The following is a 114,819-nucleotide window of genomic DNA, read 5'->3' on the forward strand; positions in this document are numbered from 1 at the left end:
GCTCTACCGACTGAGCTATCTGGGCAACGGGGCGCATTAAACGGGTTTTTCAGGGGGGCGTCAAGCAAGTTTTCAAAAAATATTTAATTATTACCGTCGCTTACGTGCCGACCCCGGTTTTTGATCAATTATTGAGCAGGTGGGACGTAGCCTTCGGCCTGGGCGTATTCCTCGCCGGAAAAGAACTTGTCCATTTCGCCCTGCAGGTATTTGCGGTCTTCGGCGTTCATCATGTTCAGGCGTTTTTCGTTAATCAGCAGGGTCTGGTGTTTTTGCCAGTCGGCCCACGCCTGGGCGGAAACGTTATCGTAGATGTCCTGGCCTTTGGCACCCGGAAAAGGGGCACGTTCCAGGGCTGGCAGTTCTTCTTTGTACTTACGGCACATAACGGTGCGGGTCATGACGAAACTCCTGCGTTCAATACGTCGGCCGCGCGCTTGAGCAATGTTTTTACCGGGGCGGCAAGGCCCAGGCGCGGCGGGGTGGCGAGGTTATACCAGAGCCAGTCGGCCTCGGCCACGTGATGGGCGGTTTCCTCGACCTGGACCAGCCAGGGTTCGATGGCCAACTGGAAGTGGCTGAAGGTGTGGATCAGCCCCGGCAGTTCCTGATGCTTGCCCAGCGCGAGTGCATGCTGGTTGGCCAGGTGGTCAAGGTCGCCCAGGTCATCCAGCTCCGGCAAGCTCCACAAGCCGCCCCACAAGCCCGTAGACGGGCGACGGTAAAGCAGGATCGCGCCCTCGGCGTTCGCCAGCATGGGCATCAGCGTGCGCTTTTGCGGAATGGTCTTGCGCGGCTTGGGGATCGGGTAGCGCGTCTCCAGGCCGAGCATGTGGGCTTCGCAGCCTTTTTCCAGCGGGCACAACAAGCAACTGGGTTTGCTGCGGGTGCAGAGCGTGGCGCCCATGTCCATCATTGCCTGGGTGTAGGCGTTGACGCGGGTATGGGGTGTAAAGCGCTCTGCGGTGGCCCACAGCTGCTTGGCCACCTTGGGCTCGCCAGGGTAACCCTCTTGCGCGGTAAAGCGCGCCAGCACGCGTTTGACGTTGCCGTCGAGGATCGGCGCGCGCAGGCCCATACTCAGGCTGGCAATCGCGCCAGCGGTGGACAGGCCGATGCCCGGCAGCTCGGTGAGCTTTTCGACGTCGCGGGGAAACTCACCGCCGTATTCGGCGACAACGATCTTGGCGGTTTTTTGCAGGTTACGCGCCCGGGTGTAGTAGCCCAGGCCCGTCCACAGGTGCAGCACTTCGTCTTCCGGCGCGGCGGCCAGGGCTTCGACCGTGGGCAGAGACGCCATGAAACGGTCGAAATAATTGAGCACGGTGCTGACCTGGGTCTGTTGCAGCATGATCTCCGACACCCACACTCGGTACGGCGTGATGCCCTGTTGCCAGGGCAGGTCGTGGCGGCCGTGGCGGTCGTACCAGTCCAGCACCGCCTGTGAAAACTGCTCGTTTTTCATCGGTTGAACAGGCCTTTCAATGCGTCTTTGAGCTTGGGATTAACCTTGTCGAGTTTCTCTTCCAGCTTCTCGTTCAGGCGATTGCCGGCCGCCTTGAGGGCGACCTGGCCGAGGCCGTCCTTGTCCAGGCGGCAGGCCTTGGCGCCCAGCTCCAGCGGGCCACGGCAACGCAGCGGTACCTCAATGCCCTGGAAGTTGGCGCCGACCTGGCAAGCCGGGTCCGGCACGTCGCGCTTGTCGCCTTCAACGATGATGCCGACGCGGTAGTCCATACCCAGCACACGTAAATCCACATCACCGTTGCCGTTGAGCGTCAGGCCAGGAATGCGCACTTTCAGGTCGGGGTTGCTGGCCACGCCGTTACGGAACGTGAGGTTGCCGCGCAGTTCCTGGAAGGGCGTGTCCTTGCCGCCTGGCGTGGTGCTCAGGGTCTTGCGGTTGAGCAGGGCGATGCCGGTACACAGTTGCTGCTCAATGTTGGCATTGAGCAGCACACCGTTGTTGATCACGAGGCTGGCGGTGCCGTTGAGGCTGTCGATCAGGGCCTTCTGGCTGTTGCCGCGGCCGCTGAGGTTGCTGTCGAGGGTGAGCTGGCCTTTGACCGGCGGAGTTTTCCCTTGGGCCTGCAGGATGCGTTCAACAGGTACCTGCTTGATGTGGCTTTGCAGGGCCAGCACTGGCGTGTCCTGGCGCACGTCGAGTGTGCCGTTGGCCTGGAACGTGCCGTTGTAGAGACCGCCGCTAAGGGTGTCGAGCTTGAGTTGCCCGTCAATGCCGGAGGCTTTAAGCACCGCATTTTGAATGGGCAATTGGCTAAGGGTCAGCTCGCCAAAGGTCAGGTCTGCATTCACGTCCAGGCTGCGCAGGCGCGTCAGCGGCAGCAGTTTGTCATTGCTCCAGGCACCTTTGGTCGGCGCCTCGGGCAATGGTGTGTTGCCGCCTGCCGCCATGGCGCCGGCCTCGCTGCTCTGTACTTCGGCCTGGCGTGCAGCGGTTGCACCTTTGGCGGCTTCGGATTTGGCCGGCAGGTAATTGTCGGCATTGAAGGTATCGCCCTTGAGCTGCACACGCAGGGACTGCTTGGCGAAATCATCCACGGCGACGCGGCCGGTGAAGGTGCTGCCATCGAGCTTCAGGTTCAGGTCTTCCAGGGCGACGCTGGTGGGCGTGCCCTTGAGGCGGCTCACCAGCTCGACCTTGCTCAGGCTACCTGGGGCCATGGCTGGCAGTGGGTGGCCGATGCTCTCAAGAAACTTGGCCAGGTCAAACTGGGCAACCGACAGGGCGCCGCTGATCTGCGGGGTTTTGTCCAGGTCATTGGCTTTCAATTCGCCCAAGGCGCGCAATTGGTTGGCCGCCAGTTTCAGGTTGGTCCATTCGGCGACGTTGGCCGCCAGGTCCACCAGCAGTTGGCCCTGGGTAGAGAAGCTCACGGTCTTGCCTTGCAGCGGCTCGCCGGTGGCTTCACCGCTTAAGCGCATGTCTTCGAACTGGTAGCGCTTAAGGGCCCGCTGGATGCGCAAGTTGCCGTTCAGCTCGGTCTTGACCCGCATCAGCGGCTGGTTGCTACCCAGGAACGCCGTGAGTTTCAGCGGAATGCTGGCGCCTTCGTGGATGGCTCCGGCGCTCAGTTGGATGCTCTCGGCACTCAATTGCTTGCCGGTCTGTTCATCGGTGTACTCAACACGAGCGTTGTTGATGGTCAGGCTGTCGATGTCCAGGCGGATCGGCTGCGGCGGCTTTTCCGGCTTGGTTTCAGCCACGGGTTCGACTGGCGCGGGAGCGGGGGTGCCTGTGGTTTCGTCGGGCAGGTTCTTGCCGATGTCTTCCCAGTTGCCGTGGCCCTGTTTGTCGCGGTTCAGGCGCAGGTTCAAGCCCTCGACACGCACATCGCTCATCTGCACTTCGCGGCGCAGCAGTGGCAGTACGCGTACCGACAGGCCGAGCATCTGCAAGTCGGCGAAAGGTTGGGTGGGTGCGGTCAGGGTCGCGACGCTGGCCTCGTGCAGTTCCAGGCCCAGCCAGGGGAAAAGGCTCCAGCCGATATCGCCATTGAGCGTCAGCTCGATGTGGGCCTTGTCGCGGGCTATCTGGCGAATTTCTTCTTTGTAGTCGTTGGGATCGAAAAGGTGGGTCAGGGCAAAGCCGAGCGCCACAATGATCAGCAACAGCCCCAGAAGTACCAGACCCAGGATTTTGCCGAACGCTTTCATGGGCGAGTCCTTGTATGTCGAATTCAAAATTTAGCCGCAGAGTATAACGCCCGAAGGCCGGCGTCAGTTCACGGATCGTTACATTGTATCCACCGGCGTGGAAATGGGATTTTGACGTCAGAAAAATACAGATAATCCAAAAAAGGTAGTGGCAGTTTGATTTTTCTGTCATCCACTGGTGCTAATCTCTGCACGTTCGTCCGCCTTCTGCGACTTAAGGTCGCGCCTAAAAGGGAGCTTCACTCAACAAAACGGCCACGCTTTGCGTGCAAGGCCGAGGGAGAGAGCGCCTGACGGACGCATACCAATAACTGGGGGAAACACCAATGAGCACTAGCACTGTGGCCGGCACTGCCGCCGCACAGCCTGCGTTCCTGTCCAAGGAGCGCATCATCGCCAAGCCGGGCTTCAACCGCTGGCTGGTTCCACCGGCCGCCCTGGCCATCCACCTGTGCATCGGCATGGCCTACGGCTTCTCGGTGTTCTGGCTGCCGTTGTCCAAGGCGCTGGGTATCACCGCACCGGTGGCCTGCGCGCCGGACATGAGCTTTATCGCCCAAGTCTTCTCGTCCCAATGTGACTGGCCCATCTCCATGCTGGGCTGGATCTACACCCTGTTCTTCATCTTCCTGGGCTGCTCGGCAGCGATCTGGGGCGGCTGGCTGGAACATGCGGGGCCACGCAAGGCCGGCGTTGTCTCGGCGTTGTGCTGGTGCGGTGGCCTGCTGATCTCGGCGCTGGGTATCTATACCCACCAGATCTGGCTGATGTGGATCGGCTCCGGTGTCATTGGCGGTATCGGCCTGGGCCTGGGCTATATCTCGCCCGTTTCGACCTTGATCAAGTGGTTCCCGGACAAGCGCGGCATGGCGACCGGCATGGCGATCATGGGCTTCGGCGGCGGCGCGATGGTGGGTGCGCCCCTGGCTGCGGCACTGATGGGCCATTTCTCTTCGCCCACCAGCGTGGGCGTATGGCAGAGCTTTGTGGTCATGGCGGCGATTTATTTCGTGTTCATGATCGGTGGCGCCCTGCTGTATCGCGTACCGCCGACCGGCTGGAAGCCTGAGGGCTGGACCGCGCCGGCGAAAAAAGCCAGCAATGCGATGATCACTCACCGTCACGTGCATGTGAATGTGGCGTGGAAAACCCCGCAGTTCCGCCTGGTATGGCTGGTGCTGTGCCTGAACGTGTCTGCCGGTATCGGCATCTTGGGCATGGCCTCGCCGCTGCTGCAGGAAGTGTTCGGCGGCAAGTTGTTGGGTGTTGATGTGCCATTCGGCCAATTGGATGCGGGCCAGTTGGCCTCCATTGCAGCCATTGCCGCTGGTTTTACCGGCCTGTTGAGCCTGTTCAACATCGGTGGCCGGTTCTTCTGGGCCTCGTTCTCTGACTACCTGGGGCGTAAAAATACCTACTTCGTGTTCTTCGCCCTGGGCTTTGCCCTGTACGCGCTGATCCCGAACCTGGGGCATCTGGGCAACGTGGCGCTGTTTGTGGCGGCGTTCTGCATCATCCTGTCGATGTACGGCGGTGGTTTTGCCACGGTTCCGGCCTACCTGGCCGACCTGTTCGGCACCCAGATGGTTGGCGCGATCCACGGTCGCCTGTTGACCGCCTGGGCCGCTGCGGGCGTGTTGGGCCCGGTGCTGGTGAACTACCTGCGTGAATACCAGTTGAGCATCGGCGTTGAACGCGCCGCGGCCTACGACATCACCTTGTACATCCTCGCCGGCTTGCTGGTGCTGGGCTTCATCTGCAACCTGCTGGTGCGCCCGGTGGCCGATAAGTACTTCATGACTGATGCAGAACTTGCCGCCGAACAGGCGCTGGGCCATGACAAAGGTGCCGATGCCACCACCGTGCTGGAGTGGAAGGCCTCCGCCGCCAGCAAGCCGCTGGCGATTGCCGCGTGGCTGGTAGTGGGTATTCCGCTGGCGTGGGGTGTGTGGGTGACCCTGCAGAAGACGGCGGTACTGTTCCACTGACACCGCAATAAGGGTGGGCCCGGCTCCTGTGGGGCCGGGCTAATGTGGGAGCTGGCTTGCCTGCGATACAGGCACCTCGGTGTACCAGTTGCCTCGCAGTGATGCTATCGCAGGCAAGCCAGCTCCCACAAAAGCCAGCTCCCACATAAGCCCATGCTCACATGTATGCACATGTCTATCCCCGACATTCCTCGCTCCAACTCGTCAGTCTTATCCCCTTCGTTGTTTCTGTTTAGCGCCTGCGCCCCTATAATGGCTGCCTTTTTCGCCCAATGATTTTGCGGAGCTGGTGATGGCCGAACGTAAGGCATCTGTCGAGCGCGACACTCTGGAAACCCAGATCAAAGCCTCGATCAACCTGGATGGCACCGGAAAGGCCCGATTCGATATCGGTGTCCCTTTTCTTGAGCACATGCTGGACCAGATCGCCCGTCACGGGCTGATCGACCTGGATATCGTCGGCAAAGGCGACCTGCATATCGACGACCACCACATGGTGGAAGACGTGGGCATCACCCTCGGCCAGGCGTTTGCCAAGGCCATCGGCGACAAAAAAGGCATCCGTCGCTACGGCCATGCCTATGTCCCGTTGGATGAAGCGCTGTCCCGGGTGGTCATCGACTTCTCCGGCCGCCCGGGTTTGCAGATGCACGTGCCTTACACCCGCGCGAACGTGGGCCGTGGCTTTGACGTCGACCTGTTCCAGGAATTCTTCCAGGGCTTTGTCAACCACGCACTGGTCAGCCTGCACATCGACAACCTGCGCGGCACCAACACCCACCACCAGATCGAAACCGTGTTCAAGGCTTTCGGCCGCGCGTTGCGCATGGCTGTGGAAGTCGATGAGCGCATGGGCGGGCAAATGCCGTCGACCAAGGGCGTTCTGTAATGCAGACGGTCGCGGTTATCGATTACGGCATGGGTAACCTGCACTCGGTGGCCAAGGCCCTTGAGCATGTAGGTGCCGGCAAGGTGCTGATCACCAGCGATGCCAACGTGATTCGCGAAGCCGACCGCGTGGTGTTCCCCGGCGTTGGCGCGATTCGCGATTGCATGGCCGAGATCCGCCGCCTGGGCTTTGACAGCCTGGTGCGCGAAGTCAGCCAGGACCGCCCCTTCCTCGGTATCTGCGTGGGCATGCAAGCTTTGCTCGACAGCAGTGAAGAGAACGGCGGTGTCGACTGCATCGGGGTGTTTCCGGGCCAGGTGAAGTTCTTCGGCAAAGACCTGCATGAAGAGGGCGAGCACCTCAAAGTCCCGCACATGGGCTGGAACGAAGTGCGCCGCACCGTCGACCACCCGCTGTGGCACGACATCCCGGACATGGCGCGTTTCTACTTCGTGCACAGCTACTATATCGCCGCCGGTAACCCGCGCCAGGTGGTGGGTGGCGGGCATTACGGCGTCGACTTTGCCGCCGCGCTGGCCGATGGTTCGCGCTTTGCCGTGCAGTTCCACCCGGAGAAGAGTCATACCCATGGCCTGCAATTGCTGCAGAACTTCGCCGCGTGGGATGGTCGCTGGTAATGGCCAAGAAACCGAAGCCGCCGATCTTGAACCTCACGCCCGAGCAGGAGCGTGCGGCCACCGACAAGATCAAACGTTTCATGGAAGACCGCTTCGAGCTCAAGCTGGGTTCGTTCGAGGTCGCCGAGATTCTTGAGCTGTTCACCACCGAAGTGGCGCCGCATTATTACAACAGGGCGGTTTTCGACACGCAGACGCTCCTTAAGGAAAGGTTCGAAAGCATCGAAAGCGACTTGTGGTCGCTTGAGAAACCCTGATTTCCCAAGCATTGCTGAATATCGAATAAGGTTTGCCAGATGCTGATTATCCCCGCTATCGATCTCAAGGACGGCGCTTGTGTCCGCTTGCGCCAAGGCCGCATGGAAGATTCCACGGTGTTCTCCGATGACCCGGTGAGCATGGCTGCCAAATGGGTAGAAGGGGGCTGCCGTCGTCTGCATCTGGTGGACCTGAACGGTGCCTTCGAAGGCCAGCCGGTCAATGGCGAGGTGGTCACCGCCATTGCCAAGCGCTACCCGAACCTGCCGATCCAGATCGGCGGCGGTATCCGCTCCCTGGAGACCATCGAGCACTACGTGAAAGCGGGCGTGAGTTACGTGATCATCGGCACCAAGGCCGTGAAAGACCCAGCCTTCGTCGCCGAAGCCTGCCGCGCGTTCCCGGGCAAAGTGATCGTAGGCCTGGATGCCAAGGATGGCTTCGTCGCTACCGATGGCTGGGCTGAAATCAGCACCGTGCAAGTGATCGACCTGGCCAAGCAGTTCGAAGCCGACGGCGTGTCCGCCATCGTTTATACCGACATCGCCAAAGACGGCATGATGCAGGGCTGCAACGTACCCTTCACCGCAGCCCTGGCAGCGGCCACGAAGATTCCGGTGATCGCTTCCGGCGGCATCCACAACCTGGGCGACATCAAGTCGCTGCTGGACGCCAAGGCGCCTGGGATCATCGGCGCCATCACCGGCCGTGCGATCTATGAAGGCACCCTGGACGTCGCCGAAGCCCAGGCTTACTGCGATGCCTACAACGGCTGAGGACTGACCATGGCGCTGGCCAAACGCATCATCCCTTGCCTGGACGTCGACAACGGTCGCGTGGTCAAGGGCGTCAAGTTCGAGAACATTCGTGACGCCGGCGACCCGGTGGAAATTGCCCGTCGCTACGATGAGCAAGGTGCCGACGAGATTACCTTTCTCGACATCACTGCCAGCGTCGATGGCCGCGATACCACGCTGCATACCGTCGAGCGCATGGCCAGCCAGGTGTTTATCCCGCTGACCGTGGGTGGCGGAGTGCGCACCGTGCAAGACATCCGCAATCTGCTCAATGCCGGTGCGGACAAGGTCTCGATCAACACCGCCGCCGTGTTCAACCCTGAGTTTGTCGGCGAAGCCGCGCAACACTTCGGCTCGCAATGCATCGTGGTGGCTATCGACGCCAAGAAGGTCTCCGGCCCGGGTGAAACCCCGCGCTGGGAGATCTTCACCCACGGCGGGCGCAAGCCTACCGGGCTGGACGCGGTGGAGTGGGCGATGAAGATGGAAGGCCTGGGCGCCGGTGAAATCCTGCTGACCAGCATGGACCAGGACGGCATGAAAAACGGTTTCGACCTGGGCGTCACCCGCGCCATCAGTGATGCCCTGGGCATCCCGGTGATCGCGTCGGGCGGCGTCGGCAACCTGCAACACTTGGCCGATGGCGTGCTCGAAGGCCATGCCAGCGCGGTGCTGGCGGCGAGTATTTTTCACTTTGGTGAATACACCGTGCCCGAGGCCAAGGCCTATATGGCGGCGCGCGGTATCGTCGTGCGCTAAACGCTGCTGGACACCATGGCAGGCTCGCGGCACTCTCTGCGCTTGCCATGGATTCCGGTAGCCTTCATGTTCAAACACCTGCTGCTCGCCCTCGCCAGTTCCTCCATGTTCATGGCGGCTACGGCACACGCCGAACAACCGTCTGACGCCTCCCTGGTGTTGTTGACGGAAAATTTCCCGCCCTACAACATGGCGAAAAACGGCAAGAACTTCGCCAAGGACGAGAACATCGAAGGCATCGCCGTAGACATCATGCGCGAAACCTTCCAGCGTGCCGGCATTTCCTACAACCTGACCCTGCGCTTCCCGTGGGAACGAATCTACAAGCTCGCCCTGGAAAAACCCGGTTACGGTGTGTTTGTGATGGCGCGTCTGCCAGACCGTGAAGCCTTGTTCAAATGGGTCGGCCCCATCGGCCCGGATGATTGGGTAATGTTGGCCAAGGCCGACAGCAAGATTCAGCTAGAAAGCCTGGAGCAAGCGCGCCGCTACAAGATTGGCGCCTACAAAGGCGATGCCATTGCCGAAAGCCTCGACAAGCAGGGGCTCAAGCCGATGGTCGCCCTGCGTGACCAGGACAATGCGCAAAAGCTCATGGAAGGTCAGATCGACCTGTGGGCCACCGGCGATCCTGCCGGGCGTTACCTGGCGCGGCAGGTGGGGGTGAACGGGCTCAAGACGGTGTTGCGGTTCAACAGTGCGCAGCTTTACCTGGCGTTGAACAAGGACGTGCCGGATGAGGTGGTGGCCAGGCTCCAGGCCGCATTGGATGAGTTACGCAACAGCGGCCGTATAGACGAAATCATGGCGCGTTACCTCTGAAGTCGGCAGGATGAACACGATCAACAATGTGGGAGCGGGGTTGCCGCGATAGCAATGGATCAGCCAATACCTGTGTGACCGACACTCCGCCATCGCGGGCAAGCCCGCTCCCACAGTAGATCTTTGCGATCTTCCTTAACGGTAAATACCGTCCTTGCCATGCCCGGCCATCGCCCGATTACTGCGCACGCTGATCATCAACTTGATATCGATCCACTCCACGCCCTGGGCCTTGAGCTTGGGCAATTCGCGCTCCAGCACCGCCAGCGTCTGTGGGTAAGGATGCCCGATCATGACTGCCGAACCCTGCTTGTGCGCCAGTTTGATCGCGGTCTGCAGTTGCGTGGTAATCGCCGCCTCGGTGCGTTCGTCATCGAGAAATACATCCCGCGACACATGGGCCAAACCGATCTTCTGTGCCTCGGCGGCGGCGACGGTTTGCGCACTGGTGCGGCTGTCGACGAAGAACTTGTGACGCCGTTGCAACTCACCCATCAGCCAGGCCATCGCTACCGGTTGTGCAGTCATGCGGCTGCCCATGTGGTTGTTGATACCGGCGGTGTAGGGCACGGCTTCAAATGCCGCGTCCAGGCGCTTGCCCAGTTCTTCGATGGACAGCTCCGGGTGCCAGGCGAATGGGCCGGTGGCCGGGTCCATAGGCATGTGCAGGATCACGATCTTGCCAGCCTTGTGGGCCTCACGGGCGAATTCGGCGGCGTGGGGCGTGTCCGGCATGATGGCGGCGGTCACCGGGCCGGGTAGCGCAAGCACGCGACGATCCCGAGGCAGGTTTTGCCCCAGGTCGTCGATGATAAGCGTCAGGTAGGCTTTGTGCGGTTCGCCGGCAGGGGCCGCTTGAGCGACCCCTGCCAGGCTGCACAGCACAGCGAAGATCAGGGCAAAGCGCATGATCAACGGCTGCGGGTGATGCTCAAGCCCTTGAGCAGGCTGAGTGCCTGGGCCAGTTGGTAGTCATCGTCCTGGGGCATCGGCTTGGCCTTGGCGCGGCTGCCGGTTGGCTGGTCGGCGCCGCCGTTGCCATTGCCCAGGTGACCTTGCAGATCGGCCTCTTTGTAGTATTCGCCATCGATCTCGTTGGTGATCTTGGCGCGGCGTACTTCGATGTCCGGCACGATGCCCTGGGCCTGGATCGAGCGGCCGTTGGGCGTGTAGTACAGCGCCGTGGTGATCTTCAGCGCACGCTCGTTGTTCAGCGGCAATACGGTCTGCACCGAGCCTTTGCCGAAGCTGGTGGTGCCCATCAGCACGCCGCGCTTGAGGTCTTGCAGGGCGCCGGCGACGATTTCCGAGGCCGAGGCGCTGCCGCCGTTGATCAGCACCGCCAACGGCACGTTTTCGCTCAAGTCGTTGCCGGTGGCCGAGAAGCGCAGTTCGGAGTTGGCAATCCGGCCTTTGGTATAAACGATCAGGCCCTTGGTGACAAAGTGGTCGACCACTTCAACCGCCGACTGCAACACGCCGCCTGGGTTGTTACGCAGGTCAAGCACGATGCCGTTGAGCTTCTTGCCGTTGTCTTTGCGCAGCTTGGCCAGGGCCTTGGCCACTTCGTCGCCGGTCTTGACCTGGAACTGGGTGATACGGATGTAACCGTAGCCCGACTCCAGCAACTGGCTCTTCACGCTCTTGACCGTGATGGTCGCACGGGCCAGGGTCACGTCAAACGGGTTGCCGCCGTCGCGTACCAGGGTGAGGGTGATCTTCTGGCCGAGCTTGCCGCGCATCTTGTCGACGGCTTCGGTCATGGTCTGGCCACGGGTCGGCTGGCCATTGATCTTCACGATCAGGTCGCCGGCCTGGATGCCGGCCTTGGACGCTGGGGTGTCGTCGATGGGCGAGACCACTTTGATCTGGCCGTCTTCGGAGCCCACTTCGATGCCCAGGCCGCCGAACTCACCACTGGTGCTTTCCTGCAGCTCGGCGAAATCTTCCGGGCCCAGGTAGGCGGAGTGCGGGTCGAGGTTGCTGAGCATGCCCTTGATGGCATTTTCCAGCAGGGCCTTGTCGTCTACGGGTTCGACATACGCTGCCTTGATCCGGTCCATGACCTCGGCAAAGGTGCGCAGCTCGTCCAGCGGCAATGGCGCCTTGGTCGTCGCAGCCATGGCAGGTGCAGCCGGTGCGGCCTGGTCGGCAAAAGCCAGAGGCGCGCCGATCACCAGAGCGATCGTCAGGGCCAGCGAAGTGAGGCGGGACAAATGCAGCATGTCGAACGAACTCCTAATGTAGATGCGACCCTATCCTTGGGACCGGCACCATTGTGCAGGGTCGCTCGGGCGGCCCTGCTGACGAATAGCAAAGTACAGCGCCGGGGTGTCCTGGCCACCACTGTTACCGACAGTGGAGATGGATTCACCGGCTTTTACAACATCACCTGCCGACTTGAGTAGTGTCTGATTGTGGCCGTAAAGGCTCAAATAGCCATTACCGTGGTCAAGAATCACCAGCAAGCCGGCGCCCCGCAACCAATCGGCGAACACCACGCGCCCACCATGCACGGCGTGGACCTGGCTGCCGGCAGAGGCGCTGATCATCACGCCATCCCACTTGGCACGGGTGTCATCGCCACGGGTTTCCCCAAAGCGTGCCAGTAATCGACCATCAACCGGCCATGGAAGTTTGCCCCGAGCTGAAGCAAAAGGGCCACCGAACGACTCGCCACTGCTGGAAACCAGCGGGCCAGGGGCTGCACGCGCCGGTTTGCGCGGGGCCGGAGCGTCGCTGGTGGCAGCCAGTTCGGCCTCACGCTGACGCTTTTTTTCGGCTTCCTGCTGGGCGATCAGCGCTTTTTGCCGCGCTTCTTCGGCCTCGCGTGCCTGGCGGGCCAGGGTTTCTTCGATAGTCTTGAGGACTTTGGCCAGGTCGGCCTGGTCCTGCTCGCGTGCCTGGAGCTTGGCGTCGCGGGCTTTTACGTCGCTGTTGAGCTTGGCCAGGGCCTGCTGGCGTTCCTTGCGCACCTTGTCCAACTGATCACGCTGGGTGTCGAGGGCGGTTTTCTGGTCGAGCAGTTGCGATTGCTGGTCGGCAATCTCCTGCTCGACATTGGCCAATTGGCGCAGGGTTTCGTTAAACCCCTTCAATTGCGCCAGGCGTGCCTGGCTCAGGTAGTCGTAATAGGTGAGGGTACGGGCGAATTTTTCCGGGTTCTGCTGGTTGAGCAGCAGCTTGAGGTACTCCTGGCGTCCGCTCTGGTACGCGGCACGGGCCTGGATCGCGATCAGGCGTTGCTGTTCAACGCGTGCGCTCTGGAGTTTTTTTTTCTCAGCGTCGAGTCGCTCCAGTTCCGACTCGCTCTTCTTTAGTTCTTTTTGCAGCTCCTGGACCTGCTTCTCCAGCTTGCCCATCTCGGTTTCCGTGCCGCGCAGGTCTTTCTGCACCCCGGATTTTTCTTCCTGGAGCTTGCCGAGCAGTTTTTTCAGCTCGGTAATGTCCTGACGCGTAGCGTCCAACTGTTGTTGGGTTTGTGCGCGCTCATCGGCAAATGCCGGTTGGAGCAGGCAGACAAGAGCAAGGGTGATCAAGGCGCGAAGCATAGAGGCGGGCGACACCAGGGGAAAAGGACGGCCTAGTATGCCCGCCAAGCGCTGCAAAAAAAACGCCCAATTGGGGCGGTAGGGCAAGATAGCCGCCGAGTGGCGATGGTATGGCAAAAAGACATCTATCAAACACCACAAAACCAATGTGGGAGCGGGCTTGCCCGCGATTGCGGTGGGTCAGCGACATAGATGTCGACTGATTAGCCGCTATCGCGGGCAAGCCCGCTCCCACACTGTTTTGTGGCGCACTTTGGATCAGACCAGGATCGAGGTCCCGGTCATCTCCTTCGGTTGCTCCAGCCCCATCAGTTTCAGCATGGTCGGCGCCACATCCGCCAGCACGCCACCTTCCCGCACTTTCAGGTCACGTTTGCCGACATAGATGAACGGTACCGGCTCGGTGGTGTGGGCTGTGTGAGCCTGACCAGTGGATTCGTCGGACATCTGTTCGCAGTTGCCATGGTCAGCGGTGATCAGTGCTTCGCCACCGACTTTGTCCAGCGCATCCACGATGCGGCCAACACATTTATCCAGGCATTCCACGGCCTTGACCGCCGCTTCCAGGTTGCCGCTGTGGCCAACCATGTCGCCGTTGGCGTAGTTGACGACGATCACGTCGTAACGCTGGTGATCAATGGCGTCGACGATCTTGTCGGTCACTTCCGGTGCGCTCATTTCCGGCTGCAAGTCGTAGGTAGCGACTTTTGGCGACGGGATCAGGATGCGCTCTTCGCCGGGGAACGGCTCTTCGCGGCCACCGGAGAAGAAGAACGTCACGTGGGCGTATTTCTCGGTTTCGGCGATGCGCAGCTGGGTCTTGCCGTTTTTAGCCAGGTAGTCGCCCAGCACGTTCTCCAGGCTGCCCGGGGCGAATGCCGACGGGGCCGGGATGTTGGCGGCGTATTGGGTAAGCATGACGAACTCGACCTTTGGCTGGCGTGCGCGCTCGAAGTCCTTGAAGCCTTCATCGACGAACACATGGCTCAGTTCACGGGCGCGGTCGGCGCGGAAGTTCATGAACACCATGGCGTCGCCGTCTTCGACCTTCACCGGCTCGCCGATGGTGGTGGCCTTGACGAACTCATCGCTCTCGCCACGGGCGTAGGCTGCTTCCAGGCCTTCCTGGGCGGTGGCCGCGTTGAATTCGGCCTGGCCTTCGACGATCAGGTTGTAGGCCTGGGCGACACGGTCCCAGCGGTTATCGCGGTCCATGGCGAAGTAACGGCCCACCAGGCTGGCGATGCGGCCCTTGCCCAAGGCGGCGAAGGTGGCGTCGAGCAGCTCGATCGACGATTGCGCGCTTTTGGGCGGTGTGTCGCGGCCGTCGAGGAAGGCGTGCAGGTAGATCTTGTCGGCACCGCGCTTGAACGCCAGTTCGGCCATGGCGACCAAGTGATCCTGATGGCTATGTACGCCGCCGTCCGACAACAGGCCCATGAAGTGCACGGCTTTACCGGCGGCGACGGCTTTATCGACCGCCGCGCAGATGGTCGGGTTCTCGAAAAACTCACCCTCGCGGATCGCTTTGGTCACACGCGTGAAGTCTTGATATACCACTCGTCCGGCGCCGAGGTTCATGTGGCCGACTTCCGAGTTACCCATCTGGCCGTCCGGCAGGCCCACGTCCATGCCGGAACCTGAGATCAAACCGTTGGGAACCGTTGCAGTCAGGCGGTCCAGCACGGGCTTGTTGGCCGAGTACACGGCGTTGTCGTGGTGGCTTTCACTGTGTCCGAAGCCATCGAGAATTATCAGGACCAAAGGTTTAGGCGTGGTAGTCATAGATCCTCTCGCGGCGGTAATAAAGGAAGACAATGGAAAAGGGAGTGGCAGTTTAAAGCGAAGTTCCGAGCGCGTCACCGCTTTACGGGGGTTGGCCCTCCTTGGCGGCTGTGTATACTTACCGCCATTTTAACGCCCTGGAACCTCCTTGATGGTTGATCACCTGATTGCATTTGCCACTGCCCACTACCTGCTCGTGGGTGCCTTCGTCATCCTGCTGGCGCTGCTGATCGCGCATGAACTGAGCCGCGGTGGTCGCAGCCTGAGCACGTCGGAGCTGACCGCGCTGGTCAACAAGGATGAGGCCGTTGTCGTCGATATTCGCCCGGCCAAGGATTATGCCGCTGGCCACATCGTTGGTGCCCTGAACATTCCTCAGGACAAGCTGATCGCGCGCTTGGCCGAGCTGGAAAAATACAAGGCCAAGACCATTATCCTGGTCGACGCCCAAGGCCAGCACTCGGGCACCCACGCCCGCGAGATGCTCAAGACCGGCTTCACCGCCGCCAAGCTGTCGGGTGGTATCAGCAGCTGGCGTGGCGATAACCTGCCGTTGGTGAAGTGATATGAGCCAGGTTGTCGTATATTCCAGCGATTATTGCCCGTTTTGCATTCGAGCCAAGCAGCTGCTGCAGAGCAAGAAGGTCGCCTTCGAAGAGATCAAGGTTGATGGCAAGCCTCAGGTGCGCGCCGAAATGGCCCAGAAGGCTGGCCGCACGTCGGTCCCGCAGATCTGGATCGGCACCCGGCATATCGGTGGTTGCGATGACCTGTTCGCTCTGGAGCGCGCCGGTAAACTTGATGCGCTGCTGTCCGTCTGACTGCCAACCCCTTAAGAACCCCAAGATAAAGAAGGATCTGCGATGACTGATCAACAGAATACCGAAGCAGCAGAAGCTCAAGGCCCACAGTTTTCGCTGCAGCGCATCTACGTGCGCGACCTGTCGTTCGAAGCGCCGAAAAGCCCGGCGATCTTCCGTCAGGAATGGACCCCAAGCGTTGCGCTGGACCTGAACACCCGTCAGAAAGCCCTGGAAGGCGACTTCCACGAAGTCGTGCTGACCCTGTCGGTCACCGTCAAGAATGGTGAAGAGGTCGCTTTCATCGCTGAAGTGCAACAGGCCGGTATCTTCCTGATCCAGGGCCTGGACGAAGCGTCCATGAGCCACACCCTGGGCGCGTTCTGCCCGAACATCCTGTTCCCGTATGCCCGTGAGACCCTGGACAGCCTGGTCACCCGTGGTTCGTTCCCGGCCCTGATGCTGGCCCCGGTGAACTTCGATGCCCTGTACGCCCAAGAGCTGCAGCGCATGCAACAGGAAGGCGCTCCGACCGTTCAATGATTTTTTGAGCGGCGCCGATCAAAAATGTGGGAGCGGGCTTGGGTGGGAACTGGCTTGCCTGCGATAGCATCACTGCGGTGTGACTGACACACCGAGGTGCCTGCATCGCGGGCAAGCCCGGCTCCCACCCAGGCCCCCTCCCACATTTGTTTTGCGTTTTATTTAAAGCCCAGTTGTCGCCAGCCTTCGTAAACAGCGACGGCCACGGTGTTCGACAGGTTCAGGCTGCGGCAGCCTTCACGCATCGGCAAGCGCAGGCGATGGCCATCGGGCAATGCGTCAAGCACCTCGGCCGGCAGGCCTCGGCTCTCCGGGCCGAACAGGAACGCGTCGCCCTCGGCAAAGCTGGCATCATGAAACGGCCGCGAGCCCTTGGTGGTGAACGCGAACAGCCGAGGGTGGCCCAGGCTCTCCAGGCAACTGGCGAGGTCGGCATGGCGCTTGAGGGTGGCGTACTCGTGGTAGTCCAGCCCGGCACGGCGCAGGCGCTTGTCGTCCATGTCAAAGCCCAACGGCTCGATCAAATGCAGGTGGCAGCCACTGTTGGCGCACAGCCTGATAACGTTGCCGGTATTCGGCGGAATTTCTGGTTGAAAAAGGATGACGTGAAACATGCACGGCTCCGAAGGCAAAGATGCGCTGCATTCTACCCCCGAAGACGACCCGAGACCGAAGCTATTGCCGAGGGTGTTGGGCTCATTGGCGATTGTCGGCTTGATGATTGGCTTGATGATCGGTCGCTTGACCACCCCCGAGCCGCTTGAGCTGCAACAGGTAGAACCTGCGGCGGATGGTTTGGTGGTGTGGTTCAACGACGAACCCAAGCTGCACGGCGAGCATATCGACGGCACCGTGGCGTTGCTGTTTGACGCCCAGGGCAAGGCTGCCAGCGGGCAGCTCAAGGTCAATGACAAGGACGTGAATTGGCGCATCCGCAAGACCGACGCTGGCCTGCTGCTGAATCTGGTGGCGGCTCGGCCGTTGCGTGGGGAGTGGAGCGGTGCAGAGGTCGATGGCCGCTGGCGGCTGGAGATCCATCTCCAAGAGCAATAAAAGAGGGAGTTCCCGGCCTGCCTGTACCAGGGCTCCCAAAACGGGGTGAAGCCTAAGGCTTCGGTGTTAAAGAGGGGATTCTCGGCCTGCCTGTACCAAGGTCCCCGAAACTGGGTAGTACTGAGGTTATTGCAGGGGGCGTGCCAAAACTTGCAATTGCTGCTGGAAAAAAAATGCCAAAAAGCGCAAAGCCCCGGAATACGGGGCTTTGATTGTTTCTGCTGCCAAGAAATTTGTAGCGAAAGCGATATGCAGGTTTTCTGGTCTGTGCTCAATGCCGGTTCATCGTGCATTGAAGCGGTGCACAGTCTGCAGGCATTGCACAAAACCAATGTGGGAGCTGGCTTGCCTGCGATGACGGCGTGTCAGCCCTATACCGGGTGACTGACACACCGTCATCGCGGGCAAGCCAGGCTCCCACACGGGGCCTTCAGCGGTCTTGGGGTTCAGGCTTCATCACCCTCATCATCATCCCCACCATCCACCTTCATCCCCAGTTCCTTGATCTTGCGCGTCAGGGTATTGCGCCCCCAACCCAGCAGCACGGCGGCATCACGGCGGCGGCCGGCGGTGTGTTTGAGCGCGGTCTCGATCATGATCCGCTCGAACGCTGGCACGGCGCTGTCCAGCAGGTTCGACTGGCCGCGTGCCAAGGCCTGGTCGGCCCATTGGCGCAGCGCCTGTTCCCAGTTGGTCACGGGAGCCGAGTCCTGCGGCAGGCTCAGCAGCTCCGGCGGCAGGTCGCTGATGTGCACTTCGCGCCCGGAGGCCATTACGGTGATCCAGCGGCAGGTGTTCTCCAGCTGGCGCACGTTGCCGGGCCACGGCAGATTCTTGAGGTATTCCTCGGTCTCGCTTTTGAGCAGCTTGGGCTCCACCGCCAGCTCCAGGGCGGCGCGGCTGAGGAAATGGCGGGCGAGGGTAGGGATATCTTCGCGGCGGTCCGACATGCGCGGAATGTGGATGCGGATCACGTTGAGGCGGTGGAACAAGTCCTCACGGAATTTACCCGCATGCACCAGTGTTTCCAGGTTCTGGTGGGTGGCCGCGATGATGCGCACATCCACCTTCACCGGCGTATGCCCGCCCACACGATAGAACTCGCCGTCAGCCAGCACCCGCAGCAAGCGAGTCTGAGTATCGGCCGGCATGTCGCCGATCTCATCGAGGAACAGCGTGCCGCCGTCCGCCTGTTCAAAGCGTCCGCGACGCAGGTTGGCTGCCCCGGTGAACGCGCCTTTTTCATGGCCGAACAGCTCGGACTCCATCAAATCCTTGGGAATCGCCGCCATATTCAGTGCGATAAACGGCGAGGCCGCTCGAGGGCTGTGGCGGTGCAGGGCGTGGGCCACCAGTTCTTTACCGGTCCCCGATTCGCCATTGATCAACACAGTGATGTTGGAGTGGCTCAAGCGCCCGATGGCGCGAAACACTTCCTGCATCGCCGGCGCTTCCCCGATGATTTCCGGGGTGCGGGTCAGGGTCGGCGGCGCTTCCTGGTTCTGTTGTTCCTGGGCGTGCTGGTTGGCGCGCTTGACCAGCGCCACCGCCTCATCCACATCGAATGGCTTGGGCAGGTATTCAAAGGCGCCGCCCTGATAGGACGCGACAGCGCTGTCCAGGTCCGAGTGGGCGGTCATGATGATCACCGGCAAGCGCGGGTGCTGCTCGCGAATGCGCGCCAGCAAGTCCAGGCCACTGGCCCCAGGCATGCGGATATCGGAAATGATCACGTCCGGTTGCTGACGTGCCAGGCGGCTCATCACCCCATCGGCGCTGTCGAAGCTCTGGGTGGTCATGCCTTCTTGTTGCAAGGCTTTTTCGAGGACCCAGCGGATAGAACGGTCGTCGTCGACGATCCAGACAGTTTCACTACGGCTCATGTCGTGGGGGCTCCTTGTTCCAATGGCAGGAAGATCGAGAACGTGGTGTGGCCGGGGTGGCTCTCACATTCGATCAGGCCCTGGTGCTGGCTGATGATGTTCTGGGTAATGGCCAGGCCTAGCCCGGTACCGTCCGGGCGGCCGCTGACCATGGGAAAAAAGATGGTTTCCTGCAGCTCCGCAGGAATGCCGGGGCCGTTGTCGATGATCTCGACCTTGGTCACCAGGCGATGGCGCACATGGCCGATGGTGAACTGGCGCAGGGCGCGGGTGCGCAAACTGATGCGGCCCAGGCGCAGCTCGTTCTGGCTGCTGATGGCCTGCATGGCGTTGCGCACGATGTTGAGCACCGCCTGGATCATCTGCTCGCGGTCGATCAACACGTCGGGAATGCTTGGGTCGTAGTCGCGCACCAAGGTGATGCAACCTTGGCTTTCGGCCTCGACCAATTGGCAGACGCGCTCCAGCACCTCATGCACGTTGGTCATCGCCAGGGACGGCAGCTTGTTGGAGCCGAGCATACGGTCTACCAGGTTACGCAGACGGTCGGCTTCTTCGATGATGACGTTGGTGTAGTCCTTGAGGTGCTCGTCCGGCAGCTCGCGGGACAACAACTGTGCCGCGCCGCGAATGCCGCCCAACGGGTTCTTGATCTCATGGGCGAGGCCGCGCACCAGCATCTTGCTGGTTTCTTGCTTGGACAGCTGTGCTTCCTCCTTGGTGATACGCAGCAGGCGGTCGCGGGGGTGGACTTCGAGCAGCAACAGGGTCGCGCCATTGCTCAGGATTGGGGTTACGGCGTAGTCGACGGTCAACGTTTGCCCGGTCAGCGCGGTGAGCATCGCTTCGCGCTTGGTGAACGGGTGTGCCTGCTCCACGGCCTGGCGCAACGAACTCAAGGCTTCGGCCGACTCGGTGAACAATTCGCTGATGAACTGCCCATGGCTGCGCTGGCCGCTGATCGCCAGGAGCATCTCCGCCGCCGGGTTCATGTACTCAAGGCGCAGGTCGGCATTGAGCAGGATGGTCGCGGTGGTCAGGTTGTCGAGTAACAAACGGTGCAGTGCATCGCTGATGGTCATCGGGACCTCTTTTGGAGCAAGGCGCGGGCTTGAGGCACACGCTGATACAAGGAAAATGCAAAAACCAAACCAAGGCTCCGAAAAGAAGCGCTAATGCCCTGAAATAAGGGGTTCAGGCGCGAAACTGTGGCGTTCTGCCAGCCTCAACGGGAAGTTTCGAACCAAAATGGGCTGGGCAATTGAGAAGGGTGCAGGCTATCGCACCAATATAGTGCGGTTTTGTGAAGGTTGTTCAGCCACTGAAGATTGAAGGCAAATCGCAGTCAGTGTGGGAGCTGGCTTGCCTGCGATAGCTGTGGTGCATTCAACACCGTTATCGCAGGCAAGCCAGCTCCCACATTTTTAATTGGATTTGCAGTCCTTTTAACCTTTATAGATGCAAAGCTCGGCGGTGGCGCGGATCATCGCCAGCTGGCGCAGCGGATCATTCAGCGGTTCGTGCACGGCCTCGGCCAGCCATTGGGGGCATTTGGGGTCTGTGCGCAGGGGCGTGAAGTCAGCCAACTGCTGCAGCAGCCTTTTTTGCAGCGCGTCCAATTGCGGGCGAATCTGCTGGACCAGGTCCGGGCGCGGGTCGTCGGGCGCTTTGCCCTGGAACTGCCAGTCGGACAGGTGGGTATATTGCACCAGTTTGTTGGCTTCGATCTGGGCGGCGAAGAACTGCTCGGCAGCGGCCGGGTCCAGCTTGTAGCTCGGCGCCTGGGCAGTGACGCTGGCGATCACCTCTTGTTCGCGCTTCTTGTCCTCCACGGGCTTGTGGCTGTCCCACTTGCTCAGTGCTACCTGGTCGGCAATCTCAAGGCGTTCGGCGATGCTGTTGAGCAGGGGTTCGAGCGTAGGCGGCGCAGCGCTCGCACTGGCACTGATGAACAGCAGGGCAAATACAAGTCGATATCTCAAAGGTGATCTCCTGTAGGAGCGGGCTTGCCCGCGATGGCGGTGTGTCAGTGATACAGCAGGTGGCCGGCAGTGCGCTATCGCAGGCAAGCCAGCTCCCACACTTTGATTGGGTTTGCAGAGTTGGCGTAGCGTAACGCCCAGGCAAAAAAAAGACCTCCCGAAGGAGGTCTTTTTCATCACGCTGCCTCAAGCAGCGCTACCGGATCAGCAGCTGTAGTACAGCTCGTATTCCAGTGGGTGTACGAAGGTGCGTACTTTGATTTCTTCTTCGCTTTTCAGGGCGATGTAAGCGTCGATGAAGTCGTCGCTGAAAACGCCGCCTTTGGTCAGGAACGCACGGCCCTTGTCCAGCTCTTCCAGGGCTTCTTTCAGGCTGCCGCACACTTGTGGGATCTCTTTGGCCTCTTCAGGCGGCAGGTCGTACAAGTTTTTGTCGGCGGCGTCGCCAGGGTGGATCTTGTTCTGGATACCGTCCAGGCCGGCCATCATCAGGGCGGCGAAGGCCAGGTAAGGGTTGGCAGCCGGGTCTGGGAAGCGCGCTTCGATACGACGGCCTTTAGGGCTGTTGACGTAAGGAATACGGATCGAGGCGGAGCGGTTGCGTGCCGAGTAGGCCAGCATCACCGGCGCTTCAAAACCTGGGACCAGACGCTTGTAGGAGTTGGTCGACGGGTTGGTGAAGCCGTTCAGGGCCTTGCCGTGCTTGATGATGCCGCCGATGAAGTACAGGGCGGTATCGGACAGGCCGGCATAGCCTTCGCCAGCGAAGGTGTTCTTGCCGTCTTTGGAAATCGATACGTGAACGTGCATGCCTGAGCCGTTATCGCCGTACAGCGGCTTAGGCATGAAGGTAGCGGTGCGGCCATAGGCATCGGCAACGTTGTGCACGCAGTATTTCAGAGTTTGAACTTCGTCAGCCTTCTTCACCAGCGTGTTGAATTTCACGCCGATTTCGTTCTGGCCGGCAGTCGCCACTTCGTGGTGGTGAACTTCAACGGTCTGGCCCATTTCTTCCAGTGCGTTGCACATGGAGGTACGGATTTCATGGTCGAAGTCGAACGGTGGTACTGGGAAGTAGCCGCCTTTCACGCCTGGACGGTGGCCTTTGTTGCCGCCTTCCACGTCCTGGTCGGACATCCACGAACCTTGCTCGGAGAAAATCTTGAACATGGAGCCGGAGATGTCGGATTTGAACTTCACCGAGTCGAAGATGAAGAACTCTGGCTCAGGGCCGAAGAATGCGGTGTCGCCGATACCGGTGGACTTCAGGTATTCCTCGGCACGGTGGGCGATGGCGCGTGGGTCGCGGTCATAGCCTTGCATGGTCGAAGGCTCGATGATGTCGCACACCAGGATCAGGGTTGGCTCTTCGGTGAACGGGTCGAGTACGGCGGTGCTGTCGTCTGGCAGCAGGATCATGTCGGAGGCTTCGATGCCTTTCCAGCCGGCGATGGAGGAACCGTCGAACATCTTGCCGACTTCGAAGAAGTCATCTTCCAGCGCATCGCGAGCCGGCATGGTCACGTGGTGCTGAGTGCCTTTTGTGTCCGTGAAGCGCAGATCAATCCATTTAACGTCATGATCTTTGATGAGTTGAACCGACTTCGACATGGTGTCCTCCGGGTGGCTTCGGGCTTGGGTAGTGGAGTTAGCCCTTAGAATTTGGGTGATGCCGGCGCGGATACTCCGCCAAGGCAACCTGCCTCACAAGAGAGCAAATTGCATGCCAGTGCGCCAACATGGCCGTTTTGCCTCAAAATAGCCCCTATAACGGTGCAATCGGCAAAAACGGCATAAATCGCGCACTGCAATGTAGCGTTTATTTGTGTAAATGACCCGTTTTGGTGCATTGCGTAGGCAATGCATATTAACTGGTTAAACCTTGAGCGATTTCCGCTATAATCCGCGCCCCCCTTTTTCAGCAGGCCCGGCGCGCGCTGTTTCCATGAAATTAATCGTTAAAGTCTTCCCCGAGATCACCATCAAAAGCCGACCGGTACGGACGCGTTTCATCCGTCAGTTGGCCAAGAACATCCGTGCCGTGCTCCGTGACCTGGACCCGGCTGTGGTGGTGAACGGCGTGTGGGACAACCTCGAGCTGGAAACCCGCATTACCGACGCCAAAGCCTTGAAGGACATGACCGAGCGCCTGAGCTGCATGCCGGGCATCGCGCATTTCCTGCAGGTGGATGAGTACCCGCTGGGCGACTTCGACGACATCACCGAAAAGTGCAAGCAGCACTACGGCAATGCGCTTGAAGGCAAGATTTTTTCGGTGCGTTGCAAGCGTGCCGGCAAGCACCCGTTCAGCTCCATGGATGTCGAGAAATACGTCGGCAGCAAGCTGCGTCGCGAGTGCGGTGCCGCTGGAATTTCCCTCAAAGCGCCGCAAATTGAAGTGCGCATGGAAATTCGCGACCAACGGTTGTTCGTGATCCACAGCCAGCACAACAGCATCGGCGGCTACCCGCTGGGTGCCTTGGAACAGACCCTGGTATTGATGTCGGGCGGTTTCGATTCCACGGTGGCGGCCTACCAGATCATGCGTCGCGGCCTGATGAGCCATTTCTGCTTCTTCAACCTGGGCGGGCGTGCACACGAATTGGGCGTGATGGAAGTCGCGCACTTTATCTGGAAGAAGTACGGCAGCTCCCAGCGCGTGCTATTTGTAAGCGTGCCGTTCGAGGAAGTGCTGGGCGAAATTCTCGGCAAAGTCGATAACAGTCATATGGGCGTAGTATTGAAGCGTATGATGTTGCGCGCTGCGTCCCGAATCGCCGATCAATTGCAGATCGACGCCCTGGTGACCGGCGAAGCGATTTCCCAGGTTTCCAGCCAGACGCTGCCGAACCTGTCGATCATTGATTGCGTGACCGAGAAGCTGGTGCTGCGCCCGCTGATCGCCAGCCACAAGCAGGACATCATCGACCTGGCCGAGCAAATCGGCACCGCCGACTTTGCCAAGCATATGCCTGAATACTGCGGGGTCATTTCGGTGAACCCCAAGACCCACGCCAAGCGTCACCGCGTGGAGCATGAAGAAAAAGAATTCGACATGGCGATTCTGGAGCGTGCGCTCGAGAACGCCAAGCTGGTGCCAATCGATCGAGTGATCGACGAATTGGGCCAGGATGTGCAGATCGAAGAAGTCAGCGAAGCCCTGGCCGGCCAGATCATCATCGACATCCGTCACCCGGATGCCGCCGACGACGAGCCGCTGGAGATTCCTGGCATCGACGTACAAACGCTGCCGTTCTATGCATTGAACGCGCGTTTCAAGGAACTGGATGACAGCCGTCAGTACCTGCTGTATTGCGACAAAGGCGTGATGAGTCGCCTGCATGCCCACCATTTGCTCAGTGAGGGGCATGCCAATGTGCGCGTTTATCGACCGAGCTAAGAGCCCGGGGCTGTTTGCCTGTGGCCTGCGTCACCGGCCCCCCGACTCTGCCGTCAAGCTGTAACGGCAAGGCCTGACTCTACTGTTAATCGCTGCCACGACCTGTCAGCACACCGAATCCTCTGATCGAGATACACAAGTGATCGAAAATCTACGTAACATCGCCATCATTGCTCACGTTGACCATGGTAAAACCACCCTGGTAGACAAACTCCTGCGTCAATCCGGCACCCTGGAGCGCAACGAGCTCAACGACGAGCGCGTGATGGACTCCAACGACCAGGAAAAAGAGCGCGGTATTACCATCCTGGCTAAAAACACCGCTATCAACTGGAACGGCTACCACATCAACATCGTGGATACCCCGGGCCACGCCGACTTCGGCGGCGAAGTAGAACGCGTAATGTCGATGGTTGACTCCGTTCTGCTGCTGGTTGACGCTCAAGACGGCCCTATGCCGCAAACCCGTTTCGTGACCAAGAAGGCTTTCGAAGCCGGCCTGCGTCCGATCGTGTGCATCAACAAGGTTGACCGTCCAGGCGCGCGTCCGGACTGGGTTCTGGACCAGATCTTCGACCTGTTCGACAACCTGGGTGCTACCGAAGAACAGCTGGACTTCCAAGTCATCTACGCCTCGGCCCTGAACGGTATTGCTGGTCTTGACCACACCGACATGGCTGAAGACATGACCCCGCTGTACCAGTCGATCGTCGACAACGTACCAGCACCGAAAGTCGACCGTGAAGGCCCGTTCCAGATGCAAATCTCGGCACTGGACTACAACAGCTTCCTGGGTGTTATCGGCGTTGGCCGTATCGCTCGTGGTAGCGTCAAGCCGAACACCCCGGTTGTTGCTATCGGCGCTGACGGCAAGAAGCGTAACGGTCGTATCCTGAAGCTGATGGGTCACCACGGCCTGCACCGCATCGACGTTGAAGAAGCTTTCGCTGGCGACATCGTATGCGTGAGCGGTATGGACTCGCTGTTCATCTCCGACACCCTGTGCCAGCCGGACAACGTCGAGGCGATGAAGCCTCTGACCGTTGACGAGCCAACCGTTTCCATGACCTTCCAGGTAAACGACTCGCCTTTCTGCGGTAAAGAAGGCAAGTTCGTGACCTCCCGTAACATCAAGGAGCGTCTGGACAAAGAGCTGCTGTACAACGTTGCTCTGCGCGTTGAAGAAGGCGACTCGGCTGACAAGTTCAAGGTCTCCGGCCGTGGTGAGCTGCACCTCTCGGTACTGATCGAAACCATGCGTCGCGAAGGCTTCGAAATGGGTGTTGGTCGTCCGGAAGTGATCATCCGTCAGGTTGACGGCGTGAAGCAGGAACCGTTCGAAAACGTCACCATTGACACCCCTGAAGAATCCCAGGGCAAGGTCATGGAAGAGATGGGCCTGCGTAAGGGCGACCTGACCAACATGGTGCCGGATGGCAAAGGCCGTGTGCGTCTGGAATACAACATCCCTGCTCGTGGTCTGATCGGTTTCCGTAACCAGTTCCTGACCCTGACCAACGGTGCTGGCATCCTGACCTCGATCTTCGATCGCTACGACACCATGAAGTCCGGCGACATGTCCGGCCGTCAGAACGGTGTTCTGGTATCGGTAGAAACCGGTAAGGCGCTGACCTACTCCCTGGAAACCCTCCAGGCGCGTGGCAAGCTGTTCGTTGAGCACGGTCAAGAGATCTACAACGGCCAGATCGTTGGTCTGAACAGCCGTGACAACGACATGGGCGTCAACCCAACCAAAGGCAAGAAGCTCGACAACATGCGTGCTTCGGGCAAAGACGAAACCATCGCTCTGGTTCCACCTGTTCGCTTCACCCTGGAACAGGCCCTGGAATTCATCCAGGACGACGAGCTGTGCGAAGTCACGCCTAAGTCGATCCGCCTGCGTAAGAAGATCCTGGACGAAGGCGAGCGTACCCGCGCTGCCAAGAAAGCCAAGAACTGAGTTAACTCAGGCTGAATGAAAAACGCCCCCGGTCGAAAGGCCGGGGGCGTTTTTTTATGCCTGCAGTCTGTGTGTTGTGATCGTTCCCACGCTCCGCGTGGGAACGCCGCGTGGGACGCTCCGCGTCCTGCTTTCAAGAGCGGACGCAGAGCGTCCACAGCTGCATTCCCACGCAGAGCGTGGGAACGATCAAAAACTTAGAACTTGTCGAGGGTCTTGAAGTTAGTCTCGCGCACCACTTCCTTAGGCTTATACGCGCAATACCCCGGCCGCGGCCCGATTTTCGGGTGGTTGCGGCACGTATCCGGGCGCTTGTCATAAATAGTGCAAAAGCGCGTCTTACGATCCAGGTACAGGCAGTCGTTGTTGCTCATGCGCTGCAGGGTAAAAATTTCGGACTTGTTGTTGTACCGCTCGACGATGCCTTCTTTCTGCAAACGCTTGGCGATGTTCTTCGGCGGATCGCCGCGCTCGAACTCATCGACGATGCCAATGCGGATCAGGTCCTTGATCTTCACCTCAACCGGCAGGGTGCAGCAGCTGGACACGCAGCCGCCGCACATGTGGGCGGAATATTTCTGCCAGGTCTCTAGACGGTCGAGTTCCGCGGCGGCGATCAGTTGAGGCTTCATCAGGGTTCCAGGGTGGGGCGGTATACGGGCGCGGGATCATACCGGGATTGGTGGTTTTTTGAACAATATTTTGCAGGTTTCAGCTCAAAGGTTTGGCCACTGCCTGATCGGGCACGACCCCTGCATCAAATTCAGTCCATGGCGAATGAGTTAAAAAACTGCCGAACCAGCACGTCTACCGTCTGTCAGACCGACTAGGCTCTAGCAACTCCTTCAATCTCGCCCGAGGTCGCACCGATGTCTCAGGAACCGCTTGCACGAGAAGCAGAGGTAGCCGCATTCCGCGATGCTGTCTTGACCAAACTCACCTATGCGGTGGGCAAGGACCCGGATCACGCCTTCGATCATGACTGGTTCGAAGCCATTGCCCTGGCCGCCCGCGACCAGATGGTCGACCACTGGATGGACCACACGCGGCGTATTTATCGCAAAGGCCAGAAGCGTGTTTATTACCTGTCCCTGGAATTTCTCATCGGCCGCTTGCTCTACGACAGCCTGAGCAACCTGGGTGTGCTGGAGATCGCTCGCGAAGCGCTGTCGGAGCTGGGCGTGGATCTGGAGCGCATTCGCCTGCTGGAGCCCGACGCGGCGCTCGGCAACGGTGGTCTGGGCCGTCTGGCGGCGTGCTTTATGGAAAGCATGTCGACGCTGGGCATTGCGGGCCACGGTTACGGCATTCGTTATGAACACGGCTTGTTCCGCCAGGCCATTGTCGACGGTTGGCAGCAGGAGCAGACCGAACGCTGGCTGGATTTCGGCAACCCTTGGGAATTCGAGCGCGCCGAGGTGATTTACCCGATCGGCTTTGGCGGGAGCGTTGAAACCATTGCGGACGCCTCCGGCAAGATGATCCAGGTGTGGTCGCCCAACGAAACCGTACGTGCCGTGGCCTATGACACGCCGGTCGTCGGTTGGCGCGGGGCCAGCGTCAACACCCTGCGCCTCTGGCGTGCACGGGCCGTAGAAGACCTGCACCTGGAGCGCTTCAACGCAGGTGACCATTTAGGCGCCGTCGCCGAAGTGGCCCGCGCCGAAAGCATCTCCCGAGTGCTTTACCCGGCCGACAGCACCGAAGCAGGGCAGGAACTGCGCCTGCGCCAGGAATATTTCTTCGTCTCCGCGTCCCTGCAGGACTTGTTGCGCCGCCACAAGAACATGCACGGTTCGGTATTGAGCCTGGGCGAGCACGCCGCCATCCAACTCAACGACACCCACCCGTCCATCGCCGTGGCCGAGTTGATGCGCCAGCTGGTCGATTTGCATGACATTCCCTGGGAAGCCGCGTGGGATGTCACCGTCGAGACCCTTTCGTATACCAACCACACCCTGCTGCCCGAAGCGCTGGAAACCTGGCCGGTAGGTTTGATGGAACGCATGCTGCCCCGGCACATGCAGATCATCTACCTGATCAACGCCCAGCATATCGACTCGCTGCGTGCCAAGGGCATCCACGACTTCGACGTCTTGCGCGCTGTGTCGCTGATCGAAGAAGACAACGGCCGCCGCGTGCGCATGGGCAACCTGGCGTTCCTGGGCTCCCATAGCGTCAACGGCGTGTCCGGTTTGCATACCCAACTGATGCGCAGCACGGTGTTCTCCGAACTGCACAAGCTCTACCCCGAACGCATCAATAACAAAACCAACGGCATTACCTTCCGTCGCTGGCTGTACCAGGCCAACCCAAAACTGACCGATATGTTGGTGGAAGCGCTGGGCCCGGATATTCTCGACCAGCCCGAGCAGCGTCTTATCGAGTTGGAACCCTTTGCCGAGAAACCGGCCTTCCGCAAAGCGTTCGCTGAGCAGCGCCTGCACAGCAAGCGCGCACTGGCGCAGATCATCCATGAGCGCCTGGGCATTGCGATCAACCCGGCGGCGATGTTCGACGTGCAGGTCAAGCGCATCCACGAATACAAGCGCCAACTGCTCAACCTGCTGCACACCGTGGCGCTGTACCAGGCGATCCGTGCCGAGCCGGGCATCGACTGGGTGCCTCGGGTCAAGATCTTTGCCGGCAAGGCGGCAGCCAGCTACCACCAGGCCAAGCTGATCATCAAGCTGACCAACGACATCGCCCGCACCGTCAACAACGACCCGACCGTGCGCGGCCTGCTCAAGGTGGTGTTCCTGCCCAACTACAACGTCAGCCTGGCGGAAAGCATCATTCCGGCAGCGGACTTGTCGGAGCAGATTTCCACCGCCGGTTTCGAAGCGTCCGGCACCAGCAACATGAAGTTCGGCCTCAACGGCGCGCTGACCATCGGCACCATGGACGGCGCCAACGTGGAGATGCACGAGCGTGTCGGCGCCGAGCACATGTTTATCTTTGGCCTCAGTGCCCAGCAGGTGGAGGCCCGCAAACACGCCGGCGAGTTCAACGCCGGGCCGGATATCGCTGCCTCCCATCGTTTGAATGATGTGCTGCAAGCGATCCGTGGCGGGGTGTTTTCGCCGGACGACCCGGGCCGCTATGTGGGCCTGATCGATGGGCTGATCGACTACGACCGGTTCCTGGTGTGTGCCGACTTTGACGCCTACTGGGACGCCCAGGCGCGGGTCGAGGCGCATTGGCACGACTCCAAGGCCTGGTGGCGCTCGGCCGTGCTCAACACAGCGCGCATGGGCTGGTTCAGCTCGGACCGCACCATCCGCGAATATGCCACCGAGATCTGGAAAGCCCTCGACTGACGGCCGCGGTTAAAAATGTGGGAGGGGGCTTGCCCCCGATAGCGGTTGATCAGTCACTCATGCATTGACTGAATGACCGCAATCGGGGGCAAGCCCCCTCCCACATCAAGCCTGGTCGTGAACTCTATTGGCGTTAAATCCTCTGATTAGAGGAAATCAGCCTCGACTCGCGCTAAACTGCGCGGGTTTTCAGCCCCCCATTCTCCGGAGCCGTCCATGTCCCGCGTTACCTTGAGTCGCTATTTGATCGAGCAGACCCGCAGCAACAACACGCCTGCCGATCTGCGCTTCCTTATCGAAGTGGTGGCGCGTGCTTGCAAGGAAATCAGCCACGCCGTTTCCAAAGGCGCACTGGGCGGTGTCCTGGGCAGCATGGGCACTGAAAACGTGCAGGGCGAAGTGCAGAAGAAACTGGACGTTCTGTCCAACGAAATCCTGCTCGAAGCCAACGAATGGGGTGGCCACCTGGCCGGCATGGCGTCCGAAGAAATGGACAATGCCTACCAGATCCCAGGCAAATACCCGAAGGGCGCATACCTGCTGGTATTCGACCCACTGGACGGTTCGTCCAACATCGACATTAACGCACCGGTCGGCACCATCTTCTCGGTGCTGCGTTGCCCCAACGAATACCTGAGCCAGAACGAAGCCCTGAACGAAAAGGCCTTCCTGCAACCAGGCACCGAGCAGGTTGCTGCCGGCTACGCGATCTACGGCCCACAGACCATGCTGGTGCTGACCCTGGGCGACGGCGTCAAAGGCTTCACCCTGGACCGTGAAATGGGCAGCTTCGTACTCACCCACGAAGACATTTCGATTCCTGCTTCTACCCAGGAATTTGCCATCAACATGTCCAACCAGCGCCACTGGGAAGAACCGGTGAAGCGCTACGTCAACGAGCTGATGGAAGGCGAAGAAGGCCCGTTGAAGAAGAACTTCAACATGCGCTGGGTAGCCGCGATGGTTGCCGACGTGCACCGCATCCTGACCCGTGGTGGCCTGTTCATGTACCCACGCGACAGCCGCGAGCCGTCCAAGCCAGGCAAGCTGCGCCTGATGTACGAAGCCAACCCGATGTCGTTTTTGGTTGAACAGGCAGGCGGTGCGTCTACCGACGGCCACCAGCGCATCCTCGACATCCAGCCTGAAGGCCTGCACCAGCGTGTGGCGGTGTTCCTGGGTTCGAAGGAAGAAGTTGAGCGCGTGACGGCTTATCACAAGAAGTAAGAGCTTGCGGTAACAAAAAAGCCCCGAAATGCGCTCAGCGCTTCGGGGCTTTTGTTTTTATTGAATAAGGTTTTTCAGCAGCAACGCCTGCAGGTTTTTCCGAGTGTCGGCGATGATGTGGACGTAAATGATCGGGTCTCGAATTTCGTAGATGATCCGATTCATGCCACAGACAACCTGTCGATATTGGCTGAGATTCAACTTCTCGATCTCTTGCGGTATCGAGCCAGCATAGGGTTGAGACTCAAGCAGTCGCATGGCCTGTTTCATCGCGTCGTAGGACTGCTGCCAGGTCGATGTCGAGAACTGCCGGATGAGGTATGACTTGATATCTTTAAGGTCGCGTTTTGCCGAGTGAAGAATCATAACCTTGAATGTCATTGAGCGTCGTCCTTGTCCAGCTCGGCGAACACGTCCTCCATGTCTTGAAACTGCCCCAATTCAATCTGCCGGTTGCCCAGGGCCAATAGCTTTAACAAGGCCATGGTTTCTGCCTGCTCCTCAAAACTCTTCACATCCATCACCACCAGCTTCGCTTCGCCATTTTGGGTGATGACCAGGGGTTCGCGGCTTTCCGTGAGTGTTTTGACGATCTCGGCGGTATGACTTTTCAAGTAGCTGATCGGCTTTATCTGCGAAGAAAATTTCATGGGATGACCCCTGCTCAAGGTGTGACTGATTTTAGTCTTAATTTGGTCTTTGCTAGACAGCAACTGATGAAAGGCGGTGATTTTTCACTCGAAAACACGGTTCAAGGGGCCAGTTCACATAAAAAATAAATAGCACCCCCCATCGGGAACCAGACACCCCTTTTCCCTTCTAAGCTTCTGGCAGATACCCCAGCTGCTTTGTCTCTCCAGGAGCTTTTCCATGTCTATACGCCGTCTCGCCCTGCTGGCTTTTTGCGTGCTCTTAGCCGCTTGCAGCAAGGTCACCCAAGAAAACTACCAAAAGCTCTCAGCCGGCATGGCCAAGGCCGAGGTGGAGTCGTTGCTGGGCAAGCCAACCGATTGTTCCGGCGCACTGGGCATGTCCAGCTGCACCTGGGGCGATAAAAACAGCTTTATCAGCGTGCAGTACGCCGGTGACAAAGTTCTGATGTTTTCCGGGCAAGGCCTGAAGTAAACCGGGGCGCGAGCCTGCGGGAGAAGAAGAATGATGCGTTTTGTTTTGTTCCTTTGCGCCAGCCTGTTTTTGGCGGGCTGCGCCAGCCATTCTGGCGATGATCTGCAACCCAAGACTGCGAGCAACGTCAACCTCAAGCGTTACCAGGGCACCTGGTATGAGTTGGCCCGGTTGCCGATGTACTTTCAGCGCAACTGTGCGCAATCCGAAGCCCGCTATACCTTGCTGCCTGATGGTGACATGTCGGTGTTCAACCGCTGCCTGACGCCTGAGTGGAAGTGGCAAGAGGCCAAAGGCACGGCTACGCCGCAGGTACCAGGCAAGACCGACAAGCTGTGGGTGGAATTCAATAACTGGTTTACATCACTGTTGCCGGGCGTTGCCAAGGGCGACTACTGGGTGCTGTATGTCAGCGATGACTACAAGACCGCCATCGTCGGCAGCCCGAGCCGGCGCTATATGTGGATCCTGTCGCGCACGCCGACGGTGAGTGCCGATACCCGCGAAGACCTGCTGAGCAGGGCGCGACAGCAAGGGTATGACACCACGCGGCTGATCTGGCGTACGTCGGACAAGCAGATGGCAAAGTCCTCTCAGTAATCCTGAGTACCCTCAACCCAATGTGGGAGCTGGCTTGCCTGCGATACAGGCACCTCGGTGCATCAGTTGCACCGGGTTGATGCTATCGCAGGCAAGCCAGCTCCCACAGTTGTCATGGGTTGGCCGTTAGTTCAGCAAGTCCTTCAGCACCTGGGTGAATGCCCGGCTGCTGTCTTCTTCGCCAGCATGATGCCCATCTCGCACCACCCACTTGCCATTGACCAGTACATCGCGCACTTGCCGATCACCACCGGCAAATAGCCAGCGGTTGAGAATCCCATCCTCACTGGCCGTCGCCAGGTACGGGTCGCTACCGTCCAGCACTATCCAGTCCGCACGCTTGCCCACTTGCAGTCGACCAATCGGCTGGCCCAGCGCTTGTGCGCCACCGTCCAGCGCAGCATCGAACAGCGTGCGACCCACCATCGGTTGGTCACTGCGATACAACCGATTACGCCGTTGATCGCGCAGGCGCTGGCCGTATTCCAGCCAACGCAGTTCTTCCACCACGCTCAGTGACACATGGCTGTCGGAACCAATGCCCATGCGGCCGCCCTGGGCGAGGAAGTCCACCGCAGGAAAAATCCCATCGCCCAGGTTGGCCTCCGTGGTCAGGCACAAACCGGCAATCGCTCGGCTGTTGGCCATGCGTGTCACTTCGTCGGCATCGGCATGGGTGGCGTGCACCAGGCACCAGCGCTCATCCACCTCGACATTGTCATACAGCCATTGCAACGGGCGCTTGCCGCTCCAGGCCAAGCAGTCGTCGACTTCTTTTTGCTGTTCGGCGATGTGGATATGCACCGGGCAGCTCTTGTCACTGACGGCCAGCACGGTATGGATTTGTTCGGGGGTGACGGCGCGCAGGGAGTGGAAGCACAGACCCAGTTGCTGCGCCGGTTGTGCCGCCAGAATGGGCTGCAGGCGCGCTTGCAAGTCCAGGTAGTGTTCCGTGCTGTTGATAAACCGTCGCTGGCCTCCATTCGGCGCTTGGCCACCAAAGCCCGCGTGGGTGTAGAGCACCGGCAGCAAGGTCAGGCCGATCCCGCTGCTGGCGGCCGCCTGGCTGATCTGGCGGGACAGTTCCGTACGGTCGGCATAGGGCTGGCCGCTGAGATTGTGGTGCACGTAATGGAACTCGGCCACCGAGGTGTAGCCGGCCTTGAGCATTTCGATATACAGCTGGCGGGCGATGATCTGTAACTGCTCGGGGTTGATCTTGCCGACCATGCGGTACATCAAGTCGCGCCAGGTCCAGAAGCTGTCATTGGGGTTGCCGGCCACTTCGGCCAAGCCCGCCATGGCGCGCTGGAAGGCATGGGAATGCAGGTTCGGCATGCCCGCCAACACCGGGCCCCTGAGCCGCTCCGCACCTTCTGCACTGGCATTGGGCTCAACCTTTGTCAGCAGGCCATCGGTGCTGACTTCAAGACGTACATCATTGGCCCATCCATTAGGCAGCAGTGCGCGTTCGGCAAAGAAAGCGGACATGATCAAGGCACCCCGGTCGTGTGTTTATTTGTATATACATATACAGACGTTTGCCTGCTCGGTAAACTCCGGCAATCTATGCATCTTTTTCCCCTGCAAGGATTCCCTGTGCCGACTCCGCCCGCCAAGTCTTCGCTGGCTGCCCACATGGACGAAAGTCCGGCGCCCTTGTATGCCCGCGTCAAACAGATGATCAGCCAGCAGATCCTCAACGGCAACTGGCCGCCCCATTACCGCGTGCCGTCGGAAAGCGAGCTGGTCAGCCAGTTGGGCTTCAGCCGCATGACCATCAACCGCGCCCTGCGCGAGCTGACCGCCGAAGGCCTGCTAGTGCGTATGCAGGGTGTGGGTACGTTTGTTGCCGAGCCGAAAAGCCAGTCAGCCCTGTTTGAAGTGCATAACATCGCCGATGAAATCGCCTCCCGCGGGCATCGGCACACTTGCCAGGTGATCACCCTGGGCGAAGAGGCCGCCGGCTCCGAACGCGCCGTTGCCTTGGAAATGCGCGAAGGCGGGCGGGTGTTCCACTCGTTGATCGTGCATTACGAGAACGACATTCCTGTGCAAATAGAAGACCGTTTCGTCAACGCCCTGGTCGCGCCGGAATACTTGCAGCAGGACTTCACCCAGCAAACCCCGTATGCCTATTTGAACCAGGTCGCGCCGTTGACTGAGGGCGAGCATGTGGTTGAGGCGATCCTCGCCGATGCCGCCGAGTGCAAGTTGTTGCAGATCGAGCCGAGCGAGCCGTGCCTGTTGATTCGCCGACGCACCTGGTCGGGTCGCCAGCCGGTCACTGCGGCGCGGTTGATCCACCCCGGTTCCCGTCACAGCCTCGAAGGACGCTTCAGTAAATGAGTGAGATCAACGTCTGGCGCGCCGCCGACTACGTGCGCATGCCGTGGAAGAACGGCGGCGGCAGTACCGAAGAAATCAGTCGCGACGCCGGCACCGGCCTGGAGGGTTTTGGCTGGCGTTTGTCGATTGCCGATATCGCCGAATCGGGTGGGTTTTCCACCTTCGCTGGCTACCAGCGCGTGATTACGGTGATCAAAGGCGCCGGCATGGTGTTGACCGTAGACGGTGAGGAGCAACGCGGGTTGTTACCGTTGCAGCCGTTCGCGTTCAAGGGTGAAAGCCAGGTGTCATGCCGCTTGATCACCGGGCCGATTCGCGACTTCAACCTGATCTACTCGCCACAGCGTTACCACGCACGCTTGCAGTGGGTGGATGGCGTGCAGCAGTTTTTCAGCACCGCGCAGACGGTGCTGGTGTTCAGCGTGGCGGATGAGGTGAAGGTGCTGGGCGAGAAGCTCGGCCACCATGATTGCCTGCAAGTGGACGGTAACACGGGCCTGCTGGATATCTCTGTCACTGGCCGCTGCTGCATCATCGAACTGACCGCACGCGATTAAAAACTGTGGGAGCTGGCTTGCCTGCGATAGCGGTATATCAGTAGCTGATGCGCTGACTGACACACCGCTATCGCAGACAAGCCAGCTCCCACCTTTGTTTTTGCATTGTTCACAAAATCTGTTTCCACTCCGCGCACCAATTTGTTACCGAATGCCCCAGCGTGACGCAAAGCTTCGCTGCCGTGACAAATTCCCCGCGCTGCAACAAACCTCCGTAAGAAATTTCATCAAGCTTTGAAGCCTTGATTTACAAGGCTCGCACGCCCCGTGCAAAAAAAACCCAACCACTCCTGGCTAAAGTTGGCCGCTCGATTGCATATGCTTGTACATACAAGTAAAGATGTGTGCGTAAGACTTTGCACCATCCCTGTTCGCGCATCGATCGCCGAGGAGTCCTAGCTGTGACCAAGCCTACAAAATACCGTGACGTCGAAATCCGCGCCGCCCGCGGTAACAAGCTCACCGCCAAAAGCTGGCTGACCGAAGCGCCGCTGCGCATGCTGATGAACAACCTCGACCCACAAGTGGCCGAGAACCCCAAAGAACTGGTGGTGTACGGCGGTATCGGCCGTGCGGCGCGCAACTGGGAGTGCTACGACCAGATCGTCGAGAGCCTTACTAATCTGAACGACGACGAAACCCTGCTGGTGCAATCCGGTAAGCCGGTCGGCGTGTTCAAGACCCACAGCAACGCCCCGCGCGTGCTGATTGCCAACTCCAATCTGGTGCCGCACTGGGCCAGCTGGGAGCATTTCAACGAACTGGATGCCAAGGGCCTGGCCATGTACGGCCAGATGACCGCCGGCAGCTGGATCTACATCGGCAGCCAAGGCATTGTCCAAGGCACCTACGAAACCTTCGTCGAAGCCGGCCGCCAGCACTACAACAGCGACTTGACCGGCCGTTGGGTGCTCACCGCCGGCCTCGGCGGCATGGGCGGCGCGCAGCCATTGGCCGCGACCCTGGCCGGCGCCTGCTCGCTGAATATCGAGTGCCAGCAAGTCAGCATCGACTTCCGCCTGAACAGCCGCTACGTCGACGAGCAGGCTACCGACCTCGACGACGCCCTGGCGCGTATCGCCAAGTACACCAAGGAAGGCAAGGCCATCTCCATCGCGCTGCTGGGCAACGCCGCAGAGATCCTGCCGGAACTGGTCAAGCGTGGCGTGCGCCCGGACATGGTCACCGACCAGACCAGCGCCCACGACCCACTCAACGGTTACCTGCCGGCCGGCTGGACCTGGGACGAATACCGCGCTCGCGCCAAGACCGAGCCGGCCGCCGTGATCAAGGCCGCCAAGCAGTCGATGGCCGTCCACGTCAAAGCCATGCTCGAATTCCAGAAGCAAGGCATCCCGACCTTCGACTACGGCAACAACATCCGCCAGATGGCCCAGGAAGAGGGCGTGGAAAACGCGTTCGACTTCCCAGGCTTCGTACCGGCCTACATTCGCCCACTGTTCTGCCGTGGCATCGGCCCGTTCCGTTGGGCGGCGCTGTCCGGTGACCCGCAAGACATCTACAAGACCGACGCCAAAGTCAAAGAACTGATCCCGGACGATGCCCACCTGCACAACTGGCTGGACATGGCCCGCGAGCGCATCAGCTTCCAGGGCCTGCCGGCACGTATCTGCTGGGTCGGCCTGGGCCAGCGTGCCAAGTTGGGCCTGGCGTTCAACGAAATGGTGCGCAGCGGCGAGCTGTCCGCGCCGGTCGTGATCGGCCGTGACCACCTGGACTCCGGCTCGGTCGCTAGCCCGAACCGCGAAACCGAAGCCATGCAGGACGGCTCCGATGCTGTGTCCGACTGGCCGCTGCTCAACGCCTTGCTTAATACCGCGAGCGGCGCGACCTGGGTGTCGCTGCACCACGGTGGTGGCGTGGGCATGGGCTTCTCCCAGCACTCGGGGATGGTGATTGTCTGCGACGGTACTGACGAAGCGGCCGAGCGGATTGCCCGCGTGCTGCACAACGACCCGGCGACCGGGGTGATGCGTCATGCGGATGCGGGTTACCAGATCGCTATCGACTGCGCCAAGGAACAAGGCCTGAACCTGCCGATGATCAAGTAACGGGTGGCGCAGTACCTGTGGGAGCTGGCTTGCCTGCGATGCAGACGACGCGGTCTGACAGTAAGACCGCGGTGATGCTATCGCAGGCAAGCCAGCGCCCACAGAAGAGCAAGATGCATACAAAACAATCCATCAGAGGTTGAACAACATGGCTGCAAACGACACCACCCCGTTGATCGAGAAACGTTCGATCGACTACATCCCGGAAGCGGAAAGACATGGTCGTCTATTCAGTCAATTCACCCTGTGGATGGGTGCCAACCTGCAGATCACTGCGATTGTCACCGGGGCGTTGGCCGTGGTGCTGGGCGGTGATGTGTTCTGGTCGTTGATCGGCTTGCTGATCGGTCAACTGATCGGCGGTGGCGTCATGGCGCTGCATGCGGCGCAAGGGCCCAAGCTTGGCCTGCCGCAGATGATTTCCAGCCGGGTGCAGTTCGGCGTGTACGGCGCGGCCATTCCGATCGTGTTGGTGTGCTTGATGTACCTGGGCTTCACCGCCACCGGCACCGTGCTGTCGGGCCAGGCGCTGGGCCAGTTGTTCGGGGTCAGCGACAGCGTCGGCATCCTGATCTTCGCCAGTGTCATCGTGCTGGTCACGGTGCTGGGTTACCGGGTGATCCACTTCATCGGCCGGGTCGCCAGCCTGATTGGCGTGGCTGCCTTTGTGTACCTGTTCAGCCGCTTGATGAGCCAGACCGACGTTGGCGCGCTCCTGCAGATCCGCCACTTCAGCTGGAGCAGTTTCCTGCTGGCCGTGTCGCTGGCGGCCTCCTGGCAGATTGCGTTCGGCCCTTACGTGGCGGATTACTCGCGTTACCTGCCGAGCCACACGTCATCGGTGAAAACCTTTCTCGCTGCTGGCGCAGGTTCGGTCATCGGTGCCCAAGTGGCGATGGTCCTCGGCGTGTTTGCCGCGGCCATGTCCAACGGGCAGTTTGCCGGCCACGAGGTGGCGTACATCGTTGGCTTGAGCGGCACGGGGGCTACCGCTGCGTTGCTGTACTTCAGCATCGCGTTCGGCAAGGTCACCATCTCGACGCTCAACTCCTACGGCAGCTTCATGTGCATCGCCACTATCATCAGCGGCTTTCGTGGGCGTCTGGAGGTCACGCGTCTGCAGCGTCTGGTGTTTGTGCTGATGATCGTCGGCACGGCCACGCTGATCGCGTTGCTCGGCCAGCATTCGTTCCTCGGTGCATTCAAGTCGTTCATCCTGTTCCTGCTGGCGTTCTTTACGCCCTGGAGCGCGATCAACCTGGTGGATTACTACTGCATCACCCGCGAGCGTTATGACGTGCCGGCGCTGGCCGACCCGAACGGTCGCTACGGCCGCTGGAACCTGCTGGGCATCAGCGTCTACGTATTCGGCGTGCTGGTGCAGTTGCCGTTCATCTCTACCAAGTTCTACACCGGCCCCCTGGTGGCCGCGCTGGGGGATGTGGATATCTCCTGGATCATCGGCCTGGTACTGCCGGCGGCCCTGTATTACGTGTGTGCAAAAAAATGGCACGGCACGGTACCCGATCACCTGATCCTGCCAAAAGAGCAGGGCGCTTCACCCACAACAAACGGGCTGGCTGCACAAGCCTGATGGGACGTGGACAGGGCAGGACGCCTACTGACTGCCGTAATCCATTTCATGATTGGGAGCGTCACAACAATGACTATGAATAAGACCTTGCTGGCTACTTTGTTCGCAGCTGGCGTGCTGGCAAGTGCCGGCGCCCAGGCGGCTGGTTGGTGCGAGTCGGGTAAACCGGTGAAATTCGCCGGCCTGAATTGGGAAAGCGGCATGTTGCTCACCGACATCCTGCAAACCGTGCTGGAAAAAGGCTACGACTGCAAAACCGACAGCTTGCCGGGCAATTCCATCACCATGGAAAACGCCCTGGGCAGTAACGACATCCAAGTGTTCGCCGAGGAGTGGGTAGGTCGCAGCGAGGTCTGGAACAAAGCCGAGAAGGCCGGCAAAGTCGTGGGCGTCGGTGCTCCGGTGGTCGGCGCGGTCGAAGGCTGGTACGTGCCGCGCTATGTGATCGAAGGCGACGCCAAGCGCAAGCTGGAAGCCAAGGCGCCGGACCTGAAAAACATCGCCGACCTGGCCAAGTACGCCTCGGTGTTCAAGGACCAGGAAGAGCCGTCCAAGGGCCGCTTCTACAACTGCCCGGCCGGCTGGACCTGCGAGCTGGACAACAGCGAAATGCTCAAGAGCTACGGCCTGGAAAGCACCTATACCAACTTCCGCCCGGGCACCGGCCCGGCGCTGGATGCAGCGGTGCTGTCGAGCTACAAGCGTGGCGAGCCGATCCTGTTCTACTACTGGTCACCGACGCCGCTGATGGGCCAGGTCGATCTGGTCAAGTTGGAAGAGAAGCCCGGCGTGGACAAAACCGTGAGCATCAAGGTCGGCCTGTCCAAGACTTTCCACGAGCAAGCCCCGGAACTGGTTGCCGTGCTGGAAAAGGTCAACCTGCCCATCGACCTGCTGAACCAGAACCTGGGCCGCATGGCCAAGGAGCGGATCGAGTCGCCGAAACTGGCGAAAATATTCCTCAAGGAACATCCTGAAGTCTGGCACGCCTGGGTGAGCGACGACGCAGCCAAGAAAATCGACGCGGCCTTGTAGGTCAAGTGTGCACGGCTACCCTCAAGGGTGGCCGGGCGGCTGGCCACAACCCACTGGATCGAGAGCACGATATGTTTCCTGAGAGCATTACCTTTTCCATCGCCGACTGGGTCAACGGTTGGGTGGACGCACTGGTCACCCACTACGGCGATGTGTTCCGGCACATCTCCGATACGCTGCTGTGGGCCATCGTCAACCTGGAAGGCCTGCTGCGCGCAGCGCCCTGGTGGCTGATGCTGGCCATCGTCGGCGGTATTGCCTGGCATGCCACCCGCAAGGTGGTGACCACGGCGGTGATTGTCGGTCTGCTGTTCCTGGTGGGCGCGGTTGGCCTGTGGGACAAGCTGATGCAAACCCTGGCATTGATGATGGTGGCCACGGTGATTTCGGTGTTGATCGGCATCCCCCTGGGCATCCTCTCGGCGCGCAGTAATCGCCTGCGTTCAGTGTTGATGCCGCTGCTGGACATCATGCAAACCATGCCCAGCTTCGTGTACCTCATCCCGGTGCTGATGCTGTTCGGCCTGGGCAAGGTCCCGGCGATTTTCGCCACGGTGATCTACGCCGCGCCGCCGCTGATTCGCCTGACAGACCTGGGTATTCGCCAAGTCGATGGCGAAGTCATGGAAGCCATCAACGCCTTCGGCGCCAACCGCTGGCAGCAACTGTTCGGCGTGCAATTGCCGCTGGCGTTGCCGAGCATCATGGCCGGGATTAACCAGACCACCATGATGGCGCTGTCGATGGTGGTGATCGCCTCGATGATCGGCGCCCGTGGCTTGGGTGAAGACGTGCTCGTCGGCATCCAGACCCTCAACGTCGGCCGCGGCCTTGAAGCCGGGCTGGCGATCGTGATTCTCGCAGTGGTCATCGACCGCATTACCCAGGCTTATGGCCGCCCACGGCATGAGGCGAGCAAATGACGACTGTCAGCAAAATCGAAGTCAAAAACGTCTTCAAGATTTTCGGCGCACGCGCCAAGGATGCGCTGGCCATGGTCGGCCAGGGCAAGACCAAGGACCAGGTACTGGCCGAGACCGGTTGCGTGGTCGGCGTCAATGACCTGTCCCTGAGCATCGGCACCGGTGAGATCTTTGTCATCATGGGCTTGTCGGGTTCGGGCAAATCCACCCTGGTGCGCCACTTCAACCGCCTGATCGACCCCACCAGTGGCGCGATCCTGGTGGACGGCGAAGACATCCTGCAACTGGACATGGAAGCCCTGCGCCAATTCCGTCGGCACAAGATCAGCATGGTGTTCCAGAGCTTCGGTCTGCTGCCGCACAAGAGCGTGCTCGACAACGTTGCCTACGGCCTGAAAGTGCGTGGCGAAACCAAGCAAGTCTGCGCCGAACGTGCGTTGCACTGGATCGAAACAGTGGGCCTCAAAGGCTATGAAAACAAATATCCCCACCAGCTTTCTGGCGGTATGCGCCAGCGCGTGGGCCTGGCCCGCGCCTTGGCGGCCGACACCGATATCATCCTGATGGACGAAGCCTTCAGCGCCCTCGACCCGCTGATCCGCGCCGAGATGCAGGACCAATTGCTCGAGCTGCAAAAGACCCTGCACAAGACCATCGTGTTCATCACCCACGACCTCGACGAGGCCGTGCGCATCGGCAACCGCATTGCGATCCTCAAGGACGGCAAGCTGATCCAGGTCGGCACCCCGCGGGAGATCCTGCATTCGCCGGCGGATGAATATGTGGACCGCTTTGTTCAGCGGCGGGCGGCGGTGGTCTGATCCGGGCTTGATCGTTCCCACGCTCCGCGTGGGAACGCATTTCGTGACGCTCCGCGTCACTTGGGGGGACGCAGAGCTTCCCAGGCGGCGTACCCACGCAGAGCGTGGGAACGATCAATGCTGCCTAAGAATTGAAGAAGGTATAAAGATGTCCCAGGCAACCAAAATCATCATCGCCGACACCCCACTGCGCTGGCAGGACGTGGTCGCCGTCGCCCGCCACGGCGCCATGCTCGAACTGTCGGGCCACGCCTGGGCGCGCATCGACAATGCCCAAGCCATCGTGCAGCGCATCGTCACCAGCGGCGAGCGTGCCTATGGTGTCAACACCGGCCTGGGCGCGCTGTGCAACGTCTCGCTCAAGACCGAGCAACTGAGCCAACTGTCGCGCAATACGCTGTTGAGCCATGCCTGTGGTGTCGGCCCGGTGCTCAGCGATGAGCAAACCCGCGCGATCATCTGCGCGGCGATCATCAACTACAGCCATGGCAAGTCCGGCCTGCATCCGCAGGTGGTACACGCGCTGCTGGCACTGCTCAACCACGGCATCACCCCGCAAGTGCCGTCCCAAGGCTCGGTGGGGTACCTGACCCACATGGCCCATATCGGCGTGGCCCTGCTGGGCGTTGGTAATGTGAGCTATCGCGGCCAGATCGTCACGGCGCAACACGCGTTGCAGGCTGAAGGCTTGCAGCCGGTGGTGCTCGGCGCCAAGGACGGCCTGTGCCTGGTCAATGGTACGCCGTGCATGACCGGCCTGAGCTGCCTGGCCCTGGCCGATGCACATCACTTGCTGCAATGGGCCGACGTGATCGGTGCCATGAGCTTCGAAGCCCAGCGCGGCCAGATCGACGCCTTTGACGAAGAAATCATTGCTCTCAAGCCGCATCCTGGCATGCAGCAAGTGGGTATCAACCTGCGTGCCTTGCTCGACGGCAGTGAGGTGATTGCCAGCAGTAAAGGTATTCGCACCCAGGATGCCTTGAGCATTCGCTCGATCCCGCAGATTCACGGCGCGGCCCGCGACCAGGTGGAACACGCCACGCGCCAGATCGAGACCGAACTCAACAGCGCCACCGACAACCCGCTGGTGCTGGGCACGCCAGACAGCTACCGCGTGGTGTCCCAGGCCAACCCCCACGGGCAGTCCGTCGCGATGGCGGCCGACATGCTCGCCATCGCCATGGCCGAGATCGGTTCGGTGGCCGAGCGTCGCCTGGACCGCCTGGTCAACCCGCATGTCAGCGGCCTGCCAGCCTTCCTGGTGAGCAACCCGGGGGTCAACTCCGGGATGATGATCGTGCAGTACGTCGCCGCGTCCTTGTGCGGGCAGAACCGCCAGTTGGCGCAACCCGCGGTGCTCGACAATTTCGTCACCTCGGGCCTGCAGGAAGACCACTTGAGCATGGGCACCAACGCCGCGCTCAAGCTGCACCAGGTGCTGGTCAACGTCACCCAGATTCTTGCCATCGAGTACCTGCTGGCGGCCCAGGCTTTCGAGTTTCTCAAGGACCAGCGCTTCGGTGCCGGTACCGACCGCGCCTGGCGTTTGCTGCGCGAAGTGGTCCCTGCTTATGAACAGGACCGCTGGCTGGCGCCGGATATTGCCGCCGCTGCCCAGCTGCTTAAAGACACCGCATTACCGAATTTGCACTGAACACCTAAGAACAATTCACAAGGAGAATGAATGTGACTGCGCTAAACCTGATTCCAGGCCAACTGAGCCTCGCCCAACTGCGTGCCATCTACCAGCAGCCAGTAACCCTCAGCCTGGATGACAGCGCCTCGGCCCAGATCGAAGCCAGCGTTGCCTGCGTGGAGCAGATTCTCGCCGAGAACCGCACCGCCTATGGCATCAACACCGGTTTTGGCCTGTTGGCCTCGACCCGCATCGCCAGCGAAGACCTGGAAAACCTCCAGCGCTCCCTGGTGCTGTCCCACGCCGCCGGCGTCGGTGAGCCGATCAGCGATGCGCTGGTGCGACTGGTCATGGTGCTCAAGGTCAACAGCCTGAGCCGTGGCTTCTCCGGGATTCGTCGCCAGGTGATCGACGCGTTGATCGCGCTGATCAACGCCGAGGTGTACCCGCACATTCCGCTCAAGGGGTCAGTGGGTGCTTCCGGTGACCTGGCGCCGTTGGCGCACATGTCCCTGGTACTGCTTGGCGAAGGCAAGGCACGCCACAAGGGCCAATGGCTGGAAGCCACCGAGGCGCTGAAAATCGCCGGCCTCACGCCGCTGACCCTGGCCGCCAAAGAAGGCCTGGCCCTGCTCAACGGCACCCAGGTGTCCACGGCCTATGCCCTGCGTGGCCTGTTCGAAGGCGAAGACCTGTTCGCCGGCGCCCTCGCTTGCGGCGGCCTCACTGTGGAAGCGGTACTGGGTTCGCGTTCGCCGTTCGATGCGCGTATTCATGCAGCGCGTGGCCAGCGTGGTCAGATCGACTCGGCAGCGGCCTATCGCGACCTGCTCGGTGAGAGCAGCCAGGTGTCCCAATCGCACCAGAACTGCGACAAGGTGCAAGACCCGTATTCCCTGCGTTGCCAGCCGCAGGTCATGGGTGCGTGCCTGACTCAATTGCGCCAGGCCGCCGAGGTGCTGGTGGTAGAAGCCAACGCAGTGTCGGATAACCCGCTGGTCTTTGCCGCCGAGGGTGACGTGATTTCCGGTGGCAACTTCCACGCCGAACCCGTGGCCATGGCCGCCGACAACATGGCGCTGGCCATTGCCGAAATCGGCTCCCTGAGCGAGCGCCGGATTTCGTTGATGATGGACAAGCATATGTCGCAACTGCCGCCGTTTCTGGTGGGCAATGGCGGGGTGAACTCCGGCTTCATGATCGCCCAGGTGACCGCCGCCGCGCTCGCCAGCGAGAACAAGGCGCTGGCCCATCCCCATAGCGTCGACAGCTTGCCGACTTCGGCCAACCAGGAAGACCACGTGTCCATGGCCCCGGCTGCGGGCAAGCGTTTGTGGGAAATGGCCGAGAACACCCGGGGCATCCTCGCGGTGGAATGGCTCGCGGCGTGCCAGGGCCTGGACCTGCGCGACGGCCTGAAGACCTCGCCCAAGTTGGAAAAAGCCCGTGGCATCCTGCGCGACAAGGTGGCGTTCTATGACAAGGACCGCTTCTTCGCCCCGGACATCAACGCCGCCAGCGAACTGCTCGCCAGCCGCTGCCTGAATGAGCTGGTGCCGGCCAGGTTGCTGCCAAGCCTCTGACCGCGACTCGGTCTGTGCCTGATCATTCCCACGCTCCGCGTGGGAATGCATCCTGTGACGCTCTGCGTCACCGCTCTTAAAGCGGACGCAGAGCGTCCAGGTCGGAGTTCCCACGCCGAGCGTGGGAACGATCTTCTCCTCATAAGAATAATTAGGGACGAGAAATGCACCAGCCAGAAAAAGGTTTGAAACGCGGGCTCAACGCCCGACATATTCGCTTCATGGCCCTGGGTTCCGCGATCGGCACCGGGCTGTTTTATGGCTCCGCCTCCGCCATCCAAATGGCTGGCCCTGCCGTGCTGCTGGCCTACCTGATCGGCGGCGCTGCTGTATTCATGGTGATGCGCGCCCTCGGTGAGATGGCCGTGCACAACCCAGTGTCTGGCTCCTTCGGCCACTATGCCAGCACCTACCTGGGGCCCATGGCCGGGTTTATCCTCGGCTGGACCTACGCCTTTGAAATGATCATCGTCTGCCTCGCCGACGTCACCGCGTTCGGCATCTACATGGGCTTCTGGTTTCCCGAAGTGGCCCGTTGGGTCTGGGTGCTGGGCATCGTATTCCTGATCGGCGGCCTGAACCTGTGCAATGTCAAAGTCTTTGGCGAGATGGAGTTCTGGCTGTCGTTGCTCAAGGTCGGTGCCATTGTGGCGATGATCCTCGGCGGCTTTGGCATCATGTTGTTCGGCATTCACTCGGCGGGCGAAACCCAGGCCAGCGGACTGAGTAACCTGTGGGCCCATGGCGGCTTCATGCCCAACGGCATCGGTGGGCTGATCGCCTCGTTTGCCGTGGTGATGTTTGCCTTTGGTGGCATCGAAATCATCGGCATCACCGCCGGTGAAGCCAAGGACCCGCAGCGGGTGATCCCCAAGGCGATCAACGCGGTGCCGCTGCGTATCCTGTTGTTTTACGTGCTGACCCTGTTCGTGTTGATGGCCATCTACCCGTGGCCGCAGATCGGCAGCCAGGGCAGCCCGTTCGTGCAGATCTTCAGCAACCTGGGGATTGGCTCGGCGGCGACTATCCTCAACATTGTGGTGATCTCGGCGGCGGTGTCGGCCATTAACAGCGACATTTTCGGCGCCGGCCGCATGATGTACGGCCTGGCTCAACAAGGGCAGGCGCCCAAGGGCTTCGCGCAATTGTCCAAACAAGGCGTGCCATGGATGACCGTGGTGGTCATGGGCGCCGCTTTGCTCGGCGGTGTGGTGCTCAACTACCTGATCCCGGAAAACGTGTTCCTGCTGATTGCTTCGATTGCCACCTTCGCCACGGTGTGGGTATGGCTGATGATCCTGTTTACCCAGGTCGCCATGCGTCGCTCGATGACCAAGGCGCAGGTCGCCGAACTGAAATTCCCGGTGCCGTTCTGGCCCTATGCGCCGGCAGCGGCCATTGTGTTCATGCTGTTTGTGTTTGGTGTACTCGGTTACTTCCCGGATACCCAGGCGGCGTTGATGGTGGGCGCCGTATGGATCGTGCTGCTGATCATCGCCTACTGGCTGTGGGTCAAGCCTGCCGCCGGGCAAACGGCCAAGGTCGATTACGACCCGGTTTTGTCTCATCGATAACTTAGGGAGGCGTTGATGAAAACGCTTTGGCAACACTGCCACGTCGCAACCATGGCCAACGGCAAATACTCGATCATCGAGGATGCCGCCATGGTGACTGCCGGCTCGCTCATCGAGTGGGTCGGCCCCCGCAGCCAGGCGCCAACCGCGGATTACGCCCAGGTGCATGACCTGCAAGGCGCGTGGGTCACCCCCGGGCTGATCGACTGTCACACCCATACGGTGTTTGGTGGCAATCGCAGTGGCGAATTCGAGCAGCGCCTCGAAGGTGTCAGCTACGCCGAGATCGCGGCCAAGGGCGGCGGCATTGCCAGCACGGTGCGCGCAACCCGTGCAGCGAGCGAAGATGAGCTGTTCTCGAGCGCTGAAAAGCGCCTGCGCAGTTTGCTGCGTGACGGCGTGACCACGGTGGAGATCAAGTCCGGCTACGGCCTGGACCTGGCTAACGAACGCAAGATGCTGCGTGTGGCCCGGCGCCTGGGTGAAGCACTGCCGGTCAGCGTGCGCGCCACCTGCCTGGCCGCCCACGCGTTACCGCCGGAGTACAAGGACCGCGCCGACGATTACATCGAGCACATCTGCAGCCAGATGCTGCCGGCCCTGGCCGCTGAGGGGTTGGTGGATGCGGTCGATGCCTTCTGTGAATACCTGGCGTTTTCCCCCGAGCAGGTTGAGCGGGTATTCAAGGTCGCCCAGCAACTTGGCCTGCCGGTGAAGCTGCACGCCGAGCAACTCTCGTCGTTGCATGGCTCAAGCCTGGCGGCGCGCTACCACGCGTTGTCGGCCGACCACCTGGAATTCATGACTGAAGAAGACGCCATCGCCATGGCTGCGGCCGGTACCGTCGCCGTGCTATTGCCGGGCGCGTTCTACTTCCTGCGTGAAACCCAGCTGCCGCCGATGGAGGCCCTGCGCAAGCACGGCGTGAAGATCGCCATCGCCAGCGACCTCAACCCCGGTACTTCACCGGCGCTGTCGGTACGGCTGATGCTGAACATGGCCTGCACCCTGTTTCGCATGACCCCGGAAGAAGCCCTGGCCGGTGCCACGCAACACGCGGCCACCGCGTTGGGCCTGGGCGATACCCATGGCTCCCTGGAAGTGGGTAAGGTCGCGGACTTTGTCGCCTGGCAGATCGACCGCCCCGCCGATCTGGCCTACTGGCTGGGTGGCGAGCTGGATAAACGCGTTGTGCGCCACGGCGCCGACGTCACTGTTTGAGAGGATGCAGTTGTGGATAAGGTTCTGACATTCAAGCAAGGCCGCGTACCGCTGCTGATCAGCATGCCCCACGCCGGCCTGCGCCTCACCCCTGCGGTGGAGACTGGGTTGATCCCCGAGGCGCAAAGCCTGCCGGACACCGACTGGCATATCCCGCTGTTGTATGACTTTGCCGAAGAACTGGGCGCCAGCACCCTGGCTGCGGAGTACTCGCGGTTTGTCATCGACCTCAACCGGCCTTCCGACAACACGCCGCTGTATGCCGGCGCTACGACGGGCCTGTACCCCGAGACGCTGTTCGATGGCGTGCCGTTGTTCCGGGAAGGGCAAACGCCCTCCGAGGAGGAACAGGCCAGTTACCTGCAGAAAATCTGGGGGCCGTACCACCGTCAACTGCAAGAAGAACTGGCACGTCTCAAGGCCGAGTTCGGCTATGCGTTGCTGTTCGACGCGCACTCGATCCGCTCGTTGATCCCGCACCTGTTCGACGGCAAATTGCCGGACTTCAATTTGGGTACCTTCAACGGCGCTGCGTGCGACCCGCAGCTAGCCAGCCAGCTGGAAGCCATCTGCGCTCAGCATCCGCAATATACCCATGTGCTGAACGGGCGCTTCAAGGGCGGCCATATCACCCGTCATTATGGCAACCCGGCGCAGGATATCCACGCGGTGCAGCTGGAGTTGTGCCAGAGCACCTATATGGAGGAGTTCGAACCGTTCCGTTATCGCCCGGATTTGGCCGAGCCGACTCGGGTGGTGTTGAGGCAGTTGCTTGAAGGGCTGTTGGCTTGGGGACAGAAGCACTACCGGTAATTGTTGGTGCTGCTGCAATAGCTTTCGCGAGCAAGCCCGCTCCCACACTTGACCGCGCTCCATCATGGAATGCGCTCGAAATGTGGGAGGCTGGCTTGCCTGCGATAACGGTGGTTCAGCAACACTTTTATCAACTGACACACCGCCATCGCAGCATCGGTATCTACACAACTTCGGTACGACGCTGATCCTGTGGCGAGGGAGCTTGCTCCCGTGACGACCGGACAGCCGGCGCATATCCACCTGACACCCCGCGATCAAACTGTGGGAGCGGGCTTGCTCGCGAAGGCGGCCTGACAGTCAACACAGTTGGATTGTATATATCCATTGCTGCGGTAACGGCCACTTAGGGTTTCGCCTGACGGCGGGTCACTTTGGAAAAGAGCCGGAATGCCGGCCCAGCCCAAAGTAACTCGCAGGGGGGGCACGCGAACAGGTGCCGGAGGTGGATCGGCTGTATGACTATCTGCTCGGTTATCTGAGGTGCGAACTGCTGACACAGGTCTAAGTGCTCAAGGACATGCTCATTGCACAATTCGGGTTTATGATGCCAGACGGCAAAATAATAGACGTCCCCCCAGGGATGAACCCGACACCCTACGGAGCACGCAATGCAGACTTGGTACCCGCAGATCAAACCCTACGCCCGGCACGATCTGGCTGTCGATGACACCCACACCCTGTATGTCGATGAAAGTGGCTCCCCCGAAGGCTTGCCTGTCGTGTTCATCCATGGAGGCCCCGGCTCCGGTTGCGACGCCCAGAGTCGCTGCTATTTCGACCCGAACCTCTACCATATTGTCACCTTCGACCAGCGTGGCTGCGGCCGCTCCACGCCAAGGGCCAGCCTCGAGAACAACACCACCTGGGATCTGGTCGCCGACCTTGAGCGCATCCGCGAGCACCTGGGCATCGACAAATGGGTGCTGTTCGGCGGCTCCTGGGGTTCGACCCTGGCCCTGGCCTACGCGCAAACCCACCCCGAGCGTGTGCATGGCCTGATCGTGCGCGGCATCTTCCTCGCCCGCCCCCAGGATATTCGCTGGTTCTACCAGGAGGGCGCGAGCCGCCTGTTCCCGGATTACTGGCAGGACTATGTGGCACCGATCCCGGTGGAAGAGCGCCACGATATGATTGCCGCTTACCACAAGCGCCTGACCGGCAACGACCAGATCGCCCAGATGCATGCGGCCAAAGCCTGGTCGGGCTGGGAAGGCCGTATGTTGGGCCTGTGCCCGAGCCCGCAGCATGTGGAACGGTTTTCCGAGCCGCAGCGCGCCTTGTCCATCGCACGTATCGAGTGCCATTACTTCACCAACAACTCCTTCCTGGAACCCAACCAGCTGATTCGCGATATGCACAAGATCGCCCATCTGCCTGGCGTCATCATCCATGGCCGCTACGATATGATCTGCACGCTGGATAACGCCTGGGAGTTGCACCAGGCCTGGCCCAACAGCGAGTTGCAGGTGATCCGCGAAGCCGGGCATGCGGCGTCCGAGCCGGGCATCACCGACGCGCTGGTGCGTGCGACCGGCGAAATGGCCCGGCGCCTGCTCGACCTGCCGCCTGAAGAAGCATGAAGGGCCTGTTGCAGCGGGTGCGTGGCGCCCGGGTTGAGGTCGCAGGGGAGGTGGTAGGCTCGATTGACCAGGGTTTGCTGGTGCTGGTGGCCGTCGAGCCTTCAGATACGCCCGAAAGCGCCGACAAACTGCTGCACAAGCTGCTTAACTATCGGGTGTTCAGTGACGAGGAGGGCAAGATGAACCTGTCCCTCAAGGACATCGGCGGCGGTTTGCTGCTGGTGTCGCAGTTCACCCTGGCGGCGGATACCAAAAGCGGGCTACGGCCCAGCTTCTCCACAGCGGCTCCTCCGACCCTGGGAGCGGCGCTTTTTGAGCACTTGTTGTTACAAGCGCAACAATTGCATGGCAAGGTGGCTTCGGGGCGTTTTGGCGCGGATATGCAGGTGCACTTGGTCAATGATGGCCCTGTGACCTTCCTCTTACAGACATGAATGTATGAAAAACGACGTTAATGCCTAAAAACGCAGGGTTTCGCTACAAATACTTCACTGTCCCTGATGCGTTGTCTCGCGGGCTACTAGATAATCGCGCGCTACGGGGATCAGCGTTGTTTGGTCCATTTTTGACTTAGGTAGAGCCTTGTCCGACAACCGCATGGGGAATCATTTTGCCCCAGAGGAGTCGGAACATTGCTCGCCAACCTGGCATATAGATAGCTGGCCGTTGGTTTTTTGATCTGTTTTCGGCGAGGGTTGCTCGTGATTGTTAGTCCCTGTAATGCACCAAAATTGTCTGCCAAACGGTTACGAAACGCACTGGTGACGGGCTCTGCCCTGTTTTGCCTGTTCGGCGCGGGTCAACTGTGGGCGTTCAGTCTGGATGATGTGTCGGCCAAGGCAAAAGAGCTGGCTGGGCAGAAGTACGAAGCTCCGCGCAGCAATCTGCCGAACGAATTCCGCGAAATGAAATTTGCGGATTACCAGAAAATTCGTTTCCGCAATGAAAAAGCCGAGTGGGCCGATCAGAACACCCCGTTCAAGCTGTCCTTCTATCACCAGGGGATGCATTTCGACACCCCGGTGAAAATCAACGAAGTCACCGCCGATAGCGTGCACGAAATCAAGTACGACCCGACGCGTTTCGATTTCGGCGACGTGAAATTTGATCCTAAAGCCACCGAACAGCTGGGTTACGCCGGTTTCCGTGTGCTTTTCCCGATCAACAAGGCCGACAAGCAAGACGAAATCATGACCATGCTCGGCGCCAGCTATTTCCGCGTCGTAGGCAAGGACCAAGTGTATGGCCTGTCTGCCCGTGGCATGGCAATCGACACCGCGTTGCCGTCTGGCGAAGAATTCCCGCGTTTCACCGAGTTCTGGATCGAGCGTCCAAAGCCGGGTGACAAGCATTTGGTGATTTTCGCGCTACTGGATTCGCCACGCGCCACTGGCGCTTATCGTCTGATCCTGCGCCCTGGCACCGACACCGTGGTGGACGTCAAATCCCAGATGTACCTGCGTGACAAGGTCAGCAAGCTGGGCGTTGCGCCGTTGACCTCGATGTTCCTGTTCGGCGCCAACCAGCCGTCCAAGGTCCTCAACTACCGTCGCGAGCTCCACGATTCCAGCGGCCTGTCGATTCACGCCGGCAATGGCGAGTGGATCTGGCGTCCGCTGAACAACCCTAAACACCTGTCGGTCAGCAACTTCAGCGTCGAGAACCCGCGTGGGTTCGGCCTGCTGCAGCGTGGCCGCAACTTCAGCCACTACGAAGACCTGGACGACAACTACGACAAGCGCCCAAGCGCCTGGATCGAGCCTGAAGGTGACTGGGGCAAAGGCTCCGTCGACCTGGTCGAAATTCCGACCGCCGATGAGACCAACGACAACATCGTGGCCTTCTGGAGCCCGGCCGAGCTGCCGGAAGTCGGCAAGCCGCTGGACGTGGCTTACCGTCTGCACTGGACATTGGACGACGCGGCCTTCCATTCGCCGGACAGTGCCTGGGTCAAGCAGACCCTGCGTTCTACCGGTGACGTGAAGCAATCGAACCTGATCCGTCAGCCCGATGGCAGCGTGGCCTACCTGGTAGATTTCGAGGGCCCGTCCCTGAAGAAACTGCTGCCGGACGCTCCGGTACGTAGCCAGGTGAGCGTGGGTGATAACGCTGAACTGGTTGAAAACAGCGTGCGCTACAACGAACACACCAAAGGCTGGCGCCTGACCCTGCGTATGAAGATCAAGGACGCAAGCAAACCGACCGAAATGCGTGCGGCATTGGTGCAGGATATCGTGCAGCCTGAGCCTGAGTCGGTTTCCAACCATGTGCTCAAGGCCGACAAAGTCTTGGCCAAGCAGCATGAGAAGCAGGCCAAGAAAGACGCCAAGGACAAGGAAGCCAAACAGCCTGAGGCTGCCCCAGCCACACCGGAGCCGATCAAGACCGAGCAAGTCCTGACCGAAACCTGGAGCTATCAGTTGCCTGCCGATGAGTAATTCTCAAGTCAAGCCAGAGACTCTGTCCGAGTACCTGGCGCATCTACCCATGACGGCTGAGCAGCGCGCCGAGCTGGCGGGCTGCAAGTCCTTCAGCGAGTTGCACGAACGTCTGTCGTCCAAGACCTTCGACGCACCGACCGACGCTGCCCAAGCGTCGGTCGGCCGCCGCTTGACCCTCAACAGCGCCGAAGAGCTGCAAGACGCCGAGATGCTGGCGCTCGATGCCAGCGGTCGTGTGTGTCTCAAGGCCACGCCGCCGATTCGTCGGACCAAAGTGGTGCCCGAGCCTTGGCGCACCAACATCCTGGTGCGCGGTTGGCGCCGGATGACCGGCCGCACCAACCCGCCCAAGCCACCGAAAGATGAGCGGGTATTGCCGGCTGCGCGCTGGCGTACCGTGGGCTCGATCCGTCGTTACATCCTGCTGGTGCTGATGCTGGGCCAGACCATCGTGGCCGGCTGGTACATGAAAGGCATCATGCCGTACCAGGGCTGGTCGCTGGTCGACTTCGACGAAATTCGCAACCAGACCCTGCTGCAAACCGCTACCCAGGTACTGCCTTACGCGCTGCAAACCAGCATCCTGATCATGTTCGGGATTCTGTTCTGCTGGGTGTCGGCCGGTTTCTGGACTGCGCTCATGGGCTTCCTGGAGCTGCTGACCGGTCACGATAAATACCGTATTTCCGGTAAAAGTGCCGGTGACGAGCCGATTCCAAAGGATGCGCGCACCGCCCTGGTGATGCCGATCTGTAACGAAGACGTGCCGCGTGTATTCGCCGGCTTGCGTGCAACGTTCGAATCGGTGGCCGCGACCGGTGACCTGGATCGCTTCGATTTCTTCGTGCTCAGCGACAGTAACGACGCCGACATCTGCATCGCCGAACAGCAAGCCTGGCTCGACGTATGCCGCGAAGCCGGTGGTTTCGGCAAGATCTTCTATCGCCGTCGTCGCCGTCGCGTAAAGCGCAAGAGCGGCAACCTCGACGACTTTTGCCGTCGTTGGGGCGGTGACTACAAGTACATGGTCGTTCTTGACGCTGACTCTGTGATGAGCGGCGAGTGCCTGACCAGCCTGGTGCGCCTGATGGAAGCCACGCCGGATGCCGGGATTATCCAGACCGCGCCGCGTGCGTCGGGCATGGACACCCTGTATGCGCGCATGCAGCAGTTCGCCACTCGCGTGTACGGCCCGCTGTTTACCGCCGGCCTGCACTTCTGGCAGTTGGGTGAATCCCACTACTGGGGCCACAACGCCATTATCCGTATGAAGCCGTTTATCGAGCACTGCGCCCTGGCGCCGCTGCCCGGTAAAGGCGCGTTTGCCGGTGCGATTCTCTCCCACGACTTCGTTGAAGCCGCGCTGATGCGCCGTGCCGGCTGGGGCGTGTGGATTGCCTACGACCTGCCGGGCAGCTACGAAGAACTGCCGCCGAACCTGCTGGACGAACTCAAGCGTGACCGTCGCTGGTGCCACGGTAACCTGATGAACTTCCGCCTGTTCCTGGTTAAAGGCATGCACCCGGTGCACCGTGCGGTGTTCCTGACCGGCGTGATGTCTTATCTGTCGGCGCCGTTGTGGTTCTTCTTCCTGGTGCTGTCCACGGCCTTGCTGGCGGTGAACACGCTGATGGAGCCGCAGTACTTCATGGCCCCGCGCCAGTTGTACCCGCTATGGCCACAATGGCACCCGGACAAGGCGGTGGCGCTGTTCTCCACCACCATCGTGCTGCTGTTCCTGCCTAAACTGCTCAGCATCATCTTGATCTGGGCCAAGGGCGCCAAAGAGTTCGGTGGCAAGTTCAAGGTAACCCTGTCGATGCTGCTGGAGATGTTGTTCTCCATGCTGCTGGCGCCGGTGCGGATGATTTTCCACACCCGTTTCGTCCTCGCCGCGTTCCTCGGTTGGGCCGCTACCTGGAACTCGCCGCAACGTGACGACGACTCCACGCCCTGGAGCGAAGCGGTCAAGCGCCACGGTCCGCAAACCGTGCTGGGCTTCCTGTGGGCGCTGCTGGTGGTGTGGCTGAACCCGAGCTTCCTGTGGTGGCTGGTGCCGATTGTCGGCTCGCTGATGCTGTCGATCCCGGTGTCGGTGATTTCCAGCCGGGTCAAGTTGGGCCTCAAGTCCCGCGACGAGAGCCTGTTCCTGATCCCTGAGGAATACAACCCGCCGCAGGCCCTGCTGTCGACCGAGAAGTACACCCACGAAAACCGTTGGCACGCCCTCAACGACGGCTTTGTGCGTTCGGTGGTCGACCCGCAGCAGAACGCTCTGGCCTGCGCCTTGGCGACCTCGCGGCACCGTGAGGCCGAGCCCATCGAGTACCTGCGCATGGAGCGTGTTCGCCACGCGTTGAAAGTCGGCCCGGCTGGCCTCAACAACAGCGAACGCCTGGCCTTGCTCAGCGATCCGGTGGCCTTGGCTCGTCTGCATGAGCAGGTGTGGAGCGAAGGTCACGCCGAGTGGCTAGGCGCTTGGCGTGCCTCGATCAAGGCCGATCCGCACGCGCCATTGCTGCCCCTGCAACCACAGTCGCCCCAGGCCCAGCCGGCCTGATTCAGGCACCCCCGAAGGCTCACTTCGGGGGTGTTTCAAACGTTGGTCCTACAGCGTTTTTAGCCTCTTCCTTTTATCGCTAACTCCTTGTTATTTCGAAACAAAAGACCTTTGTTCGAAGCGTATTGCCGTGCCTGCGGCTGGGTTAGGATCGCCCCCCAAATTGGACTCGCTGCGGGGGCATTCATGATCAAAAGGTATTGTTTGGCATTGCTGATGGGCTTTTTCCTGGGGGGACAGGCAGGCCTGCTTTACGCCGGCGCGCTGGACAATGCTGTGCACCGCGGCGTGCTTAAGGTCGGCACCACCCCCAATAACGTGCCCTTCGAAATGCTCGATAAGCAGGGGCGCATCGTCGGCTTTGAAATTGACTTGCTCCACGCCATGAGCCGCGCGCTGGGCGTAGAGCTTGAATTGGTGGCGGTGCCCTACACGGAGTTGTTGTCGGGGCTGATGGCGAACAAGTTTGATCTGATTGGCAGCGGCATGACGGTCACTCAGGAGCGCAACCTCAAGCTCAACTTCAGTGACTCGTTTATCGTGGTGGGCCAGACTGTGCTACTGCATCCGCGCCTGGGCGGGAAAGTGTCCAGTATTGAAGAGCTGGACGATCCCAGTTACCGCGTCGTTGCAACCCAAGGCACCACCGGCGAAGCCGCGGCACAGCGCTTTCTCCTATCAGCGCGGCTCAACAGTGTGGCCAACCCGGAAGAAGGCGTGCGGCAGGTGGTGGAAGGCAAGGCCGATGCTTTTATCCATGATGCGCCCTACAACCTGATCGCGATGAGTCGGCCGCAGAACAGTGCTTTGTTGGTACTGGAGCAACCCTTCACCTTTGAGCCTTTGGCGTTTGGCCTGAAAAAAGGCGATTACGACAGCCTCAATTGGATCAACCATTTTCTCAACCAGATCGCCCAGGACGGCACCTATGATCGCCTGCATGACAAGTGGTTCAGGGACACGGCCTGGATAGCCGAGATCGACTGATCGTCATAACTGCTTACACATCAATCCCTAATCGAGAGGTCGCGCGCAAGCGTCTGCCTCTGTGCCTGGCCGGCTCGCTGTCAGTGTTTTGCGACACACGCCGATAACATTTACCGGTGAAACCTTTGTGGCGGACAACGAGTGGGTTAGGATCGCACCCCGAAATGGCGCAGCCCTTCTGTGCGCCCACCTTATAAGAATCGTTCAGGGGTCTTGATGATGAAAAAGTATCTTTCGATGCTGATGCTCGGTGTCACCGCGCTGGTCGCCGCCACTGCGGCCCAGGCCGGCGCCATTGATGAGGCGGTCAAGCGCGGCACGTTGAAAGTCGGTATGGACCCCACCTACATGCCGTTCGAAATGACCGACAAGCGCGGCGAAATCATTGGTTTCGAAGTGGACATCCTCAAGGCTATGGCCAAGTCCATGGGCGTCAAGCTGGAGCTGGTGTCCACCGGGTACGACGGCATCATCCCGGCCTTCCTGACCGGCAAGTTCGACATGATTGGCAGCGGCATGACCCTGACCCAGGAACGCAACCTGCGCCTGAACTTCAGCGAACCCTTCATCGTGGTCGGCCAGACGCTGCTGATCCGCAAGGAACTGGAAGGTACCATCAAGTCCTACAAAGACCTGAACGACGAGAAATACCGCCTGACCTCCAAGCTCGGCACCACCGGTGAGATGGTTGCCAAGAAGCTGATCTCCAAGGCCAAGTACCACGGCTACGACAACGAGCAGGAAGGCGTGCTCGACGTGGTCAACGGCAAGGCTGATGCGTTCGTCTACGACGCACCGTACAACGTGGTGGCCGAAAAGAAGGTCGGGAACGGCAAGCTGGTGTTCCTGGAAGAACCCTTCACCTTTGAACCTCTGGCGTTCGGTTTGAAGAAAGGCGATTACGACAGCATCAACTTCATCAACAACTTCCTGCACCAGATCCGTAACGACGGCACCTACGATCGCATCCATGACAAGTGGTTCAAGAGCTCCGAGTGGCTCAAGGACATGGAATAAGGCCTGACTGAACACCGCGTCGCGCCCTTCGCGAGCAAGCCCGCTCCCACATTTGACCGAGTTGCAACATGAGAATGCGGTCAAAATGTGGGAGCGGGCTTGCTCGCGAAGGCGGCATGACAGGCGACAAAAAACTGGAAAGTGAAATGAAACAGAAAAAAGCCCAATGGCCCTGGCACCTGCTGACGGTGGTCGTGCTGGTCGGCCTGGCGGGTGCCTTGTACTACGCCACGTCGTTGATGTCCTACGAGTGGCGCTGGAACCGCGTCCCCCAATACTTCGCCTATCAAGCCGAAACCTCCCAGCGCGCTGCGGATATTTCCACTGTGGTCGAGTTGGTGCGCAAAGGCGATATGGCCGAAGTCACCCTGCGCAACGACGCCGGAGTGGAACAAAAGCTCACAGTCGCCGATAACAGCCTGCAAGTGGCGCGCGGCGATGATGTGGCTGAAGGCGATGTGGTCGGCGTGACTCGGCAATGGGCACTGGGGCCGTTGATGTGGGGCTTGTGGACCACGCTGTGGCTGTCGGTAGTGTCCGGCATTCTGGGCTTGGCGATTGGCTTGGCGACCGGGCTGTGCCGGCTGTCGAAAAACCCCACCTTGCGCGACCTGTCGACAATCTACGTCGAGCTGGTGCGGGGCACGCCGCTGCTGGTGCAGATCTTCATTTTCTATTTCTTTATCGGCACGGTGCTCAACCTGTCCCGGGAGTTTGCCGGGATTGCCGCGCTGTCGTTGTTCACGGGTGCCTACGTGGCAGAAATCGTGCGCGCCGGCGTGCAGTCCATCACCCGTGGCCAGGACGAAGCGGCGCGCTCCCTGGGCTTGAGTGCCAGCCAGTCGATGCGCCACGTGGTACTGCCCCAGGCCTTCAAGCGCGTGCTGCCGCCCCTGGCCGGGCAATTTATCAGCCTGGTCAAGGACACGTCCCTGGTGTCGGTGATCGCGATTACCGAGTTGCTCAAGAGCGGCCGCGAAGTGATCACCACCTCGTTCTCGCCGTTTGAAATCCTGTTTTGTGTGGCGGGCTTGTACCTGCTGATCAACCTGCCGCTGTCGAAGATGGCCAGCCGGCTTGAGCGGAGGCTTGCCCAAAGTGATTGAAGTACGCGATCTGGTAAAGGTCTTCGATACCCGTGGGCAGGTGGTGCGCGCGGTGGATCATGTCACCACCCAAGTGGCCAAGGGCGAGGTGCTGGTGGTGATCGGTCCCTCGGGTTCCGGCAAGTCCACCTTTCTGCGCTGCCTTAACGGCTTGGAGGAATTCGACTCGGGTTCGGTGAGCATCGACGGCCTGCAACTGGCCGACCCGAAGACCGACGTGAATGCCTACCGCCGTGAAGTCGGCATGGTGTTCCAGCACTTCAACCTGTTCCCTCACATGACCGTGCTGGAAAACCTGTGCCTGGCGCAAAAGGTCGTGCGCAAGCGCGGCAAGCAAGAGCGGGAGGCCAAGGCCCTGGCGCTGCTGGAAAAGGTCGGTATAGCGCAGAAAGCCCGCGAGTTTCCATCGCGCCTGTCTGGCGGCCAGCAGCAGCGGGTTGCCATTGCCCGGGCCCTGGCGATGGAGCCTAAGGTGATGCTGTTTGACGAGCCCACCTCGGCCCTCGACCCGGAAATGGTCGGTGAAGTGCTGGACGTGATGAAGACCCTGGCCCTGGAAGGCATGACCATGGTGTGCGTCACCCACGAGATGGGCTTTGCCCGGGAAGTGGCAGACCGGGTGTTGTTTTTCGATCACGGCAAATTGCTGGAAGACGCCGCGCCGGCGGAGTTCTTCAATGCGCCAAAAGACCCACGCGCCCAAGCCTTCCTGCGCCAGGTGCTATGACTGTAGGAGCGAGCTTGCTCGCGAAAAACGTCAACGAGAACGCCACGCACCCTGAATGAACGCGGCGGCCTTGGGTTTATCGCGAGCAAGCTCGCTCCTACAGTGGCGGTGTTTCAGAGCTTGAATTTGTCGACCAGCGTCTGCAAGTCCAGGCTCAACCTCGCCAACTGAACACTCGCCGCCGCCGTTTCCTCGCTGGCGGCGGCGGTTTGTTCCGATACGTCCCGTACCTTCAGCACACTGCGGTTGATCTCCTCGGCCACAGCGCTTTGCTGTTCCGCTGCGGCGGCGATCTGCGGGTTCATTTCCTGGATGATCGACACCGTGCGGGCAATGGCGATCAGGGCGTCGCCGGCGTCGCGGGTCAGGGTGACGCTGTTATCGGTCAGGTTACGGCTGCTGTCCATGATATCCGCCACCTGCTGGGTGCCGTTATGCAGGCCGAGGATCAGCCCTTCGATCTCCTCGGCCGATTCCTGAGTGCGTTGGGCCAGGCTGCGCACTTCGTCGGCGACCACCGCAAAGCCTTGGCCGGCAGCGCCCGCACGCGCCGCTTCAATGGCTGCGTTCAGGGCCAGCAGGTTGGTCTGCTGAGAAACAGACTTGATCACATCCAGCACACTGGCGATCTTCTGGCTCTCCTGTTGCAGCGCGAGCATCGCACGGCCCGACAGCGCCATTTCACTGGCCAGGTTGCCAATCTGCTCCATAGCCTGGGTGACCACCTGCTCACCGGCGCCGGCCTGATGGTCGGCTTCTTGGGCCGCCAGCGAGGCGCGTTCGGCGTGGCGCGCCACTTCCTGGGCAGTGGCGAGCATTTCATTCATTGCCGTCGCCACCTGGTCGGTTTCATCTTTCTGCTCGTTGAGCCCGCTGCGGGTCTGCTCGGTGACGGTGGATAACTGCGTGGCCGCTCCGGCGATCTGCCGGGCGCTGTCACCGATACTGCTGATCAGGCTACGCAGGCTGCGGGTCATTTGCCCGATGCTTTGCTGCAACTGGCCGAGTTCATCGCGACGGTCGACCGCCATGTCGTGGCTAAGGTCGCCCTCGGCAATGCGGCGTGCGGCGCCAAGGATCTCCCGCAGTGGTACCGCAATCTGCCGGGCGATCCACCAGGCGGCCAGCGCGCCCAGGGCCAGGGCGGCCACTGTCACGCTCATCAGCAATGTGCGGGTGTGGTCTGCCTCGCTGTTGCGCTTGGTGTTCTGGCTTTGGCTCAACTGGTTACTGTTGTCGCGCAGGTCATCGAGTTGCTGTTCGAAGCGGTTTTGCACGGTCTCCACGTTGAGCTGGGCTTCCTTGAACTCGATCAACTGCTCGCGATAGTTAGCCAGGTCGGTCTTGAGCAGTGCTGAGTCCACGGGCAGCGCTGTGACTGCCAGTTGCGCGGTCTCCAGGGCGTCAAGGGCCTTGCCGATGGCCTCTGTATACATTGCCAGCGATTGCGCGGCCCAGGCGGGGCTCTGGGCGCGATCTTCGGCCAGCTCCATGGCCTGCCGCAGTTGCTCGATGGCATCAAGGGCCTTTTCGTCGTTCTGATCAGGCAGGTCACTGGCAAATTGGGCGAGGGTATCGCTGGCTTGCAGGGCGACTTTTTTCAGCGCCTGGCGGATGCGCTCACGCTGTTCGACCAGGGGCGGAAGTTGCGTCAGTGCCGCCTTGAAGTGGCTTGCAAGGCTCTTGGCTTCTTCAAGTCGCTGCAGGTCAGCCGGGTCTTTCAGGCGGTTTGATAGGTCGGCCAAGTGCTGGTCCATCCGTTCAATCTTCGCGGCCATTTTGCTCAGGCTATCGCTGTCTGTCAGGGTGCGGTACACGATGCGGTCGGCGCGCATGGCCTCGGCGTCAACGGCCAACTGACCCAGGGTCGTCAGGCTATTGGATCGGTAAAGCACGGCGTTCAAGGCTTGCCAGCCCGTAGCGGCGATCAGGAAACTGAGGATCAGCACTTGGCCAAAACCCAGGGCGAGCTTGAGGCGGACGCTGGCATTGACCAGCACGCGGGTTAGCCGAGAAAACATGGTGAACCTCCGAATCAGAGAAAGCATTTCGCAACACATGAAACGCTAATTCGATTCGGGGCCGTGGAGGGCTGATAACTGCGTAGGAAATTTCACAAGTTACGGCGGCTTTGGTAAGCCGCCGTGTAGGGTAATTCAGACCCGGAAGCGCCCAACCAGGGTCTGCAGGTAGATCCCCAGGCGCGCCAGTTCGGCACTGGAGGACGCAGTTTCTTCGCTGGCCGACGAGGTTTGTTCGGAGATGTCGCGCACATTCAACACGCTGCGGTTGATCTCTTCAGCCACGGCGCTTTGTTGCTCGGCGGCGGTGGCGATCTGCGAGTTCATGGCCTGAATGGTCGAGACGGTGCGGGTGATATTGCCCAGCGCGTGGCCGGCGCGGCGCGTCAGCTCAACACTGCTCTCGGTCAGCCCGCGGCTGTTGTCCATGATGGTTGCCACCTGCTGGGTACCACTTTGCAGGCCGACGATCAGCTCTTCGATCTCTTCAGTGGACTTCTGCGTGCGCTGGGCCAGGCTGCGCACCTCGTCGGCCACCACGGCAAAGCCACGGCCGGCCTCACCGGCACGCGCGGCCTCAATGGCGGCGTTAAGGGCCAGCAGGTTGGTTTGCTGGGCCACGGATTTGATCACGTCGAGCACACTGCCGATCTTGTCGCTCTCGCGCTTGAGTTCACCCATGGCCACTGTGGAATTACCCACCTCGGTGGCCAGGCGCTCGATCTGGGCGATGGCTTCACCCACCACCTGGTCGCCTTCACGGGCTTGCTGGTCGGCAGCCACGGCGGCTTCCGAGGCCTCTTCTGCATTGCGCGCCACTTCCTGCACGGTGGCTGCCATCTCGTTCATGGCGGTGGCCACCTGGTCGGTCTCGACCTTCTGGCTGTTGACCCCGGCGCTGGTTTGTTCGGTCACGGCCGACAACTGCTCGGCGGCGCTGGCGATCTGGGTGACACCGTCGCTGATCCCGCCGATCAACTCGCGCAGGCCTACGGTCATGCTTTGCATGGCACGCTGCAATTGACCCAGTTCGTCCTGGCGGCCCGATTCCAGGTTGTGGCTCAGATCGCCGGAGGCCACACGCTCGGCGACTTTGAGGGTCTGGTTCAGGGGGATGACGATCTGGCGGGTGATGGCCCAGGCTGCGAAGATGCCGACGATCAGCGCCAGCACGGTGGCAAGCAGCAACAGGTATTTGGCCTGCGCGGCATCTGCGTCACGCACGGCGGTCTGGGAGACGGTGAGTTTTTCGCTGTGGCCCAGCAGGATGTCGCCTTGGGCGATCATGGTTTTCAGCGCAGCCGCGCTGGCGACCTGGGAATCGCGATACTGGCTGACGGCGGCGCGGTAGGCTTGCAGTGAAGCCCCGGCTTCTTGCAGGTTGGCCTGGTATTGGGCCGGCAGCTGGCCTTGCAGTTCGGTGATTTTCTTCAGGGCGTTGTCGATAGCATCCAGGGCCGGTTGCTCGGCTTCGACCTTGCCGCTGTAGGTGTAGCCGCGTACTTGGAAGCGCGATTGCTGGATCAGCTTGCCCTGCTCCACCACGCTGTTGAACTGGGTGACGCTGTCACCTTGCAGCAGGGCTTTTTCGATTTCATTGATCTTGGCGACAGCATTGTCGGCAGTGTCGCCGAGCTTGCTGCGAGCACCCTCACGCTTGAGGCCCGCCTGGACCATGGCCGCGAAGGCCTTTTTGTATTGGTTCAAGGCTTCCTGCTGTTGCTCGACCAGGGCTTTGTCGTCAGGTTGCTCGATCAGCTCGGCGGCGGTCTTCAGGCCGCTGTCGAGGTGGGCGAGCAGGCCGTCGACCTTGTCCGTGCCTTGCTCGCCACGGCGCATATCGAAGTCCAGACGTGCCAGGCGCAGGTCTTTGGTCAGGCCATTGAGGCTGGAAATGAAGCCCAGCTTGTCGCCGCGACTGATCACATCCCCCAGGCCGGTCCAGCCGGTAAAGGTGATCAACAGCGTCAGGACCAATACCAGGCCAAAGCCGACGCTCAGCTTGCGGTTGACGCTTACATTCCCCAACTTCTCGGCTAACCAACGATACATGCTGCGAACTCCCCTAGAACAAGGCTTGGACTTATTCAAAGGCTATCGGCACGGGCGCGAGATTCTGTAGCTATGCACATGATCGTTCCCACGCTCTGCTGATCGTTCCCACGCTCTGCGTGGGAATGAATGGCGTGACGCTCTGCGTCACAAGGGCGGACGCAGAGCGTCCTGAGCGGCATTCCCACGTAGAGCGTGGGAACGATCAGTCGGGGGGTTAGAACAGGCGGGCGAGCAGGGCCGTTACGGCGGTTTCGACGCGCAAAATACGTGCACCCAGTTGAACCGGCTGCAAACCGGCCTTGGCCAGCAAGTCCACTTCATAGGGAATCCAGCCGCCTTCCGGGCCGATCGCCAGGGTCACCGGTTCCTCGAGGGCTCGGGGGCAGGCTGGGTAATCGCCCGGATGGCCGATCAGGCCCAGGGTGCCAGCCGCCATGGCCGGCAGCCGATCTTCCACAAACGGCTTGAAGCGTTTCTCGATAATGATCTCGGGCAGCACCGTGTCCCGCGCTTGTTCCAGGCCGAGGATCAATTGCTCGCGCACCGCTTCAGGCTCCAGGAACGGGGTTTGCCAGAAGCTTTTTTCCACCCGGTAGCTGTTGACCAGCACCACCTTGGGCACGCCCATGGCCGCCACCGTTTGCAGCACCCGGCGCAGCATCTTCGGGCGGGGCAGGGCCAGCAGCAAGGTCAGGGGTAATTTGCTCGGTGGCGGTTGGTCGAAGCTCACTTGCAGTTCGGCTTCAGCGGCTTCCAGGCGCAGCAGTTGGGCATTGCCCATCAGCCCGCCAATGCGGCCCACGCGCAGGGAGTCACCGACGGCGGCGCGGTGAACCTCCTGCATATGCACCAGGCGCCGATCGCGCAGCACTACGCGGTCGGCCGCGATAAAGTCGGCCTCTTCGAGCAGCAGCAGGTTCACGGCTGGGTCGCAGGCGGCTGGTCGTCGTCGACAGGCGCGTCATCCGGGTGTTCGCCACGCTTGCTGATCAAGCCGCTGAACAGGATGCCCACTTCGAACAGCATCCACATCGGCACGGCCAACAAGGTCTGGGAGAAGATGTCCGGTGGCGTGAGGATCATGCCGACCACGAAGCAGCCGATGATCACATACGGGCGGATCTTCTTCAGGTACTTGACGTCGACCACGCCGATCCACACCAGCAACACTACCGCTACCGGAATTTCAAACGCCACGCCAAAGGCGAAGAACAGCGTCATCACGAAATCGAGGTAGCTGGTGATATCGGTCATCATTTCCACACCGGCTGGAGTCGCGGCGGCGAAGAACTTGAAGATCAGTGGGAACACCAGGAAATAGGCGAAGGCCATGCCGGTGTAGAACAGCAGGATGCTCGACACCAGCAACGGCACGGCGATGCGCTTCTCATGCTTGTAGAGGCCTGGCGCGATAAAACCCCAGATCTGATGCAGGATCACCGGGATCGCCAGGAACAGCGAGACCATCATGGTCAGCTTCAAGGGCGTCAGGAACGGCGACGACACATCGGTGGCGATCATCGTCGCGCCGGCCGGCAGGTACTGGCGCAGGGGCGTCGAGACGAAGGTGTAGATCTGCTGGGTAAAGGCGAACAGCCCGGCAAAGATGATGAAGATCGCCGCCACGCAACGCAGCAGGCGGGTACGCAGCTCGGTGAGGTGCGAGACCAGCGGCATATGCTGGTCGTTTTCCGGTTTATCAGCGCTCATGGGGCTCGCGGCGGCAATGTAGGGTCATGGGGTGCGGGCGACGCAACGGGCGTCGGCGCGGGCGTCGTAGGAGCGGGCGCTGCCGGTGCGGCGTCGGCCACAGGGGCTGGCGCGATGCTGTGCTCGGCCACCGGCGTTACCGGCTTGGCCGGCTCTTGCACCGGGGAAAGAATCTTGCGGGCTTCCTGCTCCAACGAGAGGATGTGCTCGTTGTGCAATTGCCGACGGATTTCGTCGGCACCGATTTCCCGTTCAACTTCCTGTTTGATCGCGTTGAAACTGCGCTTGAGGCGCCCGATCCACAAGCCGGCGGTCCGTGCGGCACCGGGCAGGCGTTCCGGCCCCAGTACCAGCAGGGCCACCAGGCCGACGAGCAGCAGTTCAGAGAAGCTGATACCAAACATTAGTCAGTGCTCACGAGTCTTTGCGGGTCGGCTCTTGGACCTTTTCAGCCTGCACGTCGAAGGTACGGCGCTCGGTGATCGGCTGGGTGGCCTGCGGGTGAACAGGCTGGGCCGGTGGCACCGGGTTGGCGCTTGGCTCGGCTGGCTTTTCATCATCGTTCATGGCTTTGCGAAAGCCCTTGATCGACTCGCCCACATCGGTGCCCAGGTTCTTGAGCTTCTTGGTGCCGAACACCAATACCACCACCACCAGAATGACGATCCAGTGTTTCCAGTCAAAAATGCCCATGCTTCAAATCCTCAAGTCTTACGTTATTCAGGCGGACGGGCGCGAGGCCTTCTCGGCGTGCCCGGACAAGCCGAAGCGACGGTCCAGTTCATCCAGCACGGCCTGTGGGTGCTGCCCCAGTTGGGCGAGCATCACCAGGCTATGGAACCACAAGTCTGCGGTCTCATAGATTACATCGCTGTAATCACCGCTGATTTGCGCGTCCTTGGCCGCAATGATGGTCTCGACGGATTCTTCGCCGAGTTTTTCCAGAATCTTGTTCAGACCCTTGTGGTACAGGCTGGCGACGTAGGAGCTGTCGGCATCCGCGCCTTTGCGGTCTTCCAGCACCTGGGCCACACGGTTCAGGGTATCGCTCATGTTCAGTGTCCTGCAGGGTAGATGGCGTGCGGGTCTTTGAGCACCGGCTCCACAACCTTCCATTCGCCATTCTCGAACACGCGATAGAAGCAACTGTGGCGGCCAGTGTGGCAGGCAATGCCGCCGATCTGCTCGACCTTGAGGATCACCACGTCGGCATCGCAGTCCAGGCGCAGCTCGTGCAGGGTCTGCACGTGCCCGGATTCTTCGCCCTTGCGCCACAGTTTGCCACGCGAACGTGACCAGTAGATGGCGCGCTGCTCGGCGGCGGTGAGGCTCAGGGCCTCGCGGTTCATCCAGGCCATCATCAGCACGCGCCCGGTCTTGTAGTCCTGGGCAATGGCCGGCACCAGGCCGTCACTGTCCCACTTGATCTCATCCAGCCAGTCTTTCATGTTCGGCTCCGGCAATTTGCGACAGTGTATAACCGGATGGGCTATCGACGCACGATCAGATAAACACCCACGGCGACCATGATGCCGGCTGGCCAGTGGCCCAGTTGGTTCAATGGCCCACCAATCGCCAGCATCACACCGCCCACCAGGTGCGCGGCGCCGAGCAGGCGCAGGAACCAGTCGTCCTTGCGCTTGCGCCACGGTGGCTCAGGGTCCTTGGCGTGGGGCTGGGACATGCGCTCCAGCAGGTCGCGGGTCATGTTGGCCAGGTGCGGCAGCTGTTCGAACTGGCTGTGCAGGTTGCCCAGCATGGTTTTGGGGCTCATGCGCTCGCGCATCCAGCGTTCCAGGAAGGGTTGCGCGGTGTTCCACAAGTCGAGGTCCGGGTACAGCTGGCGGCCCAGGCCTTCGATGTTCAGCAGGGTCTTCTGCAACAACACCAACTGCGGCTGTACTTCCATATTGAAACGCCGCGCGGTCTGGAACAGACGCATCAGTACCTGACCGAAGGAAATATCTTTTAACGGTTTTTCAAAGATCGGCTCGCAGACGGTACGGATCGCCGCTTCGAATTCGTTGAGCTTGGTTTCCGCCGGCACCCAACCCGAATCAATGTGCAGCTGCGCCACACGACGGTAGTCGCGCTTGAAGAAGGCAAACAGGTTGCGCGCCAGGTAATCCTGGTCTTCCGGGGTGAGGCTGCCGACGATGCCGCAGTCGATGGCGATGTACTGCGGGCTCCACGGGTTGACGGTGCTGACGAAGATGTTGCCCGGGTGCATGTCGGCGTGGAAGAAGCTGTCGCGGAACACTTGGGTGAAGAAGATTTCCACACCGCGCTCGGCCAGCATCTTCATGTCGGTGCGTTGGTCGGCCAGGGTCGCAAGGTCGGTGACCTGCACGCCGTAGATGCGCTCCATCACCAGCACTTTGGGCCGGCACCAGTCCCAATACACCTGCGGCACGTACAACAGTTGCGAGCCTTCGAAGTTGCGTCGCAATTGGCTGGCGTTGGCCGCTTCGCGCAGCAGGTCGAGTTCGTCGTAGATGGTTTTTTCGTAGTCGGCGACCACGTCCACCGGGTGCAGCAGGCGCGCATCGGCAGAGAAGCGTTCGGCCGCGCGGGCCAGGATGAACAGCCATGCCAGGTCCTGGCCGATGATCGGCTTGAGGCCTGGGCGAATGACTTTCACCACCACTTCTTCGCCGGTCTTGAGCTGCGCGGCGTGCACTTGCGCCACCGACGCCGAGGCCAGGGGCTCGACGTCGAAGCGGCTGAACACCTCGCTGATCTTCTGGCCCAGCTGTTCTTCGATCAGCGCCATCGATTGCTGCGAATCGAACGGCGGCACGCGGTCTTGCAGCAGCATCAGCTCGTCGGCGATGTCTTCGGGCAACAGGTCGCGGCGGGTGGAGAGGATCTGCCCGAACTTGATGAAGATCGGCCCCAAATCCTGCAATGCCAGGCGCAGGCTGGCGCCACGGCTCAACGGTGACGGTTTGCGCGGCAACCAGCGCCACGGCAGCACATAACGCACCGCCAGCAGGAACCATGGCAAAGGCAGGGCAAACAGCAGGTCATCGAGACGGTAGCGGATTACGACGCGCTGGATACGAAACAAACGGCGGACGGCGAGCAGCTTCATGCGTTATCGCTTGGATCAAGGGAACGGCTCAAGCGCTCGAAGCGGGCCTCGAGGCGTTCCAGGTCGATTTTGGCCTTGTCGAGCTCGCGAAAGCGCGCTTGCGCTTCCCGTTGCCCGACCAGGGTGCGCGATTCTTCGCTCAGGTATTCGGCAAGGTTCTGGTTGAGGCTGGCGAACCCTTGCTGGTACCAGCGCGAGCGGCTGCGCAGGTGCCCGCTGATCAACTGGGTGGCGACGGGGCCAATCCAGCGCGACAGTTCGTATTCCCAGTCCAGCTCCAGGTCTTGCAGCACGGCGGCCAGGTCCATCAGCACCGCACTGTCGCCTTCCAGTTCCACCTCGGGGCTGTGGAGGATGGCGGTCTTGTTGCGGCTCAGTGCCAGGTGCAACAGGCTTGAGGCTGGCGCACGCAGAGTGCAATCGGCCTCAGCGGCCCATTGAGTGGCGAGCAGCAGGCCTTCATCGCTGGGCAGGATAAACAGCTGCAAGGCGGGGCTTCGGCAGTCGACGGCAATGACTTTGCCGGTCAGGTGCGCGAGCCGCGCCAGGGCGGTGCTGTCCAGGCGCAGTACACGGTTGAGGCCGTGCTCGACGCTGGCGAGAAGACCTTGCAGCAGCATCAGGGCTTGATGCCGCGGTGCAGGGCGACGATGCCGGACGTCATGTTGTGGTAGGTCACGCGGTCGAAACCGGCCTCCACCATCATCGACTTCAGGGTTTCCTGGTCCGGGTGCATGCGGATCGACTCGGCCAGGTAGCGGTAGCTCTCGGCGTCGTTGGTGATCAGCTTGCCCATCAGTGGCATGAAGGCGAACGAATAGGTGTCGTAGACCTTGGACATCAGCGCGTTGGTCGGCTTGGAGAATTCCAGCACCAGCAGGCGGCCACCCGGCTTGAGTACGCGCAGCATCGAGCGGATCGCGTCTTCCTTGTGAGTCACGTTACGCAGGCCGAAGGCGATGGTCACGCAGTCGAAATGGTTGTCGGGGAAGGGCAGCTTCTCGGCATCGGCCTGAACGAACTCGATATTGCCGGCCACGCCTTTGTCGAGCAGGCGGTCGCGGCCAACCTTGAGCATCGAACCGTTGATATCGGCCAATACCACCTGGCCGGTGGGGCCAACCAGCTTGGAGAACTTGGCCGCCAAATCGCCCGTGCCACCGGCGATGTCCAGCACCCGGTTGCCGGTGCGTACGCCCGACAACTCGATGGTGAAGCGCTTCCACAGGCGGTGCATGCCGCCGGAGAGCACATCGTTCATCAGGTCGTACTTGGCCGCCACGGAGTGGAACACCTCAGCGACTTTTTCCGCTTTCTGGCTTTCCGGGACGTTCTTGAAGCCGAAGTGAGTGGTGGGTTCGGCATCGCTGCCTTTGCGCTGATCAGTCATATCGCTGTCACCAAAAGAGAATGCGGGACATGATAATCCCCAAGGCCTACTTTGTCTTGGCAAGGCTGCAGGTAAGATAGGCGCTCATCGAGACCTTTTGCCGCATGGCGGGTGTTCTGAGTCGTTATATAGAGGAGTCATTGCAATGGCCCGTATTACCGTTGAGCGTGAACATACCCTGGGAAAAGAACAGGCGCGGGCCAAGGCTGAGCAATTGGCGCGCAAACTCGAGGATAAATATGGGGTGGAGTCTTTATGGGCTGGCGACACCCTGAAGCTCAAACGTTCCGGGGTTAAGGGCACGGTCGCGGTAGGCGAAGACTCGCTGCGCATCGATGTCGAACTCGGCCTGTTGATGTCGGCCATGAGTGGCACGATCAAGTCTGAAATCGAAAAATCCCTGGATAAGGCGTTGGCCTAACCTGGCTCTTAGGGTGCCGATTCTAATTTTAAACCCTACTTTGTGCCCAAGCCCTCAACTCCTGCGGGCCGTCCTCCACCCTTTTTGCGTGAGGTGCACCATGGCCAAAGTTATTTTGAAGAAAAAAATCGACGTTCAAACCACCCCCCTGAGTGAGGTTAAAAGCTATGCCCGCAAGATCTGGCTGGCGGGCCTTGGTGCCTATGCAAAGGTAGGCAGCGAGGGCGGCGAATACTTCAAAGAGCTGGTCAAGAGCGGCCAACATATTGAAAGCAAAGGCAAAAAAGTTGTAGTTGAACAACTTGATGCCGCCAACAGTCAGATTGATCAAGTAAAGAGTAATGTCTCCGGCGTCAGAGGCTTGGTTGAAGTTCAGCTGGATAAAGTTGAAAAAGCTTTTGACACGCGTGTTGCAAGTGCCTTGAATCGAATCGGCATTGCGTCTAAACATGACGTGGAGACACTCTCTGCTAAGCTCGAAGAGCTGACGGCATTGCTCGAACGTGTCGCGCGTAAACACTAAGGAGACATCGGGATGGCTGTTAAAAAGACTACTCAGAAAGAAGGCAGCTCGTGGGTTGGGGAAGTTGAAAAATATTCCCGCAAAATCTGGCTTGCTGGTTTAGGCGTGTACTCGAAGGTTAGCAGTGACGGCGGTAAATACTTCGAGACTCTGGTCAAGGACGGCGAGAAGGCCGAGAAGTTGACCAAGAGCACAGTCGGTAAAAAAGTGGACGCGGCCAAGGCAACTGCCGGTTCCGCCAAGTCGAGCATTTCTGACACCTGGGGCAAGTTGGAAGAAACCTTCGACAAGCGCCTCAATAGTGCGATTTCGCGACTGGGCGTACCCAGCAAGGCTGAGTTAAAGGCGCTGCACAGCAAGGTCGATACCCTGACCAAGCAAATTGAGAAGCTGACCGGCGCCAAAGCGGCTCCCGCCAAGACTGCCGCGGCCAAGCCAGCAGCAAAACCGGCGGCCAAACCTGCGGCTAAAACAGCCGCGGCAAAACCCGCCGTTAAAACTGCCGCCAAGCCTCTGGTTAAAGCCGCCGCCAAGCCGGCTGCAAAAGCCGCTGCCAAAGCGCCTGCCAAAACCGCTGCGAAACCTGCGGCCAAGCCAGCGGCTAAAACTGCTGCCGCTAAACCGGCCACCAAGCCTGCCGCTAAGCCAGTGGCCGCTAAAACCGCCGCGAAACCTGCGGCTAAACCGGCTGCCAAGCCTGCGGCTAAAACAGCGGCTGCCAAACCTGCCGCCAAGCCCGCCGCTGCCAAACCTGCAGCTAAACCTGCAGCGGCCAAAAAGCCTGCGGTAGCGAAAAAACCGGCAGCCGCCAAGCCTGCTGCGGCGGCCAAGCCAGCAGCGGCGCCAGCACCGGCCGCTTCTACCGCCAATTCGGTGTCCGCACCGACGCACGCGGCCGCTACTGCGACTGCAACGCCGGTCAACCCGACGCCATCCAGTCAGTCCTGATTTTTGCGGGACAGAAAAATGCCCGGCCTGTAGAGGCCGGGCATTTTTTATGCTTGGCAAAAATCAGCTATCGCGGGGCTTTATCCCAAGCCCATCAGTTGTAAGTGATCGAAACAGTCACGGCACTGGCCAGGGTACCGTGGGTAATTGCTTCTCCGGTTTTATGGTAAGCCGCTTTGAGTGGCAGTACCGCCTTGCTGGCGCTTGTCGCAACCGTACGGCTGCGTTGTACCTCGGTGCCATTGGCGGGGATGATGCCGGTGCTGGCCAGCCACAGTGCGGTGCCGCCCGATGTTCCCGTGTTGGCAAAGAGCTCGGCGTTGCCGGCAGAGGGGGTGCCGGCGAACTGGAAGATCACGTTCTTGACGTCCGAGTCGCAGTCGGCGGCAAGTTCAAAGTCGTGCTCTCCCGCAGAGTCGGTAGTGTCGAAGTCCGATACTTTGACCGCAGGCAAGGTAATCGTGCGGTTTACATCGCCGGCGTTAAGGTTGCAGGTGCCAGCATTGACCACGCCTTGAAATGTCAGGGTGCCAGTAGTGGCAGCGAGCGCGGCGGGGATGTCCAGGCTTGCGGTGATTGCCAGTAGCAGGGGCAGTGTAGGTAGACGCATCATGAGTCCTCAGGGGGTTCAGTTGTAGGTGATGTTGACGGTGGCAGTACTGGTCAGCGTGCCTTGGCCGACCGTGCCGCTCTTGTGGTACGCCGCGCCGAGTGGCAATACCGCGCGATTGCCGGTCACAACCAGCGTGCGTTCGTTGTCGCTGCCATTGGCAGGAATGGTTCGGTGAGTGCCGTCGATCCGCGAGTACAGCCACAGCGCCACGCCGTTGGCCGTGCCGGTGTTGGCAAAGAGCAGGTTGTTGTCAGTCGATGGCTGGCCGGAAAAACGAAAGGTGACGTTGGTGGCGTCGCTGCAATTGGCCGTCAGCTCAAAATGGCGCGCGCCGGCGTAGGGGCCGCTGTTGAAAGCACTGACCTGCACGGGGTCGAGCGTGATGGTGCGGTTGACATCACCGGCGGCGAGGTCGCAAGTGGCGACGGGGCTGACGAAAGTAACCGAGTTGTCGAGCTTGAGCTCAAAGCGCCCCAGAATCTGGCCGATGCGGGTCAACATCGTGTAATGGTAGACCCTTCCCGCAGGCACCTCCCCTCTGGTCACCGGCCCGATCTTGTAGAAGATTGCCTCGGCATTGGTGAAGATGGGGTGGCTTCCGCTGGGCAGGTAACCCACGGAATTGTCAAACGCATAGAAATTGCTCGCTGGACGGGCATCGGTAATCCTTATACGGATGCCGATGCCGGGAACCTCGGTTTGATTGATCGTGGTGGCCTGGTGATGCAGGTAATTGCGCGATGCAATTTGTATCAACGTCACGCTGTTGCAATTCATGAAGCGGGCCGCAGCCACACCGCTGAACGGTTGCTCGGTGATCACGCTGCCCACCGGCAGGTCGCGCGGTACGGTGATAGTCGCCGGAAGGGAGAGGCCGTGGGTGGAGTTCATATAGCTGTCGCACTCCGCTTGCGCAGCGATCGGCAGGCCAAGCACCAGCAATGTTGGGATGAGTCTGATCAATGTCTTCATCATGCATTCCGAGCAGTCACGAGGTATTTGTCGACAGGCGCTGCATGTGCGGCAACGGGTGTTTCGCTCCGGCAGATGCCTGCGTTCAGATGGCGTACGCGGTGGGCCGCGTCTGGGTGGGGGCGCGCACTTAGCGCGTAATGCAGCTTGCATGAAGCATTAGCTTGCGGGCCCCATTTGACGGTCAGTCGCCCTTCTGTGCGCGCCACGCGAACAAAGGCTTTATCGCCCTGGCCAACGATGCCGACGCTTGCGCCGTCTTCATCGAATACATCCGCACCGAATGGCAGCGGGTTGCCATCCTCACGCTGCGCCGTGATCAATACGGCTTGCCCACTGACCGTTTCGAACTGCAACTGCACCACCGAGCCGGCCCGAGGGGCGACGTTCTGCGCGGCGGTCTTGAGCTCTACATCGACGGACAGGTCCTTGGGGTCCAGCTCGACCACGTTCTGGCGGTAAGGGGTGAGATGCGGCACCACGGCATAACCGCTCTTGCCGATCTGGGCGCTGTGGTTACCGTTGATCCTTGCGCCCAGAGCGTCGGGGGCCTGGACGAGGCCGATGGTGTCGCCCAGCTCCGGTGCAAAGGTCACGCCGCCACGGTGGGCGACGATGCCGCCAGTCATGCCCAGGGAGGTCGATTGGTACGCGTTGCTCTGGCCGTAGCTTGCCGATAGCGCGCCCTGGGACGTCTGGTATTTCAGGTCGGCGCTGGTGGCGTAGCCGCTGCCCTGGGCACGGCTGCTGCTCAGGCCGTAGCTCAACTCACTGCGCTCGCCAAGGGTGCCACCCAGGCCCAGACGCTCACCTGAGCTTTGGCCGCCTCGGTAAGCAGTGGTCGTCAGGGTGGGCGTGCGGGCACCGCTGCCCAGCGGCAGGCTCACGGTAAAATCCAGCTGCTTGTCCACATGCTCAGTCAGCAAGTCACGGGTACGCTGCGCGCTGACTGTGTAGTGCAGCCCGTTCCATGTGCCGCTGTAGCCGGCGGTGAATGTCAGGTTGCCATTGTTACGGTTCCAATAGTTTTGCGAGGAGCCGGTGAGGTACACCGAGCCGTCGCCCACGCGTTGATTGAGGCTGATGTCCATCCGGTCGCGCAGGCGCGACACACGGTCAAGCTTGAGCCCGTCCAGGGCGAGGTCGCGGATGTGCGCCGCATCGCTCACGCTCAAGAAGCCTTCGGTGGAGTAGCGGTAGGCACCCAGGGCGAAGTGAGTACCGGTGTGGGCGAAGTTTTTGCTATAGCGTAGCTGCACGCTTTGCCCATCGCGTGAGCCATGCCCCGGCAGGTGGGCGTTGGACTGGGTCATGTCCAGCGACAGTGCACCGAACGGCGTGTTGAACGCAGCGCCCAGTAACTGCGAGCGGTAGTCCTCGCCTATCACGGCGCCGGTATAACCGGTCAGCAAATTGCTCAGGCCGTGTTGGTAGGTAGCCTGCATCACTCTGGGCGGATGGTGCAGGCCGATTTCATCGAGCAGTCCGGCACTCAACGAGTAACGGCTGTAGCCGGGGCGCAGCAGGTGGGCGTTGGCGGCAAAGGGGACGATGAACTCGCGGGTACGGCCATCGGCTTCGGTCACAGTGACGTTCAGATCGCCGCCATACCCGGTGGGGAACAGGTCCTTGAGCACGAACGGGCCGGGCGCCACGGAGACTTCATCGAGCAGTACGCCACGCTGGCGCACAGTGACCCGTGCGCTGGTTTCGGCGACACCGCGCACCACCGGCGCAAAGCCGGTCAGCGAGTCGGGGAGCATCCGGTCATCGCTGGACAGGCTGGCGCCGCGCAGGCGCACGCTGTCGAACAGCTCGCCGGGGGTATAGATTTCGCCGAGCACCAACTGGGACTTCAAGGCGCCCAACTCCCGCTGTACATACGTGGCGCTGCTTTGATAGCCCGAGGCGGTATGGGTACGGCTGTAATTGCCATTGTGGCGCCAGTGCCAGTCGCCCAGGTTGAGCCCGGTATTCAAGCCCAGGTAGCTGGAGCCCAGGGTGCGCCCGTCGGTGCGCGTGGTGAAGGTGCTGGCGTTGTAACGTACAAACGCGGCATCCACGCCGCCATCCCAATGTTGCGGGTCGACATAGCCGCGTGGCTGACGGGCCAGGTAAATCTGCGGAACCTGCAGGTCCAGGCGACTTTCGCCCGAGTCGAACCGGCTGCTGGCGCCGGGCAGGTAGCTGGCGATGTCGGCACAGTTGGAAAGGGCAGCCGGTTGAACGTTATCGACCGTGACGCCAAACCTGAGCAACGCCTGGCGTTCCAGGCACAGTTGCGCGGTGTCCTGGCCGGTGACGTTGGAGAAGGACAGAGTTTCACGCCCGATCCACTGGCCGTTGAGGTGCACGTCGGCGCGGTAGTTGCCGGGCAGGATGACGTTGCCTTGGTTGAATTTTGCAATATCGACTTGCGCGCCCGCCTTGCCGCCCGGAAAAAAGGCCGGGTTGAATTCGACCTGTTCGGCACTCTGGGCGTAGAGGCTGCAGGCGCCACTGATCAGCAGCAGGCTGTGCACGGTCAGCTTGAATCGATGGCGTGCCGGGGATGGATAGTTAACGCCGGCTGGCGTGTTGAAACTCATGTTCAGCGTTCTCGAAAAGCAGGTGTCAGCCAACGCTTGGCATAGGGATTCCCTACCCCAACCAATGGGCATCGACATAAAGAGATGGAAGCGTGGGAGGCGCCGCTCAGGGCGCGCTACGCGAGAAGGTCAGGTACCTGGGGCGTCATGGCGGGACCTTGGCGCTGTGGGCGATTTTCACGCCATAGTCGTCGAGTGTCTGGAATTGCACGGTGGCCGTGGCACTGGGCGCAGAGTTGAGCGTGGGCAGCTCAAAACGAAGGCGGCCACCGGGCAATACCATGTTTGCGCTGCTGGGCGACGCGGTTTTACGTGCGTGCCGTTGCCCCGAGTCCAGCACCTCGACGGCTTCGAAGGTCACGTGATAGGGCGTTGGGTTGAATACTTCCAGGCCCTGGCCCTGGGCGTTCGATACGCGTCGCCATTGCAGTTTTCCAGGCGCGGCTTGCACCCCGTACGCAAGATTGTGCGGGCGGTAAAACAGCTTGATCCGCGAGCGGAACGCCAGCTGCAGTTGATTACCGGTTTGCGCGCCTGGGGGCTGGGCAGGCACCTCCAACAGGTTGAACCAGAACAGGCTTTCCTGTGTCGTTGGCAAGGGTTCGCCCGTATAGGCCACGCGTACCACCTGTTGCTTGCCTGGCTCCATGCGAAAGATCGGCGGGGTCACCACAAACGGAATGTCGCCCTGCTCCGGCGTCGAGTGCTCGTCGCCCTTGTCCAGCCAGGTCTGGACCAGCACCGGTGCCTGGTTTTTGCTTTCCAGCCTGACGGTAACCTCTTTGTCGCTTTGCGGGTAAACCACACGGGTGCTGTTGATGATCACGCTCGCCTGCAACGTCGTTGCGCCCAGCAGCGTGAAAGTCAGCAAGGTGGTCTGCGCCAGAATCCAACGTACATTCATACGGGTTACCCCCTACACGCGGGCAGTGCTGCCGAATGCCGCACGCGGGCACCGAAGTCGCTGACGCTGGTGAACTCAACCCTGGTCGGCGCTGGCGGGCACTCGCGCAGCAGCGGCAGCGCAAAGCGTTTTACGTCGCCGGCCGGCAGCAGCAGGCTGTCGTTGGCGCTCTGGTTCGGCGCTTTGGCAAAGCGCTGGGCGGAGCTGAGCAATTCGACGGAGGCGAGCGAGACGTGATAAGGCGTCGGGTTAGTGGCTTGCAGAGCGTAGCCGCGCTCGTGGGCGACCAGTTTCCATTGCAACCTGGATGCCGCGCTTGCCACCGGGTAGGGCAACGCTTGCGGGCGCACGAACACGCGCAACCGCGTGCGGAACGCCAATTCGATCTGGTTGTTGTCTTCACCTTTTGCGGCACTTGGCGGCACTTCCAGCACATTCAGCCAGAACAGGCTTTCGCGATCGGCAGGCAGAGGCTCGCCCGAGTAGCGCAGGCGTAGCGCCTGTTGCTGGTGCGGCTCGATACGAAAGATCGGAGGGGACGCACTCAACGGCGCTTTTGCAGTGGCCGCGGTCGAGTACCGGTCGCCGTCGTCCAGCCAGGTCTGTACCAATGCCGGGCGGGTGCCCTTGTTTTCAAGGCGCACGATCACCTCTTGCCGCTCGGCAGGGTAGATCACCCGGGTGCCGTGGATAATGACGCCTGCGTCAGCGGTAAGCGGGCATAGCAGCATCGCAGCAGACACACAGGCGGCAACGGTAAGACGTGTCTTGATATTCATCATCTGGTCTCTTCACCCAGGGAGGAGCCCGCTCGCGCAGGCCCGCTCGCGCTTTATTCGGCGTACTCGATCATGAACCCGACTCGGGTATTGACCTTGCCTTCGGCAGCCGGGCCGCTGGCGTACAGCTGTGCAGCCAGAGGGATGGTTGCCTGGTTATCGGCGATCACCACGCCTTCGGATTTCTCCGTGTACACATTGATTGGCGTGCCGCTACGGCTAGTGACTTCTACCTGTACATTCTTGGCATTGGTGGTGTCGGACGGATCGTCATAGCCATCGATGTTCAAGCGGCCCGTGGCCACGTCGATAGCCGGGCTGGTGGGGTCGAAGGCAACCATGGCGGTACGTCCGTTGGTGCAACTGCCCTCACCCGGCGCGCCGATGCGAATGGAGAAACCAGTCAAATTGGCGCGACTGCCCGCCGTAGCCAAGCGTGCAGCGGAGACGCCACCCAGGTTTACGTCCTTGACCACGGCACCTGTGCCCGGCGTCGCACCTTCGACGGTGCAGGTCACATCGGTCACCAAGCCACTGAAATTGATCACGCCATCGGCGGCGTGCGCCGAGGGCGACACCGCGGCGGTCAAGGCCAGCGCGGTTGCAACGGAAGATAAAACGTTGGCTTTCATTATGTTCCTGATCTTGATTGATTGAAGTTTCCCGTCGCAGGTTGATGCTCAGCGCCTGTGAACCCGTGTCGAATTTTTTCACGGGGCGGGTGTGCATAATTTGTATCTAAAAATGAATGCGCTCTATAGTGAAGCCACGAGTTTTAGTTCGTGATTGTTCGAAAGCGTATTGTTTTGTTTAAGAATTTTTGGCGGGGGCTGAAGTTCGGAAACTTCCTTCAGGTTTTTCTGTAAGAAGTGGCTGTAAGTAAACGTAGTACTGTTATGTCCGCTTATTGAATCCTGCATAAGGCTGGTCTATAGCGTGCAGTACTGCATTGATTTAGGCGGGAGCTGTTATGCCAACTTCATCAGTTACTGTCTGTACCGTCATGCTGCTCGACGACCATGAAATGGTGCGCCAGGGTATCGAGCTGGGATTGAATGCCGAAGCCGACATCCAGGTCATCGGCTCCTACGGCACGGGGCGGCAATTGCTTGAGGCGCTGGCCCAGCAGCCAGCGCATGTGATAGTCATGGACTTTGTCCTGGCGCCCGCCGACATCGATGGCCTCAGCCTGCTTCAGTCACTGGGCAGGCGTTTCAGCCAGTGCCGAGCCGTGATCGTATCTTCGGACTGTTCGCCCGCCACGGTGTCGCTGGCCCTGAAGGCGGGGTGTTGGGGGATTTTGGGCAAGACTCAGAATCTGACCGAACTGATCACGGCTATTCGAACTGTCGCTCAGGGGCGGCTTTATCTACCGCCTTGTATGGTGCCGACATTACAAGGCAGGCAGTCGGCGTTCGATAGCGTCACCCTGAAGTCGACAGTTGATGTTTCCATGCCGCTGTCATTGAACTCGGGACTGACGCCCAAAGAGCGGGAAGTATTGCGTTGTTTTCTCGATGGTATGTCGGTAAGTTCGATTGCAGCAAAGTTCTCCCGCAGTGCAAGTACCATCAGTACGCAAAAACAGTCGGCATATAGAAAGTTGGGCGTGCGTAACGACAGTGAACTGTTCAAGTTTATTCAGCACTTCGGTGGGCCTGAGTGAATACCGTCAATGCGGATCATCCAGATAGCCCAAGGCCCAGCGCTCGGTGGCCTGACGTGCGGGTGACACCAGGTGTGGCGCCACCAGCATCATGACCTGGTACACCACCACCCGGACCTCGCCTTCACGGTCCAGGACGCGTTGGTAATCCAGGGAAAACAGCAGGGTCATGGTGATCTGCTCCACCAATTGCCCCAGTGCCTGGGTGCCACTGACCAGTTGCCCTGCGGCTTTCAACCGAGCCAACAGTGAGGCCAGGGTGCGCTTGAGCGCCGTGAGCAGGTGGCGAACCCCTTTGGCCAGCTTGGGCAAGCGCCCGGCCAGGTTCGACAGGTCCTGGAACAGGAACCGGTAGTGAGCCATGCGCTCCACTATCAGGTGCAGGAACAGCCAGTAATCCTCGGCCTCCAGTTGCGCATCGGCGGGAGGATCGAGCAGTGGCGCCAACTCGCTTTGAAAGCGCTCGAACAGCCCCAGCACCAACGGCTCCTTGCCATGGAAGTGGTAGTAGAGGTTGCCGGGGCTGATCCCCATTTCATTGGCCACCTCCATGGTCGATACGTTCGGCTCGCCCTTGTGGTTGAACAGCAGCAGGGCGCATTCAAGGATACGGTCGCGGGTCTTCATCCAGTCTTCTTAATGTGATCGTTGAGCTCAACGCACGCGCACGTAAGTGCCTGGCGCTGCTTCCATCGGTGGGTAATTCTGGTTGCCCAGAGCGGTGAGGGTTTCGCGTTGTACACCGGAGCGTTTTTGCACCCACTCCAGCCACTGCGGCCACCAACTGCCTTCGACGTGCTGGGCGTCGTAATACCAGGCGCGCGGGTCGCTGCTCAGCTTGAGGTTCTCGACGTAGTTGGCCTTGGGGTTACCCGGTGGGTTGAGGATGCTCTGGATATGCCCGCTGTTGGACAGCACGAAGCGCCGCTCGCCGCCCAGCAGTTGCGTGGAGCGGTACACCGCGTCCCACGGCGTGATGTGATCGTTGATGCCTGCCACGCTGAAGCTGTCCACCGCGACCTTGCGCAAGTCGATGGGCGTGCCGCATACCTCCAGGCCGCCAGGGTGGCTCAGGGGGTTGTGCTTGAAGAAGTCCAGCAGGTCACCGTGCAAGGCCGCAGGCAGGCGCGTGTTGTCGTTGTTCCAGTACAGGATGTCGAACGCCGGCGGTTCCTTGCCCAGCAGGTAATTGTTGATCCAGTAATTCCAGATCAAGTCGTTGGGGCGCATCCAGGCAAACACCTTGGCCATGTCGCGGCCATCCAGCACGCCTTGCTGGTAGGAGCGGCGCTTGGCGGCCTCCAGGGTTTGTTCATCGGCGAATAGGGTTGCGGGGCTATCGATCTGGCTGTCGAGCAGGCTTACCAGGTAACTGGCGCTGGAGATGCGCCGCAACTGGCGCTTGGCTTGCAGGTGGCCTTGCAGGGCGGCGATGGTCAGGCCCCCGGCGCAGGCGCCCATCAGGTTGACCTCGCGGGCGCCAGTGATGGCCCGGCACACGTTGAGCGCTTCTTCCAGCGCCGACACGTAGGTGGACAGGCCCCATTCGCGATGCCGCACGTCCGGGTTACGCCAGCTGACCATAAAGGTCTGCAGGCCGTTTTTGAGCGCGTATTGCACAAAGCTGTTGGCCGGGCTCAGGTCGAAAATGTAGTACTTGTTGATTTGCGGCGGCACCACCAGCAGTGGCTTGGCGTACTGTTTTTCGCTCATGGGCTTGTATTGGATCAGCTCCAGCAGCTCATTGCGAAACACCACCGAACCGGGGGTGGTCGCCACGGTCTTGCCCACTTCGAAAGCGTGCTTGCTGACCTGGCGCGGCAAACCGTTGTTGTGCAGCAGGTCTTCGAACAAATTACTCACGCCACGCACTACGCTGTTGCCGCCGGAGTTGAGCAACTCCTTGATCGCCAGCGGGTTGAGCAGGGTGTTGGAAGGGGACACGGCATCGTTGAGCAGGGCGAAGGCGAACTGCGCGCGGGCGCGATCATCGTCACTGAGGGCGCTGTCATCGATCCACTGCCGTGTCTGTTTTTGCCAGCTCAGATAGGCTTGCAAGCTGCGGCGGTACAGCGGGTTGAGCTTCCAGGTGGGGTCGCTGAAGCGATGGTCCCTGGGGTTGGGTTCGTGCACGGTCTCACCCAGCAGCACACGGCCCAGCTGGCCGCCCAGGGCCAGGGCGTGGCGAGCGGTGTGCACCGGGTTGCGCAGGCCGTGCGCGGCGACGGTACGCAGGGTCGACAGCAAGTCCCGGCCGCGCAGGCCGGTGATCGCATTTTGCGCGTTGATGAACGCAGCGGGGGTGGGCGCCGGGTTCGTCACGGGTCTTTCTCGCATGAGCCAACACTCCTTCGTCAAGTCATCAAGCAGGCACGCCAATCCAGAACCATAGTCGGTTCCTGGCAAGTTGCGCGGTGGTGTGGTCCTTCACACCGCCGGTCGCGGATGTATCACGGCACGCAGGCGCTCCTCCTCCAGAAACTTCATGATGATCGGCGCCACGGCTTCGGCCCGGGTGATCAGGAACAGGTGGCCGTCGTCGATGATGTGCAACTGCGCATTGGGGATGCGCCAGGCGAGCATGCGCATGTTGACCAGCGGGATCAGCGGGTCATCGTCCCCGGCCAGCACCAGGGTGGGCTGGCGGATCTTGTGCAGCCAGTGAATGCTGGTCCAGCCCAGCCCGGCAAACAGTTGCCAGTAGTAACCCAGCTTGCCGGCCGAGCGCACTTTGCTGGCGTGCTCGGCGGCCAGTTTGGAATCTCGGCGGAACGAACCGCCATAAATCATCGGTGCAATGCGCACCACGTGGGACGGCTGGATATAACGCCTGGGGCTTGCCATCAGCCACAACACCTTGGGCTTGCCCGGCACCATGAAAGCCCCGGCTGCGGTGGCCGCCAGGATCAATTTCTTGCAGCGCTCGGGGTAGTCATACGCAAATTGCTGGGCCAGCGCTCCGCCCCAGGACACGCCCACGGCATTCACTTGGCCGTAGTCGAGGTAATCGAGCATGCGGGCGGTGAGCTTGGCCAGGCCGGGAAAGCGGTAGGGCCGGTTCGGCGTCGAGGAACCGCCCACGCCGGGCACGTCGAAGGCGATCACTTCCAGGTCCGGGTCCAGGGCCTGGACGAACGGAAACACCAGCTCAAGGTTGGCGCCGATGCCGTTGAAGATCAGCAGCGGGGTCAAGTGCGGCTTGCCCGGGCGTACCGCCGTGCGGATGGTCTGGCCATCCAGGTCGATGGTACGGAAGATGAACGGTTGCGCCATGCTCAAGCCCTGTGAAGTGTTACAGCCGGAATGCGATCAAAAATGTGGGAGCGGGCTTGCTCGCGAAAGCGGTGTACCAGTATCAGATGTGCCAACTGAAATACCGCATTCGCGAGCAAGCCCGCTCCCACATTGATCTCATTTCAATTACAAAAGTGCCTAGCGTTCATGTACATAGGTACCCGGCGCCGCTTCAGCGGCTGCATAGGTTTTATTGCCTAATGTCGTCGGGGCTTTTTTCAATTTTCCCGCCCGCTCCGCCTGCCACACCTGCCAATGCAGCCACCACGAATCGGTGTGCTTGGTCGCATCTTCTTGCCACTCCAGCGCACTGCCGGCCAGACCCTCGCTGGTCTGGTAGCGCGCTTTGGGGTTGCCCGGCGGGTTGAGGATGCTCTGGATATGCCCGCTGCTGGACAGTACAAACTCGACCTTGCCGCCGAACAACTGCGCTGACTTGTAGCAGGACTGCCACGGCGTGATGTGGTCGTTGGTGCCGGCCAGGGAATAGATATCGGCAGTGACCTGCTTGAGGTCGATGGGCGTGCCGCACACTTCCAGGGCGTTGGCCCGTACCAGTGGGTTGTTTTTGAACAGTTCGATCAGGTCGCCATGGAACGCGGCCGGCAAGCGTGTGGTGTCGTTGTTCCAGAACAGGATGTCGAACACTGGCGGCTCGTTGCCCAGCAGGTAGTTGTTGACCCAATAGTTCCAGATCAAGTCGTTGGGGCGCATCCAGGCAAAGACCTTGGCCATGTCGCGACCTTCCAGCACGCCGGCCTGATAGGAGTGGCGCTTGGCCGCTTCCAGAGTCTGCTCGTCGACAAACAGCGCCACCTGGGTGTCCAGGGTGGTATCCAGCACGCTCACCAGCAGAGTCAGGGCGTTGACCTTCTTCTGCCCCAGCGCCGCGTAGTGGCCCAGCAGCGCCGTGCAGGTGATGCCGCCTGAGCAGGCACCGAGCATATTCACGTCTTTGCTGCCGGTAATCGCCGTGACCACATCGACCGCTTCCTTCAGCGCCTCGATATAGGTGGATAGCCCCCATTCGCGCTGGGCCTTGGTGGGGTTGCGCCAACTGACGATAAAGGTCTGCTGGCCATTACGCAGGCAGAAGCGTGCCAGGCTTTTATCCGGGCACAGGTCGAAGACGTAGAATTTGTTGATCTGCGGCGGCACCACCAGCAGCGGGCGCTCATGCACCTGCTCGGTAATGGGCTTGTACTGGATCAGCTCCAGCACGTCGTTGCGAAACACCACCGCGCCTTCGCTGGTGCCCAGGGTCTTGCCGACTTCAAAGGCGCCCATGTTGACCTGGCTGGGCATGCCGCCGTTGTGCACCATGTCCTTGGCCAGGTGAGACAAACCGTCGAGCAGGCTTTTGCCGCCAGTTTCAAAGAAGCGTTTGACCGCCGCCGGGTTGGCCGCGCTGTTGGTGGGGGCCATGGCTTCGGTCATCAGGTTGATCACGAAGTGGCCCCGGCTGATGTCTTGTGCCGACAGGTTGCTGTCGTCGATCCAGTCGTGAAGTTCCTTACGCCATGCCAGGTAGGTCTGCAAATAACGTTTGTAGAGCGGGTTCTGGCTCCAGGCTGGGTCGTTGAAGCGGCGGTCGTCGCCCTCGGGCACCAGTGCGGATTTGCCGAACATCACATTCTTCAATTCAACGCCAAAGTGGGCGACGTGCTTGACGCTGTGCAACGGTTGCTTGATGGCTTGGGTCAGCACCATCTTGGCCGAGGCCAATAAATCCTTTTTGCGTAACGCGATGATCGGGTTCAACCCCAGGGTGTTTTCCGAGGCCTGGCGTTTCAAGTCATCGTTATTCTTGTTACTCATCTACGACGCTCCATTGTCCGAAAGACGAGTACCGGCGATTGCTGCGCACCCAATTTCGATACACGACACCAGCCTGGTACTGCGACTCGGGTGACCGTTGATACCGCATCGTCAAATGCAGGGAACTTGCCAGCTCCATTGGTTACCCGAGTTTATTTTTTTTCGCAAGCGGGCCAATCGTTGGCCACGCGACAGGGCATTCAAGCAGATGAAATTAGAAAATGCGCTCTAAACAGCAAGACCCCTGTGCTAGAGCATCAGCCGCACGACCGACTCACTCGGATCGCGGGTTTTACCAGCGGCTTTGAGCTCGGCCAGGTAGTCGACCCACAAAGCGTCCTGACGTACGGCCAGCTGATAGAGATAGTCCCAGGTGAACAGTCCGCTGTCATGACCGTCGTCGAAGGTCAATTTCAGTGCGTACTGGCCGGCCGGTTCCAGCTTGATCAACCGGACGTTGAGCTTGCCGAATTGCAGGATGGGTTTGCCGTGGCCCTGGACCTCGGCGGAAGGGGAGTGCACCCGCAGGAATTCGGCGGGTAGTTGATAAACCTCGTCGGGCCCGTAGGTAAGGCCGAGGGTGTTGGAGGTTTTATGCAGGTTTACTGCGGTAGGAAATTTCGACATTGGAGATAACCCTGAAGGAACCGGCCCAAAATGCGGGAGGGACCAATGTGGGAGCCGGGCTTGCCCGCGATGCCGGCACCTCGGTGTTTCAGGAACACTGAGGTGATGCTATCGCAGGCAAGCCAGCGCCCACACAAGCCACTCCCACATTGAGTGAGGCTTACAGGATATAACGAGACAGATCTTCGTTCTGCGCCAATTCGCCCAGGTGGCTGTTCACATAATCGGCATCGATCTTGATCGCTTCGCCATTCTGCGCACCGGCCATGTCGCCGGCGCTGAAGGATACTTCCTCAAGCAGGCGCTCAAGCAAGGTATGCAGGCGACGGGCACCGATGTTCTCGGTCTTCTCGTTGACCTGCCAGGCGATCTCCGCCAGGCGCTTGATACCGTCAGCCTGGAATTCGATACCCAGCCCTTCGGTTTTCAGCAGCTCGCGGTACTGCTCGGTGAGCGAGGCATGCGGTTCGCTGAGGATGCGCTCGAAGTCGCCCGGCGTCAGTGCCTTGAGCTCCACCCGAATCGGCAGGCGGCCTTGCAGTTCGGGCACCAGGTCGCTGGGCTTGCTCAGGTGGAAGGCACCGGAGGCGATAAACAGGATGTGGTCAGTCTTGACCATGCCCAGCTTGGTGTTGACCGTGCAGCCTTCGATCAGTGGCAGCAAATCGCGCTGCACGCCTTCGCGGGAGACATCCACGCCGCCGGAGTTACCACGCTTGGCCACCTTGTCGATCTCATCGATAAACACAATGCCATGTTGCTCGACCGCTTCCAGGGCCTTGGCCTTGAGTTCTTCCTCATTGACCAGGCGCCCGGCTTCTTCGTCGCGCACCAGCTTGAGCGCTTCTTTCACCTTGAGCTTGCGGCTTTTCTTCTTGCCCTTGCCCATGTTGGCGAACAGGTTCTGCAACTGGCTGGTCATTTCTTCCATGCCAGGCGGGGCAGAGATATCCACGCCGGACACTTCGGCCACTTCGATCTCGATTTCCTTGTCATCCAACTGGCCTTCACGCAGGCGCTTGCGGAACAGCTGGCGGGTGTTGGAATCCGACGAAGGTGCGGCGTCTTCGTTGAAACCCATGCGTGCCGGTGGCAGCAGGGCGTCGAGGATGCGCTCTTCAGCGGCGTCTTCGGCGCGATGGCTGACCTTGGTCACTTCCTGTTCGCGCAGCATCTTCAGGGCGGCGTCAGCCAGATCACGAATGATCGACTCGACATCGCGGCCCACATAGCCGACTTCGGTGAATTTGGTCGCTTCGACCTTGATGAACGGGGCATTGGCCAGTTTGGCCAGCCGCCGAGCGATCTCGGTTTTGCCGACGCCGGTAGGGCCGATCATCAGGATGTTCTTGGGCGTTACTTCAACGCGCAGTTCTTCTGGCAGTTGCATCCGGCGCCAGCGGTTACGCAGCGCAATGGCAACGGCGCGCTTGGCATCGTCCTGGCCGATGATATGGCGGTTGAGTTCATGGACGATTTCGCGGGGAGTCATGGACATAGTGTTTGGCGGCCTCAAGCCTGAATAAGCCTAGGGCTTATTCGGCGAGGTCCTGCTCCTCAATGGTCTGATTGTGGTTGGTGAACACGCAGATATCGCCAGCGATACCCAGGGCGGTCTCGACGATTTCACGGGCCGACAGGTCGGTTTTCTTCAGCAGCGCGCTGGCCGCAGCCTGGGCGTAGCCGCCACCTGAACCCATGGCGATCAAGCCATGCTCGGGTTCAACCACGTCGCCGTTGCCGGTGATGATCAGGGAAGCGTCTTTGTTCGCAACCGCCAGCATAGCCTCCAGGCGGCTGAGGGAGCGGTCGGTGCGCCATTCTTTGGCAAGCTCTACAGCGGCGCGCACCAGGTGGCCCTGGTGTTTCTCAAGCTGGCCTTCGAAGCGTTCGAACAGGGTAAAGGCATCGGCGGTCGCGCCTGCGAAGCCGGCAAGCACCTGGCCGTGGTACAGGCGGCGCACTTTCTTGGCGTTGCCTTTCATCACGGTGTTGCCCAGGGAAACCTGGCCGTCGCCGCCCATGACAACTTTGCCGTGGCGACGTACTGAAACGATGGTGGTCAAGGGGAGAGTCTCCACGCAGCGGGGCGAAAATGCCCTGATGGAAACTCATATGGGGGTGGCGAGGGGGATTTCAACCGTAGGGAGGCAGTGCGGACGAGTGGTGATCGTTCCCACGCTCCGCGTGGTAATGCCGCCTTGGGCGCTCTGCGCCTGCTCTGTGACGCAAAGCGTCAAGGGGCACGTTCCCACGCGGAGCGTGGGAACGATCAGTGGGTATGCGTCAGCGGCTCTGGCGTTGTTGTAACAACAGGTTGCTAAACCCGGCGCCGGCCAATTGCTTTTGCGCCACGGTCAGCTGTTCGCGGTTGCTGAACGGCCCCACCAATACGCGATACCAGGTCGCGTCCTTCACCGTGCCGGACTCAACCGATACCGATTGGCCCAACAGAATGATCTGTGCGCGTACACGGTCCGCATCCGCCTGTTTCGGGAACGAGCCCGCTTGCAGGAAGAACTTGGTCACCGGCGCCGCCTTGGTTGCAGCCACCGGCGGTGCTGGCGGCGGCGTGATACCGGCCAGCGCGGCCTGGGCGCGCGCCGTGTCGATTTTCGCCGCTTCCGCTGGGGTTACCGGCGTGGTCGGCACTTGTGGCGTCGGCAGGGTTTTTTCCGGCACGGCGTCAGGCGGCACGATCACTTCCGATTCCGGCAGCAGCGTGTAGAAGTCGTACTTGGGCTTTACCGGTGCGGTCGGGCTCGGCGCGGTCTTGTTGGCTTCGGCGATTTTCGTGGCCTTTTGCTGCTCCTGTTTGACGCGCTTGACGTCATCGCCCTGGCCGGGCTCCAGCTTCATCAGAAACACGATAAATGCGCCGACCGTCAGGCCGATGGCCATCCACAACCAACCCGGAATCGGTTGCTTCGCCGGGGCCTGGTAGCGGCTGGCGCCGCGCTTGGGTGCAGGTTTTTTCTTGGCAGCCAACTTACATACGCTCCAGAGTTTCCAGGCCCAAGAGTTCCAGGCCTTGCTTGAGGGTGCGTCCAGCCAATGCGGCAAGGCGCAGGCGACTTTGTTTCTGGGCTTCGTCGTCGGCGGTCAGGATCGGGCAGTTCTCGTAGAAGCTGGAGAACAGGCCGGCCACTTCGTACAAATAGGTGCACAGGATGTGCGGCGTGCCTTTTTCGCCAACGCTGTTGAGCACTTCGCCAAATTGCGCGAGCTTGGCCGCCAGTTCCTGTTCGTGGGCGGCGTCCAGCGCGATCTGGCCCTCGACTTCGCTGAAGTCCTTGCCCAGCTTGCGAAATACCCCGGCCACGCGGGTGTAGGCGTACAGCAGGTACGGCGCGGTGTTGCCTTCGAAGTTGAGCATCAGGTCGAAGTTGAAGCTGTAGTCGCTGGTGCGGTGCTTGGACAGGTCGGCGTATTTCACCGCGCCAATGCCCACCACGCGGGCAATATTACGCAGGTCGGCCTCGGCCAGCTCCGGGTTCTTTTCCTTCACCAGGTTGTAGGCACGTTCCTGGGCTTCGGTCAGCAGGTCGATCAGCTTCACGGTGCCGCCGTCGCGGGTCTTGAAGGGGCGGCCATCGGCGCCGTTCATGGTGCCAAAGCCCATGTGCTCCATATGCATCGGGTGGGTGACGAAACCGGCGCGACGGGCCACTTCGAACACCTGCTGGAAGTGCAGGGCCTGGCGCTGATCGACGAAGTACAGCGCACGGTCAGCCTTGAGCACGCCACTGCGGTAACGCACGGCGGCCAGGTCAGTGGTGGCGTAGAGGTAGCCGCCATCGGCCTTGACGATGATCACCGGCAGCGGCTCGCCGTCGGCGGTCTTGAATTCTTCGAGGAACACGCACTGGGCGCCGTTGCTTTCGACCAGCAGGCCTTTGGCCTTGAGGTCGTTGACCACGTTGATCAGGTCGTCGTTATAGGCGCTTTCGCCCATCACGTCGGCCATGGTCAGTTTCACGTTGAGCAGCTCGTAGATTTCCTGGCAATGGGACAGGGAAATTTCACGGAAGCGGTTCCACAGCGCCAGGCACTCTTCGTCGCCGGCTTGCAGCTTGACCACCAGGCCCCGTGCGCGGTCGGCGAACTCTTCAGACTCGTCAAACCGCTTTTTGGCGGCGCGGTAGAAGTTTTCCAGGTCGGCCAGCTCGTTGCTGGTGATCGGGTTTTCCTGCAGGTAGGCCATCAGCATGCCGAACTGGGTACCCCAGTCGCCCACGTGATTCTGGCGGATCACGGTGTCGCCGAGGAATTCCAGCACCCGTGCCACGCCGTCGCCAATGATGGTGGAGCGCAGGTGGCCCACGTGCATTTCCTTGGCCAGGTTCGGCGCCGACAGGTCGATGACCACGCGCTGGCTGTCGCCGGCCTTGCGTGCACCGATGCGCGCATCGGCCAGGGCGGCATCCAGGCGCGACGCCAGGGCCTGGGTGTTCTGGAAGAAGTTGATAAAGCCTGGGCCGGCAATTTCGGCCTTGGTGACACTGGCGTCAGCCGGCAGGGCTGCGATGATTTTTTCTGCCAGGTCGCGCGGTTTCATGCCGGCCGGCTTGGACAGCATCATCGCGATGTTGCTGGCGAAGTCGCCATGGGTCTTGTCGCGGGTGTTCTCCACCTGGATCGCCGGCGACAGGCCTTCAGGCAACACACCTTCGTGGACGAGTTGGGTGAGGGCTTGTTGGATCAGCTGGCGAATGGTGTCTTTCATGGTGTTCTCTTTCGACCGCAAGCGGCGGCGCGCGATGCGCAGGTGGAAAAACTGGGCATTATCCGTGGCGAGGGCGGGCTTGCCAACCGTTCAGACTATATGGCGGACCTGCGGGCCTCTTCGCGGGCAAGCCCGCTCCCACATTTAAGGGTATTCACATTTCATAATGTGCGAGCTGGCTTGCCTGCGATGACGTAATTACCCTCAATACAAATCTACCGGGTCTACATCCAACGACCATCGCACCTGCCGACCGCTGGGCAGTTGCTCCAGCTCAAGCATCCAGCGACTTAATAGCCGATGCAGCGGCGCGCGGGAGGTTGCCTGCAAGAGTAGCTGAGCGCGATAACGCCCGGCGCGCCGCTCCATGGGCGCTGGCACCGGGCCGAGTAGTTCGATGCCACTGAGGGCCAGTTCGCCCAATAAACGTTCGGCGGCGCTGCAGGCCTCATCAAGAAAGCCTTCGGCCTGCCCGGGTTTGTGGGCTTCGGCACGCAGCAGCGCCAGGTGCGCAAAGGGCGGCAGGCCGGCGGCGCGGCGTTCGCTCAAGGCCTGCTCGGCGAAGGCAAAGTAGCCTTGTTCCGTCAGTTGAATCAGCAGCGGGTGGTCGGCCAGGTGCGTCTGGATAATCACCTTGCCTGGCTCTTCGGCCCGCCCGGCGCGCCCTGCCACCTGCACGATCAACTGCGCCATGCGTTCGCTGGCGCGAAAATCCCCGGAGAACAGCCCGCCATCGGCATCCAGGATCGACACCAGGGTCACCCGTGGGAAGTGATGCCCTTTGGCAAGCATCTGCGTGCCCACCAGAATGCACGGTTGGCCCTTGTGGATGGTGGTGAACAGTTGGTTCATAGCGTCTTTGCGCGACGTGCTGTCGCGGTCGACCCGCAGCACCGGGTAATCCGGGAACAGAATGCCGAGACGTTCTTCGGCGCGCTCGGTGCCGGCGCCCACGGGCCGCAGGTCCACCTTGCCGCACTGCGGGCAATGGCGCGGTACCCGTTCCACATGGCCGCAGTGATGGCAGCGTAACTCGCCGTGGCGCTGGTGCACGGTCATGCGCGCATCGCAGCGCTCGCACCCGGACATCCAGCCGCAGTCATGGCACAGCAGCGTCGGGGCAAAGCCGCGGCGGTTGAGAAATACCAATACTTGCTGGCCGGCGGCCAGGGTCTGGCCAATGGCCTGTTGCATCGGGCCGGAAATCCCGCTGTCCAGCGGGCGGCTTTTCACGTCCAGGCGCAGGAAGCGCGGTTGTTTGGCGCCGCCGGCGCGCTCGTTCAGGCGCAGCAGCCCGTAACGGCCGGTGTAGGCGTTGTGCAGACTTTCCAGGGACGGCGTGGCCGAGCCCAGCACAATCGGGATGTCTTCCTGGCGGGCGCGCACCAGCGCGAGGTCGCGGGCGTGGTAGCGCAAACCTTCCTGCTGTTTATAGGAGCCATCGTGCTCCTCGTCGACGATGATCAGCCCGGGGTTTTTCATCGGCGTGAACAGTGCTGAGCGCGTGCCGATAATAATGTCGGCCTCGCCGTCCCGCGCCGCTAGCCACGACTCCAGGCGTTCACGGTCATTGACCGCTGAGTGCACCAGGGCGATCCGGGCATTGAAGCGTTGCTCGAAACGCGCCACGGTCTGCGGGCCCAGGTTGATCTCGGGGATCAGCACCAGTGCCTGCTTGCCCGCTTGCAGGGTTTCGCGGATCAGTTGCAAATAGACTTCGGTCTTGCCGCTGCCGGTGACGCCGGCCAGCAGGAACGCGTGGAAACTGTCGAAACCGGCGCGAATCGCCTCATACGCGGCGCGTTGCTCGGGGTTCAGCGGCAACTCCGGCTGGGCCAGCCAGTGTTCGTGGCGCGGGTCCGGGGCGTGCTTGCGGATTTCCACCTGCACCAGGCCCTTGGCCAGCAGTAGGTCGAGGCTGTCTTTGCTCAGCATCAGCTTGCTTAATAGCTGATGGGCCACGCCGTGTGGATGCTGCGCCAAGGTGGCCAGGGCCTCACGCTGGCGCGGGGCGCGGGCGATGCGCGGGTCGTCGAGGCGTGCGCCGGGCGCCATCGACCAGAAACGCTCCTGGCGCGCTTCGGCCAGTTCGCCCTGGCGCAGCAGCACCGGCAGCGCCCAGCTCAAGGTATCGCCCAGGCTGTGTTGGTAATACTGCGCGGTCCACAGGCACAGCTTGAACAGCGCGGGCGGCAGCGGCGGTGTGGCGTCGAGCAGGGCAATAGCCGGCTTGAGCTTTTCGGCAGGCACTTCGCTGTGGTCGGTAACTTCCACCAGAATGCCGATCATTTCCCTGCGCCCGAACGGCACGCGCACGCGCATGCCTGGCTGCAACTGCGCACGCGACACGCCGGGCGGGGCCCGGTAATCGAACAGGCGGCGCAGGGGCGAGGGCAGGGCTAGGCGCAAAATGGCGTCGGGCACGCGAGGAGTCTCATCTATTAAGGCAGCGGTGGCGCAGGGGCGGGAGCCTAGCAGACCGGGGTTGTCACGTCTCCAGTACTGGAACCGGATCTTGTGGGAGCTGGCTTGCCTGCGAAAGCGCTAGTGCAGTAACAGATGCAGTGACTGACACACCGCCTTCGCGGGCAAGCCCGGCTCCCACATTGTCGGCGGTGTGTCAGGAATATCTGATGAAAGGGAGCTTTCGGCCATTACCGCCGCTTGCGCGATTAAAAAGGTCTGGTAGAATCCGCGGCCTAATTACGTGCGGTATTCGACAATAGTGTCGAGTGGCGGCACGCTAGCCTGAGGAAGTGCCATGAAAGCCGATATCCATCCAGCGTACGAAACCATCCAAGTCACCTGCAGCTGCGGCAACAAGTTCGAAACTCGTTCGAACCTGTGCAAGCCACTGGGTACTGACGTATGCAACGAGTGCCACCCGTTCTACACCGGTAAGCAGAAAACTCTGGACACCGGCGGCCGCGTACAGCGCTTCGCAGATCGCTTTGGTGCTTTCGGCAAGAAGCCTGCTACTCCAGCAGAGTAAGGTTCAAGAGCCTTATGGGCTTTTACCCGCTGTTGAAAAAGGCGTCCCTTGTGGGCGCCTTTTTTGTGCCTGGAATTTGGCTGGTGACCGCTCAGGCCGATGCATTCTGCCCCGCCCCGGCAGCTATCGCCCGCGTTGAGGTGCAGCGTGTGGTGGATGGCGACACAGTACGCCTCAAGGATGGTCGCAGCGTACGTATGATCGGCCTCAATGCGCCGGAAACCGGCAAGAAGGGCCGTCCAGGCGAGCCATTTGCCGTCGCCGCACGCCAGCGCCTGCAGGCGTTGGTCAAGGCCAGTGATGGGCGTGTCGGCCTGGTGCCGGGGCGCGAAGGCAAAGATCATTACGGGCGCACCCTGGCTTACCTCTACGGCGCCAATGGCGAGAACCTGGAGGCGCAACTGCTGGCCGAGGGCCTGGGGTACCAGGTGGGCGTGGCGCCGAACGTGGACCTGGTGGCCTGCCAGCAGGCGGCCGAAAACAGCGCCCGCCAGTCACGGCTCGGCCTGTGGCGCCAATCGCCGGTGCAAAACGTGGCCAATCTCAAGCGCTCCGGGTTTGCCCTGGTGGCTGGTCGGGTCAGCAAGATCGAGCGCAATCGCGGCGGAATCTGGATTGAACTGCAGGGTTCACTGGTATTACGCATTGCGCCCGAGCTGATCAGCCAGTTCGATACGGCCATGCTCAATGGTCTGCAAGGCCGCACCCTTGAGGCGCGTGGCTGGGTGCAGGATCGTTCCCGCCGTGGCGGCCTGAAAAAAGGCCAAGCACGCTGGCTGTTGCCAATAACCGACTCTCGCATGCTGAAATCGACGCTTTGAATAAAAAATTGTAGACATTTTTTATTTCGATTGTGAACAGATGAGCCCTTGTATCCCGTGGCTCTTGGCCAAAAGTCGTAGCCCAGGGCCCTTGACACCTGTGACTGCCCAGTCTTGTAGGGACTTTACGACACGCGTATCCTCGGCGGTCCGTCGACCAACAGTAAAAGCGGAATGCCGATATGTCTGATTTGAAAACTGCCGCTCTCGAATACCATGCCAATCCTCGTCCAGGAAAGCTGAGTGTAGAGCTCACCAAAGCCACTGCCACTGCCCGCGACCTGTCGCTGGCCTACAGCCCTGGTGTTGCCGAACCCGTACGTGAAATCGCCCGTGACCCAGAGCTGGCGTACAAGTACACCGGCAAAGGCAACCTGGTTGCAGTGATTTCCGATGGCACCGCGATTCTGGGCCTGGGTAACCTCGGCCCATTGGCTTCCAAGCCAGTCATGGAAGGCAAGGGCGTGCTGTTCAAGCGCTTTGCCGGCATCGACGTTTTCGACATCGAAGTCGATTCCGAAAGCCCGCAGGCGTTCATCGACACCGTCAAGCGCATTTCCATCACGTTCGGTGGCATCAACCTGGAAGACATCAAGGCACCTGAGTGCTTCGAGATCGAAAAGGCCCTGATCGAGCAGTGCGACATTCCGGTATTCCACGATGACCAGCACGGCACCGCGATCGTTACCGCAGCCGGCATGATCAACGCCCTGGAAATCGCTGGCAAAACCCTGGGCGAGGCGAAAATCGTCTGCCTGGGCGCCGGTGCCGCGGCCATTTCCTGCATGAAGCTGATCATCAGCATGGGCGCCAAGCTGGAAAACATCTATATGGTCGACAGCAAGGGCGTGATCCAGTCCGAGCGTACCGACCTGAACCAGTACAAGGCGATGTTTGCCCATCCGTCCTCCAAGCGCACCCTGGCTGACGCCCTCGACGGTGCCGACGTGTTCGTTGGCCTGTCCGGCCCGAACTTGCTGAGCGCTGAAGGCCTGAAATCCATGGCGCCGAACCCTATCGTGTTCGCCTGCTCCAACCCGGATCCGGAAATTTCTCCTGAGCTGGCCCACGCCACTCGCAGCGACGTGATCATGGCCACCGGCCGTTCGGACTACCCGAACCAGGTCAACAACGTATTGGGCTTCCCGTTCATCTTCCGTGGTGCCCTGGACGTTCGCGCCAAGCGTATCAACGAAGAAATGAAAGTGGCCGCTGCCAACGCCCTGCGTGAACTGGCCAAGCTGCCGGTACCTCAGGACGTGTGCGACGCCTACGGTGGCGCCAAGCTGGAATTCGGTCGTGAGTACATCATTCCAAAACCAATGGATAAGCGCCTGATCACCCTGATCTCCGATGCCGTGGCCAAGGCCGCGATCGAGACTGGTGTGGCTACCCTGCCGTATCCAAAGAACTACCCGCTGCAGAGCGTGGATGATGTGTTTAACGGCTAAGCCGTTATAGCGCACCAACAAAAAGCCCCGGCTGAGTGATCAGTCGGGGCTTTTTTGTGGCTGACGATTCACCCGAGTCTTGTGCGGATCCAAGTGTGGGAGCGGGCTTGCTCGCGAATGCGGAGTACCAGTCACCAAATAGGTTGGCTGACCCACCGCATTCGCGAGCAAGCCCGCTCCCACATAAGGTCTGCGTCAGGCCGCAGATCCCGTCAGAACAAATCGATCGGCGCGCCTTCATCCGCCGGCAGTGGGCTGCCCGGCACTGCGCCGTTGCCCAGTTCGTTGACCGACGGCGGTGTGTCTTCGCTCTTGAACAGCTCGAAGTACGCATTCGGCGTGCTCGGTGAAGCTGCGCGGCCACTGATCGGGTCGATGCGCAGGCTGAGGATGCCTTCCGGCTCTGGCTGGGTATGCAGCGGCTTGTCCTTGAGCGCTGCGCCCATGTAGCTCATCCAGATCGGCAGGGCGACGGTGCCACCAAACTCGCGGCGGCCCAGGCTTTCGGGCTGGTCATAGCCGGTCCACACGGTGGTCACGTAGTCGCCGTTGTAGCCGGAGAACCAGGCGTCCTTGGATTCGTTGGTGGTACCGGTCTTGCCAGCGATATCCGCGCGGCCCAGGGCCAGTGCGCGGCGGCCGGTGCCCTTCTTGATCACGTCTTGCAGGATGCTGTTGAGGATGTAGGTAGTACGGCCATCCACGATGCGCTCGGCAACCGCTGGCGCTTGCGGTTCGGCCGGTGCGCTGGCGTTTGCGGCCGACGGCGTGCCTGGCGTCGGCTCGATGGTGATACCGCCGTTGCTCGGTGCCGCAAGGCCGTCGGTTGCCGCCACGCCATTGACCACATCACCCGGTACCCGTGGCGGATTGGCAGTAAACAGGGTGTCGCCATTGCGGCTTTCGATCTTGTCGATCAGGTAAGGCGCGATCTTGTAGCCACCGTTGGCAAAGGTGCTCCAGCCGGTGGCGATTTCCATCGGCGTGAGGGTTGCGGTACCCAGAGCCAGGGACAGGTTCGGCGGCAGGTCCGACTTGGCGAAGCCAAAGCGCGTCATGTAGTCGATGGTCTTGCCTACGCCCATCGCCTGCAACAGGCGAATCGACACCAGGTTGCGCGACTTGTACAGCGCCTCGCGGATACGGATCGGGCCGAGGAACGTGTTGGTGTCATTCTTCGGGCGCCAGACCTTGTCCAGGTATTCGTCGACAAACACGATTGGCGCGTCGTTGACCAGGCTGGCGGCGGTGTAGCCGTTGTCCAGTGCCGCACTGTAGACGAACGGCTTGAAGCTGGAGCCTGGCTGGCGCTTGGCCTGGGTAGCGCGGTTGTAGTTGCTCTGCTCAAAGGCAAAACCGCCGACCAGCGCACGGATCGCACCGTTCTGCGGGTCCAGGGACACCAGGGCACCCTGGGCGAGCGGCACCTGGCTGAATTTGAGGCTGTCATCCTTCTGGCGTTGCACGCGGATCAGATCACCCACCTGGGCCACGTCGGAGGGCTGCTTGGGCATCGCGCCCATGCTGTTGGTGTTCAGGAACGGGCGCGCCCACTTCATGCTGTCCCAGGCTACATGGGCTTCGCCAGAACGGGTCAGCACTTGGATGCCGTCTTTCGATACCTGGGTAACGATGGCCGGGTCCAGGCCGCTGATCGAACGCTGTTTGCTCAATTCGGTGGTCCAGGCACTCAGGGTCTTGCCCGGCAGGCGCGACTCGGGACCGCGGTAGCCGTGACGCTGGTCATAAGTAATCAGGCCTTCATGTACCGAATGGTTGGCGATTTCCTGCAAGTTGCTCGGCACCGTCGTGGTGACGCGGAAACCTTCGGTGTAGGCCTCGCTGCCATAACGGCCAACCATCTCGGCGCGGGCCATTTCAGCGATAAAGGGTGCATTCACTTCGGGCGTCGGCACGTGATAGCTGGCATTCAGCGGCTCGGCCACGGCGCTTTCATAAGCGGCCTGGTCGATCTTGCCCAGCTTGTACATGCGGCCCAGGATCCAGTCGCGGCGTTCTTTGCTGCGCGCCGGGTTGGCCAGCGGGTTGAAGCGCGAAGGTGCCTTGGGCAGGCCAGCAATCATGGCCATCTGCGCCAGGCTGGCGTCACGAATCGACTTGCCGTAATAGACCTGGGACGCGGCCTCGATGCCGTAGGCGCGGTTGCCCAAGTAGATTTTGTTGACGTACAGCTCGAGGATTTCATCCTTGGTCAGCTGGCGTTCGATCTGCAGCGCCAACAGGATTTCGGTGGCCTTGCGGGAAAAGCTGCGCTCGCTGGTGAGGAAGAAGTTCTTCGCCACCTGCATGGTGATGGTGCTGCCGCCCGATTGAATGTGTCCGCTTTTTACCAGTTGTGTGGCTGCACGCACCAGGCTGCTGGGGTCTACGCCGTAGTGGTTGGCGAAATTATCGTCTTCGGCGGACAGCAATGCGCTGATGAAATTGGGTGGAATATCGGCGAAACGGATCGGTGTGCGGCGCATTTCGCCGAACTCCGCGATCAACTTGTCATCGCTGCTGTAGACCCGCAAAGGAATCTGCAACTGGATACTTCTGAGGGCCTCTACGGAGGGCAAACCCGGACTAAGGTAGAGGTAGGCCCCGCTGAACACGAGCAGCAGCCCGCAGACGATGGCGACAATGGAGTACCCGAAAAACTTCAGCAGACGAATCAAGGCTTTTGGATTTCCAGAGAAAAGAAAGAGTTACGCGTCGGGGCATGCATGGCAAACGATGGATCGACCCGGGCAGCAGATAAAAAGCGGGAAAAAACGCTGGGCATTAAAGCATTTTTCGGCTTGGGGCGTCATTCGCGAGCCTTGAACAAGCCGACCGAATGCAAGGTGCCTGGCAGCAATCAGGCGAGATGACAGCCGGTATGACAGGGAAAGTTTTGGGGAGTTTTATGGGAAAGGGATTTTTCAGGCGAAAAGTCGACACGGTGTTGGGGGTCGATATCAATGACAGTGGCATCAAGCTGATCGAACTGGGCCGTTCATCCGGCGGTTTCAGCGTCCAGGGCTACGCCACGCAAGTGCTGGCGCCCCACGCGGTGGTCGACGGCACCCTGCTGGACCTTGAGGGTGTGGGCCGGGGGCTGCAACAGGCGCTGTCGCGCCTGGGTACCTCGGCCCGGTACGCCGCCGTGGCGGTTGCGGGCCCGTCGGTAATTACCCGGCTGATTGACATGGACGCAGGCCTCAGCGACGAGGAAATGGCCTGGAAGATCCAGATGGAAGCCGACCAGTTCATCCCTTATCCATTGGATGAAGTGGCCATCGATTTTCAGGTTCAAGGGCCATCGGCTCAAGGGCCACAGTGGGTGGAGGTGATGCTGGCGGCGTGCCTGCGCGAGCAGGTCGAAGCGCGCGAGGCGGTTTTGGCCCTGGCGGGGCTGGTGCCGCGGGTGGTTGATGTAGAAGGGTTTGCATTGCAGCGCGCTTGCCTTCAGGATTTTGCCAGCTTCACGCCGGGTCACAGAGTCGATGGTGCACAATGGGCCTTGGATGCCCAAGGGATGGGAGTGGCTTGCGGGCTGGCCCTGAGGAGTTTCGCTGGATGACACGAATCAATCTTTTGCCTTGGCGCCAGGCCCTGGCGGAGCGCAGGCGCAAATACCTGTTGGTGCTATTGCTGGCGTTTGCCTGCATGGCGCTCGCGGCATTGTGGTTGGCTGATCAAGTGATCGACCAGGCGATAGACCGGCAGGTAAGCCGCAACAGCCGCCTGGAAGAGCACATCGCCACCCAGGACTCGCGCATCAAGACGATCGACGATCTTCAGGAGCGAAGCCAGCAACTGGCCGAACGCATGAAGGTGGTTCAGGACCTGCACGATGCCCGCTCTTCCGGGGCTCGATTGTTCGAGCAATTGGCGCGTGCGGTGCCTGAAGGTGTCCATCTGCATGAGGTGGTCGCAAACGGCGACACCATCAGCATTCGCGGCACGGCTGAAAGCAACCAGGATATCGCCCGTTTGATGCAGCAGCTCAAGCCAACCCAGGGTTCCAGTTCGACCCGTCTGCAGCGCGTGCAGGCCGAAGGTGCGCGCGGCGAAAGCGAATTTCAGCTGATGGTGCGCCAGGGAGAATCCAGCGAGGCGCAACCATGAGCCTGCCCAGGCTCGATTTTTCCACGCTCTCTTACAACGCTGCTAAATGGTCCCTGCCGGGCAAGGTGCTGCTTGGCTGTGCGCTGGCCGGCCTGGTGCTGGTGCTGGGCGAGGTTTCGCATGGGGGGCCGCAGCGGGAGCGATTGCACGGGCTTGAGGCGCGGGAGCAGGCGCTGCAGCAGCAACTCACAGAAAAGTCCGACCTGGCCGCGAGCCTTGAGCTGCGCACCCGGCAAGTCCGGAGCATGGAAGACAACCTTGCCAGCCTTCTAGGGCAATTGCCCGGCGAGTCCGAGCTGCCTGCCGTGCTGGAAGACATCGCCCGGCTGGCGGCTGCCCATGGGGTGTGGGTCGAAGGCATCACCGTGCTGGATGAAGCGCCTCGGCAGCTTTATATCGAACAACCCATGCAGATAAGCGCGTCCGGGGTTTACCACGACCTGGCGACGTTTGTCAGTGCCTTGGGTGGGCTGCCGCGGGTAGTCACCGTGCAGGACGTTACGCTTGGGCATCAGGGCGCCTTGTTACGGCTGAACATGCTCGCCAAGACCTATCGCAGCACCCTGCAAAACGGCAAGGCCCGTCCGGTGCTCGACCCAGGGCCGCTGTTTGTCTACGAGCCCTCGTCCTTGCGCGACCCGTTCACGCCGCCCGCCTTGCAGGCAGCCCACGTTCCGGGCCGGCCGGCCCTTGCCCCGGATTTCACCCGGCCACGGGGACTGTTGGAGGGTATGCGCCTCGATCAGTTCGAAATGGTCGGCACGTTGTCCCGTGGTGCGCAGGCCTTTGCCTTGTTGCGGGCTGGGGCCAGGGTGTATCGGCTGGCGGTGGGTGATTACCTGGGGCTGGACCATGGCCAGGTCACGGCCATTCAAGACGCTGCTGTCGAGCTGGTGGAGCTGTTTCCCGATGGACAGGGCGCCTGGCTGGAACGCCCGCGAACCCTTGTGCTGAACGTCAACTCATAACGGAATCAAACAATGAAATGGACCTTCTCGTCCTTCGGTGTGGCGCTATGGATAGCGTTCACGGCACCGATGGCTGCTGCTATGCCTAATCGCCTGGACCTTATCCAACTGCCGCCGCCCGACAGCGCCCCGCCGGTCAGCTATACAGGCGCCAAACTGACCCTGAATTTTCAGGACATCGACTTGCGTGCGGTATTGCAGCAAATCGCCGATGTCGCCGGGCTCAACCTGGTGACCAGCGATGAGGTGCAGGGCTCGATCACCCTGCGGCTCAAGGATGTGCCCTGGGACCAGGCTCTGGACCTGGTACTGCAAACCAAGGGCTTGGACAAGCGAGTCAAGGCGGGCGTGCTGCTGGTGGCGCCCGCCGATGAATTGGCTGCCCGAGAGCTGTTGATGCTGGAGTCGCGCAAGCAGATGGCCGAGCTGGCGCCCTTGCGTCGGGAGCTGCTGCAGGTCAATTACGCCAAGGCCGCCGACCTGGCCAAGCTGTTTCAGTCGGTGACCGGCTTTGAGGGCGCCACCGATGAGCGCGGTTCGGTGGCAGTGGATGACCGCACCAACAACATCATCGCCTACCAGACTGGCGAGCGGCTCGAAGAGCTGCGGCGCATCGTGGCGCAGCTGGATATCCCGGTACGCCAGGTCATGATCGAGGCGCGGATTGTGGAGGCCAATGTCGACTACGACAAAAGCCTGGGTGTGCGCTGGGGTGGGCGGCTCACCCGCGGCAACGGCGGCGTTGGCGGTATTACCAAGCCGCCGGCGGAGGGTGCCGAGCCGCCGCAAAACCCACCCAGTTCACCCTTTGTCGACTTGGGGGCGCTGGCCGGAACCTCGGGCCTGGGGATCGCCTATATCACCGACAACCTGTTGCTGGACCTTGAGCTGACCGCCATGGAAAAAACCGGCAACGGTGAGATCGTCTCGCAGCCCAAGGTCGTCACCTCCGACAAAGAGACTGCACGCATCCTCAAGGGCACCGAGATTCCTTACCAGGAATCCACCTCCCAGGGCGCCACCTCGGTGTCGTTCAAAGAGGCTTCGCTGTCGCTTGAAGTCACGCCGCAAATCACCCCCGACGACCATGTGATCATGGCGGTCAAGGTCACCAAGGATGAGCCTGACTACCTGAATCGCCTCAATGACGTGCCGCCGATCAAGAAAAACGAGGTCAACGCCAAGGTTCTGGTCAGGGATGGCGAGACCATCGTCATTGGCGGGGTTTTCTCCAACACCCAGAGCAAAGTGGTAGATAAAGTGCCATTTTTGGGCGATGTGCCGTATCTTGGCCGCCTTTTCCGGCGCGATGTGCTGGCGGAGAAAAAATCCGAGCTGCTGGTATTCCTGACTCCGCGTATCATGAATAACCAGGCGATTGCTGTGAGTCGTTGATTCTGTGCGAAATTTGATTCTTGTAGGGCCGATGGGGGCTGGAAAAAGCACCATCGGCCGTTTGCTGGCCAAAGAGCTGCGCCTGCCGTTCAAAGATTCCGACAAGGAAATTGAATTGCGCACGGGTGCCAATATCCCATGGATCTTCGATAAAGAAGGCGAGCTGGGCTTTCGTGACCGCGAGCAGGCGATGATTGCCGAGCTGTGCGGCTGCGATGGCGTGGTATTGGCGACCGGTGGTGGCGCTGTCATGCGCGATGAAAACCGTCGGGCGCTGCATGCCGGTGGTCGAGTGGTGTATTTGCACGCGTCGGTCGAGCAGCAGGTGGGCCGTACCGCCCGTGATCGCAATCGCCCGTTGTTGCGCACTGCCGACCCGGCCAAAACCCTGCGTGACCTGCTGGCGCTGCGCGATCCGCTGTACCGGGAAATCGCCGATCTGGTGGTGGAAACCGATGAGCGGCCACCTCGGATGGTCGTGCTCGACATCCTCGAGCGCCTGCAACGGTTGCCACCCCGTTAAAGCCTGGCCCGAAATGCGCTATTCTCGGCGGCGCGCCATCACCCTGTAAGGTATGGCGTAGAGCCACTAGGCGGTGTCGAGATATCGACAGTGCCGGTCGTCAATACATCTTCAACGCGGGGACACATGCAGACACTTAAGGTCGATCTAGGCGAGCGCAGCTACCCGATCCACATTGGCGCAGGTCTGTTGGACCAGCCCGAACTGCTTGCGCCGCATATTGCCGGCCGACAGGTGGCGATCATCTCCAACGAAACGGTCGCGCCGCTGTATCTTGAGCGTTTGAGCCGCAGCCTGGCGGCGTACTCGGTGATCTCCGTGGTGTTGCCTGACGGCGAGGCCCACAAAAACTGGGAAACCCTGCAGCTGATCTTTGATGGCCTGCTGACCGCACGCCATGACCGTCGAACCACTGTGGTCGCCCTGGGCGGCGGTGTGATTGGCGACATGGCCGGTTTTGCCGCGGCCTGCTACCAGCGCGGCGTGGATTTTATCCAGGTGCCGACCACCTTGCTGTCCCAGGTCGATTCGTCGGTGGGCGGCAAGACCGGTATCAACCACCCGCTGGGCAAGAACATGGTCGGCGCGTTCTATCAGCCCCAAGCTGTGCTGATCGACACTGCTACCCTCAACACCCTGCCACCGCGTGAGCTGTCGGCCGGCCTGGCGGAAGTCATCAAGTACGGGCTGATCTGCGATGAGCCGTTCCTGACCTGGCTGGAAGAGCACATGGACGCCTTGCGCGGCCTCGACCAGGTGGCGCTTACCGAGGCGATTTCCCGCTCATGCGCGGCCAAGGCGCTGGTAGTCAATGCCGACGAGCGCGAGTCCGGTGTGCGGGCCACACTGAACCTGGGCCACACCTTCGGCCATGCGATCGAAACGCACATGGGCTATGGTGTGTGGTTGCATGGGGAAGCCGTAGCGGCTGGCACGGTGATGGCATTGGACATGTCGCAGCGCCTGGGCTGGATCAGCGCCCAAGAGCGTGATCGCGGTATCCGCCTGTTCCAGCGCGCCGGTTTGCCGGTTATTCCGCCCACGGATATGACCGAGGCGGATTTCCTTGAACATATGGCGATAGACAAGAAAGTGATCGACGGTCGACTTCGACTGGTACTGCTGCGCCACATCGGCGAAGCCGTGGTGACCGACGATTATCCAAAAGAGATTCTACAGGCCACGCTGGGAGCGGATTACCGCGCCCTGGCCCAGCTCAAAGGTTAATAAGACCCGATGACTAGTTTGCATGCCGACGAGGCGTTCCTCGGCCATTACCACTTGAGCCACGACCCCTTTGCTCCACGGGTGCCGGGTTTCAAATTCTTCCCCGCCCAGCGCAAGCCGGTACTGGGGCAGTTGCATCACCTCGCGCGCTACAGCCAGTTGCTGCTGGTGGTCACCGGCCCTCTGGGCAGCGGCAAGACCTTGCTGCGCCAGGCGCTGGTGGCCAGCACCAACAAGCAATCGGTGCAGAGCGTGGTGGTATCGGCCCGCGGTGCCGGTGATGCGGCCGGCGTATTGCGCCAGGTAGCGCAGGCGTTGGACGTCTCCAATGCCGAGCCGAACGCGATTCTCAAGCAAGTGGTGCAGTTGGGCCTGACCGGCCAGGAAGTCTACCTGCTGGTAGATGACGCCGAGCAGCTTGACGAATCCGCCCTCGAAGCGCTGCTGGCGCTCGCGGCGGGCACGCCGGAAGGTCGCCCGCATGTGTTCCTGTTCGGTGAGTCGTCGCTGATCGCCGATCTGGAGCAGATCAGTGGTGAGCAGGAGCTGTTCCACGTCATCGAGTTGCAGCCGTACGAAGAGGAAGAAACCCGCGAATACCTGGCACAACGCCTTGAAGGCGCCGGGGCGGGTATCGAACTTTTCACCGCTGCGCAGATCTCTGATATTCACGAAAGCTCCGATGGCTGGCCTGGAAACATCAACCAGGTTGCCCGCGATGCGATGATCGAAGCCATGATTGCCAGCCGCTCTGCGGTCAAGCGTCCAAAGATGGGGTTCACTATGCCTAAGAAGCACGTATTGGCTATTTCCGCCGTTGTCGTGGTCGCTGTTGCCGCCGCCTGGTTGATCCCGGGCCGCAACAAAGCACCGACAACCACCGGCGCGCCAACCGAACAGGCGCAGTTGCCATTGGGCAAGCCCACGCCAAACGTCGAATTTGCCAACTCCGGCCAACCGACCAACCTGCCGATGGTCGGCCAACCGGTGATGCGCGGCCCGCTGGCCGAAGAAGCCGGTGGCATCTCCGAAGGCGACGACGGTGTGCCGGTGGAAGGCTCCAGCGCCACGCCGCCGACTGTGACCACCACCGCGCCACCTGCGGGCGTACCGGCTGGCACGCCAGCCACTCCGGTAGCGCCAGTCACACCGGTAGCGCCAGCGGCCAAGCCAACGCCTGCGCCGACCGTTGCCACCGCCAAGCCGGCACCGGTAGCAAAACCAGCGCCGGCTCCAGCGCCAGCCGCCAAGCCTGCTGAAAAACCAGCCGCCACCGTGGCCAAGGCCGGTGCCGCCGGCAGCAGCTGGTACAGCAGCCAGCCTACCGGCAACTTTGTGGTACAGATCCTCGGCACCAGCTCCGAAGCTAACGCCCAGGCGTTCGTCAAAGAGCAGGGCGGCCAGTACCGTTATTTCAAGAAAGTGCTCAACGGCAAGCCTCTCTACGTGATCACCTACGGCAGCTTCCCAAGCCGCGCCGCAGCCGATTCTGCTATCAAAGCCTTGCCAGCGAAGGTTCAGGCTGGTAAACCTTGGCCTCGCACTGTTGCCAGCGTTCAACAAGAACTGGCAGCAACTCGCTGAAGATCCGGCGGCCTTACCCAGGCCGCCCTCCCGGCACCTCAAAAAAATCCGCAAGTGCGTGCAGTCTCCCGAGACCGCGCGCTTTGTGGTGTCTGCGTCACAGTGGCTTTTGAGTCGTAGCGGTCAGAATTAAAAAAGTTTTGACTAGCACAGCATATCGCTTTAAACCTTTCATAAATGCGACATAGATTTGCGACATTTCGTCGCTAAATTTGTGAGCGTCTGTGTCGGTGTGTACAATGACCTCCCTTTTGCCCCCGCTAAGCCGGCGTACGTTCGGCGTGGAAGGTAACCGGTTGAATTGAAAAGAAATTTGCCTCGATATAAGAGGCAGCCTGGTGAGAAAGTGTCTATGAAAGCAGGTCTGTACCAACCCGATGAATTCAAGGATAACTGCGGTTTCGGCCTGATAGCCCACATGCAGGGCGAACCCAGTCATACCCTTTTGCAAACGGCCATCGAGGCCCTGACCTGCATGACCCACCGCGGTGGGATCAACGCCGACGGCAAGACCGGTGACGGCTGTGGCTTGCTGATTCAAAAGCCCGACCAGTTCCTGCGTGCTGTCGCCAAAGAGCAATTTGCGGTCGAACTGCCCAAGCAGTACGCCGTGGGCATGGTGTTTTTCAACCAGGACCCGGTAAAAGCCGAGGCCGCTCGCGAGAACATGAACCGCGAGATCGTTGCCGCCGGCCTGCAGATCGTCGGCTGGCGCAAAGTGCCCATCGACACCAGCGTACTCGGCCGTCTGGCCCTGGAGCGCCTGCCGCAGATCGAACAAGTGTTCATCGCCGGCGATGGCCTGAGCGACCAGGACATGGCGATCAAGCTGTTCACCTCCCGTCGTCGTTCGTCTGTGCTCAACGCCGCCGACACTGACCATTACATCTGCAGCTTTTCCCACAAGACCATCATTTATAAAGGCCTGATGATGCCGGCGGACCTCACCGCCTTCTATCCAGACCTGAGCGATGAGCGCCTGCAAACCGCAATCTGCGTGTTCCACCAGCGCTTCTCCACCAACACCTTGCCGAAATGGCCGCTGGCTCAGCCATTCCGCTTCCTCGCCCACAACGGCGAGATCAATACCATCACTGGCAACCGCAACTGGGCCCAGGCCCGTCGCACCAAGTTCGCCAACGATTTGATGGACCTCGAAGAGCTCGGCCCGCTGGTCAATCGCGTGGGTTCCGACTCCTCCAGCATGGACAACATGCTCGAACTGATGGTCACCGGCGGCATCGACCTGTTCCGTGGCGTGCGCATGATCATTCCGCCAGCGTGGCAGAACGTCGAGACCATGGACCCGGACCTGCGTGCGTTCTACGAGTACAACTCGATGCACATGGAACCGTGGGACGGCCCGGCCGGCGTGGTCATGACCGACGGCCGCTATGCGGTGTGCCTGCTCGACCGTAACGGCCTGCGCCCGGCGCGTTGGGTGACCACCACCAACGGTTTCATCACCCTCGCCTCGGAAATCGGCGTGTGGGACTACAAGCCTGAAGACGTGATCGCCAAAGGCCGTGTGGGCCCTGGCCAGATCCTGGCCGTGGACACCGAGACCGGGCAGATCCTCGACACCGACGCCATCGACAACCGTTTGAAGTCGCGTCACCCGTACAAGCAATGGCTGCGCAAGAACGCCCTGCGCATCCAGGCGACCATGGAAGACAACGACCACGGTTCGGCTTTCTACGACATCGACCAGCTCAAGCAGTACATGAAGATGTATCAGGTCACGTTCGAAGAGCGCGACCAGGTGCTGCGCCCACTCGGTGAGCAAGGCTACGAAGCCGTAGGCTCCATGGGTGACGACACGCCAATGGCCGTGCTGTCCCAGCGCGTGCGCACGCCGTACGACTATTTCCGCCAGCAGTTCGCCCAGGTGACCAACCCACCGATCGACCCGCTGCGCGAAGCCATCGTGATGTCCCTGGAAGTGTGCCTCGGTGCCGAGCGCAACATCTTCCAGGAATCGCCTGAGCATGCGTCCCGCGTGATCCTCAGCTCGCCGGTCATTTCTCCGGCCAAATGGCGCTCGCTGATGACCCTGGAGCGTCCAGGCTTCGACCGCCAGATCATCGACCTGAACTACGACGAGAGCCTGGGCCTTGAAGCGGCTGTACGTAACGTTGCTGACCAGGCTGAAGAAGCCGTGCGCGCCGGCCGTACCCAGATCGTACTGACCGACCGCCACATCGCGCCGGGCAAGTTGCCGATCCACGCGTCCCTGGCGACCGGCGCGGTGCACCATCGCCTGACCGAAAAAGGCCTGCGCTGCGACTCCAATATCCTCGTGGAAACCGCCACCGCCCGCGACCCGCACCACTTTGCGGTGCTGATCGGTTTCGGCGCCTCGGCGGTGTACCCGTTCCTCGCGTACGAAGTGCTGGGTGACCTGATCCGTACCGGTGAAGTGCTGGGCGACCTCTATGAAGTGTTCAAGAACTACCGCAAGGGCATCACCAAGGGCCTGCTGAAGATCCTGTCGAAGATGGGCATCTCTACGGTCACCTCGTACCGTGGCGCTCAGTTGTTCGAAGCCATCGGCCTGTCCGAAGAAGTCTGCGAGCTGAGCTTCCGTGGCGTACCGAGCCGCATCAAGGGTGCGCGTTTCGTCGACATCGAAGCCGAGCAAAAAGCCCTGGCCTTGGAGGCCTGGAGCGCGCGCAAGCCGATCCAGCAAGGTGGCCTGCTCAAGTTCGTGCACGGTGGCGAATACCATGCCTATAACCCCGACGTGGTCAACACTCTGCAAGCCGCTGTGCAGCAGGGCGACTACGCCAAGTTCAAGGAATACACGAGCCTGGTGGATAACCGCCCGGTGTCGATGATCCGCGACTTGTTCAAGGTGAAGACCCTGGACACGCCGATGGACATCAGCCAAGTCGAGCCGCTGGAATCGATCCTCAAGCGCTTCGACTCCGCCGGTATTTCCCTGGGTGCCTTGTCGCCGGAAGCTCACGAAGCCCTGGCCGAAGCCATGAACCGCCTGGGTGCGCGTTCCAACTCCGGCGAAGGCGGTGAAGACCCGGCGCGCTACGGCACGCTCAAAAGCTCGAAAATCAAGCAGGTGGCCACCGGCCGTTTCGGTGTGACCCCTGAGTACCTGGTCAATGCCGAGGTGCTGCAGATCAAGGTGGCCCAAGGCGCCAAGCCGGGTGAGGGCGGGCAATTGCCCGGCGGTAAGGTCAACGGCCTGATCGCCAAGCTGCGCTATGCGGTGCCGGGTGTGACGTTGATCTCGCCACCGCCGCACCATGACATCTACTCGATTGAAGACTTGTCGCAGCTGATTTTCGACCTCAAACAAGTCAACCCTCAGGCCCTGGTCTCGGTGAAACTGGTCGCAGAAGCCGGCGTCGGCACCATTGCCGCCGGTGTGGCTAAGGCCTATGCCGACCTGATCACCATCTCCGGCTACGACGGCGGCACTGGCGCGTCGCCGCTGACCTCGATCAAATACGCCGGTGCACCGTGGGAGCTCGGCCTGGCCGAAACCCACCAGACCCTGCGCGGCAACGACCTGCGCGGCAAGGTGCGGGTGCAGACCGACGGCGGCCTGAAAACCGGCCTCGACGTGATCAAGGCGGCAATCCTCGGCGCCGAGAGCTTCGGCTTCGGCACCGCTCCCATGATCGCCCTGGGCTGCAAATACCTGCGCATCTGCCACCTGAACAACTGCGCTACCGGCGTAGCGACTCAGAACGAAAAACTGCGCAAGGATCACTACATCGGCACCGTCGACATGGTGGTGAATTTCTTCACCTACGTCGCCGAAGAAACCCGTGAGTGGCTGGCCAAGCTGGGCGTACGTTCGCTGGAAGAGCTGATCGGTCGCACCGACCTGTTGGACATCCTCGAAGGCCAGACCGCCAAGCAACAACATCTGGACCTCACCCCGCTGTTGGGCAGCGATCACATCCCGGCAGACAAGCCACAGTTCTGCCAGGTGGACCGCAACCCACCGTTCGACAAAGGCTTGCTGGCCGAGAAAATGGTCGAAATGGCCGGCTCCTCGATCAACGACTCCAGCGGTGGCGAATTCGCGCTGGATATCTGCAACTGCGACCGTTCCATCGGTGCTCGCATTTCCGGTGAAATCGCGCGCAAGCACGGCAACCAGGGCATGGCGAAAGCGCCGATCACCTTCCGCTTCAAGGGCACTGCGGGCCAAAGCTTCGGCGTGTGGAACGCCGGCGGCCTGCACATGTACCTGGAAGGCGACGCCAACGACTACGTGGGCAAGGGCATGACCGGCGGCAAGCTGGTCATCGTCCCGCCGGCTGGCAGCGTGTACAAGACCCAGGACAGCGCCATCATCGGCAACACCTGCTTGTACGGCGCCACCGGTGGCAAGCTGTTTGCCGCAGGTACCGCCGGTGAGCGTTTCGCCGTGCGTAACTCCGGTGCCCACACCGTGGTGGAAGGTACTGGCGATCACTGCTGCGAGTACATGACCGGAGGCTTTGTCGCGGTACTGGGCAAGACCGGTTACAACTTCGGTTCGGGCATGACCGGCGGTTTCGCCTACGTGCTCGACCAGGACAACACCTTCGTCGACAAGGTCAACCACGAGTTGGTCGAGATCCAGCGCATCAGCGGCGAAGCCATGGAGTCCTACCGGAACCACTTGCAGCACGTGCTGGACGAGTACGTCGAGGAAACCGGCAGCGAATGGGGTCGTAACCTCGCCGAAAACCTCGATGATTACCTGCGTCGTTTCTGGCTGGTCAAGCCCAAGGCTGCCAACCTGAAATCGTTGCTTTCCAGCATCCGTGCCAACCCGCAGTGATATGCGCCTGAACAGTTTGATGAGGTTTTAACATGGCTGAACGTCTGAATAACGACTTCCAGTTCATCGATGTCGGGCGCAAAGATCCGAAGAAGAAACTGTTGCGTCAACGCAAGAAAGAGTTCGTGGAAATCTACGAACCCTTCAAACCCCAGCACTCGGCCGACCAGGCCCATCGCTGCCTGGGTTGCGGTAACCCGTATTGCGAATGGAAGTGCCCGGTGCACAACTTCATTCCCAACTGGCTCAAGCTGGTGGCCGAGGGCAACATCCTCGCCGCTGCCGAGCTGTCTCACCAGACCAATACCCTGCCGGAAGTCTGCGGCCGGGTGTGTCCGCAAGACCGGCTGTGTGAAGGGGCCTGCACCCTCAACGACGGCTTCGGCGCGGTGACCATCGGTTCGGTGGAGAAGTACATCACCGACACCGCGTTCGCCATGGGCTGGCGCCCGGACATGTCCAAGGTCAAGCCGACCGGCAAGCGCGTCGCGATCATCGGCGCAGGCCCTGCTGGCCTGGGGTGTGCCGACGTGCTGGTGCGTGGCGGCGTGACCCCGGTGGTGTTCGACAAGAACCCGGAAATCGGTGGCTTGCTGACCTTCGGCATTCCCGAGTTCAAGCTGGAAAAAACCGTACTGAGCCACCGTCGTGAAGTGTTCACCGGCATGGGTATCGAGTTCCGTCTCAATACCGAAATCGGCAAAGACATCACCATGGAGCAACTGCTCGCCGAATACGATGCGGTGTTCATGGGCATGGGCACCTACACCTACATGAAGGGCGGCTTTGCCGGTGAGGACTTGCCAGGCGTGTATGACGCGCTCGACTTCCTGATCGCCAACGTCAACCGCAACCTGGGCTTTGAAAAGTCGCCGGAAGATTTCGTCGATATGAAGGGCAAGAAGGTCGTGGTGCTGGGCGGTGGCGACACCGCGATGGACTGCAACCGCACCTCGATCCGCCAGGGCGCCAAGTCGGTGACTTGCGCGTATCGCCGTGACGAAGCCAACATGCCCGGCTCGCGCAAAGAGGTGAAGAACGCCAAGGAAGAAGGCGTGAAATTCCTCTACAACCGCCAGCCGATCGCCATCGTCGGTGAAGACCGCGTCGAAGGTGTGAAGGTGGTCGAGACCCGTCTCGGCGAGCCGGATGCCCGTGGCCGTCGCAGCCCCGAGCCGATCCCGGGTTCCGAAGAAATCATCCCGGCTGACGCCGTGGTCATCGCCTTCGGTTTCCGCCCAAGCCCGGCACCGTGGTTCGAGCAGTTCGAGATCCAGACCGACAGCCAGGGCCGCGTCGTCGCCCCGGAGCAAGGCCAGTACAAGCACCAGACCAGCAACCCGAAGATCTTCGCCGGTGGCGACATGGTGCGCGGGTCGGACCTAGTGGTCACCGCGATCTTCGAAGGCCGTAACGCCGCCGAAGGCATCCTGGACTACCTCCAAGTCTGATGATCATTCCCACGCTCCGCGTGGGAATGCCGCCAGGGACGCTCCGCGTCCCGAACAGCATGACGCGGAGCGTCACAGGAGGCGTTACCACGCGGAGCGTGGGAACGATCCTGCGGCGGCATTGCCGCGACAAATTGACCCGATAGACAAAAGGCACGGCGCATTCCGTGCCTTTTGCGTCGCGCTCTGAGAAAATGCCCGCACTTTTTTTGCGGATGCCGACATGACTGCCCTCAAGAACGACCGTTTCCTTCGTGCCCTGCTCAAGCAACCCGTAGACGTCACGCCCGTGTGGATGATGCGTCAAGCCGGTCGCTACCTGCCGGAATACCGCGCCAGTCGCGCCAACGCCGGTGATTTCATGAGCCTGTGCATGAATCCTGCGTTCGCCTGCGAAGTCACCATGCAGCCGCTGGACCGCTACCCACAACTGGATGCGGCCATCCTCTTCTCCGATATCCTCACCATCCCCGACGCCATGGGCCAAGGCCTGTACTTCGAAACTGGCGAAGGCCCGCGTTTCAAGAAAGTCGTTAGCACCCTGGCCGATATCGAAGCCCTGCCGATCCCTGATCCACACAAAGACCTGGGCTACGTGATGGACGCTGTCAGCACCATCCGCCGCGAGCTCAACGGCCGCGTGCCGCTGATCGGCTTCTCCGGCAGCCCATGGACCCTGGCCACCTACATGGTCGAAGGCGGCTCGTCGAAAGACTTCCGCAAGACCAAGGCCATGCTCTACGACAACCCGCAAGCCATGCACCTGTTGCTGGACAAGCTGGCGCAGTCGGTCACCTCCTACCTCAACGGCCAGATCATGGCGGGCGCCCAAGCGGTACAGATTTTCGACACCTGGGGCGGCAACCTGTCGGCGGCGGCGTACCAGGAGTTCTCCCTGGCCTACATGCGCAAGATCGTCAGCGGCCTGATCCGCGAACACGAAGGCCGTAAAGTGCCGGTGATCATGTTCACCAAGGGCGGCGGCCTGTGGCTGGAAAGCATCGCCGACGCGGGCGCCGATGCACTGGGCCTGGACTGGACCTGTGACCTCGGCGAAGCGCGCCGTCGCGTCGGCAACCAGGTGGCCCTGCAAGGCAACATGGACCCGACCGTGCTGTACGCCAAGCCAGAAGCGATCCGTACCGAAGTAGGTCGCATCCTGGCCAGCTACGGCAAAGGCACCGGCCATGTGTTCAACCTCGGCCATGGCATCACCCCGGAAGTGAACCCGGAGCATGCGGGTGCGTTCTTGCGCGCAGTGCACGAACTGTCGGCGCAGTATCACGAATGACGAAAAAGCCCGGCTTGAAGCCGGGCTTTTTCATGGGTAAACACAAAACAAATGTGGGAGCGGGCTTGCTCGCGAATGCGCAGTGTCAGTCGAAAAATTCGTCACTAGACCACCGCATTCGCGAGCAAGCCCGCTCCCACATAAAGCCAATCGCGTCAGGTCTGCATATTTCCCAGTGGCGGCAACTTCGCCAGCTTCAACGCCACCAGCAACGCGCCAATCAGCAGCGCGACGATAAACCCGCCAATCCCATTCCACCCGGCAAAGTGCCAGAAGAACCCTCCCGCCGTCCCGGCAATACTCGATCCCACGTAATAGCAGAACAGATACAGCGACGACGCTTGCCCCTTGGCTTTCACCGCACGGCGCCCGATCCAGCTGCTGGCGACCGAGTGGGCGCCGAAAAAGCCGAAGGTGAAGATCAGCATGCCCGGCACCACCAACCACAGCGGGGTGAACAGTGTCAGCGCCATGCCGGCGAGCATCAGCACGATGGTGGCCCACAGCACTCGGCGGCGGCCGAGGCGGTCGGCCAGGGAGCCGATCTTGGCCGAGCTGTAGATGCCCGACAGGTACACCACTGACAACAGGCCAACCACCGCCTGGCTCAGCTCATAGGGTGAGGCCAGCAGGCGATAGCCGATGTAGTTGAACATCGTCACGAAGGCGCCCATCAGCAGGAAGGCTTCAAGGAACAGCCACGGCAGGCCGGCGTCCTTGAAGTGCATGACGAAGCCGTCCACCAGGTTGCGCGGCTTGAGGCTGCTGGCGCGGAAGTTGCGCGACTCGGGGAGGATCCTCCAGAACACTGTGGCGGCGATCAATGCCAGGGCACCGATGATCAGCATTGCGGTGTGCCAGCTGACGAAGTCGATCAACACGCCGATGATCAGGCGCCCGCTCATGCCGCCAATCGCGTTGCCACCGATGTACAAACCCATGGCCAGGCCAATGTGTTGTGGGTGGATCTCTTCGCTCAGGTAGGTCATGGCCACGGCGGCCAGGCCGCTCAAGGACAGGCCCACCAGTGCGCGCATCAACAGGATGCCCTCCCAGCTCGGCATCAGGCCGCTGGCGATGGTGGCCAGCGCCGCACAGAACAACGCGGCAACCATCACCGGCTTGCGCCCCAGTCTGTCGGATATCGGCCCGGTGATCAGCAGGCCGCAGGCGAGCATCGCGGTGGCGACGGATAGAATCAGGCTGCTCTGCGCGGCATTGATGGAAAACTCGTGGGACAGCGCCGGCATCATCGGCTGCACGCAATACAACAGCGCAAAGGTGGCGAACCCGCCGGAGAACAGCGCCAGCACGGTGCGCATGAACATCGGCGTGCCTTTTTCGATGTACGCGTCGTTGAGCTGCGCCACTACGTCATCAAGGGCTGAGGGCGAGGTGTGTTGGGCAAGTGGGGCAACAGCAGGATTCACGGGGGACCTCGGGGAGGAAAGTCTGCCAGGACTGACAATACGAAAAAGAATATAGCTGGCTAATGATTCTTTCCAATATATTGTTCGACCTGTTTGATAGCTTTTACGACCTAATGAGGCTTGCATGGAATTTCGCCATTTGCGCTACTTCATCGCCGTTGCCGAAGAGCTGCACTTCGGCCGCGCCGCGCAGGTGCTGGGCATCTCGCAGCCGCCCCTGAGCCAGCAGATACAGGCGCTGGAACACGAGCTGGGCGCACGCTTGTTCGAGCGTACCAATCGTCGGGTCGAGCTGAGCGAGGCCGGGCGCTTGTTCTTGCAAGAGGCACGGCTGGTGCTGGCCCAGGTCGACAAGGCGGCAGATGTGGCGCGGCGTGCGCAGTTGGGGGAACTGGGTGAATTGAAGATCGGCTTCACCTCGTCTGCGCCGTTCAACGCCAGCATTCCCCAGGCGATCTTTGCCTTCCGCCAGGCATTCCCGGCGGTGCATCTGAACCTGCAAGAAATGAGCAGCACCCAAGTGGCCGAGTCGCTGGTGGACGAGTCGATTCAGGTTGGGTTGATGCGGCCTTTGCCCTTGCCCGACTCACTGAACGTGATCGAGTTGATGCGCGAGCCATTAGTCGCGGTACTGAGCGCCGGCCACCCATTGGCCCACGGCAGCGAGCGCGGCTTGCATCTGGAGCAATTGGCCGAGGAGCCTTTTGTGTTCTTCCCGTGCAGTTACGGCAGCGGCTTGTATGCGCAGTTGCTCAACCTGGCCCGCGACGCCGGGTTCAGCCCGCACTTTGCCCAGGAAGCAGGGGAAGCAATGACCATCATCGGCCTGGTGGCGGCGGGGTTGGGGGTGTCGGTGTTGCCGGCGTCTTACCAGCGCATCCGCATTGACGGCGTGGTCTATCGCACCTTGCTCGACCCGCAGGCGGTGACGGCGGTGTGGCTGGTGCAGCGTAAGGGCGCGCAAAC

The 114,819-nt window shown here is 60.8% G+C and carries 99 protein-coding genes and 3 pseudogenes (1 of these 102 only partly in view); 56 read left to right on the top strand and 46 right to left on the bottom strand.

Annotated features, from left to right (window positions below):
- Positions 1–128: 128 nt before the first annotated feature.
- The 3 genes from BMH52_RS03660 to BMH52_RS03670 are packed head-to-tail and all read right to left on the bottom strand — an operon-like array spanning position 129 to position 3,678.
- Complete coding sequence (locus BMH52_RS03660) at positions 129–401, bottom strand: oxidative damage protection protein (RefSeq protein WP_014716509.1); 273 nt, start codon at positions 399–401, stop codon at positions 129–131.
- On the bottom strand, positions 398–1,465 hold the full coding sequence (mutY, locus tag BMH52_RS03665; protein ID WP_020302399.1) for an A/G-specific adenine glycosylase: 1,068 nt from the start codon (positions 1,463–1,465) through the stop codon (positions 398–400). Before mutY ends, BMH52_RS03660 begins: the two co-directional genes overlap by 4 nt.
- Positions 1,462–3,678, bottom strand: coding sequence for an AsmA family protein (locus BMH52_RS03670; RefSeq protein ID WP_073842948.1), 2,217 nt, complete (start codon positions 3,676–3,678; stop codon positions 1,462–1,464). Before BMH52_RS03670 ends, mutY begins: the two co-directional genes overlap by 4 nt.
- A 326-nt stretch (positions 3,679–4,004) precedes the next feature.
- On the opposite strand from BMH52_RS03670, the gene BMH52_RS03675 reads away from it, so the two are divergent.
- The 7 genes from BMH52_RS03675 (at position 4,005) to BMH52_RS03705 (ending at position 9,829) form a co-directional block, all read left to right on the top strand.
- Positions 4,005–5,666 carry an OFA family MFS transporter gene (locus tag BMH52_RS03675; RefSeq protein WP_014716512.1) on the top strand — a complete coding sequence of 554 codons (1,662 nt, stop codon included), beginning with the start codon at positions 4,005–4,007 and terminating at the stop codon, positions 5,664–5,666.
- A gap of 292 nt (positions 5,667–5,958) precedes the next feature.
- A complete protein-coding gene (gene hisB / locus BMH52_RS03680; RefSeq protein WP_003187781.1) occupies positions 5,959–6,555 on the top strand; it encodes an imidazoleglycerol-phosphate dehydratase HisB in 597 nt (198 codons plus the stop codon).
- On the top strand, positions 6,555–7,193 hold the full coding sequence (gene hisH / locus BMH52_RS03685) for an imidazole glycerol phosphate synthase subunit HisH (RefSeq protein ID WP_014716513.1): 639 nt from the start codon (positions 6,555–6,557) through the stop codon (positions 7,191–7,193). Before hisB ends, hisH begins: the two co-directional genes overlap by 1 nt.
- Positions 7,193–7,450: a DUF2164 domain-containing protein gene (locus tag BMH52_RS03690; RefSeq protein ID WP_014716514.1), complete on the top strand. Its 258-nt coding sequence runs from the start codon at positions 7,193–7,195 to the stop codon at positions 7,448–7,450. The genes hisH and BMH52_RS03690 overlap by 1 nt, the downstream gene beginning before the upstream one ends.
- A 39-nt stretch (positions 7,451–7,489) precedes the next feature.
- Entirely contained in the window at positions 7,490–8,227 is a 738-nt protein-coding gene (hisA, locus tag BMH52_RS03695; RefSeq protein ID WP_003187784.1) for a 1-(5-phosphoribosyl)-5-[(5-phosphoribosylamino)methylideneamino]imidazole-4-carboxamide isomerase, read from the top strand.
- Positions 8,228–8,236: 9 nt separating this feature from the next.
- Positions 8,237–9,007: an imidazole glycerol phosphate synthase subunit HisF gene (gene hisF / locus BMH52_RS03700; protein ID WP_003187786.1), complete on the top strand. Its 771-nt coding sequence runs from the start codon at positions 8,237–8,239 to the stop codon at positions 9,005–9,007.
- 66 nt (positions 9,008–9,073) lie between these two features.
- The gene (locus BMH52_RS03705; protein ID WP_069868907.1) at positions 9,074–9,829 is read left to right on the top strand and encodes an ABC transporter substrate-binding protein; all 756 of its coding nucleotides are present in this window, start codon (positions 9,074–9,076) and stop codon (positions 9,827–9,829) included.
- Positions 9,830–9,964: 135 nt separating this feature from the next.
- Here BMH52_RS03705 and BMH52_RS03710 read toward each other — a convergent pair whose 3' ends face one another.
- The 4 genes from BMH52_RS03710 to gpmI all read right to left on the bottom strand — a co-directional run bounded on the left by BMH52_RS03710 (position 9,965) and on the right by gpmI (position 15,165).
- Positions 9,965–10,738 (bottom strand): divergent polysaccharide deacetylase family protein, encoded by a 774-nt coding sequence (locus BMH52_RS03710; protein ID WP_019819983.1) that lies wholly within the window; start codon positions 10,736–10,738, stop codon positions 9,965–9,967.
- Positions 10,739–10,740: 2 nt separating this feature from the next.
- Complete coding sequence (locus BMH52_RS03715) at positions 10,741–12,054, bottom strand: S41 family peptidase (protein WP_020302395.1); 1,314 nt, start codon at positions 12,052–12,054, stop codon at positions 10,741–10,743.
- A gap of 30 nt (positions 12,055–12,084) precedes the next feature.
- Positions 12,085–13,380, bottom strand: a complete 1,296-nt coding sequence (locus tag BMH52_RS03720) for a murein hydrolase activator EnvC (protein ID WP_019819986.1) — start codon at positions 13,378–13,380, stop codon at positions 12,085–12,087.
- Positions 13,381–13,638: 258 nt separating this feature from the next.
- Entirely contained in the window at positions 13,639–15,165 is a 1,527-nt protein-coding gene (gpmI, locus tag BMH52_RS03725) for a 2,3-bisphosphoglycerate-independent phosphoglycerate mutase (protein ID WP_014716518.1), read from the bottom strand.
- A 151-nt stretch (positions 15,166–15,316) separates the two neighbouring features.
- On the opposite strand from gpmI, the gene BMH52_RS03730 reads away from it, so the two are divergent.
- From BMH52_RS03730 to secB, 3 genes are read left to right on the top strand one after another with little or no spacing between them, the layout of a single operon-like run.
- Entirely contained in the window at positions 15,317–15,730 is a 414-nt protein-coding gene (locus BMH52_RS03730; RefSeq protein ID WP_003187796.1) for a rhodanese-like domain-containing protein, read from the top strand.
- Between the two features lies 1 nt (position 15,731).
- A complete protein-coding gene (gene grxC / locus BMH52_RS03735) occupies positions 15,732–15,986 on the top strand; it encodes a glutaredoxin 3 (RefSeq protein ID WP_019819989.1) in 255 nt (84 codons plus the stop codon).
- Between the two features lie 42 nt (positions 15,987–16,028).
- Complete coding sequence (secB, locus tag BMH52_RS03740; protein ID WP_014716520.1) at positions 16,029–16,508, top strand: protein-export chaperone SecB; 480 nt, start codon at positions 16,029–16,031, stop codon at positions 16,506–16,508.
- A 158-nt stretch (positions 16,509–16,666) separates the two neighbouring features.
- On the opposite strand, the gene BMH52_RS03745 is transcribed toward secB, so the two are convergent.
- Positions 16,667–17,122 (bottom strand): tRNA (cytidine(34)-2'-O)-methyltransferase, encoded by a 456-nt coding sequence (locus tag BMH52_RS03745; protein ID WP_003171120.1) that lies wholly within the window; start codon positions 17,120–17,122, stop codon positions 16,667–16,669.
- On the opposite strand from BMH52_RS03745, the gene BMH52_RS03750 reads away from it, so the two are divergent.
- Positions 17,121–17,561 (top strand): hypothetical protein, encoded by a 441-nt coding sequence (locus tag BMH52_RS03750; RefSeq protein ID WP_019819992.1) that lies wholly within the window; start codon positions 17,121–17,123, stop codon positions 17,559–17,561. The genes BMH52_RS03745 and BMH52_RS03750 overlap by 2 nt on opposite strands.
- Before the next feature lie 150 nt (positions 17,562–17,711).
- Positions 17,712–17,945, top strand: coding sequence for a hypothetical protein (locus BMH52_RS03755; RefSeq protein WP_177345073.1), 234 nt, complete (start codon positions 17,712–17,714; stop codon positions 17,943–17,945).
- Positions 17,946–18,007: 62 nt separating this feature from the next.
- Here BMH52_RS03755 and ntrC read toward each other — a convergent pair whose 3' ends face one another.
- The 4 genes from ntrC to glnA all read right to left on the bottom strand — a co-directional run bounded on the left by ntrC (position 18,008) and on the right by glnA (position 23,037).
- Positions 18,008–19,444, bottom strand: a complete 1,437-nt coding sequence (gene ntrC / locus BMH52_RS03760) for a nitrogen regulation protein NR(I) (RefSeq protein WP_003187806.1) — start codon at positions 19,442–19,444, stop codon at positions 18,008–18,010.
- On the bottom strand, positions 19,441–20,526 hold the full coding sequence (glnL, locus tag BMH52_RS03765; RefSeq protein ID WP_014716523.1) for a nitrogen regulation protein NR(II): 1,086 nt from the start codon (positions 20,524–20,526) through the stop codon (positions 19,441–19,443). The genes ntrC and glnL overlap by 4 nt, the downstream gene beginning before the upstream one ends.
- Before the next feature lie 363 nt (positions 20,527–20,889).
- Entirely contained in the window at positions 20,890–21,426 is a 537-nt protein-coding gene (locus BMH52_RS03770; protein WP_014716524.1) for a chorismate mutase, read from the bottom strand.
- A gap of 204 nt (positions 21,427–21,630) precedes the next feature.
- Positions 21,631–23,037: a type I glutamate--ammonia ligase gene (gene glnA, locus BMH52_RS03775; RefSeq protein ID WP_003187811.1), complete on the bottom strand. Its 1,407-nt coding sequence runs from the start codon at positions 23,035–23,037 to the stop codon at positions 21,631–21,633.
- Between the two features lie 334 nt (positions 23,038–23,371).
- On the opposite strand from glnA, the gene thiI reads away from it, so the two are divergent.
- Entirely contained in the window at positions 23,372–24,826 is a 1,455-nt protein-coding gene (gene thiI / locus BMH52_RS03785; protein WP_014716525.1) for a tRNA uracil 4-sulfurtransferase ThiI, read from the top strand.
- A gap of 139 nt (positions 24,827–24,965) precedes the next feature.
- Positions 24,966–26,786 (top strand): translational GTPase TypA, encoded by a 1,821-nt coding sequence (typA, locus tag BMH52_RS03790; RefSeq protein WP_014716526.1) that lies wholly within the window; start codon positions 24,966–24,968, stop codon positions 26,784–26,786.
- A 197-nt stretch (positions 26,787–26,983) separates the two neighbouring features.
- Here the strand turns inward: typA and BMH52_RS03795 are convergent, their stop codons facing one another.
- Entirely contained in the window at positions 26,984–27,418 is a 435-nt protein-coding gene (locus BMH52_RS03795) for a YkgJ family cysteine cluster protein (protein WP_003187815.1), read from the bottom strand.
- Positions 27,419–27,655: 237 nt separating this feature from the next.
- Between BMH52_RS03795 and BMH52_RS03800 the strand changes: the two genes are divergently transcribed.
- Both BMH52_RS03800 and BMH52_RS03805 read left to right on the top strand, forming a co-directional pair.
- Positions 27,656–30,106, top strand: coding sequence for a glycogen/starch/alpha-glucan phosphorylase (locus tag BMH52_RS03800; RefSeq protein ID WP_020302392.1), 2,451 nt, complete (start codon positions 27,656–27,658; stop codon positions 30,104–30,106).
- Between the two features lie 216 nt (positions 30,107–30,322).
- Positions 30,323–31,333: a class 1 fructose-bisphosphatase gene (locus BMH52_RS03805; RefSeq protein WP_003187818.1), complete on the top strand. Its 1,011-nt coding sequence runs from the start codon at positions 30,323–30,325 to the stop codon at positions 31,331–31,333.
- Between the two features lie 57 nt (positions 31,334–31,390).
- Here the strand turns inward: BMH52_RS03805 and BMH52_RS03810 are convergent, their stop codons facing one another.
- Both BMH52_RS03810 and BMH52_RS03815 read right to left on the bottom strand, forming a co-directional pair.
- The gene (locus BMH52_RS03810; RefSeq protein WP_073842952.1) at positions 31,391–31,714 is read right to left on the bottom strand and encodes a type II toxin-antitoxin system RelE/ParE family toxin; all 324 of its coding nucleotides are present in this window, start codon (positions 31,712–31,714) and stop codon (positions 31,391–31,393) included.
- Complete coding sequence (locus tag BMH52_RS03815; RefSeq protein WP_003171142.1) at positions 31,711–31,983, bottom strand: type II toxin-antitoxin system Phd/YefM family antitoxin; 273 nt, start codon at positions 31,981–31,983, stop codon at positions 31,711–31,713. Before BMH52_RS03815 ends, BMH52_RS03810 begins: the two co-directional genes overlap by 4 nt.
- A gap of 220 nt (positions 31,984–32,203) precedes the next feature.
- On the opposite strand from BMH52_RS03815, the gene BMH52_RS03820 reads away from it, so the two are divergent.
- Entirely contained in the window at positions 32,204–32,458 is a 255-nt protein-coding gene (locus tag BMH52_RS03820; RefSeq protein ID WP_003187823.1) for a hypothetical protein, read from the top strand.
- 30 nt (positions 32,459–32,488) lie between these two features.
- Positions 32,489–33,058 carry a lipocalin family protein gene (locus BMH52_RS03825; protein WP_014716529.1) on the top strand — a complete coding sequence of 190 codons (570 nt, stop codon included), beginning with the start codon at positions 32,489–32,491 and terminating at the stop codon, positions 33,056–33,058.
- A gap of 126 nt (positions 33,059–33,184) precedes the next feature.
- On the opposite strand, the gene BMH52_RS03830 is transcribed toward BMH52_RS03825, so the two are convergent.
- On the bottom strand, positions 33,185–34,549 hold the full coding sequence (locus tag BMH52_RS03830; RefSeq protein WP_073842954.1) for a formimidoylglutamate deiminase: 1,365 nt from the start codon (positions 34,547–34,549) through the stop codon (positions 33,185–33,187).
- Positions 34,550–34,696: 147 nt separating this feature from the next.
- Here BMH52_RS03830 and hutC point away from each other — a divergent pair, with 147 nt between their 5' ends.
- The 20 genes and pseudogenes from hutC to BMH52_RS03930 all read left to right on the top strand — a co-directional run bounded on the left by hutC (position 34,697) and on the right by BMH52_RS03930 (position 59,660).
- On the top strand, positions 34,697–35,407 hold the full coding sequence (hutC, locus tag BMH52_RS03835) for a histidine utilization repressor (RefSeq protein WP_224796965.1): 711 nt from the start codon (positions 34,697–34,699) through the stop codon (positions 35,405–35,407).
- Positions 35,404–35,964, top strand: a complete 561-nt coding sequence (locus tag BMH52_RS03840; protein WP_032901815.1) for a HutD family protein — start codon at positions 35,404–35,406, stop codon at positions 35,962–35,964. The genes hutC and BMH52_RS03840 overlap by 4 nt, the downstream gene beginning before the upstream one ends.
- A gap of 401 nt (positions 35,965–36,365) precedes the next feature.
- Positions 36,366–38,036: a urocanate hydratase gene (hutU, locus tag BMH52_RS03845; RefSeq protein ID WP_014716533.1), complete on the top strand. Its 1,671-nt coding sequence runs from the start codon at positions 36,366–36,368 to the stop codon at positions 38,034–38,036.
- Positions 38,037–38,184: 148 nt separating this feature from the next.
- Complete coding sequence (locus BMH52_RS03850) at positions 38,185–39,630, top strand: cytosine permease (RefSeq protein WP_073842956.1); 1,446 nt, start codon at positions 38,185–38,187, stop codon at positions 39,628–39,630.
- Positions 39,631–39,699: 69 nt separating this feature from the next.
- The gene (locus tag BMH52_RS03855; protein ID WP_014716535.1) at positions 39,700–40,665 is read left to right on the top strand and encodes an ABC transporter substrate-binding protein; all 966 of its coding nucleotides are present in this window, start codon (positions 39,700–39,702) and stop codon (positions 40,663–40,665) included.
- Positions 40,666–40,736: 71 nt separating this feature from the next.
- Entirely contained in the window at positions 40,737–41,588 is an 852-nt protein-coding gene (locus BMH52_RS03860; protein ID WP_020302389.1) for a proline/glycine betaine ABC transporter permease, read from the top strand.
- Positions 41,585–42,409 (top strand): glycine betaine/L-proline ABC transporter ATP-binding protein, encoded by an 825-nt coding sequence (locus BMH52_RS03865; protein ID WP_014716537.1) that lies wholly within the window; start codon positions 41,585–41,587, stop codon positions 42,407–42,409. Before BMH52_RS03860 ends, BMH52_RS03865 begins: the two co-directional genes overlap by 4 nt.
- A gap of 148 nt (positions 42,410–42,557) precedes the next feature.
- Positions 42,558–44,066, top strand: a complete 1,509-nt coding sequence (gene hutH, locus BMH52_RS03870; protein WP_073842958.1) for a histidine ammonia-lyase — start codon at positions 42,558–42,560, stop codon at positions 44,064–44,066.
- A 26-nt stretch (positions 44,067–44,092) separates the two neighbouring features.
- Positions 44,093–45,631: a histidine ammonia-lyase gene (hutH, locus tag BMH52_RS03875; protein ID WP_093114373.1), complete on the top strand. Its 1,539-nt coding sequence runs from the start codon at positions 44,093–44,095 to the stop codon at positions 45,629–45,631.
- A gap of 164 nt (positions 45,632–45,795) precedes the next feature.
- Positions 45,796–47,205 (top strand): amino acid permease, encoded by a 1,410-nt coding sequence (locus BMH52_RS03880; RefSeq protein WP_014716540.1) that lies wholly within the window; start codon positions 45,796–45,798, stop codon positions 47,203–47,205.
- Positions 47,206–47,220: 15 nt separating this feature from the next.
- Complete coding sequence (gene hutI, locus BMH52_RS03885) at positions 47,221–48,426, top strand: imidazolonepropionase (protein ID WP_014716541.1); 1,206 nt, start codon at positions 47,221–47,223, stop codon at positions 48,424–48,426.
- Positions 48,427–48,438: 12 nt separating this feature from the next.
- The gene (gene hutG, locus BMH52_RS03890; RefSeq protein ID WP_073842959.1) at positions 48,439–49,239 is read left to right on the top strand and encodes an N-formylglutamate deformylase; all 801 of its coding nucleotides are present in this window, start codon (positions 48,439–48,441) and stop codon (positions 49,237–49,239) included.
- 611 nt (positions 49,240–49,850) lie between these two features.
- Positions 49,851–50,822 carry a prolyl aminopeptidase gene (pip, locus tag BMH52_RS03895; protein ID WP_034125552.1) on the top strand — a complete coding sequence of 324 codons (972 nt, stop codon included), beginning with the start codon at positions 49,851–49,853 and terminating at the stop codon, positions 50,820–50,822.
- Positions 50,819–51,256, top strand: coding sequence for a D-aminoacyl-tRNA deacylase (gene dtd / locus BMH52_RS03900; RefSeq protein ID WP_014716545.1), 438 nt, complete (start codon positions 50,819–50,821; stop codon positions 51,254–51,256). Before pip ends, dtd begins: the two co-directional genes overlap by 4 nt.
- A gap of 267 nt (positions 51,257–51,523) precedes the next feature.
- The gene (locus tag BMH52_RS03905; protein WP_014716546.1) at positions 51,524–53,260 is read left to right on the top strand and encodes a glucan biosynthesis protein G; all 1,737 of its coding nucleotides are present in this window, start codon (positions 51,524–51,526) and stop codon (positions 53,258–53,260) included.
- Positions 53,253–55,831 (top strand): annotated as a pseudogene (gene mdoH / locus BMH52_RS03910) (glucans biosynthesis glucosyltransferase MdoH); the annotation flags it as partial. The gene BMH52_RS03905 and the pseudogene mdoH, both read left to right, overlap by 8 nt.
- A 178-nt stretch (positions 55,832–56,009) precedes the next feature.
- On the top strand, positions 56,010–56,810 hold the full coding sequence (locus BMH52_RS03915; RefSeq protein WP_014716548.1) for a transporter substrate-binding domain-containing protein: 801 nt from the start codon (positions 56,010–56,012) through the stop codon (positions 56,808–56,810).
- Between the two features lie 219 nt (positions 56,811–57,029).
- A complete protein-coding gene (locus BMH52_RS03920) occupies positions 57,030–57,827 on the top strand; it encodes a transporter substrate-binding domain-containing protein (protein ID WP_032901820.1) in 798 nt (265 codons plus the stop codon).
- A 146-nt stretch (positions 57,828–57,973) separates the two neighbouring features.
- Positions 57,974–58,933 carry an amino acid ABC transporter permease gene (locus BMH52_RS03925; RefSeq protein WP_019820013.1) on the top strand — a complete coding sequence of 320 codons (960 nt, stop codon included), beginning with the start codon at positions 57,974–57,976 and terminating at the stop codon, positions 58,931–58,933.
- Positions 58,926–59,660 carry an amino acid ABC transporter ATP-binding protein gene (locus BMH52_RS03930; protein WP_020302382.1) on the top strand — a complete coding sequence of 245 codons (735 nt, stop codon included), beginning with the start codon at positions 58,926–58,928 and terminating at the stop codon, positions 59,658–59,660. Before BMH52_RS03925 ends, BMH52_RS03930 begins: the two co-directional genes overlap by 8 nt.
- A gap of 113 nt (positions 59,661–59,773) precedes the next feature.
- On the opposite strand, the gene BMH52_RS03935 is transcribed toward BMH52_RS03930, so the two are convergent.
- The 12 genes and pseudogenes from BMH52_RS03935 to ubiE form a co-directional block, all read right to left on the bottom strand.
- Positions 59,774–61,681, bottom strand: coding sequence for a methyl-accepting chemotaxis protein (locus BMH52_RS03935; protein ID WP_072434773.1), 1,908 nt, complete (start codon positions 61,679–61,681; stop codon positions 59,774–59,776).
- 135 nt (positions 61,682–61,816) lie between these two features.
- Positions 61,817–62,689: a methyl-accepting chemotaxis protein gene (locus BMH52_RS29905; protein ID WP_370694792.1), complete on the bottom strand. Its 873-nt coding sequence runs from the start codon at positions 62,687–62,689 to the stop codon at positions 61,817–61,819.
- A pseudogene (locus BMH52_RS29910) lies at positions 62,675–63,733 on the bottom strand (methyl-accepting chemotaxis protein); the annotation flags it as partial. The pseudogene BMH52_RS29910 and the gene BMH52_RS29905, both read right to left, overlap by 15 nt.
- 217 nt (positions 63,734–63,950) lie before the next feature.
- Positions 63,951–64,658, bottom strand: a complete 708-nt coding sequence (locus BMH52_RS03945) for a 16S rRNA (uracil(1498)-N(3))-methyltransferase (RefSeq protein ID WP_014716554.1) — start codon at positions 64,656–64,658, stop codon at positions 63,951–63,953.
- The gene (gene tatC, locus BMH52_RS03950; RefSeq protein ID WP_003187874.1) at positions 64,655–65,446 is read right to left on the bottom strand and encodes a twin-arginine translocase subunit TatC; all 792 of its coding nucleotides are present in this window, start codon (positions 65,444–65,446) and stop codon (positions 64,655–64,657) included. Before tatC ends, BMH52_RS03945 begins: the two co-directional genes overlap by 4 nt.
- Entirely contained in the window at positions 65,443–65,850 is a 408-nt protein-coding gene (gene tatB / locus BMH52_RS03955; RefSeq protein WP_003187876.1) for a Sec-independent protein translocase protein TatB, read from the bottom strand. Before tatB ends, tatC begins: the two co-directional genes overlap by 4 nt.
- Positions 65,851–65,860: 10 nt before the next feature.
- The gene (locus tag BMH52_RS03960) at positions 65,861–66,139 is read right to left on the bottom strand and encodes a twin-arginine translocase TatA/TatE family subunit (RefSeq protein WP_003187877.1); all 279 of its coding nucleotides are present in this window, start codon (positions 66,137–66,139) and stop codon (positions 65,861–65,863) included.
- A gap of 27 nt (positions 66,140–66,166) precedes the next feature.
- Positions 66,167–66,499: a phosphoribosyl-ATP diphosphatase gene (locus BMH52_RS03965; protein WP_003187881.1), complete on the bottom strand. Its 333-nt coding sequence runs from the start codon at positions 66,497–66,499 to the stop codon at positions 66,167–66,169.
- Between the two features lie 2 nt (positions 66,500–66,501).
- The gene (hisI, locus tag BMH52_RS03970) at positions 66,502–66,894 is read right to left on the bottom strand and encodes a phosphoribosyl-AMP cyclohydrolase (protein WP_003187884.1); all 393 of its coding nucleotides are present in this window, start codon (positions 66,892–66,894) and stop codon (positions 66,502–66,504) included.
- A 41-nt stretch (positions 66,895–66,935) separates the two neighbouring features.
- Positions 66,936–68,540, bottom strand: coding sequence for a ubiquinone biosynthesis regulatory protein kinase UbiB (ubiB, locus tag BMH52_RS03975; protein WP_019820016.1), 1,605 nt, complete (start codon positions 68,538–68,540; stop codon positions 66,936–66,938).
- Positions 68,537–69,160, bottom strand: coding sequence for an SCP2 domain-containing protein (locus tag BMH52_RS03980; protein ID WP_019820017.1), 624 nt, complete (start codon positions 69,158–69,160; stop codon positions 68,537–68,539). The genes ubiB and BMH52_RS03980 overlap by 4 nt, the downstream gene beginning before the upstream one ends.
- Positions 69,160–69,930, bottom strand: a complete 771-nt coding sequence (ubiE, locus tag BMH52_RS03985; RefSeq protein ID WP_003171186.1) for a bifunctional demethylmenaquinone methyltransferase/2-methoxy-6-polyprenyl-1,4-benzoquinol methylase UbiE — start codon at positions 69,928–69,930, stop codon at positions 69,160–69,162. Before ubiE ends, BMH52_RS03980 begins: the two co-directional genes overlap by 1 nt.
- A gap of 145 nt (positions 69,931–70,075) precedes the next feature.
- Here ubiE and BMH52_RS03990 point away from each other — a divergent pair, with 145 nt between their 5' ends.
- From BMH52_RS03990 to BMH52_RS04000, 3 genes are all read left to right on the top strand, one after another.
- Positions 70,076–70,351, top strand: coding sequence for a polyhydroxyalkanoic acid system family protein (locus BMH52_RS03990; protein ID WP_073842963.1), 276 nt, complete (start codon positions 70,076–70,078; stop codon positions 70,349–70,351).
- A 100-nt stretch (positions 70,352–70,451) separates the two neighbouring features.
- The gene (locus tag BMH52_RS03995; RefSeq protein WP_072434779.1) at positions 70,452–70,874 is read left to right on the top strand and encodes a phasin family protein; all 423 of its coding nucleotides are present in this window, start codon (positions 70,452–70,454) and stop codon (positions 70,872–70,874) included.
- A gap of 12 nt (positions 70,875–70,886) precedes the next feature.
- Positions 70,887–71,822, top strand: coding sequence for a phasin family protein (locus BMH52_RS04000; protein WP_072434781.1), 936 nt, complete (start codon positions 70,887–70,889; stop codon positions 71,820–71,822).
- A 94-nt stretch (positions 71,823–71,916) separates the two neighbouring features.
- On the opposite strand, the gene BMH52_RS04005 is transcribed toward BMH52_RS04000, so the two are convergent.
- The 6 genes from BMH52_RS04005 to BMH52_RS04030 all read right to left on the bottom strand — a co-directional run bounded on the left by BMH52_RS04005 (position 71,917) and on the right by BMH52_RS04030 (position 78,310).
- The gene (locus BMH52_RS04005) at positions 71,917–72,432 is read right to left on the bottom strand and encodes a fimbrial protein (protein WP_057702707.1); all 516 of its coding nucleotides are present in this window, start codon (positions 72,430–72,432) and stop codon (positions 71,917–71,919) included.
- Positions 72,433–72,450: 18 nt separating this feature from the next.
- Entirely contained in the window at positions 72,451–73,407 is a 957-nt protein-coding gene (locus BMH52_RS04010) for a fimbrial protein (RefSeq protein WP_073842965.1), read from the bottom strand.
- Complete coding sequence (locus BMH52_RS04015) at positions 73,407–75,995, bottom strand: fimbria/pilus outer membrane usher protein (RefSeq protein WP_073842967.1); 2,589 nt, start codon at positions 75,993–75,995, stop codon at positions 73,407–73,409. Before BMH52_RS04015 ends, BMH52_RS04010 begins: the two co-directional genes overlap by 1 nt.
- A gap of 145 nt (positions 75,996–76,140) precedes the next feature.
- A complete protein-coding gene (locus BMH52_RS04020) occupies positions 76,141–76,899 on the bottom strand; it encodes a molecular chaperone (protein WP_073842969.1) in 759 nt (252 codons plus the stop codon).
- A gap of 5 nt (positions 76,900–76,904) precedes the next feature.
- The gene (locus tag BMH52_RS04025; protein WP_072434789.1) at positions 76,905–77,678 is read right to left on the bottom strand and encodes a molecular chaperone; all 774 of its coding nucleotides are present in this window, start codon (positions 77,676–77,678) and stop codon (positions 76,905–76,907) included.
- Between the two features lie 53 nt (positions 77,679–77,731).
- Complete coding sequence (locus BMH52_RS04030; protein ID WP_072434791.1) at positions 77,732–78,310, bottom strand: fimbrial protein; 579 nt, start codon at positions 78,308–78,310, stop codon at positions 77,732–77,734.
- Positions 78,311–78,681: 371 nt separating this feature from the next.
- Between BMH52_RS04030 and BMH52_RS04035 the strand changes: the two genes are divergently transcribed.
- Positions 78,682–79,344, top strand: coding sequence for a response regulator transcription factor (locus BMH52_RS04035; protein WP_072434954.1), 663 nt, complete (start codon positions 78,682–78,684; stop codon positions 79,342–79,344).
- 6 nt (positions 79,345–79,350) lie between these two features.
- Here the strand turns inward: BMH52_RS04035 and BMH52_RS04040 are convergent, their stop codons facing one another.
- The 10 genes from BMH52_RS04040 to BMH52_RS04085 all read right to left on the bottom strand — a co-directional run bounded on the left by BMH52_RS04040 (position 79,351) and on the right by BMH52_RS04085 (position 92,233).
- Entirely contained in the window at positions 79,351–79,971 is a 621-nt protein-coding gene (locus BMH52_RS04040) for a TetR/AcrR family transcriptional regulator (RefSeq protein ID WP_057702491.1), read from the bottom strand.
- 27 nt (positions 79,972–79,998) lie between these two features.
- Complete coding sequence (gene phaC, locus BMH52_RS04045; RefSeq protein ID WP_073842971.1) at positions 79,999–81,681, bottom strand: class II poly(R)-hydroxyalkanoic acid synthase; 1,683 nt, start codon at positions 81,679–81,681, stop codon at positions 79,999–80,001.
- Between the two features lie 90 nt (positions 81,682–81,771).
- Positions 81,772–82,617 carry a poly(3-hydroxyalkanoate) depolymerase gene (gene phaZ / locus BMH52_RS04050; protein ID WP_019820034.1) on the bottom strand — a complete coding sequence of 282 codons (846 nt, stop codon included), beginning with the start codon at positions 82,615–82,617 and terminating at the stop codon, positions 81,772–81,774.
- A gap of 159 nt (positions 82,618–82,776) precedes the next feature.
- On the bottom strand, positions 82,777–84,456 hold the full coding sequence (gene phaC / locus BMH52_RS04055; protein ID WP_014716570.1) for a class II poly(R)-hydroxyalkanoic acid synthase: 1,680 nt from the start codon (positions 84,454–84,456) through the stop codon (positions 82,777–82,779).
- A gap of 249 nt (positions 84,457–84,705) precedes the next feature.
- Positions 84,706–85,083 carry a gamma-butyrobetaine hydroxylase-like domain-containing protein gene (locus BMH52_RS04060; protein WP_072434795.1) on the bottom strand — a complete coding sequence of 126 codons (378 nt, stop codon included), beginning with the start codon at positions 85,081–85,083 and terminating at the stop codon, positions 84,706–84,708.
- 160 nt (positions 85,084–85,243) lie between these two features.
- Positions 85,244–86,581, bottom strand: a complete 1,338-nt coding sequence (gene hslU, locus BMH52_RS04065) for an ATP-dependent protease ATPase subunit HslU (RefSeq protein WP_003171208.1) — start codon at positions 86,579–86,581, stop codon at positions 85,244–85,246.
- A 37-nt stretch (positions 86,582–86,618) separates the two neighbouring features.
- Positions 86,619–87,149: an ATP-dependent protease subunit HslV gene (gene hslV, locus BMH52_RS04070; protein WP_003171209.1), complete on the bottom strand. Its 531-nt coding sequence runs from the start codon at positions 87,147–87,149 to the stop codon at positions 86,619–86,621.
- A gap of 220 nt (positions 87,150–87,369) precedes the next feature.
- Positions 87,370–88,071 carry an SPOR domain-containing protein gene (locus BMH52_RS04075; RefSeq protein ID WP_003187899.1) on the bottom strand — a complete coding sequence of 234 codons (702 nt, stop codon included), beginning with the start codon at positions 88,069–88,071 and terminating at the stop codon, positions 87,370–87,372.
- A 1-nt stretch (position 88,072) separates the two neighbouring features.
- Positions 88,073–89,809 carry an arginine--tRNA ligase gene (argS, locus tag BMH52_RS04080; RefSeq protein WP_014716573.1) on the bottom strand — a complete coding sequence of 579 codons (1,737 nt, stop codon included), beginning with the start codon at positions 89,807–89,809 and terminating at the stop codon, positions 88,073–88,075.
- Between the two features lie 204 nt (positions 89,810–90,013).
- Positions 90,014–92,233 (bottom strand): primosomal protein N', encoded by a 2,220-nt coding sequence (locus BMH52_RS04085; protein WP_073842973.1) that lies wholly within the window; start codon positions 92,231–92,233, stop codon positions 90,014–90,016.
- Positions 92,234–92,570: 337 nt separating this feature from the next.
- Here BMH52_RS04085 and rpmE point away from each other — a divergent pair, with 337 nt between their 5' ends.
- From rpmE to BMH52_RS04100, 3 genes are all read left to right on the top strand, one after another.
- Entirely contained in the window at positions 92,571–92,801 is a 231-nt protein-coding gene (rpmE, locus tag BMH52_RS04090) for a 50S ribosomal protein L31 (RefSeq protein WP_014716575.1), read from the top strand.
- Between the two features lie 14 nt (positions 92,802–92,815).
- Positions 92,816–93,622 (top strand): thermonuclease family protein, encoded by an 807-nt coding sequence (locus BMH52_RS04095; RefSeq protein WP_073842975.1) that lies wholly within the window; start codon positions 92,816–92,818, stop codon positions 93,620–93,622.
- A gap of 182 nt (positions 93,623–93,804) precedes the next feature.
- Positions 93,805–95,073 (top strand): malic enzyme-like NAD(P)-binding protein, encoded by a 1,269-nt coding sequence (locus BMH52_RS04100; protein ID WP_014716577.1) that lies wholly within the window; start codon positions 93,805–93,807, stop codon positions 95,071–95,073.
- Between the two features lie 212 nt (positions 95,074–95,285).
- Here BMH52_RS04100 and BMH52_RS04105 read toward each other — a convergent pair whose 3' ends face one another.
- Positions 95,286–97,748 carry a penicillin-binding protein 1A gene (locus BMH52_RS04105; protein WP_371915695.1) on the bottom strand — a complete coding sequence of 821 codons (2,463 nt, stop codon included), beginning with the start codon at positions 97,746–97,748 and terminating at the stop codon, positions 95,286–95,288.
- Positions 97,749–97,981: 233 nt separating this feature from the next.
- Between BMH52_RS04105 and pilM the strand changes: the two genes are divergently transcribed.
- From pilM to hemE, 10 genes and pseudogenes are all read left to right on the top strand, one after another.
- Positions 97,982–98,638: a type IV pilus assembly protein PilM gene (gene pilM / locus BMH52_RS04110; protein WP_032873526.1), complete on the top strand. Its 657-nt coding sequence runs from the start codon at positions 97,982–97,984 to the stop codon at positions 98,636–98,638.
- Positions 98,635–99,186, top strand: a complete 552-nt coding sequence (locus tag BMH52_RS04115) for a PilN domain-containing protein (protein ID WP_014716579.1) — start codon at positions 98,635–98,637, stop codon at positions 99,184–99,186. The genes pilM and BMH52_RS04115 overlap by 4 nt, the downstream gene beginning before the upstream one ends.
- On the top strand, positions 99,183–100,154 hold the full coding sequence (locus tag BMH52_RS04120; RefSeq protein ID WP_073842979.1) for a pilus assembly protein PilP: 972 nt from the start codon (positions 99,183–99,185) through the stop codon (positions 100,152–100,154). The genes BMH52_RS04115 and BMH52_RS04120 overlap by 4 nt, the downstream gene beginning before the upstream one ends.
- A 138-nt stretch (positions 100,155–100,292) precedes the next feature.
- Positions 100,293–101,549: pseudogene (locus BMH52_RS04125) on the top strand (type IV pilus secretin PilQ); the annotation flags it as partial.
- Positions 101,550–101,553: 4 nt separating this feature from the next.
- Positions 101,554–102,072, top strand: a complete 519-nt coding sequence (gene aroK, locus BMH52_RS04130) for a shikimate kinase AroK (RefSeq protein WP_003187914.1) — start codon at positions 101,554–101,556, stop codon at positions 102,070–102,072.
- A gap of 126 nt (positions 102,073–102,198) precedes the next feature.
- A complete protein-coding gene (aroB, locus tag BMH52_RS04135) occupies positions 102,199–103,299 on the top strand; it encodes a 3-dehydroquinate synthase (RefSeq protein ID WP_014716582.1) in 1,101 nt (366 codons plus the stop codon).
- Positions 103,300–103,308: 9 nt separating this feature from the next.
- A complete protein-coding gene (locus BMH52_RS04140; RefSeq protein WP_014716583.1) occupies positions 103,309–104,883 on the top strand; it encodes an SPOR domain-containing protein in 1,575 nt (524 codons plus the stop codon).
- Positions 104,884–105,235: 352 nt separating this feature from the next.
- On the top strand, positions 105,236–109,681 hold the full coding sequence (gene gltB, locus BMH52_RS04150) for a glutamate synthase large subunit (protein WP_073842981.1): 4,446 nt from the start codon (positions 105,236–105,238) through the stop codon (positions 109,679–109,681).
- Between the two features lie 32 nt (positions 109,682–109,713).
- Positions 109,714–111,132: an FAD-dependent oxidoreductase gene (locus BMH52_RS04155; RefSeq protein ID WP_003187920.1), complete on the top strand. Its 1,419-nt coding sequence runs from the start codon at positions 109,714–109,716 to the stop codon at positions 111,130–111,132.
- A gap of 223 nt (positions 111,133–111,355) precedes the next feature.
- The gene (gene hemE, locus BMH52_RS04160) at positions 111,356–112,423 is read left to right on the top strand and encodes a uroporphyrinogen decarboxylase (protein WP_038448562.1); all 1,068 of its coding nucleotides are present in this window, start codon (positions 111,356–111,358) and stop codon (positions 112,421–112,423) included.
- 155 nt (positions 112,424–112,578) lie between these two features.
- On the opposite strand, the gene BMH52_RS04165 is transcribed toward hemE, so the two are convergent.
- Positions 112,579–113,793, bottom strand: a complete 1,215-nt coding sequence (locus BMH52_RS04165) for an MFS transporter (protein WP_044482889.1) — start codon at positions 113,791–113,793, stop codon at positions 112,579–112,581.
- A 184-nt stretch (positions 113,794–113,977) separates the two neighbouring features.
- On the opposite strand from BMH52_RS04165, the gene BMH52_RS04170 reads away from it, so the two are divergent.
- Positions 113,978–114,819, top strand: the 5' portion of a protein-coding gene (locus tag BMH52_RS04170; RefSeq protein ID WP_073842983.1) for a LysR family transcriptional regulator. The gene runs 52 nt beyond the window's last position; the window shows 842 of its 894 coding nt (coding positions 1–842); the start codon lies at positions 113,978–113,980; its stop codon lies beyond the right edge, outside the window.

The organism is Pseudomonas sp. BTN1, from assembly GCF_001907715.1.
GTDB lineage: Bacteria > Pseudomonadota > Gammaproteobacteria > Pseudomonadales > Pseudomonadaceae > Aquipseudomonas > Aquipseudomonas paracarnis.

What these genes read in the sequence shown, in the direction of transcription:
- BMH52_RS03980 (WP_019820017.1), bottom strand. Translation starts at nt 69,160, where the DNA reads ATGCTGCTGCAAGGTCTTCTCGCCAGCGTCGAGCACGGCCTCAACCGT.
- BMH52_RS29905 (WP_370694792.1), bottom strand. Translation starts at nt 62,689, where the DNA reads ATGCAAAGCATGACCGTAGGCCTGCGCGAGTTGATCGGCGGGATCAGC.
- BMH52_RS03850 (WP_073842956.1), top strand. Translation starts at nt 38,185, where the DNA reads ATGGCTGCAAACGACACCACCCCGTTGATCGAGAAACGTTCGATCGAC.
- hisH (WP_014716513.1), top strand. Translation starts at nt 6,555, where the DNA reads ATGCAGACGGTCGCGGTTATCGATTACGGCATGGGTAACCTGCACTCG.
- BMH52_RS03745 (WP_003171120.1), bottom strand. Translation starts at nt 17,122, where the DNA reads ATGTTTCACGTCATCCTTTTTCAACCAGAAATTCCGCCGAATACCGGC.
- BMH52_RS03880 (WP_014716540.1), top strand. Translation starts at nt 45,796, where the DNA reads ATGCACCAGCCAGAAAAAGGTTTGAAACGCGGGCTCAACGCCCGACAT.
- ntrC (WP_003187806.1), bottom strand. Translation starts at nt 19,444, where the DNA reads ATGAGCCGTAGTGAAACTGTCTGGATCGTCGACGACGACCGTTCTATC.
- hisA (WP_003187784.1), top strand. Translation starts at nt 7,490, where the DNA reads ATGCTGATTATCCCCGCTATCGATCTCAAGGACGGCGCTTGTGTCCGC.
- BMH52_RS03965 (WP_003187881.1), bottom strand. Translation starts at nt 66,499, where the DNA reads ATGAGCGATACCCTGAACCGTGTGGCCCAGGTGCTGGAAGACCGCAAA.
- hemE (WP_038448562.1), top strand. Translation starts at nt 111,356, where the DNA reads ATGACTGCCCTCAAGAACGACCGTTTCCTTCGTGCCCTGCTCAAGCAA.
- BMH52_RS04010 (WP_073842965.1), bottom strand. Translation starts at nt 73,407, where the DNA reads ATGAAGACATTGATCAGACTCATCCCAACATTGCTGGTGCTTGGCCTG.
- BMH52_RS03715 (WP_020302395.1), bottom strand. Translation starts at nt 12,054, where the DNA reads ATGCTGCATTTGTCCCGCCTCACTTCGCTGGCCCTGACGATCGCTCTG.
- hisB (WP_003187781.1), top strand. Translation starts at nt 5,959, where the DNA reads ATGGCCGAACGTAAGGCATCTGTCGAGCGCGACACTCTGGAAACCCAG.
- BMH52_RS03670 (WP_073842948.1), bottom strand. Translation starts at nt 3,678, where the DNA reads ATGAAAGCGTTCGGCAAAATCCTGGGTCTGGTACTTCTGGGGCTGTTG.
- aroB (WP_014716582.1), top strand. Translation starts at nt 102,199, where the DNA reads ATGCAGACACTTAAGGTCGATCTAGGCGAGCGCAGCTACCCGATCCAC.
- BMH52_RS03995 (WP_072434779.1), top strand. Translation starts at nt 70,452, where the DNA reads ATGGCCAAAGTTATTTTGAAGAAAAAAATCGACGTTCAAACCACCCCC.
- BMH52_RS03990 (WP_073842963.1), top strand. Translation starts at nt 70,076, where the DNA reads ATGGCCCGTATTACCGTTGAGCGTGAACATACCCTGGGAAAAGAACAG.
- BMH52_RS03660 (WP_014716509.1), bottom strand. Translation starts at nt 401, where the DNA reads ATGACCCGCACCGTTATGTGCCGTAAGTACAAAGAAGAACTGCCAGCC.
- BMH52_RS03830 (WP_073842954.1), bottom strand. Translation starts at nt 34,549, where the DNA reads ATGTCCGCTTTCTTTGCCGAACGCGCACTGCTGCCTAATGGATGGGCC.
- BMH52_RS03960 (WP_003187877.1), bottom strand. Translation starts at nt 66,139, where the DNA reads ATGGGCATTTTTGACTGGAAACACTGGATCGTCATTCTGGTGGTGGTG.
- BMH52_RS03800 (WP_020302392.1), top strand. Translation starts at nt 27,656, where the DNA reads ATGTCTCAGGAACCGCTTGCACGAGAAGCAGAGGTAGCCGCATTCCGC.
- phaC (WP_073842971.1), bottom strand. Translation starts at nt 81,681, where the DNA reads ATGCGAGAAAGACCCGTGACGAACCCGGCGCCCACCCCCGCTGCGTTC.
- hslU (WP_003171208.1), bottom strand. Translation starts at nt 86,581, where the DNA reads ATGTCCATGACTCCCCGCGAAATCGTCCATGAACTCAACCGCCATATC.
- BMH52_RS03925 (WP_019820013.1), top strand. Translation starts at nt 57,974, where the DNA reads ATGAAACAGAAAAAAGCCCAATGGCCCTGGCACCTGCTGACGGTGGTC.
- BMH52_RS04095 (WP_073842975.1), top strand. Translation starts at nt 92,816, where the DNA reads ATGGGCTTTTACCCGCTGTTGAAAAAGGCGTCCCTTGTGGGCGCCTTT.
- dtd (WP_014716545.1), top strand. Translation starts at nt 50,819, where the DNA reads ATGAAGGGCCTGTTGCAGCGGGTGCGTGGCGCCCGGGTTGAGGTCGCA.
- hisI (WP_003187884.1), bottom strand. Translation starts at nt 66,894, where the DNA reads ATGAAAGACTGGCTGGATGAGATCAAGTGGGACAGTGACGGCCTGGTG.
- BMH52_RS04140 (WP_014716583.1), top strand. Translation starts at nt 103,309, where the DNA reads ATGACTAGTTTGCATGCCGACGAGGCGTTCCTCGGCCATTACCACTTG.
- BMH52_RS04000 (WP_072434781.1), top strand. Translation starts at nt 70,887, where the DNA reads ATGGCTGTTAAAAAGACTACTCAGAAAGAAGGCAGCTCGTGGGTTGGG.
- BMH52_RS03915 (WP_014716548.1), top strand. Translation starts at nt 56,010, where the DNA reads ATGATCAAAAGGTATTGTTTGGCATTGCTGATGGGCTTTTTCCTGGGG.
- BMH52_RS03705 (WP_069868907.1), top strand. Translation starts at nt 9,074, where the DNA reads ATGTTCAAACACCTGCTGCTCGCCCTCGCCAGTTCCTCCATGTTCATG.
- BMH52_RS04100 (WP_014716577.1), top strand. Translation starts at nt 93,805, where the DNA reads ATGTCTGATTTGAAAACTGCCGCTCTCGAATACCATGCCAATCCTCGT.
- hisF (WP_003187786.1), top strand. Translation starts at nt 8,237, where the DNA reads ATGGCGCTGGCCAAACGCATCATCCCTTGCCTGGACGTCGACAACGGT.
- rpmE (WP_014716575.1), top strand. Translation starts at nt 92,571, where the DNA reads ATGAAAGCCGATATCCATCCAGCGTACGAAACCATCCAAGTCACCTGC.
- BMH52_RS04005 (WP_057702707.1), bottom strand. Translation starts at nt 72,432, where the DNA reads ATGCGTCTACCTACACTGCCCCTGCTACTGGCAATCACCGCAAGCCTG.
- argS (WP_014716573.1), bottom strand. Translation starts at nt 89,809, where the DNA reads ATGAAAGACACCATTCGCCAGCTGATCCAACAAGCCCTCACCCAACTC.
- BMH52_RS03815 (WP_003171142.1), bottom strand. Translation starts at nt 31,983, where the DNA reads ATGAAATTTTCTTCGCAGATAAAGCCGATCAGCTACTTGAAAAGTCAT.
- hutC (WP_224796965.1), top strand. Translation starts at nt 34,697, where the DNA reads ATGGACGAAAGTCCGGCGCCCTTGTATGCCCGCGTCAAACAGATGATC.
- BMH52_RS03750 (WP_019819992.1), top strand. Translation starts at nt 17,121, where the DNA reads ATGCACGGCTCCGAAGGCAAAGATGCGCTGCATTCTACCCCCGAAGAC.
- ubiE (WP_003171186.1), bottom strand. Translation starts at nt 69,930, where the DNA reads ATGACTGATCAGCGCAAAGGCAGCGATGCCGAACCCACCACTCACTTC.
- BMH52_RS03810 (WP_073842952.1), bottom strand. Translation starts at nt 31,714, where the DNA reads ATGACATTCAAGGTTATGATTCTTCACTCGGCAAAACGCGACCTTAAA.
- phaC (WP_014716570.1), bottom strand. Translation starts at nt 84,456, where the DNA reads ATGAGTAACAAGAATAACGATGACTTGAAACGCCAGGCCTCGGAAAAC.
- pilM (WP_032873526.1), top strand. Translation starts at nt 97,982, where the DNA reads ATGGGAAAGGGATTTTTCAGGCGAAAAGTCGACACGGTGTTGGGGGTC.
- BMH52_RS04115 (WP_014716579.1), top strand. Translation starts at nt 98,635, where the DNA reads ATGACACGAATCAATCTTTTGCCTTGGCGCCAGGCCCTGGCGGAGCGC.
- BMH52_RS03690 (WP_014716514.1), top strand. Translation starts at nt 7,193, where the DNA reads ATGGCCAAGAAACCGAAGCCGCCGATCTTGAACCTCACGCCCGAGCAG.
- BMH52_RS03935 (WP_072434773.1), bottom strand. Translation starts at nt 61,681, where the DNA reads ATGTTTTCTCGGCTAACCCGCGTGCTGGTCAATGCCAGCGTCCGCCTC.
- BMH52_RS04015 (WP_073842967.1), bottom strand. Translation starts at nt 75,995, where the DNA reads ATGAGTTTCAACACGCCAGCCGGCGTTAACTATCCATCCCCGGCACGC.
- glnL (WP_014716523.1), bottom strand. Translation starts at nt 20,526, where the DNA reads ATGACCATCAGCGATGCACTGCACCGTTTGTTACTCGACAACCTGACC.
- BMH52_RS03730 (WP_003187796.1), top strand. Translation starts at nt 15,317, where the DNA reads ATGGTTGATCACCTGATTGCATTTGCCACTGCCCACTACCTGCTCGTG.
- BMH52_RS03710 (WP_019819983.1), bottom strand. Translation starts at nt 10,738, where the DNA reads ATGCGCTTTGCCCTGATCTTCGCTGTGCTGTGCAGCCTGGCAGGGGTC.
- thiI (WP_014716525.1), top strand. Translation starts at nt 23,372, where the DNA reads ATGAAATTAATCGTTAAAGTCTTCCCCGAGATCACCATCAAAAGCCGA.
- secB (WP_014716520.1), top strand. Translation starts at nt 16,029, where the DNA reads ATGACTGATCAACAGAATACCGAAGCAGCAGAAGCTCAAGGCCCACAG.
- BMH52_RS04060 (WP_072434795.1), bottom strand. Translation starts at nt 85,083, where the DNA reads ATGTCGAAATTTCCTACCGCAGTAAACCTGCATAAAACCTCCAACACC.
- hutI (WP_014716541.1), top strand. Translation starts at nt 47,221, where the DNA reads ATGAAAACGCTTTGGCAACACTGCCACGTCGCAACCATGGCCAACGGC.
- glnA (WP_003187811.1), bottom strand. Translation starts at nt 23,037, where the DNA reads ATGTCGAAGTCGGTTCAACTCATCAAAGATCATGACGTTAAATGGATT.
- mutY (WP_020302399.1), bottom strand. Translation starts at nt 1,465, where the DNA reads ATGAAAAACGAGCAGTTTTCACAGGCGGTGCTGGACTGGTACGACCGC.
- BMH52_RS04035 (WP_072434954.1), top strand. Translation starts at nt 78,682, where the DNA reads ATGCTGCTCGACGACCATGAAATGGTGCGCCAGGGTATCGAGCTGGGA.
- tatC (WP_003187874.1), bottom strand. Translation starts at nt 65,446, where the DNA reads ATGAGCGCTGATAAACCGGAAAACGACCAGCATATGCCGCTGGTCTCG.
- BMH52_RS04155 (WP_003187920.1), top strand. Translation starts at nt 109,714, where the DNA reads ATGGCTGAACGTCTGAATAACGACTTCCAGTTCATCGATGTCGGGCGC.
- BMH52_RS03795 (WP_003187815.1), bottom strand. Translation starts at nt 27,418, where the DNA reads ATGAAGCCTCAACTGATCGCCGCCGCGGAACTCGACCGTCTAGAGACC.
- BMH52_RS03855 (WP_014716535.1), top strand. Translation starts at nt 39,700, where the DNA reads ATGACTATGAATAAGACCTTGCTGGCTACTTTGTTCGCAGCTGGCGTG.
- phaZ (WP_019820034.1), bottom strand. Translation starts at nt 82,617, where the DNA reads ATGGCGCAACCGTTCATCTTCCGTACCATCGACCTGGATGGCCAGACC.
- BMH52_RS04020 (WP_073842969.1), bottom strand. Translation starts at nt 76,899, where the DNA reads ATGAATGTACGTTGGATTCTGGCGCAGACCACCTTGCTGACTTTCACG.
- ubiB (WP_019820016.1), bottom strand. Translation starts at nt 68,540, where the DNA reads ATGAAGCTGCTCGCCGTCCGCCGTTTGTTTCGTATCCAGCGCGTCGTA.
- BMH52_RS04120 (WP_073842979.1), top strand. Translation starts at nt 99,183, where the DNA reads ATGAGCCTGCCCAGGCTCGATTTTTCCACGCTCTCTTACAACGCTGCT.
- BMH52_RS03820 (WP_003187823.1), top strand. Translation starts at nt 32,204, where the DNA reads ATGTCTATACGCCGTCTCGCCCTGCTGGCTTTTTGCGTGCTCTTAGCC.
- BMH52_RS04025 (WP_072434789.1), bottom strand. Translation starts at nt 77,678, where the DNA reads ATGAATATCAAGACACGTCTTACCGTTGCCGCCTGTGTGTCTGCTGCG.
- hutH (WP_073842958.1), top strand. Translation starts at nt 42,558, where the DNA reads ATGTCCCAGGCAACCAAAATCATCATCGCCGACACCCCACTGCGCTGG.
- hutH (WP_093114373.1), top strand. Translation starts at nt 44,093, where the DNA reads ATGAATGTGACTGCGCTAAACCTGATTCCAGGCCAACTGAGCCTCGCC.
- BMH52_RS03920 (WP_032901820.1), top strand. Translation starts at nt 57,030, where the DNA reads ATGAAAAAGTATCTTTCGATGCTGATGCTCGGTGTCACCGCGCTGGTC.
- BMH52_RS03720 (WP_019819986.1), bottom strand. Translation starts at nt 13,380, where the DNA reads ATGCTTCGCGCCTTGATCACCCTTGCTCTTGTCTGCCTGCTCCAACCG.
- BMH52_RS03860 (WP_020302389.1), top strand. Translation starts at nt 40,737, where the DNA reads ATGTTTCCTGAGAGCATTACCTTTTCCATCGCCGACTGGGTCAACGGT.
- BMH52_RS03865 (WP_014716537.1), top strand. Translation starts at nt 41,585, where the DNA reads ATGACGACTGTCAGCAAAATCGAAGTCAAAAACGTCTTCAAGATTTTC.
- BMH52_RS03675 (WP_014716512.1), top strand. Translation starts at nt 4,005, where the DNA reads ATGAGCACTAGCACTGTGGCCGGCACTGCCGCCGCACAGCCTGCGTTC.
- gltB (WP_073842981.1), top strand. Translation starts at nt 105,236, where the DNA reads ATGAAAGCAGGTCTGTACCAACCCGATGAATTCAAGGATAACTGCGGT.
- BMH52_RS04040 (WP_057702491.1), bottom strand. Translation starts at nt 79,971, where the DNA reads ATGAAGACCCGCGACCGTATCCTTGAATGCGCCCTGCTGCTGTTCAAC.
- BMH52_RS03805 (WP_003187818.1), top strand. Translation starts at nt 30,323, where the DNA reads ATGTCCCGCGTTACCTTGAGTCGCTATTTGATCGAGCAGACCCGCAGC.
- gpmI (WP_014716518.1), bottom strand. Translation starts at nt 15,165, where the DNA reads ATGACTACCACGCCTAAACCTTTGGTCCTGATAATTCTCGATGGCTTC.
- BMH52_RS03840 (WP_032901815.1), top strand. Translation starts at nt 35,404, where the DNA reads ATGAGTGAGATCAACGTCTGGCGCGCCGCCGACTACGTGCGCATGCCG.
- pip (WP_034125552.1), top strand. Translation starts at nt 49,851, where the DNA reads ATGCAGACTTGGTACCCGCAGATCAAACCCTACGCCCGGCACGATCTG.
- BMH52_RS03825 (WP_014716529.1), top strand. Translation starts at nt 32,489, where the DNA reads ATGATGCGTTTTGTTTTGTTCCTTTGCGCCAGCCTGTTTTTGGCGGGC.
- tatB (WP_003187876.1), bottom strand. Translation starts at nt 65,850, where the DNA reads ATGTTTGGTATCAGCTTCTCTGAACTGCTGCTCGTCGGCCTGGTGGCC.
- BMH52_RS04030 (WP_072434791.1), bottom strand. Translation starts at nt 78,310, where the DNA reads ATGAAAGCCAACGTTTTATCTTCCGTTGCAACCGCGCTGGCCTTGACC.
- grxC (WP_019819989.1), top strand. Translation starts at nt 15,732, where the DNA reads ATGAGCCAGGTTGTCGTATATTCCAGCGATTATTGCCCGTTTTGCATT.